At 68.3% G+C, this 109,743-nt stretch carries 99 protein-coding genes, 1 pseudogene and 6 riboswitches (1 of these 106 running past the window's edge); of the genes and pseudogenes, 49 read left to right on the forward strand and 51 right to left on the reverse strand.

All coding sequences use genetic code 11. The features are described from left to right. Nucleotides 1–234: the 3' portion of a hypothetical protein gene (locus ACJH5R_RS16955; protein ID WP_406758029.1), read on the forward strand. The gene continues 81 nt to the left of window position 1, outside the view; only the last 234 of its 315 coding nucleotides appear in the window; its start codon lies off the left edge, out of view; it ends in the stop codon at nt 232–234. 2 nt (nt 235–236) lie between these two features. On the opposite strand, the gene ACJH5R_RS16960 is transcribed toward ACJH5R_RS16955, so the two are convergent. Then, complete coding sequence (locus ACJH5R_RS16960) at nt 237–572, reverse strand: hemophore-related protein (protein WP_406758028.1); 336 nt, start codon at nt 570–572, stop codon at nt 237–239. A 35-nt stretch (nt 573–607) separates the two neighbouring features. Next, nucleotides 608–1,003 (reverse strand): hypothetical protein, encoded by a 396-nt coding sequence (locus tag ACJH5R_RS16965; RefSeq protein ID WP_406758027.1) that lies wholly within the window; start codon nt 1,001–1,003, stop codon nt 608–610. 106 nt (nt 1,004–1,109) lie between these two features. On the opposite strand from ACJH5R_RS16965, the gene ACJH5R_RS16970 reads away from it, so the two are divergent. Further along, nucleotides 1,110–5,573: an ATP-dependent helicase gene (locus ACJH5R_RS16970; protein WP_406782417.1), complete on the forward strand. Its 4,464-nt coding sequence runs from the start codon at nt 1,110–1,112 to the stop codon at nt 5,571–5,573. Beyond that, nucleotides 5,573–6,337, forward strand: coding sequence for an endonuclease VIII Nei2 (nei2, locus tag ACJH5R_RS16975; protein ID WP_406758025.1), 765 nt, complete (start codon nt 5,573–5,575; stop codon nt 6,335–6,337). The genes ACJH5R_RS16970 and nei2 overlap by 1 nt, the downstream gene beginning before the upstream one ends. Nucleotides 6,338–6,429: 92 nt before the next feature. On the opposite strand, the gene ACJH5R_RS16980 is transcribed toward nei2, so the two are convergent. From ACJH5R_RS16980 to ACJH5R_RS17010, 7 genes are all read right to left on the reverse strand, one after another. Beyond that, nucleotides 6,430–6,864 (reverse strand): hypothetical protein, encoded by a 435-nt coding sequence (locus tag ACJH5R_RS16980; protein WP_406758024.1) that lies wholly within the window; start codon nt 6,862–6,864, stop codon nt 6,430–6,432. 78 nt (nt 6,865–6,942) lie between these two features. Beyond that, nucleotides 6,943–7,815, reverse strand: coding sequence for a pseudouridine synthase (locus ACJH5R_RS16985; protein ID WP_406758023.1), 873 nt, complete (start codon nt 7,813–7,815; stop codon nt 6,943–6,945). Next, a complete protein-coding gene (nhaA, locus tag ACJH5R_RS16990; RefSeq protein ID WP_406758022.1) occupies nt 7,812–9,080 on the reverse strand; it encodes a Na+/H+ antiporter NhaA in 1,269 nt (422 codons plus the stop codon). The genes ACJH5R_RS16985 and nhaA overlap by 4 nt, the downstream gene beginning before the upstream one ends. Before the next feature lie 358 nt (nt 9,081–9,438). Next, a complete protein-coding gene (locus ACJH5R_RS16995) occupies nt 9,439–10,266 on the reverse strand; it encodes a hypothetical protein (RefSeq protein WP_406758021.1) in 828 nt (275 codons plus the stop codon). Nucleotides 10,267–10,836: 570 nt separating this feature from the next. Continuing rightward, nucleotides 10,837–11,919 carry a hypothetical protein gene (locus tag ACJH5R_RS17000; RefSeq protein ID WP_406758020.1) on the reverse strand — a complete coding sequence of 361 codons (1,083 nt, stop codon included), beginning with the start codon at nt 11,917–11,919 and terminating at the stop codon, nt 10,837–10,839. Between the two features lie 157 nt (nt 11,920–12,076). Beyond that, nucleotides 12,077–13,789, reverse strand: a complete 1,713-nt coding sequence (locus ACJH5R_RS17005) for a glycerol-3-phosphate dehydrogenase/oxidase (RefSeq protein ID WP_406782418.1) — start codon at nt 13,787–13,789, stop codon at nt 12,077–12,079. Nucleotides 13,790–13,851: 62 nt separating this feature from the next. Further along, nucleotides 13,852–15,276, reverse strand: a complete 1,425-nt coding sequence (locus ACJH5R_RS17010; protein ID WP_406782419.1) for an NAD(P)H-quinone dehydrogenase — start codon at nt 15,274–15,276, stop codon at nt 13,852–13,854. Between the two features lie 42 nt (nt 15,277–15,318). Between ACJH5R_RS17010 and ACJH5R_RS17015 the strand changes: the two genes are divergently transcribed. Further along, complete coding sequence (locus ACJH5R_RS17015) at nt 15,319–15,810, forward strand: gamma-glutamylcyclotransferase (RefSeq protein WP_406758017.1); 492 nt, start codon at nt 15,319–15,321, stop codon at nt 15,808–15,810. Between the two features lie 127 nt (nt 15,811–15,937). Here the strand turns inward: ACJH5R_RS17015 and ACJH5R_RS17020 are convergent, their stop codons facing one another. Together ACJH5R_RS17020 and ACJH5R_RS17025 are read right to left on the reverse strand one after the other, a co-directional pair. After that, complete coding sequence (locus ACJH5R_RS17020; protein WP_406782420.1) at nt 15,938–16,822, reverse strand: hypothetical protein; 885 nt, start codon at nt 16,820–16,822, stop codon at nt 15,938–15,940. Between the two features lie 186 nt (nt 16,823–17,008). Then, the gene (locus tag ACJH5R_RS17025; RefSeq protein ID WP_406782421.1) at nt 17,009–18,187 is read right to left on the reverse strand and encodes a M20 family metallopeptidase; all 1,179 of its coding nucleotides are present in this window, start codon (nt 18,185–18,187) and stop codon (nt 17,009–17,011) included. Nucleotides 18,188–18,224: 37 nt separating this feature from the next. Here ACJH5R_RS17025 and ACJH5R_RS17030 point away from each other — a divergent pair, with 37 nt between their 5' ends. Then, complete coding sequence (locus ACJH5R_RS17030; protein WP_406782422.1) at nt 18,225–19,037, forward strand: purine-nucleoside phosphorylase; 813 nt, start codon at nt 18,225–18,227, stop codon at nt 19,035–19,037. Here the strand turns inward: ACJH5R_RS17030 and ACJH5R_RS17035 are convergent. Next, nucleotides 19,031–20,509 carry a glycosyltransferase family 39 protein gene (locus ACJH5R_RS17035; RefSeq protein WP_406782423.1) on the reverse strand — a complete coding sequence of 493 codons (1,479 nt, stop codon included), beginning with the start codon at nt 20,507–20,509 and terminating at the stop codon, nt 19,031–19,033. The genes ACJH5R_RS17030 and ACJH5R_RS17035 overlap by 7 nt on opposite strands. Before the next feature lie 113 nt (nt 20,510–20,622). Here ACJH5R_RS17035 and ACJH5R_RS17040 point away from each other — a divergent pair, with 113 nt between their 5' ends. Continuing rightward, entirely contained in the window at nt 20,623–22,233 is a 1,611-nt protein-coding gene (locus ACJH5R_RS17040; RefSeq protein ID WP_406782424.1) for a phospho-sugar mutase, read from the forward strand. A 106-nt stretch (nt 22,234–22,339) separates the two neighbouring features. On the opposite strand, the gene upp is transcribed toward ACJH5R_RS17040, so the two are convergent. From upp to ACJH5R_RS17060, 4 genes are all read right to left on the reverse strand, one after another. Continuing rightward, on the reverse strand, nt 22,340–22,963 hold the full coding sequence (upp, locus tag ACJH5R_RS17045) for a uracil phosphoribosyltransferase (protein WP_406758012.1): 624 nt from the start codon (nt 22,961–22,963) through the stop codon (nt 22,340–22,342). A gap of 17 nt (nt 22,964–22,980) precedes the next feature. Beyond that, nucleotides 22,981–24,366: a PE-PPE domain-containing protein gene (locus tag ACJH5R_RS17050; protein ID WP_406782425.1), complete on the reverse strand. Its 1,386-nt coding sequence runs from the start codon at nt 24,364–24,366 to the stop codon at nt 22,981–22,983. Nucleotides 24,367–24,370: 4 nt separating this feature from the next. Then, on the reverse strand, nt 24,371–25,786 hold the full coding sequence (locus ACJH5R_RS17055; protein WP_406782426.1) for a PE-PPE domain-containing protein: 1,416 nt from the start codon (nt 25,784–25,786) through the stop codon (nt 24,371–24,373). A 166-nt stretch (nt 25,787–25,952) separates the two neighbouring features. Then, nucleotides 25,953–27,431: a PE-PPE domain-containing protein gene (locus ACJH5R_RS17060; RefSeq protein WP_406782427.1), complete on the reverse strand. Its 1,479-nt coding sequence runs from the start codon at nt 27,429–27,431 to the stop codon at nt 25,953–25,955. Between the two features lie 179 nt (nt 27,432–27,610). On the opposite strand from ACJH5R_RS17060, the gene ACJH5R_RS17065 reads away from it, so the two are divergent. Both ACJH5R_RS17065 and ACJH5R_RS17070 read left to right on the forward strand, forming a co-directional pair. Then, nucleotides 27,611–28,876 (forward strand): primosomal protein, encoded by a 1,266-nt coding sequence (locus ACJH5R_RS17065; protein ID WP_406782428.1) that lies wholly within the window; start codon nt 27,611–27,613, stop codon nt 28,874–28,876. A gap of 183 nt (nt 28,877–29,059) precedes the next feature. Beyond that, nucleotides 29,060–29,626, forward strand: coding sequence for an LGFP repeat-containing protein (locus ACJH5R_RS17070; protein ID WP_406758007.1), 567 nt, complete (start codon nt 29,060–29,062; stop codon nt 29,624–29,626). 72 nt (nt 29,627–29,698) lie between these two features. Here ACJH5R_RS17070 and ACJH5R_RS17075 read toward each other — a convergent pair whose 3' ends face one another. From ACJH5R_RS17075 to ACJH5R_RS17085, 3 genes are read right to left on the reverse strand one after another with little or no spacing between them, the layout of a single operon-like run. Next, nucleotides 29,699–30,787, reverse strand: a complete 1,089-nt coding sequence (locus ACJH5R_RS17075; RefSeq protein ID WP_406782429.1) for an adenosine deaminase — start codon at nt 30,785–30,787, stop codon at nt 29,699–29,701. Between the two features lie 7 nt (nt 30,788–30,794). After that, entirely contained in the window at nt 30,795–32,096 is a 1,302-nt protein-coding gene (locus tag ACJH5R_RS17080; RefSeq protein ID WP_406782430.1) for a thymidine phosphorylase, read from the reverse strand. Further along, on the reverse strand, nt 32,093–32,485 hold the full coding sequence (locus ACJH5R_RS17085) for a cytidine deaminase (protein WP_406782431.1): 393 nt from the start codon (nt 32,483–32,485) through the stop codon (nt 32,093–32,095). Before ACJH5R_RS17085 ends, ACJH5R_RS17080 begins: the two co-directional genes overlap by 4 nt. Nucleotides 32,486–32,725: 240 nt before the next feature. Here ACJH5R_RS17085 and sdhC point away from each other — a divergent pair, with 240 nt between their 5' ends. The 6 genes and pseudogenes from sdhC to ACJH5R_RS17115 form a co-directional block, all read left to right on the forward strand. Continuing rightward, a complete protein-coding gene (gene sdhC, locus ACJH5R_RS17090) occupies nt 32,726–33,160 on the forward strand; it encodes a succinate dehydrogenase, cytochrome b556 subunit (protein WP_406758188.1) in 435 nt (144 codons plus the stop codon). Continuing rightward, nucleotides 33,157–33,624, forward strand: coding sequence for a succinate dehydrogenase hydrophobic membrane anchor subunit (locus ACJH5R_RS17095; protein ID WP_406758003.1), 468 nt, complete (start codon nt 33,157–33,159; stop codon nt 33,622–33,624). Before sdhC ends, ACJH5R_RS17095 begins: the two co-directional genes overlap by 4 nt. A 33-nt stretch (nt 33,625–33,657) precedes the next feature. Next, nucleotides 33,658–35,412, forward strand: a complete 1,755-nt coding sequence (sdhA, locus tag ACJH5R_RS17100; protein WP_406758002.1) for a succinate dehydrogenase flavoprotein subunit — start codon at nt 33,658–33,660, stop codon at nt 35,410–35,412. Further along, complete coding sequence (locus ACJH5R_RS17105; RefSeq protein ID WP_406758001.1) at nt 35,412–36,281, forward strand: succinate dehydrogenase iron-sulfur subunit; 870 nt, start codon at nt 35,412–35,414, stop codon at nt 36,279–36,281. The genes sdhA and ACJH5R_RS17105 overlap by 1 nt, the downstream gene beginning before the upstream one ends. A 93-nt stretch (nt 36,282–36,374) precedes the next feature. Then, nucleotides 36,375–37,166 carry a 3-oxo-5-alpha-steroid 4-dehydrogenase gene (locus tag ACJH5R_RS17110; RefSeq protein WP_406758000.1) on the forward strand — a complete coding sequence of 264 codons (792 nt, stop codon included), beginning with the start codon at nt 36,375–36,377 and terminating at the stop codon, nt 37,164–37,166. 80 nt (nt 37,167–37,246) lie between these two features. Continuing rightward, nucleotides 37,247–37,873 (forward strand): annotated as a pseudogene (locus tag ACJH5R_RS17115) (carboxymuconolactone decarboxylase family protein); the annotation flags it as partial. Here the strand turns inward: ACJH5R_RS17115 and ACJH5R_RS17120 are convergent. Beyond that, on the reverse strand, nt 37,861–38,328 hold the full coding sequence (locus ACJH5R_RS17120) for a PPOX class F420-dependent oxidoreductase (protein WP_406757999.1): 468 nt from the start codon (nt 38,326–38,328) through the stop codon (nt 37,861–37,863). The pseudogene ACJH5R_RS17115 and the gene ACJH5R_RS17120 overlap by 13 nt on opposite strands. A gap of 13 nt (nt 38,329–38,341) precedes the next feature. After that, on the reverse strand, nt 38,342–39,265 hold the full coding sequence (locus ACJH5R_RS17125; RefSeq protein WP_406782432.1) for a sigma-70 family RNA polymerase sigma factor: 924 nt from the start codon (nt 39,263–39,265) through the stop codon (nt 38,342–38,344). A 52-nt stretch (nt 39,266–39,317) separates the two neighbouring features. Here ACJH5R_RS17125 and ACJH5R_RS17130 point away from each other — a divergent pair, with 52 nt between their 5' ends. The 10 genes from ACJH5R_RS17130 (at nt 39,318) to ACJH5R_RS17175 (ending at nt 47,000) form a co-directional block, all read left to right on the forward strand. Further along, nucleotides 39,318–40,310, forward strand: a complete 993-nt coding sequence (locus ACJH5R_RS17130; protein WP_406782433.1) for an SMP-30/gluconolactonase/LRE family protein — start codon at nt 39,318–39,320, stop codon at nt 40,308–40,310. An 81-nt stretch (nt 40,311–40,391) separates the two neighbouring features. After that, nucleotides 40,392–41,615, forward strand: coding sequence for a D-alanyl-D-alanine carboxypeptidase family protein (locus tag ACJH5R_RS17135; RefSeq protein ID WP_406757996.1), 1,224 nt, complete (start codon nt 40,392–40,394; stop codon nt 41,613–41,615). Then, nucleotides 41,609–42,004, forward strand: a complete 396-nt coding sequence (locus tag ACJH5R_RS17140) for a DUF4345 domain-containing protein (protein ID WP_406757995.1) — start codon at nt 41,609–41,611, stop codon at nt 42,002–42,004. Before ACJH5R_RS17135 ends, ACJH5R_RS17140 begins: the two co-directional genes overlap by 7 nt. A 45-nt stretch (nt 42,005–42,049) precedes the next feature. Beyond that, nucleotides 42,050–43,468 (forward strand): sugar porter family MFS transporter, encoded by a 1,419-nt coding sequence (locus ACJH5R_RS17145; protein ID WP_406782489.1) that lies wholly within the window; start codon nt 42,050–42,052, stop codon nt 43,466–43,468. Continuing rightward, complete coding sequence (nagA, locus tag ACJH5R_RS17150) at nt 43,465–44,583, forward strand: N-acetylglucosamine-6-phosphate deacetylase (protein WP_406782434.1); 1,119 nt, start codon at nt 43,465–43,467, stop codon at nt 44,581–44,583. Before ACJH5R_RS17145 ends, nagA begins: the two co-directional genes overlap by 4 nt. A gap of 9 nt (nt 44,584–44,592) precedes the next feature. After that, the gene (locus ACJH5R_RS17155) at nt 44,593–44,883 is read left to right on the forward strand and encodes a GNAT family N-acetyltransferase (RefSeq protein WP_406757993.1); all 291 of its coding nucleotides are present in this window, start codon (nt 44,593–44,595) and stop codon (nt 44,881–44,883) included. Continuing rightward, nucleotides 44,880–45,335: a carboxymuconolactone decarboxylase family protein gene (locus tag ACJH5R_RS17160; protein WP_406782435.1), complete on the forward strand. Its 456-nt coding sequence runs from the start codon at nt 44,880–44,882 to the stop codon at nt 45,333–45,335. The genes ACJH5R_RS17155 and ACJH5R_RS17160 overlap by 4 nt, the downstream gene beginning before the upstream one ends. Before the next feature lie 179 nt (nt 45,336–45,514). After that, complete coding sequence (locus ACJH5R_RS17165) at nt 45,515–45,985, forward strand: MarR family winged helix-turn-helix transcriptional regulator (protein WP_406782436.1); 471 nt, start codon at nt 45,515–45,517, stop codon at nt 45,983–45,985. Continuing rightward, a complete protein-coding gene (locus ACJH5R_RS17170) occupies nt 45,982–46,398 on the forward strand; it encodes a PPOX class F420-dependent oxidoreductase (protein WP_406782437.1) in 417 nt (138 codons plus the stop codon). Before ACJH5R_RS17165 ends, ACJH5R_RS17170 begins: the two co-directional genes overlap by 4 nt. After that, nucleotides 46,395–47,000: a class I SAM-dependent methyltransferase gene (locus ACJH5R_RS17175; protein WP_406782438.1), complete on the forward strand. Its 606-nt coding sequence runs from the start codon at nt 46,395–46,397 to the stop codon at nt 46,998–47,000. Before ACJH5R_RS17170 ends, ACJH5R_RS17175 begins: the two co-directional genes overlap by 4 nt. Nucleotides 47,001–47,013: 13 nt before the next feature. Here ACJH5R_RS17175 and ACJH5R_RS17180 read toward each other — a convergent pair whose 3' ends face one another. The 3 genes from ACJH5R_RS17180 to trpS all read right to left on the reverse strand — a co-directional run bounded on the left by ACJH5R_RS17180 (nt 47,014) and on the right by trpS (nt 49,972). Then, nucleotides 47,014–47,955: a DUF5996 family protein gene (locus ACJH5R_RS17180; protein WP_406782439.1), complete on the reverse strand. Its 942-nt coding sequence runs from the start codon at nt 47,953–47,955 to the stop codon at nt 47,014–47,016. Nucleotides 47,956–48,053: 98 nt separating this feature from the next. Then, complete coding sequence (gene yhjD, locus ACJH5R_RS17185) at nt 48,054–48,956, reverse strand: inner membrane protein YhjD (protein ID WP_406782440.1); 903 nt, start codon at nt 48,954–48,956, stop codon at nt 48,054–48,056. After that, on the reverse strand, nt 48,953–49,972 hold the full coding sequence (gene trpS / locus ACJH5R_RS17190; protein WP_406782441.1) for a tryptophan--tRNA ligase: 1,020 nt from the start codon (nt 49,970–49,972) through the stop codon (nt 48,953–48,955). Before trpS ends, yhjD begins: the two co-directional genes overlap by 4 nt. A gap of 78 nt (nt 49,973–50,050) precedes the next feature. Here trpS and ACJH5R_RS17195 point away from each other — a divergent pair, with 78 nt between their 5' ends. Together ACJH5R_RS17195 and ACJH5R_RS17200 are read left to right on the forward strand one after the other, a co-directional pair. Beyond that, entirely contained in the window at nt 50,051–50,662 is a 612-nt protein-coding gene (locus tag ACJH5R_RS17195; RefSeq protein ID WP_406782442.1) for a TetR/AcrR family transcriptional regulator, read from the forward strand. Continuing rightward, entirely contained in the window at nt 50,659–51,306 is a 648-nt protein-coding gene (locus ACJH5R_RS17200) for an enoyl-CoA hydratase-related protein (RefSeq protein WP_406782443.1), read from the forward strand. The genes ACJH5R_RS17195 and ACJH5R_RS17200 overlap by 4 nt, the downstream gene beginning before the upstream one ends. Nucleotides 51,307–51,314: 8 nt before the next feature. Here ACJH5R_RS17200 and ACJH5R_RS17205 read toward each other — a convergent pair whose 3' ends face one another. The 4 genes from ACJH5R_RS17205 to ACJH5R_RS17220 form a co-directional block, all read right to left on the reverse strand. Then, nucleotides 51,315–51,605, reverse strand: coding sequence for a thiocyanate hydrolase (locus ACJH5R_RS17205; RefSeq protein ID WP_406782490.1), 291 nt, complete (start codon nt 51,603–51,605; stop codon nt 51,315–51,317). 83 nt (nt 51,606–51,688) lie between these two features. Next, nucleotides 51,689–52,414 (reverse strand): thiocyanate hydrolase subunit gamma, encoded by a 726-nt coding sequence (scnC, locus tag ACJH5R_RS17210; RefSeq protein ID WP_406782444.1) that lies wholly within the window; start codon nt 52,412–52,414, stop codon nt 51,689–51,691. 28 nt (nt 52,415–52,442) lie between these two features. Beyond that, a complete protein-coding gene (locus ACJH5R_RS17215) occupies nt 52,443–53,279 on the reverse strand; it encodes an SH3-like domain-containing protein (RefSeq protein ID WP_406782445.1) in 837 nt (278 codons plus the stop codon). Between the two features lie 107 nt (nt 53,280–53,386). After that, nucleotides 53,387–53,977, reverse strand: coding sequence for a hypothetical protein (locus ACJH5R_RS17220; protein ID WP_406782446.1), 591 nt, complete (start codon nt 53,975–53,977; stop codon nt 53,387–53,389). Between the two features lie 134 nt (nt 53,978–54,111). On the opposite strand from ACJH5R_RS17220, the gene ACJH5R_RS17225 reads away from it, so the two are divergent. The 4 genes from ACJH5R_RS17225 to cobM are packed head-to-tail and all read left to right on the forward strand — an operon-like array spanning nt 54,112 to nt 57,903. Then, nucleotides 54,112–54,978 carry a nitrite reductase gene (locus tag ACJH5R_RS17225; RefSeq protein ID WP_406782447.1) on the forward strand — a complete coding sequence of 289 codons (867 nt, stop codon included), beginning with the start codon at nt 54,112–54,114 and terminating at the stop codon, nt 54,976–54,978. Continuing rightward, a complete protein-coding gene (locus tag ACJH5R_RS17230) occupies nt 54,975–55,640 on the forward strand; it encodes a precorrin-8X methylmutase (protein WP_406782448.1) in 666 nt (221 codons plus the stop codon). Before ACJH5R_RS17225 ends, ACJH5R_RS17230 begins: the two co-directional genes overlap by 4 nt. Further along, nucleotides 55,637–57,145 (forward strand): precorrin-3B C(17)-methyltransferase, encoded by a 1,509-nt coding sequence (gene cobJ / locus ACJH5R_RS17235; protein ID WP_406782449.1) that lies wholly within the window; start codon nt 55,637–55,639, stop codon nt 57,143–57,145. Before ACJH5R_RS17230 ends, cobJ begins: the two co-directional genes overlap by 4 nt. Then, nucleotides 57,133–57,903, forward strand: coding sequence for a precorrin-4 C(11)-methyltransferase (gene cobM, locus ACJH5R_RS17240; protein WP_406757977.1), 771 nt, complete (start codon nt 57,133–57,135; stop codon nt 57,901–57,903). The genes cobJ and cobM overlap by 13 nt, the downstream gene beginning before the upstream one ends. On the opposite strand, the gene cbiE is transcribed toward cobM, so the two are convergent. After that, nucleotides 57,889–59,106, reverse strand: coding sequence for a precorrin-6y C5,15-methyltransferase (decarboxylating) subunit CbiE (cbiE, locus tag ACJH5R_RS17245; protein ID WP_406782450.1), 1,218 nt, complete (start codon nt 59,104–59,106; stop codon nt 57,889–57,891). The genes cobM and cbiE overlap by 15 nt on opposite strands. Nucleotides 59,107–59,120: 14 nt before the next feature. Then, complete coding sequence (locus tag ACJH5R_RS17250; protein ID WP_406757975.1) at nt 59,121–59,918, reverse strand: dienelactone hydrolase family protein; 798 nt, start codon at nt 59,916–59,918, stop codon at nt 59,121–59,123. Nucleotides 59,919–59,943: 25 nt separating this feature from the next. Then, nucleotides 59,944–60,092, forward strand: a riboswitch (cobalamin riboswitch). Between the two features lie 27 nt (nt 60,093–60,119). On the opposite strand from ACJH5R_RS17250, the gene ACJH5R_RS17255 reads away from it, so the two are divergent. Genes ACJH5R_RS17255 through ACJH5R_RS17275 form a run of 5 tightly spaced genes read left to right on the forward strand, consistent with a single transcriptional unit; the run spans nt 60,120 to nt 66,460 of the window. Continuing rightward, complete coding sequence (locus ACJH5R_RS17255) at nt 60,120–62,117, forward strand: magnesium chelatase subunit D family protein (RefSeq protein WP_406782451.1); 1,998 nt, start codon at nt 60,120–60,122, stop codon at nt 62,115–62,117. Then, the gene (cobO, locus tag ACJH5R_RS17260) at nt 62,117–62,731 is read left to right on the forward strand and encodes a cob(I)yrinic acid a,c-diamide adenosyltransferase (RefSeq protein ID WP_406757973.1); all 615 of its coding nucleotides are present in this window, start codon (nt 62,117–62,119) and stop codon (nt 62,729–62,731) included. Before ACJH5R_RS17255 ends, cobO begins: the two co-directional genes overlap by 1 nt. A gap of 5 nt (nt 62,732–62,736) precedes the next feature. Further along, entirely contained in the window at nt 62,737–65,091 is a 2,355-nt protein-coding gene (locus tag ACJH5R_RS17265; RefSeq protein WP_406782452.1) for a cobyrinate a,c-diamide synthase, read from the forward strand. Beyond that, the gene (locus tag ACJH5R_RS17270; protein WP_406757971.1) at nt 65,088–66,020 is read left to right on the forward strand and encodes a cobalamin biosynthesis protein; all 933 of its coding nucleotides are present in this window, start codon (nt 65,088–65,090) and stop codon (nt 66,018–66,020) included. The genes ACJH5R_RS17265 and ACJH5R_RS17270 overlap by 4 nt, the downstream gene beginning before the upstream one ends. Before the next feature lie 2 nt (nt 66,021–66,022). Continuing rightward, nucleotides 66,023–66,460 carry a GNAT family N-acetyltransferase gene (locus ACJH5R_RS17275; RefSeq protein ID WP_406782453.1) on the forward strand — a complete coding sequence of 146 codons (438 nt, stop codon included), beginning with the start codon at nt 66,023–66,025 and terminating at the stop codon, nt 66,458–66,460. Between the two features lie 5 nt (nt 66,461–66,465). On the opposite strand, the gene ACJH5R_RS17280 is transcribed toward ACJH5R_RS17275, so the two are convergent. Next, nucleotides 66,466–66,828 carry a hypothetical protein gene (locus ACJH5R_RS17280; RefSeq protein ID WP_406782454.1) on the reverse strand — a complete coding sequence of 121 codons (363 nt, stop codon included), beginning with the start codon at nt 66,826–66,828 and terminating at the stop codon, nt 66,466–66,468. Between the two features lie 109 nt (nt 66,829–66,937). On the opposite strand from ACJH5R_RS17280, the gene ACJH5R_RS17285 reads away from it, so the two are divergent. Then, nucleotides 66,938–68,314: a DUF222 domain-containing protein gene (locus ACJH5R_RS17285; RefSeq protein WP_406782455.1), complete on the forward strand. Its 1,377-nt coding sequence runs from the start codon at nt 66,938–66,940 to the stop codon at nt 68,312–68,314. A gap of 6 nt (nt 68,315–68,320) precedes the next feature. Here ACJH5R_RS17285 and ACJH5R_RS17290 read toward each other — a convergent pair whose 3' ends face one another. Both ACJH5R_RS17290 and ACJH5R_RS17295 read right to left on the reverse strand, forming a co-directional pair. After that, on the reverse strand, nt 68,321–68,746 hold the full coding sequence (locus ACJH5R_RS17290; RefSeq protein WP_406757967.1) for a nitroreductase family deazaflavin-dependent oxidoreductase: 426 nt from the start codon (nt 68,744–68,746) through the stop codon (nt 68,321–68,323). Between the two features lie 14 nt (nt 68,747–68,760). After that, nucleotides 68,761–69,051: an antibiotic biosynthesis monooxygenase family protein gene (locus ACJH5R_RS17295; RefSeq protein WP_406782456.1), complete on the reverse strand. Its 291-nt coding sequence runs from the start codon at nt 69,049–69,051 to the stop codon at nt 68,761–68,763. A 120-nt stretch (nt 69,052–69,171) separates the two neighbouring features. On the opposite strand from ACJH5R_RS17295, the gene ACJH5R_RS17300 reads away from it, so the two are divergent. Then, nucleotides 69,172–69,618 (forward strand): hypothetical protein, encoded by a 447-nt coding sequence (locus ACJH5R_RS17300; RefSeq protein ID WP_406782457.1) that lies wholly within the window; start codon nt 69,172–69,174, stop codon nt 69,616–69,618. Here ACJH5R_RS17300 and ACJH5R_RS17305 read toward each other — a convergent pair. From ACJH5R_RS17305 to cobN, 4 genes are read right to left on the reverse strand one after another with little or no spacing between them, the layout of a single operon-like run. Beyond that, a complete protein-coding gene (locus ACJH5R_RS17305) occupies nt 69,604–70,338 on the reverse strand; it encodes a cobalt-precorrin-6A reductase (protein ID WP_406782458.1) in 735 nt (244 codons plus the stop codon). The genes ACJH5R_RS17300 and ACJH5R_RS17305 overlap by 15 nt on opposite strands. Further along, nucleotides 70,335–71,786, reverse strand: a complete 1,452-nt coding sequence (locus tag ACJH5R_RS17310) for a cobyric acid synthase (RefSeq protein ID WP_406782459.1) — start codon at nt 71,784–71,786, stop codon at nt 70,335–70,337. The genes ACJH5R_RS17305 and ACJH5R_RS17310 overlap by 4 nt, the downstream gene beginning before the upstream one ends. Next, nucleotides 71,786–72,523, reverse strand: coding sequence for a precorrin-6A synthase (deacetylating) (gene cobF, locus ACJH5R_RS17315; protein WP_406782460.1), 738 nt, complete (start codon nt 72,521–72,523; stop codon nt 71,786–71,788). The genes ACJH5R_RS17310 and cobF overlap by 1 nt, the downstream gene beginning before the upstream one ends. After that, nucleotides 72,520–76,113 carry a cobaltochelatase subunit CobN gene (gene cobN, locus ACJH5R_RS17320; protein WP_406782461.1) on the reverse strand — a complete coding sequence of 1,198 codons (3,594 nt, stop codon included), beginning with the start codon at nt 76,111–76,113 and terminating at the stop codon, nt 72,520–72,522. Before cobN ends, cobF begins: the two co-directional genes overlap by 4 nt. A 28-nt stretch (nt 76,114–76,141) precedes the next feature. Further along, a riboswitch (cobalamin riboswitch) is annotated at nt 76,142–76,278 on the reverse strand. Next, a riboswitch (cobalamin riboswitch) is annotated at nt 76,271–76,458 on the forward strand. Its footprint overlaps the riboswitch before it by 8 nt. Before the next feature lie 37 nt (nt 76,459–76,495). Between cobN and ACJH5R_RS17325 the strand changes: the two genes are divergently transcribed. The 4 genes from ACJH5R_RS17325 to ACJH5R_RS17340 are packed head-to-tail and all read left to right on the forward strand — an operon-like array spanning nt 76,496 to nt 81,100. Further along, complete coding sequence (locus tag ACJH5R_RS17325) at nt 76,496–77,686, forward strand: ABC transporter substrate-binding protein (RefSeq protein WP_406757960.1); 1,191 nt, start codon at nt 76,496–76,498, stop codon at nt 77,684–77,686. Next, entirely contained in the window at nt 77,683–78,723 is a 1,041-nt protein-coding gene (locus tag ACJH5R_RS17330) for a FecCD family ABC transporter permease (protein WP_406757959.1), read from the forward strand. The genes ACJH5R_RS17325 and ACJH5R_RS17330 overlap by 4 nt, the downstream gene beginning before the upstream one ends. Before the next feature lie 41 nt (nt 78,724–78,764). Further along, the gene (locus ACJH5R_RS17335; protein ID WP_406782462.1) at nt 78,765–80,507 is read left to right on the forward strand and encodes an ATP-binding cassette domain-containing protein; all 1,743 of its coding nucleotides are present in this window, start codon (nt 78,765–78,767) and stop codon (nt 80,505–80,507) included. Between the two features lie 14 nt (nt 80,508–80,521). Then, complete coding sequence (locus tag ACJH5R_RS17340) at nt 80,522–81,100, forward strand: hypothetical protein (RefSeq protein WP_406782463.1); 579 nt, start codon at nt 80,522–80,524, stop codon at nt 81,098–81,100. Nucleotides 81,101–81,279: 179 nt separating this feature from the next. Here ACJH5R_RS17340 and ACJH5R_RS17345 read toward each other — a convergent pair whose 3' ends face one another. The 3 genes from ACJH5R_RS17345 to ACJH5R_RS17355 all read right to left on the reverse strand — a co-directional run bounded on the left by ACJH5R_RS17345 (nt 81,280) and on the right by ACJH5R_RS17355 (nt 85,344). Next, on the reverse strand, nt 81,280–81,804 hold the full coding sequence (locus ACJH5R_RS17345) for a GNAT family N-acetyltransferase (RefSeq protein WP_406757956.1): 525 nt from the start codon (nt 81,802–81,804) through the stop codon (nt 81,280–81,282). A gap of 219 nt (nt 81,805–82,023) precedes the next feature. After that, nucleotides 82,024–83,757: a PPE family protein gene (locus ACJH5R_RS17350; RefSeq protein WP_406782464.1), complete on the reverse strand. Its 1,734-nt coding sequence runs from the start codon at nt 83,755–83,757 to the stop codon at nt 82,024–82,026. 74 nt (nt 83,758–83,831) lie between these two features. Beyond that, nucleotides 83,832–84,015, reverse strand: a riboswitch (cobalamin riboswitch). Nucleotides 84,016–84,036: 21 nt separating this feature from the next. Next, nucleotides 84,037–85,344: an aminotransferase class I/II-fold pyridoxal phosphate-dependent enzyme gene (locus tag ACJH5R_RS17355; protein ID WP_406757954.1), complete on the reverse strand. Its 1,308-nt coding sequence runs from the start codon at nt 85,342–85,344 to the stop codon at nt 84,037–84,039. Between the two features lie 40 nt (nt 85,345–85,384). On the opposite strand from ACJH5R_RS17355, the gene ACJH5R_RS17360 reads away from it, so the two are divergent. Then, complete coding sequence (locus tag ACJH5R_RS17360; protein ID WP_406757953.1) at nt 85,385–86,041, forward strand: pyridoxamine 5'-phosphate oxidase family protein; 657 nt, start codon at nt 85,385–85,387, stop codon at nt 86,039–86,041. Between the two features lie 14 nt (nt 86,042–86,055). Here the strand turns inward: ACJH5R_RS17360 and ACJH5R_RS17365 are convergent, their stop codons facing one another. Further along, nucleotides 86,056–87,654 (reverse strand): PPE domain-containing protein, encoded by a 1,599-nt coding sequence (locus tag ACJH5R_RS17365; protein WP_406782465.1) that lies wholly within the window; start codon nt 87,652–87,654, stop codon nt 86,056–86,058. 31 nt (nt 87,655–87,685) lie between these two features. After that, nucleotides 87,686–87,834, reverse strand: a riboswitch (cobalamin riboswitch). 68 nt (nt 87,835–87,902) lie between these two features. Next, nucleotides 87,903–90,137 carry an NADP-dependent isocitrate dehydrogenase gene (locus ACJH5R_RS17370; protein WP_406782466.1) on the reverse strand — a complete coding sequence of 745 codons (2,235 nt, stop codon included), beginning with the start codon at nt 90,135–90,137 and terminating at the stop codon, nt 87,903–87,905. A gap of 143 nt (nt 90,138–90,280) precedes the next feature. Then, nucleotides 90,281–90,400, forward strand: a riboswitch (SAM riboswitch). A gap of 139 nt (nt 90,401–90,539) precedes the next feature. Between ACJH5R_RS17370 and ACJH5R_RS17375 the strand changes: the two genes are divergently transcribed. The 4 genes from ACJH5R_RS17375 to ACJH5R_RS17390 all read left to right on the forward strand — a co-directional run bounded on the left by ACJH5R_RS17375 (nt 90,540) and on the right by ACJH5R_RS17390 (nt 94,759). Next, complete coding sequence (locus tag ACJH5R_RS17375) at nt 90,540–91,880, forward strand: bifunctional o-acetylhomoserine/o-acetylserine sulfhydrylase (RefSeq protein ID WP_406782467.1); 1,341 nt, start codon at nt 90,540–90,542, stop codon at nt 91,878–91,880. A gap of 11 nt (nt 91,881–91,891) precedes the next feature. Beyond that, nucleotides 91,892–93,031 (forward strand): homoserine O-acetyltransferase, encoded by a 1,140-nt coding sequence (locus ACJH5R_RS17380; protein WP_406757949.1) that lies wholly within the window; start codon nt 91,892–91,894, stop codon nt 93,029–93,031. Continuing rightward, a complete protein-coding gene (locus ACJH5R_RS17385) occupies nt 93,028–93,780 on the forward strand; it encodes a class I SAM-dependent methyltransferase (protein ID WP_406757948.1) in 753 nt (250 codons plus the stop codon). Before ACJH5R_RS17380 ends, ACJH5R_RS17385 begins: the two co-directional genes overlap by 4 nt. Nucleotides 93,781–93,895: 115 nt before the next feature. Then, nucleotides 93,896–94,759 carry a cyclopropane mycolic acid synthase family methyltransferase gene (locus tag ACJH5R_RS17390; protein WP_406782468.1) on the forward strand — a complete coding sequence of 288 codons (864 nt, stop codon included), beginning with the start codon at nt 93,896–93,898 and terminating at the stop codon, nt 94,757–94,759. A 37-nt stretch (nt 94,760–94,796) separates the two neighbouring features. Here ACJH5R_RS17390 and ACJH5R_RS17395 read toward each other — a convergent pair whose 3' ends face one another. Both ACJH5R_RS17395 and ACJH5R_RS17400 read right to left on the reverse strand, forming a co-directional pair. Then, nucleotides 94,797–96,299 (reverse strand): PE-PPE domain-containing protein, encoded by a 1,503-nt coding sequence (locus tag ACJH5R_RS17395; RefSeq protein WP_406757946.1) that lies wholly within the window; start codon nt 96,297–96,299, stop codon nt 94,797–94,799. Between the two features lie 238 nt (nt 96,300–96,537). After that, the gene (locus ACJH5R_RS17400; RefSeq protein WP_406757945.1) at nt 96,538–98,706 is read right to left on the reverse strand and encodes a cellulase family glycosylhydrolase; all 2,169 of its coding nucleotides are present in this window, start codon (nt 98,704–98,706) and stop codon (nt 96,538–96,540) included. A 262-nt stretch (nt 98,707–98,968) separates the two neighbouring features. Between ACJH5R_RS17400 and ACJH5R_RS17405 the strand changes: the two genes are divergently transcribed. Continuing rightward, nucleotides 98,969–99,406: a DUF732 domain-containing protein gene (locus ACJH5R_RS17405; RefSeq protein WP_406782469.1), complete on the forward strand. Its 438-nt coding sequence runs from the start codon at nt 98,969–98,971 to the stop codon at nt 99,404–99,406. Here ACJH5R_RS17405 and ACJH5R_RS17410 read toward each other — a convergent pair. The 7 genes from ACJH5R_RS17410 to ACJH5R_RS17440 form a co-directional block, all read right to left on the reverse strand. After that, nucleotides 99,403–100,302: a cyclopropane mycolic acid synthase family methyltransferase gene (locus tag ACJH5R_RS17410; RefSeq protein WP_406782470.1), complete on the reverse strand. Its 900-nt coding sequence runs from the start codon at nt 100,300–100,302 to the stop codon at nt 99,403–99,405. The genes ACJH5R_RS17405 and ACJH5R_RS17410 overlap by 4 nt on opposite strands. Further along, entirely contained in the window at nt 100,295–101,173 is an 879-nt protein-coding gene (locus ACJH5R_RS17415) for a cyclopropane mycolic acid synthase family methyltransferase (RefSeq protein WP_406757942.1), read from the reverse strand. Before ACJH5R_RS17415 ends, ACJH5R_RS17410 begins: the two co-directional genes overlap by 8 nt. A 44-nt stretch (nt 101,174–101,217) precedes the next feature. After that, a complete protein-coding gene (gene kasB, locus ACJH5R_RS17420) occupies nt 101,218–102,480 on the reverse strand; it encodes a 3-oxoacyl-ACP synthase KasB (protein WP_406782471.1) in 1,263 nt (420 codons plus the stop codon). Between the two features lie 22 nt (nt 102,481–102,502). Continuing rightward, entirely contained in the window at nt 102,503–103,363 is an 861-nt protein-coding gene (locus tag ACJH5R_RS17425) for a cyclopropane mycolic acid synthase family methyltransferase (protein ID WP_406782472.1), read from the reverse strand. A gap of 29 nt (nt 103,364–103,392) precedes the next feature. Then, nucleotides 103,393–104,283 carry a cyclopropane mycolic acid synthase family methyltransferase gene (locus tag ACJH5R_RS17430; RefSeq protein WP_406782473.1) on the reverse strand — a complete coding sequence of 297 codons (891 nt, stop codon included), beginning with the start codon at nt 104,281–104,283 and terminating at the stop codon, nt 103,393–103,395. Nucleotides 104,284–104,503: 220 nt separating this feature from the next. Next, the gene (locus ACJH5R_RS17435) at nt 104,504–104,794 is read right to left on the reverse strand and encodes a DUF3017 domain-containing protein (RefSeq protein WP_406782474.1); all 291 of its coding nucleotides are present in this window, start codon (nt 104,792–104,794) and stop codon (nt 104,504–104,506) included. Continuing rightward, nucleotides 104,791–105,639: a bifunctional methylenetetrahydrofolate dehydrogenase/methenyltetrahydrofolate cyclohydrolase gene (locus ACJH5R_RS17440; RefSeq protein WP_406782475.1), complete on the reverse strand. Its 849-nt coding sequence runs from the start codon at nt 105,637–105,639 to the stop codon at nt 104,791–104,793. The genes ACJH5R_RS17435 and ACJH5R_RS17440 overlap by 4 nt, the downstream gene beginning before the upstream one ends. Before the next feature lie 112 nt (nt 105,640–105,751). On the opposite strand from ACJH5R_RS17440, the gene ACJH5R_RS17445 reads away from it, so the two are divergent. Both ACJH5R_RS17445 and ACJH5R_RS17450 read left to right on the forward strand, forming a co-directional pair. Beyond that, nucleotides 105,752–106,936, forward strand: a complete 1,185-nt coding sequence (locus ACJH5R_RS17445) for an NADH:flavin oxidoreductase (protein ID WP_406782476.1) — start codon at nt 105,752–105,754, stop codon at nt 106,934–106,936. Between the two features lie 11 nt (nt 106,937–106,947). Continuing rightward, on the forward strand, nt 106,948–109,662 hold the full coding sequence (locus tag ACJH5R_RS17450) for an ATP-binding cassette domain-containing protein (RefSeq protein ID WP_406782477.1): 2,715 nt from the start codon (nt 106,948–106,950) through the stop codon (nt 109,660–109,662). Nucleotides 109,663–109,743 lie beyond the last annotated feature (81 nt).

The raw sequence follows: 109,743 nt of genomic DNA on the forward strand, positions 1-109,743 counted from the left end.
TCCGACGAGCTGCGCAACGACGACGGCGACGCGGCAGTCACCGCACCGGACCACTGGCAGGCCGCCGACAACGAGACGGCCCATGAGTCGTTGGATGACAAGCTGGCCGCCGAGCAACCCGACGTCGCAGGCCCTCAGCATGATCCCGACGAAGCCGTCGGGGGCGAGCGCCACCGCGCGCAGGTGTCCGGAAGTCCCGAAGACGGCGGCTCATTCTTCGCCGTCGAAGAGTGAGCTCAGTAGTAGTTGTCGCAGGCGTTTGCCAACGGGCTGAAGAGCGCCACGTAGTGCGCGGCATCGGGGGTGTCCTGCGCCTGGTCGACTATCTGCTGGCGCTGTGGCGGCGGGGCAGCCAGAAAGTTCTGCAACCAGGATCGTGCCGCCGGTGTCGCGTTGAACTGCTCGGCGTCCCCCGGTGACTGATCGTTCATCGCCGACACCACCTGCGCGTAAGTGCAGGTCGTATTGACCACCGGATCGGTGTCCGGGTCGGCCGAAGCCACCACCTGCCCAGCGGTCAGCGCCACGGCGGCAAACCCAACCGCGGCGGACAATCTGATCAGGCCAAACATCTCGCGTTCCCCTCTGTAGAGCCGCCGCAGGTAGGTCAAAACATCAGGACCAAGACCGCCAGATCAGCGAACAGCAGGGCCCACCCGCACGCCCAGACCGCGATCCCGCCGCGGTGCGTCGCCAGGAAAAAGGCCAGAAACAGCGTCAGGGCCGCTACGCCGGCCGCTCCGTGGTAGAGCACACCGAACAGGGACCCGTGCACCTTGAGCTCCGGGCAAGCCACCCTGTTGCACAACGCGGAGCCGGACACCCTGGTCAGCGCGAATGCCATCAGCAGCGCCGCAGCCGGCGCAGTCAGCAGCGACAGCGCCCAGTTGGCCCACGTCCAATCGCGGGGCAGCGCTTCCGGCGCCGACGTCCCCGCCGCACGGGGGCGGGCGTCGGCGAATATCGGCCGGACCGCCGTCGCCCCGTCATCCAGAATGGTCATCCCCCGCCTCCGCTCACCGAAATCACCGTTGGCGGATACCCGGCGACGGCGGGCACAAAACCGCAGCGCGGGAGCATTCCGGCTCCGAACTTGGCACCATGGCTGGGTGAGCCCACCCGACCGAGCAACCCCAGCCGCGCTGGCGCGGTTCTCGGCGCTGACCCGGGACTGGTTCGCCGGCACCTTCATCGCACCGACCCCGGCGCAGGAGCAGGCCTGGGCGGCGATCGCCGACGGCCACAACACACTCGTGGTCGCTCCGACCGGCTCCGGCAAGACGCTGGCGGCATTCCTGTGGGCACTGGACCAACTGGCCGCAGCACAGCCCGGTAGCGGCACCCGAGTGCTGTACATCTCGCCGCTCAAGGCACTGGCCGTCGACGTCGAGCGCAACCTGCGTACCCCGTTGGCCGGCATCGCCCGGATGGCCGCACAGCGCGAGCTGCCCGCTCCCGGCATCACCGTGGGCGTGCGCTCCGGCGACACCTCCCCGGCGCGGCGCCGCGAACTGGTCGCCAAGCCGCCCGACATCTTGATCACCACACCGGAATCGTTGTTTCTGATGCTGACCTCGGCAGCGCGCGAGACGTTGACCGCGGTGCGCACGGTGATCGTCGACGAGGTGCACGCGGTGGCGGGAACCAAACGGGGTGCCCACCTGGCACTGTCTTTGGAGCGCCTGGACGCGATGCTCACCCGGCCCGCCCAGCGGATCGGGTTGAGCGCCACCGTGCGCCCCGCCGAAGAGGTAGCCCGGTTTCTGTCCGGGCAGTCCCCCACCGCAATCGTGGCTCCCCCGGCCGCCAAGACATTCGAGCTGACGGTTCAGGTCCCGGTGCCCGACATGGCCAATCCGGCCGAGGGCACCGTCTGGCCCGAGGTCGAAGAACGCATCGTCGACCTGATCGAAGCCCACCGGTCCTCGATCGTGTTCGCCAACTCACGGCGACTCGCCGAGCGCCTGACGGGGCGGCTCAACGAGATTCACGCGGAACGCCACGTTGACGGCGATCAGGCGCCGGCGCCGCTGGCACGAGCCCACCACGGTTCGGTCTCCCTGCAGACCCGAGCCGACGTCGAGGAGGACCTCAAGAGCGGGCGGCTGCGCGCGGTGGTGGCGACCTCCAGCCTCGAACTGGGCATCGATATGGGTGCGGTAGATCTGGTCATCCAGATCGAGGCGCCGCCGTCGGTGGCCAGCGGCCTGCAGCGCGTCGGTCGGGCCGGTCATCAGGTCGGCGAGATCTCCTCCGGCGTACTGATTCCCAAGCATCGCACCGATCTGATCGGGTGCGCCGTCGCAGTGGAACGGATGCTCGCCGGCCAGATCGAAACCCTGACGGTACCGGCCAATCCGCTGGACATCCTGGCCCAACACACGGTAGCGGCGGCCGCGCTGGAGCCAATCGATGCCGAAGCCTGGTTCGACAGCGTGCGCCGCAGCGCTCCGTTCGCGACGTTGTCGCGCGGTGTTTTCGAGGCAACGCTGGACCTGCTCTCCGGCAAGTATCCGTCGACCGAATTCGCCGAGCTGCGGCCGCGTTTGGTCTACGACCGTGACAACGGGACCCTGACCGGCCGGCCCGGCGCGCAGCGGCTGGCCGTCACCTCCGGCGGCGCCATCCCGGACCGCGGACTGTTCGCGGTGTATCTGGCCGGCACTGACGAAACGCGGAAGCCTTCCCGCGTCGGCGAACTCGACGAGGAGATGGTGTACGAGTCGCGTCCCGGCGACGTGATCTCGCTGGGCGCCACCACGTGGCGGATCACCGAGATCACCCACGACCGAGTACTGGTCACGCCGGCACCCGGCCAGCCGGGCCGACTGCCGTTCTGGCACGGCGACGGTGTCGGGCGGCCAGCCGAGCTGGGTGCCGCGCTCGGCGCATTCACCGGCGAATTGGCCGCCCTTGACCCAAATGCGTTCGACAAGCGCTGCACGGGGCTGGGTTTCGACGACTATGCGATCGACAACCTGAGGCGACTACTCGACGATCAGCGCACCGCCACGGCAATAGTGCCCACCGACACCACGCTGGTGGTGGAGCGGTTCCGCGACGAGCTCGGGGACTGGCGGGTGGTGCTGCACTCACCGTACGGGCTGCGCGTGCACGGGCCTTTGGCACTGGCGGTGGGCAAGCGACTGCGCGACCGCTACGGCATCGACGAGAAGCCGACGGCCTCCGACGACGGCATCGTGGTCAGGCTGCCCGACACCGACTCCGGGGCGGAAGCGCCCGGCGCCGAACTGTTCGTGTTCGACCCGGACGAGGTCGAGCCGGTCGTCACCGCCGAGGTGGGCGGCTCGGCGTTGTTCGCCTCTCGGTTCCGGGAATGCGCAGCGCGGGCATTGCTGTTGCCGCGCCGGCACCCCGGCCGCCGCACGCCGTTATGGCAGCAACGCCAGCGGGCGGCCCAATTGCTCGACGTGGCCCGCAAATACCCGACGTTCCCGATCGTGCTGGAGACGGTGCGCGAGTGCCTGCAGGACGTCTACGACGTCCCGGCGTTGACAACACTGATGGCGCAGATCGCCCAACGCCGGGTGCGGTTGTCCCAGGTCGAGACGGCCACCCCGTCACCGTTCGCGGCGTCGCTGCTGTTCGGCTACGTCGGGGCGTTCATGTACGAAGGCGACAGCCCGCTGGCGGAGCGCCGCGCGGCGGCCTTGGCACTGGACCCCACACTGCTGGCGCAGCTGCTGGGCCGGGTCGAGCTGCGCGAACTGCTCGACACCGAGGTGATCACCGGTCTCACCGCGCAGCTGCAGCACCTGACGCCGGAGAAGGCCGCCCGTGACGCGGAGGGGGTGGCCGACCTGCTACGGCTGCTCGGTCCGCTCACCACCGAAGAGATCAGCGCCCGGGCCGCGGGGGCTGACGTGGGCGGGTGGCTGGAACATCTGCTGGCCGCCCGGCGGGTGCTGACGGTGGCGTTCGGCGGGCACCGCTGGTGGGTGGCGATCGAGGACATCGGTCGGCTGCGCGACGGCCTCGGGGTTGCGGTGCCGCCCGGGGTGCCGACGGGCTTCACCGAACCGGTCGCCGACCCGTTGGGCGAGCTGCTGGGCCGATTCGCCCGCACCCGGGGGCCGTTCACCACCCGGCACGCCGCGAACCGGTTCGGGCTGGGAGTGCGGGTGGCGGCCGATGCGCTGGGCCGACTGGCCGCCGACGGACGGGTGGTGCGCGGCGAGTTCACCGACTTCTCGGACTCCCCCGGTGAACAGTGGTGCGACACCGAGGTGCTGCGGATCCTGCGGCGCCGGTCCCTGGCCGCGCTGCGCTCGGCGATCGAGCCGGTGTCGCCGGCTGCCTACGGGCGTTTCCTGCCGGCCTGGCAGCAGATCGGCTCTTCCGAGGTTGCCGCGACCGGCGCCGACGGGTTGGCCGGGGTGATCGAGCAACTGGCCGGAGTGGCGCTGCCCGCGTCGGCGGTCGAACCGTTGATCTTCGGCCCGCGGGTGCGCGACTACGCACCGGCCATGCTCGACGAACTGCTGGCCTCCGGAGAGGTGCTGTGGTCGGGCGCGGGCGCCCCAGCCGGCAGCGCCCCGGCGACCGACGGCTGGATCAGCTTTCACACCGCGGATTCGGCGCCGCTGACATTGGCGCCCGGGACGCCGATCGAATTCGGCGACGCGCACCGGGCGATTCTGGATGCCCTCGGCGGTGGCGGTGCGTTTTTCTTCCGCCACCTGTGCGGCGACGCGAGCGAGGCGGAACGCAAAGCCGCACTGTGGGAGCTGATCTGGGCGGGATGGGTCACCGGCGATACGTTCGCTCCAGTGCGCGCGGTGCTGGCCGGCACCCGGCGCGCCACCCCTGCGCACCGCAGCAGACGCCCGCCCCGGCTCAGTCGTTACAGTGTCGCGCACGCCAGTGCCCGCGCTGCCGACCCGGCGGTGTCCGGTCGCTGGTCGGCTTTGCCTGCCCCGCAATCCGATTCCACCCTTCGGGCGCACCACACCGCCGAGTTGCTGCTGCACCGCTATGGCGTGCTGACTCGGGGCGCGGTTGCCGCCGAGGCCGTGCCCGGCGGTTTCGCCACCGTCTACAAGGTGCTGACCGCGTTCGAGGAGGCCGGGCGATGCCAGCGTGGCTATTTCATCGAGTCGTTGGGGGCCGCGCAGTTCGCGCTGGCCTCCACCGTGGACCGGCTGCGCGGCTACCTCGATGGTGTGGACCCGACCAGGCCCGAGTACCACGCGGTGGCACTGGCCGCCGCCGACCCGGCTAATCCGTACGGCGCGGCGCTGAGCTGGCCGGCACACTCCGGGACGGCCCGTCCGGGCCGCAAGGCAGGAGCGCTGGTGGTCCTGGTCGACGGTGAACTGGCCTGGTTTGTCGAGCGGGGCGGCCGGACGCTGCTGAACTTCGCCGATGCCGCCGAGGGGCAGCGTGCCGCCGCCGGGGCACTGGCTCGGCTGATCGCCGACCGGCGGGTTGACGGGATTCTCGTCGAGCGGGTGGACGGCGTTCCGGTGCTGGAGCTTCACGATTCGCCGACGCTGGACGCGTTGACCGAGGCCGGGTTCTCCCGCACGCCGCGCGGATTGCGAATGCGCTGATGCCCGAGGGGGACACGGTTTTTCACACCGCGACGGTGCTGGCCACCGCGCTGGCGGGAAAGACCTTGACTCGCTGCGATATCCGGGTTCCCCGATATGCCGGTGTGGATCTGAGCGGACAACGCGTTGACGAGGTGATCAGCCGCGGCAAGCATCTGTTCATCCGGGTCGGGCCAGCCAGCATCCATTCGCATCTGAAGATGGAGGGCAGTTGGCGGGTCGGTCGACGTCTTGCCAGACACAGCCCAGTCGATCATCGGGTACGAATCATCTTAGAGGCCGGCTCCGTTCGCGCCACCGGTATCGATCTGGGTGTGCTCGAGGTGCTGGAACGCCATCATGACGGCGATGCCGTCGCGCACCTCGGACCGGATCTGCTGGGCCCCGATTGGGACCCGGCTGTGGCCGCCGCCCGGCTGGTGGCCGATCCGCAGCGCCCGCTGGCATCGGCATTGTTGGACCAGACGGTGCTGGCCGGGATCGGCAATGTCTACTGCAACGAGTTGTGCTTCGTAGTCGGCCGGCTGCCGACTACACCCGTCGTGGATCTGAATGATCCGGGTCGGCTGATGTCACGGGCCCGCGAAATGTTGTGGGCGAATCGGTTGCGGTGGTCGCGCTGCACCACCGGCGATACCCGGCCGGGCCGACAGCTGTGGGTATATGGCCGAGCCGAACTGCCGTGTCGGCGATGCGGTACCGGTGTGGAGTCCGACCGCAACGGTGAGCGGATTCGCTTCTGGTGCCCGTCATGTCAGCGGTAACGCCGCAACCTTCCGGCTATTGACCACAACCAAAGCCGGCCAGCCATCAGGCTGGCCGACTTTCGGCTGTGTCTACTCGAAGGGTTGGTCGATCACGGCCACCCGCCGCAACCCACACCGGGCACGCAACCCCCTCCGCCGCCGGGTCCGCCCCAGCCGGTGGGGCCGCCGGGGATCGTGCCGCTACCCCCGCCAGGACCACCACCACCGGTCGGGCCGCCGGGAATCTGGCCGCCGCCACCGCCGGGCCCACCGCCACCGGTCGGGCCACCGGGAATCTGACCACCGCCTCCGCCGGGCCCGCCACCGCCGGTCGGGCCACCAGGCTCGCCCGGTTCGCCCGGGTTTTCTGGTCCCGGCCCACCTGGGACCGGTTCGAGGGTGGTCTCGCTCGTGGTGGTGGTCGTCGTCGTGGTCGTGGTCGTGGTGGTGCTCGGCCCCTCTTCTTTGGTGCCGTTGCAGCCGGCTGCTACCAGCGCGACTGCACTGCCGAGCACTGCGATCGTCATCTTGCTGTGTGCCTTCATCAGAATCAGACTCCCCTCTGCTCTGGTCGTGCCTACCTGTACCCAGGACTGTCACAGCCGAAACCCCGGCAGCCGAAGTCAGTTCGCGTCGAGGACGCGTTCGCTTACGAAACCGCGGGGCCGTCCGGTGAACGGGTCGTCGAACTCCAGCCGGTGGGCCAGCAGTTGCAACGGCTGCGAGAAGTCATCGGGGGCAACATCGATGACCTGCGGATACAGCGGGTCTCCGTCGATCGGCAGACCGAGTGAGGCCAGGTGCACCCGCAACTGGTGGGTACGGCCAGTGCGGGGGGTGAGCCGGTAGCGGCCAGCGCCCAATGATTCGACCAGGGTCTCGGCGTTCGGTTCACCGAACTCTTCGCGAGCCTGCAGGCAGCCGCGCTCTTTGACGATCCGGCTGCGTACTAGCTGCGGGAACGCGACGGTCGGCTCGGCGGAGGACCGCGCCAGGTAGTGCTTGCGCACCGCGCCACGGGCGAACAGGGTCTGATAGGCCCCGCGCAGCTCTCGACGGGTGGTGAACAACAACACTCCGGCGGTGAGCCGGTCCAACCGGTGCGCCGGACTCAGCTCCGGCAGATCCAACTCGCGCCGCAGCCGTACCAACGCGGTCTGAGCCACATGGCTGCCGCGCGGCATGGTCGCCAGGAAGTGCGGCTTGTCGACCACCACCAGGTCCTGGTCGCGGTGCAGCACCGGGATGTCGAAGGGTACCGGGACCTCGTCGGGCAGGTCCCGATACAAGAACACGTGCGCCCCGGCCGGCAACGCCGTGGTGTCGTCGACCACCTCCCCGCCCGCGGTAACCACTTCGCCGGCAGCCACTTTCGCCGCAACAGCCGCACCGAACCGGGCACGCAGCTCGGCGGCGACCAGACCGCCGTGCAGGCGCAGCCGGGCCGGCCCCAGGCCGTCGCGGACCGGCAGCGGGGCGGGACGTCGGCGGGTCATCGCATTTTGAGGTCGAACGGCCGCACGCTGTCGGCGTCGCGGGCATAGGCGCGGTCGCGGATGGTCAGCAGTACTGTCGCCAGCGCGGCTGCGGTCAGGGTGCCGATCAGCACGCCCAACTTGACGTGTTGTTGGCGGACAGGATCACCGAAGGCGAGGTCGCCGATGAACAGTGCGACGGTGAACCCGATGCCACCGAGTAAGGCCAGAGCGACCACGTCGATCCACTTCAGCGAGGCATCGAGTTCGGCTCGGGTCAACACTGCGGTCAGCACCGCGGCGCCGGCGATGCCCACAGCTTTTCCGATGACCAGGCCGGCGGCAATCCCGATGGCGACGGGATCGTGCAGTGAGGCAGCCAATCCGTGGAGCCCACCAAAGGTCACACCGGCCGCGAAGAACGCGAACACCGGCACCGCGAGGCCGGCGGACAGCGGGCGAATGCGGTGTTCGAGGTCCTTGGCGTTCAGCCGGCGGCGCGCTGACGTGCCGCGCCTGCCCGCCTCCCGGACCGGAACGGTCAGGCCGAGCAGGACGCCGGCAATGGTGGCGTGCACACCGGATTCGTGGACTAGATACCAGGTGGCTGCGGCCAACACGAGCAGCACCGCAGCGTTGTCGAGACGCCTGGCCGCCACCGCGAACAACGCCAACGGGACGAGCGCGAGCGCAAGAGCGGCGAGGTTGAGGTCATCGGTGTAGAACACCGCGATCACGGTGACCGCCAACAGGTCGTCGACCACGGCCAAGGTGAGCAGGAAAGTGCGCAACGCCGAGGGCAGGTGTGAGGAGATCACGGCCAGTACGGCCAGCGCGAAAGCGATGTCGGTGGCGGTGGGAATGGCCCACCCGCGTAGCGCTCCACCCCCGGTGTGAGCGTTGACGGCGACGAATATCGCTGCGGGCATGACCATTCCGCCGATCGCGGCGACCACCGGAAGCGCTGCGCGACGCGGGTCACGCAGGTCGCCGGCAAGCACTTCGTACTTGAGCTCCAGCCCGACCACGAAGAAGAAGATCGCCAGCAGGCCGTCGGCGGCCCACGCCGACACCGAGAGATGCAGATCCCAGGCGCGGGGACCGAACGTGATGTCACCGAGCCGGTAATAGGCGGCCGACCACGGCGAATTGGCCCACGCGATCGCGAGGGTAGCCGCGACAAGCAGCAGCGCCCCGCCCACGGTCTCCTTGCGGAGCACGTCGGCGAGTCGACTGGCTTCGGCCGACGATCCGCGGCCGAAGAGCGGGGGGCGACCAGAGGTCAAGGGAGAGCCTTTGATTCGAGTGATGGAGCGCCAGAGGTCACGGGCCTGGCAGACGACAGTCGTTGCGGTTCAGTGCGGCGCCGGAGGGCAGCCGGCACGTATGCCGTGCGCATGGTTGCTCCGGAACGTCACGTTGCCGTTGGTGTTCCGAGGCCGTACGCCGCTGTCGGCCGGCCGCGCAATGGCACCCGTTCCGGTGCGGCCGGGCTGCGCGGACATGGTGCCCACCGTACCGGGGCCTACCGACATTCCGCCAGGTCAGCGCGGCCCGCCCGCGCTGGGCGCACAACGACACATCGGCCACAACCGTCGGGGGGCTGTGGCCGATGTGGCTTGGTGAGGCGGTATTGCTACCCGCTCAGCTGACGCCGAGCATCGCAAAGACGCCCAGATCATCCAGGAAGGCGGTCAGCGTGGTGGCATCGGTCACCGGGTCGGCGCCCGTGCCCAGCAGGGCGGTCAACAGGGCTCCCAGCGTCTCGTCGCCCAGGACGCCGCTGCCGTCCGGGTCGGCGAGCGTGCCGCCGACAACCATGCCGTCGACGAACTTGTCCCAGCCCGCGTCGAGCTGCTCGGGGGTGATTCCCAGCAGGCCGCCAATAGTGGCGTCTTGCATCCCGTTCTGGTCCAGCAGGCCGTTCAGCGTGGTGGTGCCGTCGATCCCCATCAGGACGTCGAGCAGCTGCGCCACGGTCATCTCCGGCGAGAAGTCGGTGAACGGGATGTTCAGCAGGCCGGCGAACTCGCCGAGACCGAAGTAGCCCAGCAGCGTACCGAGTTCCGTGGCGGCGCCGTCGCCACCGATGAAGCCGCCGATCAACGTGTCGATCGGGATCGAGCCCAGTGGAGCCCCGCCGAAATCGACATCGTTGAGCAGGGCCGTGATGTCGGTGGAAAGCATGCCCAAGGTAGCGGCGTCCAGGGTCATGCCGTCCGGGTTCAGCGCGGCCAGCAGGGCCGCCAGGCTCGACGTGGTGGAGATGTTGTCACCGAATATCCCCAAGACCTGACCCATGTTGCCGAAGTCGAGGGCGTTCAGCAGGCTCTGCAGGCTCTCACTGAACGTCGGGAAGGCGGCGGTCAGCATGACCTCGTGTTGCACCGACGCGGTAAGGCCGGCGGCAATCGTCGGAGCGACAGCCGTACCGCCCAGCAGAGCCGTACCGGCAAAAACAGTTCCGGCCACTAGGGCGCCGGCTTTGACCACAAAGCCGCGCGCCCCTATCGGTGCGGCAACAGTGGAACAAGTAGACATGAATAGGTCCCCCTTCTGGGATCGAACATTAAGACGATGCGATTCCCACATCGCCATTAACTTATTATGGGCTCAGGCTTGTGTCAACGGTTTCACTGGCCGTTTCTCTAGAACCAGCAACGCATGCTCACAGTAAATTTCCAGTTCATCCGCTTAGCGGCCCGCCATGGGCAACGACCACGGGTGATGCCGCGGAGACCGGAGACCTTCCCAACAGCAGCAAGAAGCTCAGGCTTTTCTCGGCATTTTCATCCGGGCCGATCGCGCCACACAACCAGCCAATGCCTAACCGGCATTAACATCCTGCCGTAACAGTCAATCAGTATGAAATTTACGGGGTAAAAATACTTGAGCTATTTTGCGACATGGAGCGAAATGCGCACGGGGCGCTATATTTCGCCCCAGCAAATTAACAGGTGCGTTTATCGCGCATCGATTCCAGGCAAAAAGCCACGCCCGGTCCGCGGGGACAGACCGAGCGTGGCGAGAAGGGCGGGGCCGCTACGGGGCCAGCAGACCGAAGGCTTCCAAGAAGTCGGTGACCAGCGTGTCGCCGGTGATCGCCAGGGTGCTGCCGTCGGGCAGGAAGCTGGCCAGGAAGGTGCCCAGGCTCTGCTCACCCCATGTTTCGCCGGAGGGGTCGAGCAGCGTCCCGCCGAACGGCAGGCCGTCGAGGTACTTGTCCCAGGTCTGGGCGGGGTTCAGGGTGAACAGCAGCGCCAGGGTGGCGTTGTCCATGGTGGTGCTGTTGGTGGAGCTGACGGGCAGGATGTGCAGATATTCGCCCAGCGTGTAGGCGCTACCGGCCACCACCGTGGTCGAGCCGAGACCCGAGTACGCGTGTTGGGTGACGTCGGCGGTGGGAACAGTCAGTATCGCGCTCAACCAGTCGACCAGCGAGCTGTTGACCGTCAGATCGGGATGGCTGGTGATGTTGAGAAGTGCGCCGCAGGCCAAAGTGCAGTTCTCCACGTTCAGGTTTTCCAGGCCCAGCGCGTTGATCATGCTCGCGAACTGACCGAGCAGCGTTCCCAGGCCCACCGCGGTGGCCAGATCGGTCAGCGAATGCGTACCGGCGCCGTCGCCCAGAACGACATCCACCAGCTCACCGAGGTCCACGTTGCCGATCGGCACGCCGTCCACCAGGAACAGGCTGCCGGTGCCCAGCAACGACTGCACGGCGGCGTTCGAGCTGTAGAGCGGCTCGGTGAGCGAGATCCCGAAGATGTCGGCGATGCCCGCCAGGGTGGTGGCATCGGGGTTGAAGGCGGCCAGCAGCGCCGAGACGTCCGAACTGACACTCAGCGGCGTGGTGGTCCCGGGCACATCGCCCAGCGCAGCCAGCACCTGGTTGAGGTCCCCCAGCGACATCGTGTCCAGCAGGGACTGCAGGCTCTGCGTGAACGTCGGATAGGCCGTCAACACCACATCGTGCTGCGCCGACGCGGTCTGCGGGCTCGAGAGCCGCGGCCCGAGTGCACCGGCACCGAGCAGGCCCGCCCCGGCGACGACGACAGAAGCGACTAGCGCACCGCCCCTTACGGACAGCTCACGCGAGCGCCACCCCCCGATCCCACCCGACATGAGCCGCCCCTTCCCCACGCCCGGATCCCCATGTGATCCAGCCCATGGGCAGAAACTAACCCCGCCAGAAATGTGTGTCAAACACATGTGAATGCTGATATCAGCCTAAATGATCGGAAAGATTCCCTGAATCATACCCGCAGTAATGAAGTCCTGTTCAGGTAAGCGGAATCGGCTCCAGTATTTCGGCCCGTGCCTCGGGGGCGCTGACTCGCAGCGCATCCGCCGATGCGTCGTCGGGCTGCTCCTGCGAGAGGATCTCGGCTTCCACCCGTGCGGTGTAGTTGGCCACCTCGCGGTCGACGCAAGCGTCGTCCCAGCCGAGCACCGCCGCCATCACCTCGGCGACCTCGCGCGCACAGTTCACCCCGCGGTGGGCGTACTCGATGGAGATCCGGGTCCGCCGGGCCAGCACGTCCTCCAGATGCAGAGCGCCCTCCGCGACGGCCGCATAGGCCACTTCCACTTTCAGGTAAGTGGGCGCCTCGGCGATCGGGTCCAGCAGATCCGGCTGACCGTCGGCCACCGCCAGCACGTCGTGGATCAGCGAGCCGTAACGGTCCAGCAGATGCCGCACTCGATACGGGTGCAGGCCCTGGTGGGCGCCCACATGCTCGGCCTGGTTGATCAGCGCGAAGTAGCCATCGGCGCCCAACAGCGGAACCTTCTCGGTGATCGAGGGCGCCACCCGCGTCGGGATGTACTCGGCAGCGGCGTCGATCGCGTCGGCGGCCATCACCCGGTAGGTGGTGTACTTGCCGCCGGCGATGGCCACCAGCCCCGGCGAGGGAACGGCCACCGCATGCTCGCGCGACAGCTTCGAGGTGTCGTCGTTCTCCCCCGCCAGCAGCGGCCGCAGTCCGGCGTACACACCCTCGATGTCGGCATGGGTCAGTGGCGTGGCCAGCGCGGTGTTGACGTTGGTCAGGATGTAGTCGATGTCGGCCTTGGTGGCCGCGGGATGGGCCAGGTCCAGATTCCAGTCGGTGTCGGTGGTGCCGATGATCCAGTGGGTGCCCCACGGAATGACGAACAGCACCGACTTCTCGGTCCGCAGAATGATCGCCGCTTCCGACACGATCCGGTCCCGCGGCACCACGATGTGCACGCCCTTGGAGGCCCGGACGTGGAACCGGCCACGCTGGCGCGAGAGCGCCTGGATCTCATCGGTCCACACCCCGGTGGCGTTGACCACGACGTGTCCACGGACCTCGGTGACTGCGCCGTCCTCGGAGTCGCGGACCCGCACCCCGGTCACCCGGTCGCCTTCGCGCAGCAGCGCGACGACTTGGCTGGAGGTGCGGATGACCGCCCCGTAGTGCGCCGCGGTGCGCGCGACGGTCAGGGTGTGGCGGGCGTCGTCGACGACGGTGTCGTAGTAGCGGATGCCGCCGATCAAGGCGCTGCGCTTGAGTCCCGGGCACAGCCGCAGGGCTCCGGCGCGAGTCAGATGCCTTTGCGCGGGAACCGATTTCGCGCCGCCCAATTGGTCGTATAGGAAGATCCCGCTGGCCACGTACGGCCGCTCCCACCAACGCCGGGTCAGGGGATACAGAAACGGCAGTGGCTTGACCAGGTGTGGCGCCAGGGTGGTCAGCGACAGCTCGCGTTCGTGCAGCGCCTCGCGCACCAGCCCGAACTCCAGCTGCTCGAGGTAGCGCAGGCCACCGTGGAACATCTTGGAGCTTCGGCTCGACGTCCCGGCGGCGAAGTCACGCGCCTCCACCAGTGCCACCTTGAGCCCGCGAGTGGCGGCGTCGAGCGCACAGCCGGCGCCCACCACCCCGGCGCCGATCACCACTACGTCGAACTGCTCACTGCCCAGTCGTTCCCAGGCACGTGCTCGTTGGTCCGGTCCCAGCGTGCTCACGTGTGCCAGGCTACGTGGCCGCCCGCCCAAACACGCTGTGACGCTCGCTTCAGCACCACGGCTCAGTCGAGGTCGTCGTGCGTCATCAGCCGGCGGGCCGCTTCGGTGAGCGAGCCCGACAGCGACGGGTACACCGCCAGCGTCTGCGCCAAGTCGGCGACGGTGATCCGGTTCTGCACCGCCAGCGCGATCGGCAGGATCAGCTCCGAGGCGATCGGGGCCACCACCACCCCGCCGATCACCGTGCCGGTGGCCGGCCGGCAGAACAGCTTGAGGAACCCGTAGCGCATCCGGCTCATCTTGGCCCGCGCGTTGGTCTGCAACGGCAGCATGACGGTGCGGGCGGGCACCGTGCCGTCGTCGATCTGGGACTGCGGCACCCCCACCGCGGCGATCTCGGGGCGGGTGAACACCGCGGCGGCCACCGTGCGCAGCCGGATCGGGGCCACCGCATCGCCCAGCGCGTGATACATCGCGATCCGGCCCTGCATGGCCGCGACGGAAGCCAGCGGCAGCAGTCCGGTGCAGTCACCGGCGGCGTAGATGCCGGGCACCGACGTGCGCGACACCCGGTCCACCTGTAGGTAGTTACCCGGTCCGAGCTCGATCCCGACCCGCTCCAGGCCCAGTCCGGAGGTGTTGGGCACCGACCCGACCGTCATCAGCGCATGGCTTGCCGCCACGGTGCGGCCGTCGGTCATGGTGACCAGCACGCCGTCGCCGGAGCGGGTCACCGAGGCGGCCCGGGCGTTCTTGACCAGCGTGACGCCGCGTTCGGCGAACACACTCTCCAGCACCCGCGCCGCGTCGGGATCCTCGTGCGGCAGCACCCGGTCACGGCTGGCCACCACGGTCACCTTGACCCCGAGTTCGGTATAGGCGTTGGCGAACTCCGCGCCGGTGACCCCGGAACCCACCACCACCAAGTGTTCGGGCAGCGTGTGCAGGTCATAGAGCTGGCGCCAGGTCAGAATCCGTTCGCCGTCCGGCTCCGCACCGGACACGGTGCGCGGGCTGGCGCCGGTGGCGATCAACACCACGTCGGCGTCGAGCACCCGTTGCGCACCGTCGTGCTCGGTGACCCGCACTCGGTGATGCGCCAGGCCGGGTTCGGGGTCGATCAGCTCCCCGTGGCCGGCGATGACCTCGACGCCGGAGTTGAGCAGCTGGGTGCGGATATCGGCGGACTGCGCCGCAGCCAGGGATTTCACTCGCTCGTGGATCTTGTCCAGCTCGATCTCGGCATCGGTGAAGTGGATGTCGAAACCCAGGTGCGGGGCGCGTCGCAGCTCGGTGCGGACCCCGGACGAGGCGATGAACGTCTTGGACGGCACGCAGTCCCACAACACGCAGGCGCCGCCGAGGCCGTCGGCGTCGACCACCGTCACCGTTACCGCTTCGGGGCCCTTGGCCGCCGCCACCAGCGCCGCCTCGTAGCCGGCCGGGCCACCGCCGACGATCACGATGCGCGTCGAGGGAGAAGTCACAGCGACTAACCTATCCGCAGCGCTGCGTTTAAGATTTCTGCCGTGCCGCTCTACGCCGCCTACGGGTCGAACATGCATCCCGAACAGATGCTGCAGCGGGCTCCGCACTCCCCGATGACCGGCACCGGCTGGTTGCACGGCTGGCGCCTGACGTTCGCCGGTGAGGACATCGGCTGGGAGGGCGCCCTGGCGACCGTGGTCGAGGACCCGGACTCGAGTGTTTTCGTCGTCCTCTACGACGTGACTCCCGAGGACGAGAAGAACATGGACAGCTGGGAAGGCTCGGAGTTCGGGATCCACAAGAAGATCCGCCTCCGAGTGGACCGAGTGGACGGGATCACCTCGGACCCGGTCGACAGCGAGCCCGCGCCGGTGTTGGCGTGGCTGTATGTCGTTGACGCCTGGGAGCGCGGACTACCGTCGGCGAGATACTTGGGCGTGGTGGCCGAGGCCGCCCAGATCGCAGGTGCCCCAGACGAATACGTGCGAAACCTGCGGACCCGCCCGGCCCGCAACATCGGCCCCGGCTCCTAGCCCCCCCTCTCCATCTGGCGCCCCCGCCATTTGGCGCCCCCGCTATTTGGCGCGAGTGTGCGTGTTTGCACGGCGACACGCCGCCGGCGGTTGTACAACTACGCCCCCTCGCGGAAGGGCGGCCCGGTCAGGCGGCAGCGCGCCATAGCTGAGTTTCGATACGGCGGACGGTCTCCCACGGCCGGCGTCGAACATCATCGGCGATGATCGAGACCACCACCCAGCCCATCTCCTGCAACGCGGCGCGCCGCTGACGTTCGTAGACGAACGCGTCCGGCCCCTCATGCCAGAAGACGCCGTCGTATTCGACCGCCACCCGCTGCCCCGGCCAGGCAAAGTCGACTCGCCAGACCCGGTGATCGCGATCCACGATCTGATGCTGCAGGACCGGGGTCGGCAGGCCGCCGTCGACGATCATCAGCCGCGATTCGCTCTCCATGGCAGACTCGGCCAGCGGATCGGCGAGCGGAAGCAGCTCGCGCACGGCCACGATGCCGCGCCGGCCCGCCTGGCGGATCGCGGCACGTTGCAGCATGCGGCGGGTACAGGTTCCGCTGCGCAGCGCGGCATCTAATGTTGCCAACGCCCTTGGGCGACGAAGCGCGCGAGCCACCTCGATCGCCGTCCACTCCGGAGTGGTCGCCGGTCGGCCCGCGACTTCGCTCAACGGGGCACCCGCACGCCGGTGCACCACCAGGCCGTCGGCCGACCGCAGTTGCTGGTCCGGTGGGTTGAGCACATGCAGGTCGACGGGCTCCTCGGTGTCAAAGCCGTATGCGGCGGCCGCGGTCCCCAGACAGACCGCAACAGGGGTGCCTGTCGCCAGGTCCAGCCCACGTAACCGGAGCTCGGTCGTGATTTGTCCGTAGCCGTAGATTCCGTACCAAATCTTTTGCAGAGAGCCGTGTTTCAGCTCCGCGTCAAATCCGCGGCGGGTCAGGAAGGTCAGCGCCTGGGCGGACGTAACCACGCCGCCCTGGCGATCGAGTAGTTGGTGCAATCGTTGATCCATGCGGCCGATCGTCGACGCCGGGAGCGAAAGCCGGTTCCCTCATTCGGCCCGGCCGGCCCCAACTGTGGACAACGGCCGGACTGTGCAATTTTCGGGACCCACGAGGGTGCATCGTTGTACGCAACCTGCGGCGTGTCGGCGTGCAAACACGCACCCTCGCGCCTGAAGGGGCGCGCCCGAAGGGGGCTAGAGCAGATCGGTCTGGTCGACGACGCCGGCCATCACCCGCACGCCGACGGCCAGCGCCCGCTCGTCGAGATCGAACGTGGGCTGGTGCAGATCCAGTTGCGGCCCGCTGCCCGGCCACACGCCGAGCCGGCCCATGGCACCGGGCACCTGCTCCAGATACCAGGAGAAGTCCTCCCCGCCACCGGACTGCTGGGTCTCGGCCAGCACCTCGGGCCCGATGGCCTCGATCGCGTGGGTCAGCATCCGCGTCGACACCGCTTCGTTGACCACCGGCGGTACTCCGCGGTGATAGTTCAGCGTGTGCTCGATATTCAGCGGCTCCAGCAGGGAGGCCACCGCCTCCTCGACGATGCCCTCCATCGCCACCCAAGTGTCCCGGCTGGCCGTGCGCACCGTTCCGGCCAGGCGCCCCGACTGCGGTATGGCATTGGCTGCGGCGCCGGAATTCACTGCACCCCAGACCATCACCGTGCTGTTACGCGGGTCGATGCGCCGGGACAACACTCCCGGCAGCCCGGTGATCAGCGTGCCCAGCCCGTAGACCAGGTCGGCGGTCAGGTGCGGTCGCGAGGTGTGTCCGCCGGGACCGCTGACGGTGATCTCGATGGTGTCGGCCGCCGAGGTGATCGGCCCAGGAATGGTGGCCACCCGGCCGACCTCCAGCCGTGGATCGCAGTGCAGCGCGAAAATCCGGCTGACCCCGCTCAACACGCCCGCGGCGATCGCGTCAATCGCGCCACCGGGCATCAGTTCTTCCGCGGCCTGGAACACCAGCCGCACACCGACCGGCAATTCTGGCGCCGAAGCCAGCGCCAGCGCCGCACCCAACAGGATCGCGGTATGCGCGTCGTGGCCGCAGGCGTGCGTCACCCCCGGCACCAGCGAGGCGTACGGCGCCCCGGTCTGTTCGGTCATCGGCAACGCGTCGATATCGGCCCGCAATGCGACGCGCGGCCCATCCTCCGGACCGAAGTCGCAGGTCAGACCGGTTCCGCTGGGCAGCACCTTGGGGTTGAGTCCGGCGCTGGCGAGGCGTTCGGCGATGAACTGAGTGGTGGCGAACTCTTGGCGACTCAGCTCCGGGTGCCGGTGTAGATGCCGTCGCCACGCCACCAATTCCTCGGCATGGGCCGCCAGCCAGGCTTCGACGGCGTGCGACACGGGAGTTGGAGACATTCAGGCAGTATCCCATCGCGGCGCGCTATTAAACTCAGTGGCCGTGACGGTACCGCTGGCAACTCAGGCGGCCGCGGTCGTAGCCCGGCGCACCGGCGTGCAGACGCATGACGTGGCGGTCGTGCTCGGTTCCGGTTGGGCGCCCGCGGTGGCAGCCCTCGGCACCGCGACTGCGACCCTGCCGATGGCCGACCTGCCCGGGTTCAGCACGCCGACCGCGGCGGGCCACACCGGCGAGCTGGTGTCCATGCAGATCGGCACCCACCGGGTACTGGTGCTGGTCGGCCGGATCCACGCTTATGAGGGCCATCAACTCGTCGACGTCGTCCGCCCGGTACGCACGGCCGTCGCGGCCGGGGCCAACACCGTGGTGCTGACCAACGCGGCCGGCGGCCTGCGGGCCAGTTACCACGTCGGCCAACCGGTGCTGATCAGCGACCACCTGAACATGACCGGGCGCTCCCCCCTGGAGGGCGCGCACTTCGTCGACATGGTCGATGCCTACACCCCGTCGCTGCGCGCGCTGGCCCACCAAGTCGATCCCACCCTCGCCGAGGGCGTCTATGCCGGGATGGCCGGCCCCCAGTACGAGACCCCCGCCGAAATCCGGATGCTGCGCACCCTGGGCGCTGACCTGGTGGGCATGTCGACGGTGCACGAGGCGATCGCCGCCCGGGCGGCCGGGGCCCAGGTCCTGGGCCTGTCGCTGGTGACGAACCTGGCGGCCGGCATCACCGGTGAGCCGCTCAGCCACGCCGAGGTGCTGGCCGCGGGTCGGGAGTCGGCGGCCCGCATGGGCGCGCTGCTGGCCGACGTCATCGCCCTGCTGCCGGCGCCTTCAGGTCAGTAGCTCACACCCGAACTGTGCCGCATCCGCGGCCACATGGTTGCCCAGCTGCCCACCGGCTGCTCGCACAGGTAGATCTTCGCGGCGCTCTCCCCGTTGCGCACCCCGGCGGGGAACCGGATCGACGTCAGGTAGGTGACGTGCCGCCAGTACTGGGTCAACTTCACCACCGGGAATCGCCCGACGCACAGCACGGTGTCGGCGCTGCCGGCCGGCGGTCCCCACTGGGCGTAACTGCTGTCGCCGCTGACCACCGGACGGTTGATGCCGGCGGCCGGCCCGAGGATGCGCAGCGCCGAGGCTTCGCCGTAGTTGCTGGTGAAGATCGGCACGTCGTCGGGCAGGGGAGCCGCGGCAGCCGCCACATCCTCGACGAATCGCGGCCATCCGTAGGTCTCCATCGGGATCGGATTGACCTTGCGCAATGTGGTGGCGTTCGCCGGCGGCAGCACCGGCAGGCAGAACACCACCGCGCCGGCGAACAGCGCGACCAGCGCAATCGCCCAGCCTCGCGGCGGCCGGTCACGATCCTGGGACTCAATACGCACTGCCCCGGCGGCGAACAGCGCCGCGAGCGCCGGCCCGGCGTAGTAGCAGCGACCGCCGGTGACGATGCACAGCACCAATGCCACCACCGGCACCACCAGGACCCAGCGGTACTTCCGGGCCTCGTCGGAAGCCAGCCAGTGGGCCCCGATCGCCCACAGCAGCACCAGCAGCGGGCCCGCGTACAACAGCAGCAGCAGTGGCAGCTGGGTCAGCGACCCCGCCGGGCCGCCCATCCGCACCGACATCGCGTGGGCGAACGTCAGACTCGGCCAACCATTCCCGGCCTGCCAGATCAGGTTGGGGACCGCCAAGGCCACCGCCACGGCGCCGGCCAGCCAGGGTCCGGCCGTGCGCAGCGCGTCGCGGCGGAACATCGCCAGGCCGACGCCGATACCGATGAGCAACAACGCGACGGTCTGCTTGGTTTCCAGCCCGATACCGGCCACCACGCCGGCCGGCAGCCAGGCCGGCACCGTTCCGATCCGCAACGCCCGAGTCACCAGCAGCAACACCGCGATCCAGATCAGCTGGTCGACGACGGTGGTGCCGAAAAACATCGCCGCACCCATGAACAGCGGGCTGGCCGCGACGGCGGCCGCCGTGATGACCTGGGCAATGCGCCGCCCGCCGAATTCGGCGGCCAGCAGGGCCGCCAACACGATGCAGCCCAGGTGAACCGCGATGGCCAACAAGCGGAGCCCCAACAAGCCACCCAGGGCGGCAACCCGGGCCAGCAGCGGCACCAGCGGAGGATGGTCGAAGTATCCCCAGGCGGGGTGTTGGCCGCAGATCACGTAGTAGAACTCGTCGGGATGCCAGCCGTAGTTCAGGGCGAAGGCGCCGTGGACGGCCGCCGCCACGGCAACCACGATGGCTACCGGCGCGAGCGTTCGCCGACTCACCGACGGGGCAGTTGAACGACTCACCAGCGAGGATGTCGAACCAGCCACCGGCACTCCATTGTCATGTTGGGCACAAACCCCGGGCATCGTAGCAAGTAGTTGACACATGTCGAGTTACCGCTTGCCACAATCAACGGGTGACCCCCCAGGAGTGGATCGCCCACGACCCCGACCCGGTGACCGCCGCGGAGCTCCGCGCCTGCAGCCCGGGCGAGCTGGCCGCCCGGTTCGCCGCACCGTTGCGGTTCGGCACCGCCGGGCTGCGCGGGCCGGTACGAGGCGGACCGGACGCGATGAATCTGGCTGTAGTGCTGCGGGCCAGCTGGGCGGTGGCCCGGGTGTTGTCCGCGCATCGGCGCAGCGGCTCGACGGTGGTAGTCGGCGGCGACGCACGTCACGGCTCGGCGGAGTTCGCGGCCGCGACAGCCGAAGTGCTTGCTGCGGCCGGATTCTCGGTATTGGTTCTCCCCCAGCCGTGTCCGACGCCGGTGGTGGCGTTCGCGGTGCGCCACACCGGCGCCGCGGCCGGCGTCCAGATCACCGCCTCACACAACCCGGCCGCAGACAACGGCTACAAGGTGTACTTCGACGGCGGCGTGCAGATCGTTTCGCCGACCGACACCGAGATCGAGGCGGCTATGGCCGACGCCCCTCCGGCCGACGCAATTGCCCGCCGCCCCGTTACGCCGGCCGGAGACGAGCTGCTCACGCGCTACATCGGGCGGGCCGCCATGGTACGACGGCACGGCGGTCGGGTTCGGGTGGCGCTGACGCCGCTGCACGGCGTGGGCGGCAAGGTGGCGGTCGAGGTCCTACGCGCCGCGGGGATTGCCGATATCCATACGGTGGCAGCCCAGTTCGATCCGGATCCGGATTTTCCCACGGTGGCGTTCCCCAACCCGGAAGAGCCGGGGGCCACCGACGCGCTGCTGAAGCTGGCCGCCGAGGTCGACGCCGACGTCGCGATCGCGTTGGACCCCGACGCCGACCGGTGCGCGGTCGGCATCTGCGGCCCGCACGGCTGGCGGATGCTGACCGGCAACGAAACCGGTTGGCTGTTGGGCGATTACCTGTTGTCACGGCTGCCGGCGGGCCGGGCGGCCGGCAGTGTGGTGGCCAGCAGCGTGGTGTCGTCGCGGATGCTGGTGCGGATCGCGCAGCGCTACGGCGCCCGCCATGTGGAGACGTTGACCGGGTTCAAGTGGCTGGCACGCGCCGATAACGGTCTGCCGGGCGCCACTTTGGCTTACGCCTACGAGGAGGCGATCGGCTACTGCGTCGACCCGGAAGCGGTGCGCGACAAAGACGGCATCAGCGCCGCGGTGCTGGTCTGCGATCTGGTCGCGGCGTTGCGGGATCGGGGCAGCTCGATTCCCGAAGCCCTCGACGTGCTGGCCCGTCGGCACGGAATGCACGTCACCGACGCGGTGTCGCGCCGGGTCGCCAGCCCCGCCGAGGCGGCCGCGGTGATGGCCCGGCTACGTACAGATCCACCGGGTGCGCTGGCCGGATTCTCCGTCACCGCAAACGATCTGCTGCACCGCAGCGGACCGGTGACCGACGCGCTGGAGTTCACCGGCGAGCGCGACGGTAGCTCGGTGCGGGTGGTGGTGCGACCGTCAGGGACCGAGCCGAAGCTCAAGTGCTATCTCGAGGTAGCTCGGCCGCCGTCGGATGACCTTGCCGGGGACCGCGCCGAGGCGCAGCGGGTGTGTGGGGCCCTCGCCGACGCGGTCCGTTCCTGGTAGCACCCATTCGCCCCATTCGTTACCAGCCGCCGCACCCGACTCGGCTGCCACCAGCTCGACAGGGCGTGATGATTGCCCGCCGGTTACGGGTGTGACGGTGGGGATCTCAGCGCGGCCCGAACTGCCGGTCGCCGGCATCGCCGAGGCCCGGAACGATAAAGGCGTCCTCGTTCAGTCCGTCGTCAACGGTGGCGGTGAACAGCCGCACCCCCGGAGCCGCTTGGGCCAGCGCCGCAACGCCTTCCGGTGCCGCCACCACGCACAGCACGGTGATGTCGGTTGCGCCGCGGTCGATCAGCAGTCCCAGGGTGTGCACCAGCGAGCCGCCGGTGGCCAACATCGGGTCGAGGACCATGACCGGTGTGGTGCTCAGGTCCGTCGGCAGCGATGCCAGATAGGGCACCGGTTGGTGGGTCGCCTCGTCGCGCGCCACGCCGACGAACCCGACGTCGGCCTCGGGGATCAGGGCGTGCGCCGCGTCCACCATGCCCAGCCCGGCGCGCAGCACCGGCACCAGCAGCGGCGGCCGCGCCAGCCGCGCCCCGCCGGTGTCGGTCAGCGGGGTGCGCACGGAGATGTGCTCGCGGGGCGCGTCACGGGTGGCTTCGTAGACCAGCATCCAGGTCAGCTCGCGCAGCGCCGACCGGAACGCTGCGTTGTCGCTGCGCACGTCGCGCAGCGCGGTCAACCGCGCCGCGGCCAACGGGTGGTCGACGACGCACACATCCACGCCTGGGACCCTACGGGTCATGCGCCGAGGAAGTTGAGGATCTCGAAGACCACCGCGCCCATCTCCAGCATCGGCGCCAGCGAGATCAACGGCTCGCCGTTGAACACCGCGTCGGGGCCCAGCCAGTCGGCGACGTTCAGCGTCACCGCCAGCTCGTTCCAGGCGTCCAGGAGATGGGCGTCCACGGCGTTGGTGAGGTGGTAGCCGGTCAGCAGCACGTCGACGAACGAATCCGACAGCGGGGACAGCCCGGCGAAACCCAACAGGTCATTGACCGGATCCACGAAGCTGTGCACCGCGGCGTACTGCAGGCCGGCCAGCATCTGCAGCGGGTCCATTCGCAATACGAAACCGGCCACATCGGAGCCGTCGGCCAGCTGACCGCCGGCGGTAACGGCCCAGGGCCCGACGGCATCGGTGCCGTTGATCCCGACGAAGGGGTCACCCGGGTTGCCGTAGCCCCAGTCGATGACCAGTTTCAGCATCGGCGCCAGCGCATCCCCGATGAGCTTGCCGACGTCACCGAGCTGGTAGATCGGCCACAGGATCGGCAACTGCTGGGGAATCAGATAAAAGTCGGTGTCCCCGATCCTGCCGAGATCGATGGTCTCGGCCAGGTTGTCGAAGTCGACGTAGGAGAAATGCACGGTCGCCGTACCGATCAGCGCATTGATCATGGCCAGCAGGTTGGCGGGATCCTGCGGGAAGTTGGCCAAGCCGTCGTACTCGCCGGTGTAGATGTCGGTGTCGAAGCCGCTGGTCGGCGTCGGCCCGATGCTCAACGGGATGCCCAAGAACGGCAGGGTGATCGGCTGATCGCTCAACACCGGATAGGCGGGGAAGCGGGTCAACACGCCGCCGAGCGGGTTGCTGGGATTGCCGATCAGCACGAAGTTCAGGTTGTCCGGGTCGTAGTCGCCGCCCGGTGCGTTGGCGAGCAGGTCGATCATCAACTGGGTGGAGACAGTGGCGCTCTGCGAGTAGCCGAACACCGTGACGTTGTCGCCATTCTCCAGTTGCGGTACCACCGCGGCCTGCAGGATCTCGGTGCCGCGGGCTATCGATTGGGCGAAGGTCAGATAGGGGTTCGGTGGGGGCAAGCACACCAGCGGGCAGAACTGGTTAGGGGTGACCAGACCGGCGAAATCGTAGCCGGGAAACGTCGGCTGCCCCGGAAACCACGGCGTGGCCGGCTGAAGGAACAGGTCCAACACTGCGTCCATGTAGCCGCCGACCGTGGGGTCGGGAATGCTGGTCGGCCCCATGATCCAGCCTTCGTTGCCCAGCAGGGCCACGTCGCGCCGATCTGCCGCCCGGGGTCCCGGAGCCCCTGGCCCGCAGGTCACCGAGAGCACCGACGCCGCCACGAGCAGTGCTGCCCCCAGCGAGCGCCGGTGCTGCATCGATCTACGCGTCGAGCAGGTTGATCAAGCTGAAGCCCACCCCGACCAGGTCCAGCAGCGGCTGAGCGGAGATCAGCGGGGCACCGTTGAAGATGGCGTCCGGGCCCAGCACGTCGAGCAGGTCCCACTGGGTGGCCAGGTCCTGCCATCCGGTGAGCAGGGCCTGGTCCAGGCCGAGCGTCAGGTTGTAGCCCGACAGCAGCGTGTCGACGAACGAGTCCGACAGCGGGCCCTGCCCGGCGAAGTCCAGCAGGTTGTTGATGGTGTTGGTCAGGCTCTGCACGCCGGCGTATTGCAGGCCGGCCAGCATCTGCAGCGGGTCCATCCGCAGCAGGAACCCGGCGGCGCCGGTGTCCTCCGACAGCTGTCCGGTCGCGGTGACCGCCCAAGCGCCGGCCGCGCCGATCGGGTCGACACCGTTCACCGTGATTCCGGCATCCGGGGCTCCGGGGTTGCCGTAGGACCAGTCGATGAAGGTCTTCAGGAGGGGCGCCAGCGCGTCGGCGGCGAATTTGCCGATGTCGCCGAGCCCGTAGAGCGGGCCGAGGATCGGCAGCTGCTCGGGCAGCATGAAGTAGTTGGTGTTGCCGATCGAGCCCAGGTCGATGGCGTTGGCGAGGTTGTCGGTGAAGTAGGCGTTGTGCACCGCCCCGATCCCCATGATCGCGTTGATCACCGCCAGCAGGTTGGTGGGGTCCTGCGGGAACACCGCCCAGCCGTCGTATTCGGTGCTGTAGACGTCGGTCGCGAACGGGACGGTCGGGGTCGAGTCGATGCCCACCGGGATGTTCAGGAACGGGATGTGCTGCATGTTGCCGTCGAAGCCATCGGCGAAGTGCAACCGGGACAGCATGCCGCCGATCGGGCTGTTGGGGGCACCGATCAGCACGAAGTGCAGGTTGTCCGGGTCGTAGTCGCCGCCCGGCGCGTTGGCGAGCAGGCTGTGCATCGCCAGGGTGGCGATGACGGAGCTCTGCGAGTAGCCGAACACCGTGACTTCCTCACCGGCCTCCAGCTGCGGGCGGATCGCACCTTCGAGATTGGCGACGCCCTCCGCCAGCGAGTCCCCGAAGTTCAGCTGCGGGACCGGCAGCGGCTGGCAGACGATCGGGCAGAACTGCTCGGGGGTGACCAGGCCGTTCAGCGCGTAGCCCGAGTAGGTCGTCTGCCCGGTGAACCACGGTGTGACGGGCTGCAGGTAGAAGTCGCGCACCAGGTCCACGTAGATGCCGACCGCCGGGTCGGCCTGGCCGGTGCCGCTCATGATCCAGGCCTGACCGGCGAGCAGCGTGACGTCGGCGAGCATCTTCTCGATGCGGGACGCCAGCGCCGGACTCAGCAGTGATGACACGCCCAGGAGAACGGCGCACAGTGCGGCCAACAACGCCGCCCCAAAAGGATGCACTCGCTTAATCGTCATCGCAGACCTCCCGGGCCGGATCGAATATGTCCTCGGCGATCAATTTCCCCCACCTGACAAGATCACATTAATCTATTAGGTGGATTTCAGCGTTGACCTTCATTGAGAAAACGCGTGTTGTCAAATCGATGACAATCGACCTGGCTTTTGCTCCAGGCGGGTCGGTCTACGCGCCGAAGAAGTTAAAGAGGCTGAAACCAAGACCGATCAGATCCAGCAGCCCGTCGCCGGGCAGCCCGGGCCCGCTCAGCAGGGCGTCGGGGCCCAGCACGTCGCTCAGGTCCAACGCAGCGGCCAGGTCGCTCCACCCGTTGATCAGGAACTGGTCGATGGAGTTGATCAGGTCGTAGCCGGTGATGGTCTGCAGGAAGTCGGTGATCCCGGTGATGGTGCTGATGTCCGTGGCGCTGAGGGCACCGCCGTTGGCGGCAGCCGCGACGTCGGCCCACGGGCCGACGAGGCTCTGGATCAGTGCATTCTGGACACCGGCCAGCATCTGCAGCGGGTCCATCCGCTCGAACAGGCCCATCACGCTGGAGCCGTCGTACAGCTCACCGGTCGGTGTCATCGCCCACGGCCCGCCGGCCACCCCGAACGCCTGCTGGTAGGCGCTGCCGCTGATGAAGTCACCGGCCGGGATCTGGTAAAGCCCGTTGACGGCCGGGTCGCCGGCATTGCCGTAGCCCCAGTCGATGACCAGCCTGGCCCACGGTGAGAAGAAGTCGCCGAAGAACTGCCCAGCAGTCCCCCCGTTGAACATGAACTGCAGGATCGGCAGGTTCTGCGGAATCATGTAGAAGTTCGCGTCGCCGATCGTGCCGACGTTGATGGCGCTGGCCAACTGCCCTGCGGTGTAGTCCGGGTAGTACGGGTGCACGGTGAGGATGCCGATGAGCGCGTTGATGACGGCCAGGATGTTGGTCGGGTCCTGCGGGAAGTTGGCCCAGCCGTCGTACTCACCGGTGTAGATGTCCGAGGCGATGTGGTCGGTCGGGGTGGCGTCCAGGCTGAGCGGAATGTTGACGAACGGCAGGTGTTGGTCATCGGGGAATTGGAAGCGGTCGAGGATCCCACCGATCGGATTGTTCGGGTCACCGATCAGCACGACGTGCATGTTGCCCAGCTGATCCAGGGTCGGGTAACCGGCGGTCCCGGCGTTGGCGATCAGATTGTTCATCTCGATGGTCGCGATGGCGGCGCTCTGCGAGTAACCGAACACCGCCACGTTGTCGCCGGCCAGCAGCTGCGGCAGGATCCCCTGATTCAGCAAGCCCACACCGGCGTTCAGGGACTGTCCGAAGTTGAGCGCCGGCTGTCCGGGGATGCACACGAATGGGCAGAACTGCTCCGGGGTGGTCAGGCCGCCGAAGGTGTAGCCGGGAAACGTCGGCTGGCCGGGGAAAAGCGGCGACGACGGCTGCAGGTAACCGGCGAGGATCTGCCCCAGGTAGGGGCCGACACTGGGATCGGGCACACCGGTGCCGCTCATGATCCAGCCGTGGTCGGCCAGCAGCCGCAACCGGATCGCCAGCTGGTCCACGCTGTAAGCCACCGCCGAGGACAACGCCGATGTCAGGCCCAGTACCGCGGCGCACAGCACCGCCAGCAGCATGGCGCCCGCTGGGCGCAACCGACCAGTCGTCATGGCGACCTCCCCCGGCCCCGGTTTTCGAACAGCAGCGACGCTAGCCATCCGGCGGAAGCCGCCAACCCGATCACCGCAAAATTCAGGGTTCTCTCATCCGCGATGCGAGCCGACGCGCCGCCAATCCCGGCGCAATCCCGCCTTCAGGCCTCGCGGGCTGCATCGTTATTCTGTGCGCCATGGCAGCTGACCTCGTACCGATCCGCCTCGCGGTGACCGATGGTGACCGTTACACCCTGTGGGCGCCGAGCTGGCGCGACTCCGGTGACGAGTGGCAGGCGTTCCTGGGCAGGGACGAAGACCTCTACGGGTTCGCCACCGTGGCCGACCTGGTGGCATTCGTACGGGTCAACGCCAACAACGACCTGGCCGATCACCCGAGCTGGCCGCAGCTTGTCCAGGCCAACGCCCACAAGCTGGACCCGGGCCGGGGCAGGCAGTATGACCTGATCGCGGTCGAAGAACTGCTGACCGAGAAGCCGACCAAGCAGTCCGTCCAGTCGCTGGCCCAGGCGATGGAGATCGTCTCGGCGATCGGATCGGTGTGCGACCTTCCGGCGGTGACCAAGTTCTTCAACGGCAACCCCAACCTGGGGTGGCTGGCCGGCGGCGTCGACAACTTCGCCGGTCGGGCCGGCCGCAAGCGCTGGGAGACGATCGCCGAGATCATCGGCCGCAACTGGGGCGGGGTGTTGGCCGCCGTTGAAGAGATCATCAGCACGCCCGACGTCGACGCCGCCGCGGCCTCGCGGGCGGCCGATGAGCTGGCCGCAGACGCCCCGGCCGAACCGGAGCCGGCCGAGGACATCGAAGACACCGACGAGCAGGACGGCGACGACGAATCGGCCGCCGCGGCGACCGAGCGGGCCTCGGGCGACCGGGTGGTGCTTGGCGGCGACGCGAACTTCTGGACCAAGGTGGGCATCGACCCGATTCGGGTCATCACCGACAACGGGACGTTCTTCACGCTGCGCTGCTATCTCGGGGACCAGCCGGTGTTCCTGGGCCGCAACGGCCGGATCAGCGTGTTCGGGTCCGAGCGCGCTCTGGCCCGGTACCTGGCCGACGAGCACGACCACGACCTGTCGGATCTGAGCACCTACGACGACATCCGGACCGCCGCCACCGACGGTTCTCTGACGATCGACATCACCGATGACAATGTCTACGTGCTCTCCGGGATGTCCGACGACATCACCGACGGGCCGGACGCGGTGGACCGCGAGCAGCTCGATCTGGCGGTCGAATTCCTGCAGGATGTGGGCACCTACGCCGAGGACGGCGTGGTCGCCGACACCCTCAAGCCGGACCGTCCGCTGGGCCGCATGGTCAGCTACGTGCTCGACCGGGAATCGGTGAACGAACCGCAACGCCCGTACGCGCCCGCCGTCAAGGAATGGGAACAGCTCGAACAGTTCGTGCAGTCGCGACTGCGGCGCGAATAACGATTTTCCGCCCGGTTGCGCCCGCCGCGACGTGCGCGGTACTGCGGAAATTCACTGGAAATGCGGCAATCATTTGCCTCATTTCACTGCCGAGTGGTCATATTCACGACTAACATCTGGCCCGATAACACTCGGGCCGAGCCGTGCGGTTTGCGGGGGCCTTCCAATTCGAAAGGACTACACATGCGCAAGGCAACACAGCGGGCCGCAGCAGTATCCGCAGCAGTTTTGGGAGTCGCGCTGATCGGCACGGGTTGCAATGGCACCGCCAAGGAGAAGACCAGCGAAGCCCTCAGCTCGGCCAGCTCGGTTGCGTCCTCGGCCAGCTCGGTGATCTCGTCCGCGGTCAACACCCCCTCCGAGGACGAGAGCGCCGCCAGCTCCACCGTGATCACCGGGGCCGACGGCAAGGAGTACACCGTCGCCGGACCGATCCTGGCCAAGCTCGACTCGCTGGACGCGACCGCCAAGCAGGATCTGGGCGAGCCCACCGGCGCCGAGCAGAAGAACCCTGACGGCGGCACCTACCAGCAGTTCGACGGTGGCGTGATCGTTCACACCACCCGGTCCTACGTGGTGTGGGGCAAGATCCGCGACAAGTGGAACGAGCTGGGCGGTTCGCAGGGCAAGCTCGGCTACCCGACCAGCGACGAGACCACCAACGCTGACGGGTCCAAGCAGACCACCTTCGAGCACGGCATCATCACCTGGAAGCAGGGCGACGCCGAGGCCACGGTCACCGAGCACTGATTCGGAGGGTCGAAGGCCGGGCAATCGCCACCGCGATTGTCCGGCCTTCGTCAGTTTTGCTCGCGGTGTGAATCAGTCGATCAGTACCGCATACTGCGGCTTGATCACTTCTTCGATGATCTGCACCCGCTGGTCGAACGGGATGAACGCCGACTTCATCGCGTTCACCGTGAATCGCTGCAGATCGGCCCAGCCATACCCGAAGGTCTCGGCCAGCACCCACATCTCCCTGCTCATGGTGGTGTCGCTCATCAGCCGGTTGTCGGTGTTGATCGTCACCCGCAGCCGGGCGCGGGCCAGCAGATCGAACGGGTGCTCGGCGATGCTGTCGACCGCGCCGGTCTGCACATTGGAGCTCGGGCACAGCTCCAAGGGGACCCGCTTGTCGCGCAGGATCGCCGCCAGCCGCCCCAACCGCACGCTGCCGTCGTCGTCGACGGTGATGTCGTCGGTGATCCGCACCCCGTGCCCCAGCCGGTCGGCACCGCAGAATGCGATCGCCTCGTGGATGGAGGGCAACCCGAATGCCTCGCCGGCGTGGATGGTGAACCGGGCGTTGTGGTCACGCATGTACTCGAACGCATCCAGGTGCCGGCTCGGCGGATAGCCGGCCTCGGCGCCGGCGATATCGAACCCGACCACGCCCTGGTCCCGGAACCGGATGGCCAGCTCGGCGATCTCCCGGGACAGCGCGGCGTGGCGCATCGCGGTCACCAGGCAGCGCACCGTGATCTCCCGGCCGGCGGCCGCGGCGTCGCGCTCGCCGTCGGCGAAACCGGCCAGCACCGCATCGGTCACCTCGTCGAACGACAGCCCGCCCTCGATGTGCAGTTCGGGGGCGAACCGCACCTCGGCATAGACGACGGCGTCGGCGGCCAGATCCTCGACGCATTCTCGGGCCACGCGGTGCAGCGCCTCGGGGGTCTGCATCACGGCCACGGTGTGGCTGAAAGGTTCGAGATAGCGCTCCAGCGAGCCGCTGTGCGAGCGAGTTCGGAACCAGGTCGCCAGCTCGTCGGGGTCGGTCTCCGGAAGCCCGTCGTAGCCGACCTGCCCGGCGATGTCGACGACGGTGGCCGGGCGCAGGCCGCCATCCAGGTGATCGTGTAGCAGCGCCTTGGGGACCTGCCCGATGGTCTCCAGGCTCACCGGTGTGCTCATGACTTCATCATGGCGTCGCCTCGATGATCAGGGGACGCGGCTGCGGCGGTGTGTCGCCGACGCGGTAGCCGCCGTCGAGCTCGGCCAACGCGGCGGCGAGCCGCTCGGAGGTATCGGTGTACAGCGTGAACAAGGTTTCGCCGGCCGCCACCGGGTCGCCCGGCCGGCGGTGAATCCGCACCCCCGCCCCGTGCTGCACCCGCTCCCCCGGCCTGGACCGGCCCGCGCCGAGCCGCCACGCCGCCAGGGCCACCGCCATCGCGTCGATGGCCCCCATGACGCCGCCCCGATCAGCAGTCACGGTCTCGCTGCACGCCCCCACCGGCAGTGGCGCGTCCAGATCCCCGCCCTGGGCGGCGACCATCGCGGCGAATCGGTCCATCGCGCTGCCGTCCCGCAGGGCCTGCGCCGGGTCGACACCGTCGATTCCGGCCAGCTCCAGCATCTCTTCGGCCAGCCGCACCGTCAGCGCCACCACATCGGCCGGGCCGCCGCCGGCCAGCACTTCGAGGGCTTCGGCCACCTCGATCGCGTTGCCGACCGTGCACCCCAGCGGCACGCTCATGTCGGTGAGCAGGGCACGGGTCGGCACACCGTGCACCGCACCCAGCCCGACCATCATCTGGGCTAGTTCCCGGGCCTGCTCAGCGGACCGCATGAACGCGCCCGACCCGACCTTGACGTCCAAGATCAGGGCTCCGGTGCCCTCGGCGAGCTTTTTGCTCATCACCGAGCTGGCGATCAGCGGCAGCGATTCCACGGTGGCGGTGACGTCACGCAACGCGTAGATCTTGGCGTCGGCGGGTGCCAGAGCGCCGGCAGCGAAGATCGCCGCGCCGACGGCGGCCAGTTGCTCACGCAGCCGCGCGGTGGACAGCGCCACATCGAAGCCCGGTATCGCCTCCAGCTTGTCCAAGGTGCCACCGGTGTGCCCCAAGCCACGACCCGACGCGCTCGGTACCGCAGCTCCGCAGGCGGCAACGACGGCAACCAGCGGCAGGGTGATCTTGTCGCCCACCCCGCCGGTGGAGTGCTTGTCCACCGTCTTGAGGGGCTTGCCGCCGCGGCTCAGGTCGGTGAAGTCCATCCGTTCCCCCGAGGCGATCATCGCCGTGGTCCACCGGACGGTTTCGGCCGCATCCATCCCGCGCAGGTAGATCGCCATCAGCAGCGCCGACATCTGCTCTTCGGCGACCACGCCCGCGGTGTAGGCGTCGATCAGCCAGTCGATCCCGGCATCGGGCAGCCGATGGCCGTCACGCTTGGTGGCGATCAGCGTCGGGGCGTCAAAGTAGGCCGGCACGCTCATGGCAGCGCGTCGGGTCCGAAGGCCTCCGGCAGCAGTTCGGCCAACGACCGTGCCCCCGCCGGGTGGTCGATGAGCAGTGCGGAACCACCGTGTTCCAGCAGCACCTGGCGGCAGCGACCGCACGGCATCAGCAGGGTCCCGTCGGAATTGCTGCAGGAGAGCGCCACCAGCCGCCCGCCACCGGCCGCGTAGAGCCCGCAGACCACCGCGCACTCGGCACACAGGCCCAGCCCATATGAGACATTCTCCACATTGCAGCCGGTGACCACCCGGCCGTCATCGGTCAGTCCGGCCGCACCGACCCGCAGGCCCGAGTACGGCGCGTAGGCGTTAGCTGAAACCTTGATTGCGTTGCGCCGCAACATATCCCAGTCGATTTGGTGGGACATTCAACAGGTCTCCTGTCGATCTGAGCGCACCACATCACCTCGTCCGTCCGTCGGCAACGATCAAAAATCAGCGTAGCCGCAGGCTCTGGCTACTCGTCAGTAACTTTTGCGTGGTCGTTTCGGACCTGTTGATGGGTTTAGAGTCCTTGCCGAGGTTTGTTGACAGCGATTGCGTTGCGGAGCGACCGTACGCACGGTATAGGCCGGGCGCAGCGGGCCGCTGCAGAAAATTTGGAGGCGCTGATGACGGCGACATCCGCGGATGCGGCGACGCCGAGGACCCGGACGGATGGGACGCGGTTCCGGCGGCAGAGTCTGTACAAGGGTGACCCGGGGATGTGGGCGTTCGCGCTGCACCGGATCACCGGTGCGACCATTTTCTTCTTCCTGTTCGTACACGTGCTCGACACGGCCCTGGTGCGGGTGAGCCCGGAGGCCTACACCGAGGTGATCGCGACCTACAAGACCCCGCTCGTCGGCCTGATGGAGCTGGGGCTGGTGGCCGCGGTGCTGTTCCACGGTCTCAACGGGGTCCGGCTGATCCTGATCGACTTCTGGTGGCAGGGCACCCGCTGGCACCGCCAGATGCTGGTGGCGGTCGGCGTCATCTGGCTGGTGGTGATGGTTCCGGTGGTGGTTCGCATCGGCATGCACATGGTGGAGCGGTTCCTATGAGCACAATTGACGTACAAGGCAGCAGGGGCCCGATAGCCCCGGTCCGCGGGCTGGACCGCGACCGCCCGGCCAGCCTCGGCGACCCGCGTGCGCCGCAGCGGCACAGCGGGATGCCCAACTTCGAGAAGTACACCTGGCTGTTCATGCGGTTCTCCGGCGCCGTCTTGATCTTCCTGGTGCTCGGGCACCTGTTCGTGATGCTGATGTGGCAGGACGGCGTGTACCGCATCGACTTCAACTACGTGGCGGAGCGCTGGCACTCGCCGTTCTGGCAGATCTGGGACCTGCTCCTGTTGTGGCTGGCCCAACTGCACGGCGGCAACGGCATGCGCACGATCATCGGCGACTACACCCGCAGCTCCCGCAGCCGGTTCTGGCTGATGACGCTGCTGGCGGTGTCGATCATCTTCACGCTGGCACTGGGCAGCTACGTGCTGCTGAGCTTCGACGCGAACATTTCTTGACGGCAGATTCGGTAGCGAACGGGTGATATCGCGGTGATTCAAGAACATCGATACGACGTGGTGATCGTCGGTGCCGGCGGCGCCGGGATGCGCGCGGCCGTCGAGGCGGCCCCGCGGGCCCGCACCGCGGTCCTGACCAAGCTCTACCCCACGCGCAGCCACACCGGCGCGGCCCAGGGCGGCATGTGCGCGGCGCTGGCCAACGTCGAGGACGACAACTGGGAGTGGCACGCCTTCGACACCGTCAAGGGCGGCGACTACCTGGCCGACCAGGACGCCGTGGAGATCATGGCCAAGGAGGCCATCGACGCGGTGCTGGACCTGGAGAACATGGGCATGCCGTTCTCCCGGACGCCGGAGGGCCGTATCGACCAGCGCCGGTTCGGCGGGCACACCCGCGATCACGGCAAGGCCCCGGTGCGCCGCGCGTGTTACGCCGCCGACCGGACCGGCCACATGATCCTGCAGACGCTGTACCAAAACTGCGTCAAGCACGGCGTCGAGTTCTTCAACGAGTTCTACGCCCTGGACCTGGTGCTCACCGAGACGCCGTCGGGCCCGGTGGCCACCGGCATCGTTGCCTACGAGCTGGCGACCGGTGACATCCACGTCTTCCACGCCAAGGCCATTGTGTTCGCCACCGGCGGCTCGGGCCGGATGTACAAGACCACCTCGAACGCGCACACCCTGACCGGCGACGGCCTGGGCATCGTGTTCCGCAAGGGACTCCCGCTCGAAGACATGGAGTTCCACCAGTTCCACCCGACCGGCCTGGCCGGCCTGGGCATCCTGATCTCCGAGGCCGTCCGCGGCGAAGGCGGCCGGTTGCTCAACGCCGACGGTGAGCGGTTCATGGAGCGCTACGCACCGACGATCGTCGACCTGGCCCCGCGCGACATCGTGGCCCGCTCGATGGTGCTCGAGGTGCTCGAGGGCCGCGGCGCCGGACCGAACAAGGACTACGTCTACATCGACGTGCGTCACCTCGGCGAAGAGGTGCTCGAGGAGAAGCTGCCCGACATCACCGAGTTCGCCCGCACCTACCTGGGCGTGGACCCGGTCAAGGAACTGGTGCCGGTCTACCCGACCTGCCACTACGTGATGGGCGGCATCCCGACCACGAACACCGGCCAGGTGCTGCGGGACAACACCAACACCGTGCCGGGCCTCTACGCCGCCGGCGAATGCGCCTGCGTTTCGGTGCACGGCGCCAACCGGCTCGGCACCAACTCGCTGCTGGACATCAACGTCTTCGGCCGCCGCGCGGGTATCGCCGCCGCCGAATACGCCAACGCGCACGACTTCGTCGACCTGCCGGAGAACCCCGCCGACATGGTGACCGGCTGGGTGTCCGACATCCTCTCCGAGCACGGCAACGAGCGGGTCGCCGACATCCGTGGCGCACTGCAGCAGTCGATGGACAACAACGCCGCGGTGTTCCGCACCGAAAAGACCCTCAAGCAGGCGCTGAGCGACATCCACGCGCTCAAGGAGCGGTACGCCCGGATCACCGTGCACGACAAGGGCAAGCGCTTCAACTCCGACCTGCTCGAGGCCATCGAGCTGGGCTTCCTGCTGGAGCTGGCCGAGGTCACCGTGTTGGGTGCGTTGAACCGCCAGGAATCGCGCGGCGGACACGCTCGCGAGGACTACCCCAACCGGGACGACGTCAACTACATGCGCCACACCATGGCCTACAAGCAGGGCTCCGACCTGATCGCCGACATCCGACTGGACTACAAGCCGGTGGTGCAGACCCGCTACGAACCGAAGGAACGGAAGTACTGATGTCCTCCTCAGCTGACTCCGGTTGCTGCTCGTCCGAGGGCGGATGCTGCTCGCCGGGACCGTCGAGCGCGGCACCGGCGGCGCTGGTCGACACTGTCCCGGCCGGTGACCCGCCGCTGCCCGCGATCCCCGAGGGCGCGCAGATGGTCACGCTCAAGATCGCCCGGTTCAACCCGGAGAACCCCGACGCCTACGCCGCCACCGGTGGCTGGCAGAGCTTCCGGGTTCCGGCACTGCCCACCGACCGGCTGCTCAACCTGCTGATCTACGTGAAGAGCTACCTGGACGGCACGCTGACCTTCCGCCGGTCCTGCGCCCACGGGGTGTGCGGCTCCGACGGCGTGCGGGTCAACGGCAATAACAAGTTGGCCTGCAAGCTGCTGATGCGCGACATCCTGCCCAAAAAGCCGGGCAAGGAGCTGACGCTGACCATCGAGCCGCTGCGCGGGCTTCCGGTGGAAAAAGACCTCGTGGTCAACATGGAACCGTTCATGGATGCCTACAAGGCGGTCAAGCCGTACCTGATCACCTCCGGCAACCACCCCACCCGCGAGCACATCCAGAGCCAGACCGACCGTGCGCGCTACGACGACACCACCAAGTGCATCCTGTGCGCCATCTGCACCACGAGTTGCCCGGTGTACTGGAGCGAGGGCGCCTACTTCGGGCCGGCCGCGATCGTCAACGCCCACCGGTTCATCTTCGACAGCCGCGACGAGGCCGCCGCCGAGCGCCTGGACATCCTCAACGAGGTCGACGGGGTGTGGCGCTGCCGTACCACGTTCAACTGCACGGATGCCTGCCCCCGTGGCATCGAGATCACCAAGGCGATCCAGGAGGTCAAGCGGGCGCTGATGTTCGCCCGCTGACCTTCGTCCGCGACTCGACGTGCAAGCCCCCAATTTCGCCACGAAATGGGGGCTTTCGCGTTCGATCACCACCACCGTGATAGGACACTGAGCATGCACTGGTACACCGGCAACACCGTCTACGACACCGTCCTGACCGCAGCGTTCGCCTTCGCGGCGTTCGTGATCATCGGCGGCTTCTTCGGCCAGAGTTCCTACGGGCGGTTCTCGACGACCAAGCTCGGCTTGAACCTGAACCCCAAGTTCGGCTGGTGGTTGATGGAGATCCCGGCGACCGTGGTGTTTCTGGTCGCCTACCTGAGCGGGCCGCACCGCTTCGAGCCGACGTCGCTGGTGCTGGCCGGCATCTGGGCGCTGCACTACGCCAACCGCGGCTGGTTCTTCCCGCTGGCCATCCGCCAGGTGCCCGGCAAGCGCAGCACCTTCAACATCTCGGTGGTGGTGATGGGCATGCTCGTCACGTCCATGCACGGCTACCTCAACGGTGCGCTGTTCAGCCACGACTATTTCGGCCAGTACGGCACCGGCTGGCTGACCGACCCGCGGTTCCTGATCGGGCTGGTGGTCTACCTGTGTGGATTCGCCCTGCTGGTCAACTCCGAGTCGATCGTGCGCAACCTGCGCGACAAGAACAATCCCGGCGGCGCGGAGTACCGGATTCCGTTCGGCGGCGGCTTCCGCTTCGTCACCAGCCCGGCCTACCTGGGCGAGATGACGGCGTGGGCCGGCTTCGCGATCCTGACCTGGGCGCTGCCCGGCGTCGCCATCCTGCTGATCACCGCGGGCAATCTGATCCCCCGCGCCCTGGGCACCCACAAGTGGTATCAGGAGAAGTTCGTCGACTACCCGACCGACCGCAAGGCGCTGGTCCCCTTCCTGATCTGAGGTCCGCCGCCGAACGTGCACTCAGGTCGGGGATTCCCCCACTTTTTCGGTCTGAGTGCACGTTGGCGACGACGGCGCTGTCACATTTTTCCGGCCCGGCTCGTCTTAGGGGTATGACTACCAAACCTCGCATCGACCCGCTGCCGCCGAAACGCACCAACATGCTGGTGCGCGCCATGTACCGCTACGCCAAGCGTCGCTTCGGTGAAGTGCCGGAGCCCTTCGCCGTCGCCGCGCATCATCCGCGACTGCTGGTGGCCAATGCGGTGCACGAGGGCCTGTTGCAGTCCGCGTCGCGCAAGCTGCCTGCCGGCCCGCGGGATCTGGCGGTGTTCTGGACCGCCCGCACCGTCGGTTGCTCGTGGTGCGTGGACTTCGGATCCATGCTGCAACGCCTGGAGGGGATCGACACCGACCGGCTCAAGCAGATCGAGGACTACGCGACCTCGCCGCTGTACAGCGAGGACGAGCGGGCCGCGATCGCCTACGCCGACGCGATGACCACCGACCCCCATTCGGTCACCGACGAACAGGTCGCCGATCTGCAGCACCGGTTCGGTGACGCCGGGGTGATCGAGCTGACCTACCAGATCGGGGTGGAGAACATGCGATCCCGGATGTACGCGGCGCTGGGCATCACCGAGCAGGGCTTCAACTCCGGGGATGCCTGCCGGGTGCCCTGGGCCACCGAAGATCAGCGAGACTGAGTCGCCGGAGTGATCTCGATATAGGCGATCGGGAGTCCGGCCGCCGCACTCCCCTTGTCCAGACCGCGCTCGAAGATCCGCATCGCCGGGCTCCAGTTGGCGGCGATCGCGCGTTCGGCCTGCGCATGGTCGGACTCGGGCAGAATCCGGGCGATGGCGGCCACCGGTTGCCCCTCGGGTTTCCCGCGCAGGCTGCTGGGGACCACGACGACGTTCGGGTTGTTGCGGATTCGTTTGACCTTGCCGGTGGATGCGTCGGTGCGGACGTAGAGCTTTCCGGCGTCGACGCCGTGGTTGATCGGGCTCGGCATCGCCTCCCCCGACCGTTTGAACGTGACCAGCAGGATCTGCCGAGACTTGTCGAAGCCGGTGAAGTCCGTGCCGGTTGGATTACCGATGTCAAAGGCGTCGCGGTGGCGCATCTTGTCCATTGCGCGAAACATCAACGCGCCCATTTTCTTTGAGACGCTAGTGGCCACGTTCTTCCTCCGATCGGCTGGCGGGTCGCAGCGGGGATCCGGTGAATTTATCCGGGTTGGCGATATCCCAGATCGCCACCACCCGCCCGTCGCGCACCGTCATCGCGGTGACGCGCGGCATCAGCTCGGGGAACCCGTCGGCGCCGGGCGCGCCCGGGGTGTAGGCGCCCAGTTCGCCGTTGACCAGCGCCAGTTGGTTCGCGGTGACCAGGGTCGGGCCGTAGCGGCGCGCCAGGCCGAGCAGGAACCGGGCCACCTTCTCGGGACCGCGAATGACCCGCGGGGCGGTCGGCGCCCGGCGGTTGGCGTCGCCGGTGAAGGTCACGTCGGGGTGCAGCAGCGCCACCACGGCGGCCAGGTCGCCGGATGCCATCGCGGCCATCAGCGACCCGACCGCCTCGTCGTGGCGCGGATCGGGCTGCGGCGGCGGATCAGCGGTGACGGCTTTGCGGGCACGCGAGGCCAGCTGGCGGGCCGCCGCCTCGGTGGTGTTCAGCACCCCGGCCACCTCGCCGAACGGCACCGCAAACCCGTCGTGCAGCACGAAGGCCACCCGCTGATCGGGAGTCAGCCGCTCCAGCACCACCATGGCGGCGAACCGGGCATCTTCGCCGGCCACCACCGCCGACAACGGATCCGCGTCGTCGCCGGTCACCACCGGCTCGGGCAGCCACTCGCCGACATAGGTCTCGCGGCGCCGCGGCGCCGAACGCAGCCGGTCCAGGCCGAGCCGACTCACCACCGTGGTCAACCAGGCCCGCGGGTCGACGATGCGGTCACGCTCGGCGGCGTCGAAGCGCAGCCAGGCGTCCTGCACGATGTCCTCGGCGTCGGCGAACATGCCGGTGAGCCGGTAGGCCACCGCCAGCAGGTGAGGCCGCAACGCCTCGAAGTCCTCCACCGACGCCGTCATCGCCACCAGCCTAGGCCTGCGGCGCGCGTGACCGGTCAGACACAATGCAGGAATGGCCAAGCCGCGCATCGACCCCGTCCGCTGGCAGCCCCCGGGATCGCGGCCGCTGCCCCCGCCCGATCCCACCCCGGCCCTGAGACTCGTGGAGATTCCCGGTACCGCTCCCGAGGACGTCGTCGCCGCGGCCGACGGCACCATCTGGACCGGGGTCGAGGACGGCCGCATAATCGCGGTTGACCCGGCAGGCGGTGCGGCGCGGGTGGTGACCGACACCGGCGGGCGCCCCTTGGGTTTGGCCTTCACCGGCGATCACCGGCTGCTGATCTGTGACAGCCACCGCGGCCTGCTGCGCTATGACCCGCAGACCGATCAGCTGGAGACCCTGGTGGGCGAAGTGGCCGGACGGCCGCTGATGTTCTGCTCCAACGCTGTCGAATCCGCTGATGGCACAATTTATTTCACAGAACCCACCAGCAGGTTCCGCTACGAGCACTACAAGGGTTCGGTGATCGAGGCCCGCGGCAGCGGGTCACTGATGCAACGCAGTCCCGACGGCACGGTGAGCGTGCTGGCGACGGGCTTGCATTTCGCCAACGGCGTGACGCTGACCGCTGACGAGTCGGCGGTGGTGTTCGCCGAGAGCACCGGGCGGCGACTGTCCAAGTACTGGCTGACCGGCTCCCACCGCGGTTCGATCACTGCGCTGGTGCAGGAACTGCCCGGCCATCCCGACAACATCTCCACCGGGCGCGACGGACGCATCTGGGTCGCGATGGTCTCCGATCGCAACGCGTTGTCCGACTGGCTGAGCCCGCGTGCGCCGGTGCTTCGCCGGCTGTTGTGGCGACTGTTGCCGTATCGCTGGCTGCCCGACCCGACGCCGGTGGTGTGGGTGGTCGCTTTCGACGCCGACGACGGGCGGGTACTGACCCAATACCGCACGGAGCACCCCGGCTTCGGGCTGGCCACCGGCGTGGTGGAGGCCGACGATCGACTGTGGATGGGACGGATCGCCGGGCCAGGCCTGGCCTATTTCCAGCTGTAACCTCCCGCTGTAACTTCCGCCCCACCAGCCACAGCGTGGCTCCGCGGTTTCGCGGGGCCCGTGGCCTACCCTGCACACACGATGACTTCTCTGCGCTCGGTGTCAGCCCTGGTGGCCGCGGGTTTCCTCGCCGCCTCCGCTCCACTGGCGACGGCAGATCCCACCCCGGGCCGGGGCGCGGGAACGGTCGGCTGCCCGTATCAGGTCAGCACTCCTCCCGCGGTGGACGCCTCCGAAGTGCCGCAAGCCGGCCCTCCCCCGTTGCCGCTGCCGGTGCCGGCCACCCCGGTCGGCGGCGAGGCGCTGGCCGGCTGCGGGATCGTGGCCGCACCCGACACCCCACCGGTGCCCAGCGAGGTCTCCGCCGAATCGTGGCTGGTGGCAGACCTGGACAGCGGCGCGGTGATCGCCGCCCGCGACCCGCACGGCCGGCACCGGCCCGCCAGCGTGATCAAGGTGCTGACCGCGATGGCGTCGCTGAACGAGCTGGACCCCAACATGGTGGTTCCCGGCACCCAAGAAGACGCCAACGCCGAAGGCACCCGGGTCGGTGTCGGCCCCGGCGGCCGCTTCACCGTCGACCAGTTGCTGCACGGACTGCTGATGGGATCGGGCAACGACGCCGCGCACGCCCTGGCCATGCAGCTCGGCGGCTGGGATGTGGCGCTGCACAAGATCAACACCCTGGCCGCGCGGCTCGGCGGCCGCGACACCCGCGCCGCCACCCCCTCCGGGCTGGACGGGCCGGGCATGAGCACCTCGGCCTACGACATCGGGCTGTTCTACCGCTACGCCTGGAACAACCCGGCGTTCACCAACATCGTCGCGACCCGCAGCTTCGACTTCCCGGGCTACGGCGATACGCCCGGCTACCAGCTGGAGAACGACAACCAGCTGCTCTACAACTACCCGGGCGCCCTGGGCGGCAAGACCGGCTACACCGACGACGCCGGACAGACGTTCGTCGGCGCCGCGACCCGGGACGGGCGCCGGCTGGTGGCCGTGCTGCTGCGCGGCACCCGGCAGCCGATCCCGCCCTGGCAGCAGGCCGCGCAGCTGCTCGACTACGGCTTCTCCGTCCCGCCAGGCACCCGCGTCGGCACGCTCATCGAACCGGACCCGTCGCTGGTGGCGCCCCGCAGCCCGGCCGACGCCGCGAACCCCCAGGCGATGTTGCTGGCCCCGTCCGACGACACGGTGCCGGTGCGCGTCGGGGTGGGCATTTTCGGAACGATCGTTGTGTTCGCGCTCATCATGGGCGCCCGGGCGGTGAACCGCCGCCCCGGCAGGGGCTCGGCATGGTGATCAAGTCTCTGCGCGCATTCGGCTGGCTCACCGGGCTGCTGCTGATAGCGCTGGGGATCAGCCGGATGGCGTTCTCACTGGACTCCATTCCCGACGGCCAGACCGTCAACGCGACCGTGGACAGCGAGAGCCGCGCGGCCGGCGCCCTGCTGATCGGCTTCGGAGTCGGCTACCTCGAGGCCTTTCGGCGCTCCGTGATCCCGGCCGGAGCCGTGCGCCTGCTGGCCGCCACCATGGCCCTGCTCGGGGTGTCCCGGCTGATGTCCATGGTCGATGTCGGCATGCCGCATCCGGCCTTCACCGCCGCGTGCGCCGTCGAGTTCGTCGCGGCCGGGCTGACCTATTGGTATGCCACCCTGGCCGAACGGCCCGACTCGGGCATTCGGTAACTGACCGCATCCCCTACCGTGGGCCAGATGGGCCGATTCGAGGAACTGCGCCGCTCCTCGCCGCTGGCGCTGCTGGTGGGAGTGGCCGCCGCCAGCGTCGGCGTCATCTACGGCTACGACCTGTCCAATATCGCCGGCGCCCTGTTGTTCATCGAGCGTGATTTCGGGCTGACCGAAGCCCAGCAGGAGATGATCGCGACCGCGACGGTGATCGGCGAGATCGCCGGCGCCATGGCCGGCGGGTGGCTGGCCAACGCGATCGGCCGGAAGCGCTCCATGGTCGTGGTGACGCTGGGCTACGCGGGTTTCGCGTTGCTGGGGGCGGCATCGGCGTCGGTGTCGACACTGACCGTGGCACGACTGCTGCTCGGCATCACCATCGGCATATCGGTAGTGGTGGTGCCGGTGTTCGTGGCCGAGTCGGCGCCGGCCCACGCCCGCGGCGCACTGCTGGTGACCTACGGGGTGGCCACGGTGATCGGGATCATCGCCGGCTATCTGTGCGCCTACCTACTGGCCGGCACCGGCAACTGGCGGGCGATGCTGGGCCTGGCCGCGGTACCGGCGGTGCTCGTCGCCCTACTGCTGGCACGTATCCCCGACACGGCCCGCTGGTATCTGCTCAAGGGCCGCGTCGACGACGCGGAACGCACCCTGCGGCGCATCGAACCTGGCGCCGACGCGCAGCGCGAGCTGGCCGAGATCAACCGCACCTTGGCCGAGGAACAGGCCGGCGGGGTCGGCGTGCTGCGCGAGATGCTGCGGCCGCCGTATCTGCGGGCGACGCTGTTCGTGGTGACGCTGGGCTTCTTCATCCAGATCACCGGGATCAACGCGATCGTCTACTACAGCCCGCGGCTGTTCGAGAAGATGGGCTTCGAGGGCGATTTCGCATTGCTGGTCCTGCCGGCGCTGGTGCAGGTCGCCGCCCTGGCGGCAATGGTCGTCTCGCTGGTGATCATCGACCGGGTCGGCCGGCGACCGATCCTGCTGTCCGGTATTGCCACCATGGTCGCGGCCAACCTACTGCTGATCGCGGTGTTCGCCGCCGGTGACGCGTTCGGCAACGCCCTGACGGCGGTCAAGTTCGGCGGGGTGCTGCTGTTCACCGTCGGCTACACGTTCGGATTCGGTTCACTGGTCTGGGTGTATGCCGGGGAGAGCCTGCCGGCCCGAATGCGGTCTATGGGGGCGTCGGCGATGTTGACCTCGGACCTGGTGGCCAACGCGATCGTCGCCGCGGTGTTCCTGACCATGCTCACCTCGCTGGGCGGCGCCGGGACGTTCGCGGTGTTCGGCGTGCTGGCGATCCTCGGCCTGGCGTTCGTCTATCGCTACGCCCCGGAGACCAAGGGCCGGCAGTTGGAAGATATCCGGCACTTCTGGGAGAACGGTGGACGCTGGCAAGCCGAGGACGGCCGGGACGCCGGGGCCCTGGTGCCGGGCAGTGAGGCGTCGGCATGAGCGTCATCGCCGCCGACACCGTCGTGCTCGACGGCCGGGTGCACCGGCCGGGGTGGGTGTCGGTGTCCGGTGGGCGAATCGCCGATTGCGGGTCTGGGCCGGTTCGCGCGGACACCGATTTCGGCGACTGTGTGGTGGTGCCCGGCTTCGTCGACATGCACTGCCACGGTGGCGCCGGTGTCTCCTACGCCGACGATCCGGACCGGGCGGCCGCCTTGCACGCGTCGCACGGCACCACCGCGGGCCTGGCCAGCTTGGTGACCACCTCCCCGGAAGCCCTGCTGGCGCAGGTGCGCACGCTGGCTGCCGCGGTCCGGCGCGGCGTGGTGGACGGCATCCACCTGGAAGGGCCGTGGTTGAGCCGGTTGCACTGCGGCGCACACGACAGCGAAGCGCTGCGCGCCCCCGACGACGCTGAGGTCGACGCGCTGCTGGCCGCCGGTGAGGGCACGATCCGGATGGTCACGCTGGCACCCGAGCTGCCCGGCGCCATCACGGTTATCCGGCGCTTGGTGGATGCGGGAATCGTGGTGGCCGTGGGCCACACCGACGCGGGCTACGAACTGACGCAGGAGGCGGTCGAAGCCGGCGCGACGGTCGGCACGCACCTGTTCAACGCGATGCGAGCCCTGCACCATCGCGAGCCGGGACCGGTTCCCGCGCTGTTGTCCGATCCGCGGGTGACCGTCGAGCTGATCGCCGACGGCGTGCACCTGCACGCGGGTGTGATCCGGCACGTCGTGGCCACCGCCGGCCCGGACCGGGTCGCCCTGGTCACCGATGCGATGGCCGCCGCCGGCGCCGGTGACGGCGCGTTCACCCTGGGCGGGCTCGACGTCGATGTCACCGACGGGGTGGCCCGGCTGCACGGCACGACGACGATCGCCGGCAGCACCGCCACCATGGGCGGACTGTTCGGTTCCGTGGTGCGACTGCTCGGCGGCGACGATGCGGCTCTGGCCGACACCGCGCGCATGACCTCGTCCACCCCGGCGCGCACCCTCGGGCTGCACCGAGCCGGTGTTCTGGCCGCCGGACGTGACGCCGACCTGGTTGTGCTGGATCGGGATTGGCGGGTCTCGCGAGTAATGCGGCGCGGCGCCTGGCTCCGATAGGCTGCGAAGATGAGCGAACCGACCGTCACCCACGACAACGGGCAGTACAAGATCACCGTCGACGGCGAACAGGCCGGGTTCGCCGACTACATCGAACGCGGCGATCAGCGGATTTTCCACCACACCGTGATCGACAAGGCCTTCGGCGGCCGCGGCCTGGCCGGCATTCTGGTCGGTAAGGCCCTGGCCGACACCCGCGCGGCCGGCAAACGCGTCGTACCGACCTGCTCGTTCGTGGAGGCCTACATCACCAAGCACCCGGAGTTCGCCGACCTCGTCGACCCGGCCGGCGAACAGTGACGCGGATCCCCCTCAACAAGCAGTCCGCCTCGGTCTACCGGGCCTACCTGGACGCCGCGGCCGAGGTGCGGGCGCGTGCCGAAGAGGCCGGGTTGTCGCGGACCGTCCTGGAGCTGGTGAATCTGCGGGTATCCCAGATCAATGGGTGCGCGTTCTGCCTGAACATGCACAGCAAGGCGCTGCTGGAGACCGGTGACACCCTGCAGCGGATTGCGGTGCTGCCGGCCTGGCGGGACACCCAACTGTTCTCCGACACCGAACGGGCCGCCCTGGAACTCGCCGAAGCGGTCACCTGGATCTCCGACACCCACCTGGACGACGACGAGTACGCACTGCTGCGCGAGCACCTCACCGACGACCAGGTCTCGCTGCTGATCTGGTCGGCGATCACGATCAACGCGTTCAACCGGGTTTCGATCATGAGCCGCTACCCGGTGCGGGCCGAACAGTAAGAAACCGCGTCACCCTCGGGGGTATCACCCGACCAGCCTCGCCCCATATAGTTAAAATTTGAATTACCTAGCGAACATGGCTATGGTGGTGTCAACAAAGCTGATCAGCAGGGAGAGCGACTTGCTCGGCCATCGTTGATCCAAATGCGTATGACTTTCCTCTCGAAACGAGGTGACCGGTGTCCGACCAGAAGTTGTCCGACCGGCAGGCGCAGGCCTGGGGTGCCTATATCGAGAGCAGCATCCAGCTCGAGACCCGGCTCGACGAGCTGCTGCGCGAGCGGACCGGCCTCACGCTGATCGACTATCACCTGCTGATGCTGCTCGCCGGGGCCCCGGAACAGCGCATGCGGATGAGCGAGTTGGCCGATCGGATGGTCTTCTCCCGCAGCCGGATCACCTACCAGATCGATTCGATGACCAAACGCGGACTGACCGTACGCGAGTCGGCACCCGATGACCGGCGGGGCTACCGCGCCGTGCTCACCGCCACCGGCCTGAAGGCACTCCAGGAGGCGATGCCGGCACATGCCTGTTCGGTTCGCGAGCTGTTCCTCGACGGCCTGGACTCCGACGAATTGGCTTGCGTCGAACGCATCTTCAGTCGGCTACGTAACCGACTCGGCGACGAACGAAAGGTCCGAACATGACATTCACTCCCGCCGAACTGGCCTACCTGCGCGATGAATCGATCGGTCGGCTGGCCACGATCGGGCCGGCCGGCGATCCCCAGATCAGACCGGTCAGTGTCCACCTCGGTCCGGACCAGGCCACGATCGACATCGTCGGCCACGCACTCTCGACAACCCAGAAATGGCGCAACGTGCTCCGGGATCCCCAGGTGGCCTTCATCGTCGACACCGTGATCTCGGTGAAGCCGCCGCAGGCCCGTGGCATCGAGATCCGCGGCATCGGCACCGCACTGCCCGGGGCGGGAAGCACCGAAGGCGGACTCTCCGGCGACATCATCCGGATCACCCCGCGGCGGATCGTCGCCTGGGGGCTCGACTCAGCTGGCACCAGTGCCCGCAACATCACCGACAACGAAAGGAACACACCATGACACACAAGATCGATTGGGATGAGGCCTACCAGCAGCCGCAGGTGCCCGCCTGGAACATCGGTGCGCCGCAACCGGAATACGCGGCGCTGATCGCGCGGCCGGGCACGGTGCGCGATGACGTGCTCGACGCCGGGTGCGGTCACGCCGAACTATCCCTGGCCTTGGCCGCGCGCGGTCATACCGTAGTCGGCATCGACCTGTCCCCCACCGCGGTCGCGGCGGCCACCGCTGCTGCCGCCGAGCGTGGCCTGACCACCGCAACCTTCGCGGCGGCCGACATCACCACCTTCACGGGCTATGACGGCCGGTTCTCCACCATCTTCGACAGCGGGCTGCTGCACGCTCTGCCCGACGAACTGCGGGAGAACTACCTGCGGGCCATGTACCGCGCTGCGGCTCCGGGCGCGACGTTCTACATTCTGGCCTTCGGTGCCGGCGCCTTCACCGACCACGAGGGACCGGCACCCACCCAGTTCACCGAAGAGCAGTTGCGCGACGAGGTTTCGACGTGCTGGGTTGTCGACGAGGTTCGGCCGGCGCCACTGTTCGCCACGATCGGTCAGATGCCCGGCTTCCTGCTGACCGCCCACCGCCCGGAGTGACGGCCGGCGCCGTTCAGGCGCGTGATTGCCGCTGCCACCGATTCGGATCCGCGTCGAGGGCAGCGCGATCCCAGTTGCTGCGCACCGCCGCCGCTTCATAGGTGTCTTGCAGAAAGTCCAGCAGCACCCGGTCCGGCTCGGGTGCTTGCCGCACCGCCTCGTAGGGCAGCACGTACTCCCCCATCTGCGTGCTGTAGAACGCCGCTGCCGGGCGGACCGGATGATCGGCGAAGCCATCGGGTTCCGGGTAGGCGTAGGCATAGAAGCCGCCTTCGGCGCCGCCGCCCGGCCAGAACCCGCAGCTGCTGAGTTCGTGTGAGTAGCCTTCGACCATCACCCAGTCGCCGCAGTTGGGTGCCCCGCCGGGGTGTGTCGGAGCGCGTCGGCCGGAGAATCGGGTGCAGGCAAGATCCATTGCTCCCCAAAAGAAATGGACGGGGCTTACCTTGCCGATGAAACGCGACCTGAACTGGCCCAGCACGCGGTTCGCCTGTACCAATTGCCGCCAGAACAGGTGGGCAGCCTGCGGGTCATAGGAAGCGTGCTCGACATCGTCGGCGAACGGCACGGCGGGCTCGACCTCGTTGGGGTGAGACTGGATATGTGTCTGCAGGCCCAACTCGGCCAGCATCGACATGACCGTGGCGTAGAACTCCGCCACCGACTGTTCCCGCAGCGGCATGGCCCGGGTCGCACCGGAGCTGGTTCGGATCACCAACTGGTGGTCGATGAAGTCGAATGCGATGTCGAAAACATCGCAGCCGTAAGGGATCGCCGACGTGGTGAGCCCTCGTGGGGTGACGTACAGCGTCACCTGCCACCAGTGGTTCACCAAGGGCGCGTGCGCCAGCCGGACCTTGCCGACGATCTGGGTCCACATGTGCAGGGTGTCCCGGGTCGGACCCCAGTCCTCGACACGAAGACTTGGCCAGGTACTTGCGGATTCGCCAGCCACGATCGTCCTCCCTCCACGAGCAGTCGGGCAGACCGGAGCAGGAACCAGGCGGTCCGCTCCGTAGTGCCTACTACCCCTTTCGGGAGCCAATCACACCGTCAGGCGGTGCGCAGGTTATCCGCCGACGTCGCCGCCCACGCGGTGGCGAACAGAATGAGCCGGGCGGTGACGTAGGCGAACACCAGCAGACCCAGGACCGGTCCGAACACCGCCCCGGCCGGGCCGTTGATCACCGACTGCAGATACACCGAGCCGGCCTGCTTGAACAGTTCGTAGCCGACTGCGGCGATAGCACCGGCCTCCATGGCGCTGCTGAAACTCACCGACTCCCTCGGCAACCGGGCGATCATCCAGGTGAACAGCAGCCACGACACCGCAGCCGCCATCAGCAGCGACGCAACCCGCAGTAGCCCACCCAACAAGGTGAAGTCGGGGACCCCCAGCCAGCGCAGGACGTTTCGCATCAGCTTCGGATCAGCCAGCGCGGTCAGCGCCAGGGTGACCAGCATGGCGCCGAGCGCCCATACCATCGCGAGCAGGTCCGACAGCTTCGATGAGACGAAACCTTTTTTGTCCGAACGGGTTTCCCACATCTCCGAGAGCGCTTCGCGCAGGTTGGCCATCCAGGTCAGCCCCACCCAGGCGGCGGTGGCCAGGCCGATCACCCCGACCGAGGCGCGTGAGGAGATCGCGCTGTCCATCAGCGTGACGAGCTCGTTGCCGAACTCGCCGGGGATCGAATGCTTAATCCGGCGCTCGATCTCGTCGAGCACCTCGGGCCGTCGCGACAACAGGAAACCGCCGATGGAGAACCCGACCATCGCCAGCGGGAACAGCGCGAAGATGGTGTAGTAGCTCATCCCGGCGGCGAAAAAGTTTCCCTGACAGTCGTCGTAGCGCTCTTGGGCCCGCACCACGTGGTCGAACCAGCCGTACCTGGCCCGCAGCCGGTCGATGACTCCCGGCTTGGACTGATCCTGCTCGGTCACGGCCTTGCTCATGCCGGCGGCGGAAGGAGTCCCACCCGGTCGTACACCCGCGTCAGGGTTGCGGCGGCCGCCGCGCGCGCCCGGCTCGCCCCGGCGGCCAGCACGGCCTGCAGCTCAGCCGGGTCGGCGAGCAGCTCATCCACCCGGGCCTTGATCGGGGTGACGAATTCAGCCACCGCCTCGGCGGTCTCCTTTTTCAGGTCGCCGTAGCCGCGCCCCGCATAGCCGTCCACCAGGGTGTCGACGTCCGAGCCGGTGACGGCGGCCTGAATGGTCAGCAGGTTGGAAATCCCGGGCTTGGCCTCCGGGTCGTAGCGGATCTCGCGCTCGGAGTCGGTGACCGCCGAGCGGATCTTCTTGGCGCTTTTCGCCGGGTCGTCGAGCAGGCTGATCAAACCGGCGTCGGTGGCCGCCGATTTACTCATCTTGGCGGTCGGGTCCTGCAGGTCATAGATCTTGGCGGTGGCCTTCGGGATCATCGGCTCGGGGACGACGAAGGTGTCCGGGAAGCGCGCGTTGACGCGCTGCGCGACATCGCGCGCCAGCTCCAGGTGCTGGCGCTGGTCTTCCCCGACCGGGACCACCTCGGTGTCGTAGAGCAGCACGTCGGCGGCCATCAACACCGGATAGGTGAACAGCCCCACGGTGGTGGAGTCGGCGCCCTGCTTCTGCGACTTGTCCTTGAACTGCGTCATCCGCGACGCCTGCCCGAATCCGGTGAAACAGCCCAGCACCCAGGCGAGTTCGGCGTGGGCGGGCACATGACTCTGCACGAAGACGGTGCTGCGCGCCGGGTCGATGCCCAGCGCGAGGTACTGGGCGGCCGTCACCAGCGTGCGGCGGCGCAGGGTCTCCGGGTCCTGCGGCACGGTGATCGCGTGCAGGTCCACGACGCAGAAGAACGCCTCGTGATCGTCCTGCAGGCTGGTCCACTGAGCGACCGCGCCGAGGGCGTTTCCGAGGTGCAGCGAGTCGGAGGTCGGCTGGGCGCCGGAGAATACGACGGGACGGGTTCCGGGAGTGCTCATGATTGCTCGATCCTGTCACGCCGGGGACCGGATGACCGCACCTGGTAACAGAGCGTCCGCTCTGTTACGGTGACGGCCATGCCCCGCCCGCGCGTGTACGACCCCGAGCAGGTGCTGGACGCCGTCGAGTCGCTGGCCGCGCGGTCCGGGCCCACCGCGGTGACGATTCGCGCGATCGGCGAGGCCACCGGCGCCTCCAACGGCGCGGTCTACCACGGCTTCGGCTCCCGAGCTGGGCTCGTCGCCGCCGCCTGGCTGCGGGCCACCCGGCGCTTCCTGGCGGTCCAGGGTGAACTGGTGAACGCCGTCTCGGACCCGCTCGAGGCCGTGGTTGCCGCCGCCGACGCCCCGGTAGTGTTCGCGCAGCGTCATCCCGACGCCTGCAAGTTGCTGTTCGCGATCCGGCGCGACGAACTGCCCGACGACGACCTGTCTCCGGAGCTGGCCAAGCAGCTGCGCGGCGCCGACGCCGAACTGGTCGGCTTGCTCATCCGGCTTGCGGACGGCCTGTGGGAACGTCGCGACGCCGCCGCCGTCGACACCATTACCACCTGCGTCGTCGATCTGCCCACCGCTCTCGTGCTCAGCCGGAATCGGTTGGGCAGCACCATCGCCCGGTCCCACCTGCACGCGGCGGTCCGCGCCGTGCTGTCGGTCGGGCCACCCTCTAGAAAGGATCCCTCGAAGTGAACCTGACCTATGACGACAAGATTGCCGTGCTGGACCTCGGCGACGACGAAAACCGCTTCTCCCCTGACTTTCTCGACGAGATCAACCGGGTACTCGACGACGTGCTGGCTGCGGATGCGCACGGCCTGGTGACCACCGCGGGCGGCAAGTTCTACACCAACGGCCTGGACCTGGACTGGCTGATGGCCAACGGCGACCGCACCGACTGGTACGTCGGCCGGGTGCACGCCCTGCTCGCGCGGGTGCTGACACTGCCGATCCCGACCGCGGCAGCCGTCGTCGGCCACGCGTTCGGGGCCGGCGCCATGCTGGCGGTCGCCCACGACTTCCGGGTAATGCGCGCCGACCGCGGCTTCTTCTGCTTCCCCGAGGTCGACATCCGGATTCCGTTCACCGCGGGGATGACCGCGTTGATCCAGGCCAAGCTCACCCCGCAGGCTCAGGTGGCGTCGATGACGACCGGCCGCCGATTCGGCGGGGTAGATGCCGCGACCTTCGGCATTGTGGACACCACCGCCCCCGAGGGCGCGGTGACCCCGGCCGCGACCGAGGTGCTGCGGCCGCTGGCCGGCAAGGACTCGGGCACGCTGGGCGCGATCAAGGCGGGCATGTTCGGCCCGGCGGTGGCGGCGCTGGGCGGGTAGAACCCGCGCTACCCCGCTTCCAGCCGGGCGCGAATCACCGCCAGGCGCTGCCGAAGTTCGGCCTCGTCGATCACGCCCCGGGCGATCAGCGAATGCGCCAGCGAGAGGAGCTGGCTTTCCGGGTACGGCACGCTCTGATAACGGGTCGTCGACAACTCGTCTTCCTCGTCACGGCGGTCCTTGAAGGTGAAGCCGAAGTCCTCGATCTGGCACGACGCGGTGTCAAGCGCATCGCACAATCCGTCGAGGCTTGTCTTCCACGGCGGAAGCGGGTTGTCCACGCCGTACTTGGCCGCCATCACGGGCCAGGTCTGGTTGGGGTCGGCAAGGCGGTCCAGGATTTCAATGGACCGGCCCGCAAAGCCGTCGGGCGATGACGCGTTCACGGTGTCGCGCTGCTGGCGGAGATCGGGTTGTTCGCCGGCCGGGTTTTGGTGATGACGTTGGTGGTGACCCCCGGCTTGGGCAGCGCGACTCCGATCAGTGAGTCGCGGGTGAGGATCTCGACCAGCTGGTCCTCCGACCAGCCTTCGGTGCCCTCCGGCCGCATCGGCATCACCATGAACCGGTGCTTCTGGTTGGAGTCCTCGACGCGCACCTGCACGCCCTCGGCCAGTTCGAGGCCGAACTCGGAAAGCACCTGACGGGGCCAGCGCACAATGCGACGCCGGTAGTTCGGGGTCCGATACCACTCCGGTGAGTTGCCGAGGATCGGCCGCGGGTAGCAGGAGCACAGTGCGCAACAGATGACATGGTGCACGGTCGGGGTGTCCTCGAGGATCTTGAAGGCGACGAAGTCACTGGGAGTGCCGAATCCGGTGGGTTCGAGCCAGTCGACACCGACGTGTTTGCAGGCGGCGATCGGGTCGCTCAGGGCCAGCGCCTTGAAATCCGGGTCGAGCCACGCCTTAGCGACCAGGCGAGCGGCAGCCGTCGGGCCGATCTGCTCGGCGAACTCGGTGAGGTGACGGTGCTGTTCGGCGGTGAACAAACCCTTTTCAATACACAGCTCGCGCAACGCGATTTCCAGAATTTCGAAGTCGGTGATCTCGTCGACCATCGGTTTGACCGTGCGGGCGTGATCGTGGTCGTGATCGTGATCGGCCATGGTCTGTTCTTTCCGTCGGATGTGGTGGTTAGGCCGGCGCCAGCCAGCGTTCGGGGATTTCGGTCTGCAAGGTGTCGTTGGCCGGACCGGTGTAGGAATCCCACAACTCGGTCTGGTTGAACCGGACGATGTAGAACCATTCGGGCTTGGCGTCCTCGCGGTCCCAGGTCTCGTCCTCGGGGGCCGGGCTCTCGTAGGCCAGTTCGGCGATCGTGCCGCGCGCGCCCCGCACGTACTCCGGGGTGCGGGTGTAGAACATCGCGGGCAGGTTGCGGACGCGTACTCGATCACCGACCGCGAACCGTGCCGGGTCGGCGAGTCCGGCGAATTTCTGCGGATCGCCGATACCCACCGCATCGAGGTGGTGCTTGTTGCGGACGACGTCTGACCCGTCGCCCTGGAATTTCGGCTCGGCATTCAAGTGGGTTCCCGCCGGTCGGCCGGCATAGCGTTCCTGCACCTGCGCCAAGCGATCGGTCAGCTCGCCCCAGCTGATGTGCTTCTTCTCGATCAGCACCCGGCCCACCGACCACAACCAGCGGGCGTAGTAGGGCAGCCCGAGATAGATCGGGCGGCCCACGTCGACGTTGCCAATGCGCCGACGTTCCTCGGAGACCCAGATTCCGCGCCAGCCAAGCGTTTCGCAGAGCACATAGGTCATCAGCTCCCAGTGCTCTTCTTCCTTGTTCTCATAGGTCTTCGGCGTGTCCAACTCACCGCCGACGTCGTGGCAGGTCTTCAGATAGGCCCAGTAATGGTCTTGACCGACCTGATCCGGCATGGGCCATTCCGGATCTTCCGGAAAGGTGGTGTGCAGCCTCGAAATAAGCGAGAGGCGTTCTTCACGTTCGGCAGCAGTTGTCATGGGCGATCCTTGATAACGGTCGCCGACCGCACTGACTAACGGCCCACGGCCTCACTTGTCACGCGCTAAGTTTCGATAGTAACCCCGGGTGCCCGCAAATGACCCGATTAGTATTCCGCTGATCGACCCTCTCCACCGCAGGTGATGCGTGTGCCGGTCCGGTCTCGTGGATCGGGTCCCAGGCCGAGGAATTCCGACCGCAACCGGTCCCACAGTTCCAGTTGCTTCCATGCCGGTTCGGAACGGATCTGCTGGTCGTTGGTGAGAAAGGGGTTCGGTAGCAGCACCGTCATCATCTGTTCGTCACGCCCGTTGAAGAGCCTTACGCCCCACGACGAGGGAGCGTCGTCGTGACCGAAGTAGCGATATAGCTCCGCGCGCGCACATTGGCGGATCTTCCGCAATTCCCGTGGCGCCGCCACGTGGTTGCCGATGCACAAGTGGAAATGCCAGCGGCCGAAGTCGATGGTGGCGTACCCATCCGCCATCGAGATTTTCTTGGGCGGGTTCGGAGCAGCCACCTCCCATGCGGCGCCCTGGATGATGGTGCCGAACCAGATCTCGTTCCAGTACTCGTCGAAGCACAGGTGCAGCAGCTTCAGGAGGTTCGCCTTGCCGACGGGCAGCGGCCAGATCTGTTCCCTGCCACCATCTTCGAGAGCGATGATGGCCGGTTCGACGACATGGTCCTGGTTCATGTCGATCCACCTCTTCTGCCCGGGCGACAGCGCACTTTTGACGGTAGCGAAAGCGGTCCGCGGACATCGCGGAATCAGCGAGCTTCCCCCGGACGGTAGGGTTTCGGCGAACGCGAGAGGTCATTCGGTCCCCAGTGTCAAAGAATCCCACCACTAATCAGCGCACCCGTGCCGACCGGTGCCCCGGCGTGCTGCGGCCCTGGGTGGCCGACGACGGGTTGCTGGTGCGGCTGCGACTGGTCGGTGGCCGACTGCCGGCCGCGTCGCTGGCCCGCTTGCTGCAGGTCAGCGCCGAGTTCGCCGACGGTTCGGTCTACCTGACCAAGCGGGCCAACCTGCAGCTGCGCGGGTTGGCCGATCACGGGGGTGAACTCGCTCCCGACGCGGTGGCCGCCCTGGAGGCGACCGGGCTGTTGCCGTCGCGCAGCCACGAGCTGGTCCGCAACATCCTGGTCTCGCCGCAGACCGGCCATGCCGGCGGGCGGGCGGACCTGCGACCGGTGGCGACGCGACTGGACGCGCTGCTGTGCGCCGATCCACGGCTTGCCGGGCTGCCCGGCCGGTTCCTGTTCGTCCTCGACGACGGCCGCGGCGACCTGCTGGATCGCTCCGCCGATGCCGGCCTTGTCGCGCTGAACGCCACGACGGCGCAGCTGCGGATCGGCGAACACTGGGGTGCTGTGATCGACGTCGAGGACGCCGCCGGCCGGCTCGCCGAACTGGCCAGAGCGTTCCAGGCCGCCCGCGGCGGGCAGCCGGACGCACCGTGGCACGTTCGCGAGTTGTCCCGGCCGCTGGCGCCGCTCGGTGCGGCCGACCCGCGTGTCCCGGCCCCGTCGGGTCCGTTACCGTTTGGCAGCGTGCCCGGCGGAACCCACGTGCACGTGCCAGACGGCGTCCTCACGCCGGACCACGGACGGTCGCTGGTGGAGCACACCGAGCTCGTGGTGACGCCGTGGCAGGGTGTCTTCATCCCCCAAGCCCAGGAGGCGAATCGGTGAGCAGGCCCACGCGCCCGTCTCGGCGCTACGACTACATCGCCGACGGACCGGCCATCTACGTCGAATCGTTTGCGACCATCCGCCGCGAGTCCGACCTGTCCCACATCCCGGCAAGCGCGGAACGGCTCGCGGTGCGGATGATCCACGGCGCCGGACAGACCGACGTCGCCAAAGACCTGCTGATCCACCCCGACGCAGTGCCCGCCGGCCGGGCCGCACTCGACGGCGGAGCGCCGATCCTCTGCGATGCCCGGATGGTGGCGGTCGGGGTGACCGCCGGGCGGCTGCCGGCCGGCAACGAGGTGCACTGCTACCTGCGCGATGAACGGGTTCCGGACCTGGCGAAGGAATGGGGAACCACCCGTTCGGCGGCGGCCGTCTCACTGTGGGAACCCGAACTGGCCGGTGCCGTCGTCGCGATCGGCAACGCCCCCACCGCGCTGTTCCACCTGCTGGAGCTGATCATCGACGGGGGGCCGCGCCCCGCGGTGATCGTCGGCTGCCCGGTGGGCTTCATCGGCGCGGCCGAGTCCAAAGCCGCGTTGGCCGCACTGCATGCCGATCACGGCATCGACATCCCGTTCGTGACGGTGCGCGGCCGGCGTGGCGGCTCGGCGATCACCTCGTCGGCGTTGAACGCACTCGCCTCGGATGCCGAATGACCGGCACGTTCTACGGGGTGGGCCTGGGGCCCGGTGACCCCGAGCTGATCACCCGCAAGGCAGCCCGGATCATCGCCGACGCCGACGTGGTGGCCTACCACGCCGGGGTCAACAAGGCGTCCTATGCCCGCACCATCGCCGCCGACCTGATCCGAGACGGGGTGATCGAGGAGGAGCTGCGCTACCCGGTCACCACCGGGGTCACCGATCACCCCGGCGGCTATGCCGGAGCACTCGCCGACTTCTACGAGGCGTCGGCGTCACGGCTGGCCGCTCACCTGGACGCGGGTCGCACGGTGGCGCTGCTGACCGAGGGCGATCCGCTGTTCTACGGCTCGTTCATGTACATGCACGACCGGCTGTCGGCGCGCTTCGACACCGAGATCATCCCCGGTATTCCGGCGTTCAGCGCCGCCACCGCCGCGCTCGGGATGCCGCTGGTACGCCAGACCGACGTGCTGACCGTGCTCCCGGGCACCCTGCCCGAACACGAGCTCGCGATGCGACTGGCCGACACCGACGGCGCCATCATCATGAAGCTGGGCCGCACCTTCCCGGCCGTGCGCCGGGCCCTGGTCGCCGCGGGCCGCCTCGAGCACGCCTACTACGTCGAGCGGGCCAGCCATCCGCAACAGCGCTGGCTGCCGGTCGCCGAGGTGGAGGAGGCCAGCGTCCCCTACCTATCGCTGATCGTGGTGGACGGGGATTCCCGCAACGGGCAGCGTTCCCGGACGCCGGGCGATCAGGTCGCTGTGGTCGTTGAGCCGGTGCGCGCGGCCGCCGAGCTGCTGGTGATCGGCCTCGGCCCGGGACCCGAGGGCTGGCTGACCGGCGAGGCGGCCGCGGCGCTGGCCACCGTCGACCACGTGGTGGGCTACGGCCCGTACGTCGCGCGGGTTCCGCAGCGCGAGGGGCTGCAGCGACACACCTCGGGCAACACCGTCGAGCTGGACCGGGCCCGTTTCGCCCTGGACCTGGCTTCCCGCGGTGAGAAGGTGGCGGTGGTCTCCGGAGGGGACGCCGGGGTGTTCGGGATGGCATCTGCGGTGTTCGAGGCCGCCTCCGATGTTCAGTATCAACATGTTTCGGTGCGGGTGCTGCCCGGGGTGTCGGCGGTACAGGCGGTGGCCGCGGCGGCCGGCGCCCCGATCGGGGCCGACTTCGCGGTGCTGAGCCTGTCGGATCGACTCAAACCGTGGTCGGTGATCGAGTCGCGGCTGCGGGCGATCGCCGAGGCCGATCTGGTGCTGGCGATCTACAACCCAGCCTCTCGCGCGCGGCCCGACCAGATCGCGATCGCGCGCAAGGCGCTGCTGGAACACCGGGACGCGACGACCGTGGTGGTCGTCGGCCGCGACATCGGCCGGGAGTCCGAAGCACTCACCGTGACCACCCTGGGCGAGCTGGACACCGACTCCATCGACATGAAATGCCTTGTCCTGGTGGGGGCGTCATCGACACAGGTGACGGCTGGACGGGTATGGACGCCGCGATGGGTGCGTTAGCGGTCCAGTTCGTCGGTGCCGGTCCCGGCGCGGCGGACCTGCTGACCGTGCGGGCTGTGGGCCTGCTGGCCACCGCCGACGTGGTGCTCTACCCGGGCAGCTACCTGGACCCGCGAGTGCTCGAACAGTGCTCCAGCACAGCAGAACTCGTCGACACCGCCGATTTGGATCTGGATGCGATAACCGACCGCCTGGTCACCGCGCATTGGGCGGGCCGTGCGGTGGTGCGGCTGGTCTCCGGAGACCCGTCGCTGTACAGCGCGGTTTTCGAGCAGACCCGCCGCCTCGATGCCGCCGGGGTGCCCTGGGAGGTGACGCCCGGTGTGCCGGCATATGCGGCGGCCGCGGCGGCGCTGGGCCGTGAGCTCACGGTGCCCCTGGTGACGCAGTCGGTGGTGTTGACCCGGACTCAAGTCGCGTCCACCGCGATGCCGCAACGCGAAGCGCTCTCCGCATTCGCCGCGACCGGAGCCACGCTGGTGTTGCACCTGGCGATCACCCGCGTCCGGGCGCTGATGGCCGAGCTGGCCCCCGAGTACGGCCCAGACTGCCCGGTCGCGGTGGTCTATCGCGCGTCACAGCCCGAGGAGCTGGTGCTGCGCGGAACGATCACCGACATCGCCGACGCGGTCGAGGAGGCGGGCCTGCGGTCTGCCGCAGTCATCCTGGTCGGCCGGGCGGTGGCCGACCTGCCCGATCCGTGCGGCGGCCAGAGCCATCTCTATGACCCCGCGCGGGACCGCTCAGGGCCGGGCTAACGCCCACTGGGTGACCGCCCGGCCGGGTGTCCATCCGGTCAAGGACCCCAGCGGTGCGGCGTGCTCGACATGGATGCGGGTCAGCTCGCCGCCGTGTTCGCGGTAGGCCTCCAGCAGCAGAGTCTCGGTCTCCAGCGTGACACCGTGGGCCACCATCCGCCCGCCCGGCGCCAGCGCCGCCAGGCAGGCCGTCAGCACCCCTGGCCGGCTCAGACCGCCGCCGATAAACACCGCATCCGGGGTGGGCAGGTCCGCCAACACCTGCGGGGCCGCGCCGCGCACAACCTGCAACGCGGGCACGCCGAGGTTGCGGGCGTTGTACGAGATGCGTTGCGCCCTAGTGTCGTTCGCCTCAACGGCGATGGCGCGGCAGGCGGGATGCGCGCGCATCCATTCGATGCCCACCGAGCCGGCGCCCGCGCCGACGTCCCACAGCAGCTGCCCGGGGGCCGGGGCCAGTCGCGCCAGCGCGGCGGCCCGCAGGTCACGTTTGGTGAGCTGCCCGTCGTGCTCGTAGGCCTGATCAGGTAGGCCGCTCACCCAGCCGTACGCCGGCGGGCCGGCCAGTTCCAGCGCGACGATATTGAGCCGTGGGGCCGGGCCTTGAAAGGCTGCGGCGGTGGTGTCCAGCATGCTTTCGGCCGCTCCGCCGAGATCGCCCAGCACCACCATCCGACTCGCTCCGTAGCCGCGGTCGGACAGCAGTGCGGCCAGCTGTCCCGGGGTGCGCTCGTCCGACGACAGCACCAGCACCCGCCGGTTCGGTGCCAGCTCGCGCAGCACCGCGTGCACGTCGCGGCCGACCACGCTGACGACCGCGGCGGACTCCACCGGCCAGCCCAACCGGGCGCGAGCCAGGGTCACCGAGGAGATCGCCGGCACTACCGTCACTCGCTCGTTGCCCAGCAGCGCGATCAGGGTGCTGCCGATGCCGCTGAGCAGCGGGTCCCCGGATGCCAGCGCCACGATCCGCTGTCCTGCCAGTTCCTCGAACAGCGCCGGCAGCCCGGCGTGCAGCGGGGCCGGCCACTTGAGCCGCCGCTGGCCATCGGCTTCGGGCAGCAGGTCCAGTTGGCGGGGCGCGCCGAGTACGACGTCGGCCGCCAGCACGGTCTCCCGCACCGGCCCGCCCAGACCGGCCCAGCCGTCGGCGCCGATGCCCACTACGGCGATGCGTTCGGCGGGGCTGGGCTGGGCTGGCACAGCGGCGATCGTAGCTAGGTCAATCGCTCGGTGAGGAATTCCACCACCCGCTTGCGCGCCTCGTAGGCAGGATGGCCGTCGACCTCGCGGACCTGGTCGGTGAGCACCGAGTGCGCCATCCGGGACAGACCGTGCGGGTTGCCCGACGAGGAATCGATCTCGATGACCTCGAAAGCGTCCCCGAGCCGCGCTTTCAGCGTCGCGAAGCGGTCACCGGGGGCCATCTTGTCCTCGCTGAACCGCAGGCCGAGCGCGCACAGGCCGTCCTTGGCGGCCCGGTCGGCGACAACGCCCAGCTCGACCTCGGAGAGCCCGGGGTCGCGGCGTTGTTTGAGCGTCAGCGGAATGGGCACCGACGGCTGGCTCAGCACCGGGGCCAGCACAGCGTCGTCGACGGCCGCGGCCAGCGCGAACCCGCCGGTGAAGCACTGGCCGATCACCCCGACGCCCTTGCCGGGGGTCTTCTCGTTGAGGTCGCGGGCCAGCGCCCGCAGGAACTGGGTGACCGGGCGCTGCTTGTCGGTGGCGAACGCGGCGAACTCGCGGGTCACGCAGGCGCGACTGATCGTGGTCAGCGCGTAGCCGGGTGTGATCGCCTTACCCGGCTCGCCGAACAGCGAAGGAATCGCCACGGTGAACCCGTTGTCCACCAGGTGATTTCCCAGCGCCAGCACCCCGGGGTGAATCCCCGGAATCTCCGGGATCAGCACCACACCGGGACCTTTGCCCCTGCGGTAAACGTCGTGGGTGAATTCGCCGCCGGTGAACGGCTCGGCGACCCATCCGGTCAGATCTGCTTCAGGTGCACTCACTGTCTTCGGTGTCCTTTCGCCCAGGTCGGCGTCTCGCGCCCCGAGTGTTAGGGTATCGGCGCGAAGCGCCAGGGAAGTCGGTGTGACTCCGACGCAGGCCCGCTACGGTGTTCCGCGGCGCATTTCGGTGCGCCACGGTCAGTCCGAATACCGGCTTCGCGTCGCCGACACAGAGGTGTCGGCCACACGAGCGGAGCCTCAATGCAACAGCTGTACCCCTTCCCCGCTGTCCTCGGCGGCGACCCGGATGCCCCGGGCGGCCTCGACGACATGGCGCTGGCGCTTGTCCTGAGCGCGATCTCCCCCGGCATCGGCGGGGTGCTCATCCGCGGCGAGAAGGGCACCGCCAAGTCGACACTGGTCCGGGCGCTGGCCCAGGTGCTGCCGCCCATCGACGTGCTGGCCGGCGACCGGTTCTCTTCCGATCCTGCTGAGGCGAACCCGCTCTCCCCCGACGGCCCGTTCCCCAGCGACGCCCCCGTCGAGACCCGCCCCGTGCGCCTGGTGGAACTGCCGGTCGGCGCCACCGAGGACCGAGTGGTGGGTTCGATCCATCTGGAGCGGGCGCTCAGCTCCGGCACCCTCGACTTCGAACCCGGGCTGTTGGCCCGCGCCAACCGCGGCATCCTCTACGTCGACGAGGTCAACCTGCTCGCCGACCACCTGGTGGATCTGCTGCTGGACGCCGCGGCGATGGGGCGGCTGACCGTGGAACGCGACTCGGTCTCGGTCACCCATGCCGCGCGGTTCGTGATCGTCGGGACGATGAATCCCGAGGAGGGCGAGCTGCGCCCCCAACTGCTCGACCGGTTCGGGTTGACCGTCGAGGTGTCCGCGCCGCGTGATCCGGTTTTGCGGGCCGAGGCGGTGCGGCGGCGGCTGGCGTTCGACGCCGACCCGGAGGGTTTTGCCGGGAACTACGCCGAGGCCGAAGACCGGCTGCGGGCCCGGATCCGCCAGGCCCAGGAACTGCTGCCCAAGGTGGCGCTCACCGACGCTGCGCTGGTGAAGATCGGTGAGATCTGCGCGGCGTTCGACGTAGACGGTCTGCGTGGCGACATCGTCTGTGCCCGCACCGCGGTGGCGCATGCGGCGTGGCAGGGGCGCGACGCGGTCAACATCGAGGACCTACGGGTGGCCGCCCGGCTGGCCCTGCCGCATCGACGGCGGCGCAAGCCGTTCGACGCCCCGGGTCTCGATGAGACCGAACTCGACGAGCTGTTGCCCCCGGAGGATTCCGGTCCCGAGCCCGACCCGGACGGTCCGGGACCCGACGGTCCCGAACCCGAGGGTCCACCGGACGGCGGGGATGGCGCACCATCGCCCGAGCAGAGCGGTCCGGCGCCGTCTGGGAACTCTCAGCCGGGTTCTACGTCGACAGCTGCCGCCGACTCCCCTTACCGGGCAAGACTTTTCTCTGTCGACGGCGTGGGTGAAGGACGTGCGGGCCGGCGCAGCAGGGCCCGCACCAGTTCTGGACGACGGGTGGGCGCCACCGCTTCCGGCAATTCAGGCGGCCTGCACCTGTTCGAGACGCTGCGTGCGGCCGCCCCGCATCAGGGCGTGCGGGGCCGGGCTCAGGGCCGGATGATCCTGGCGGCCGGCGATCTGCGCCGCGCGGTTCGGGAGGGCCGGGAGGCCAACCTGGTGCTGTTCGTGGTCGACACCTCCGGGTCGATGGCCGCCGCCGAGCGGATGCGCCATGTCAAGACCGCGATCCTGTCTCTTTTGCTGGACGCCTACCGGCGCCGGGATCGGGTGGCGGTGGTGACATTCCGGGATACCAAGGCGGAGTTGGTGTTGCCCGCGACCGGCTCGGTGGAGATCGCCGCCGTGCGGCTCGACGAATTGCCTGCCGGCGGCCGCACCCCACTGGCCGAAGGCCTGCTGGAGGCCGCCGAGGTGATTCGCCGGGAGCGGCTGCGCGAGCCGGCCTGCCGCCCTCTGTTGGTGGTGTTGACAGACGGCCGGGCAACCGCCGGCGCCGACCCGGTGCCAAGGTCCCTTCTTGCCGCCGACCAGCTTGCTTCCCAGGGATTTTCGGCGGTCGTGGTCGATTGCGAGAACGGCCGGATGCGACTCGGGCTGGCCCGGACGCTGGCCGAGCACTTGCGCGCCGAATACGTTCCGCTGCCGCAGGTGAGCGCCGAGGCGCTGACCGACGTCGTCCGCGATGCCACCGGAAGAGGAGCAGCCTGATGCCGCAGGGACAACCGTTGACGGTGCCCGATGACAACCTGACCACCCGCCAGCGTCGCAACCGGCCGCTGCTGATGGTGCACACCGGCGACGGCAAGGGGAAGTCCACCGCCGCGTTCGGATTGGCACTGCGCGGCTGGAACCAGGGCTTTGACATCGGGGTCTTCCAGTTCGTGAAATCCGCGAAGTGGCGGGTCGGCGAACAGACCGTGCTCGAACGCCTGGGCGCCCTGCACACCGAGACCGGTGAGGGCGGCCCGGTGCAGTGGCACAAGATGGGTTCGGGCTGGTCGTGGAGCCGCAAGGCCGGTGGCGTGGAGGACCACGCCGGCGACGCCGCCGAGGGCTGGGCCCAGATCAAGGAGCGCCTGGCGGCGCAGACCCACGACCTGTACATCCTCGACGAGTTCACCTACCCGATGGGCTGGGGCTGGGTGGACGTCGACGACGTGGTGGAGACCTTGGCCAACCGGCCGGGCCACCAGCACGTCGTGATCACCGGCCGGCGCGCCGATCCGCGACTGATCGAGATCGCCGACCTGGTCACCGAGATGGGCAACATCAAGCACCCGATGGACGCCGGCCAGAAAGGTCAGCGCGGCATCGAATGGTGAGCGTGGTGGGCGTTTCCCTTCCCCGCCTGGCCATCGCCGCGCCCGCGTCCGGGCACGGCAAGACCACGGTGGCGGTCGGCGTGATGGCGGCGCTGTCCGCCCGTGGCCTGCAGGTCAGCGGCCACAAGGTCGGCCCGGACTACATCGACCCCGGTTACCACGCACTGGCCACCGGACGGTCGGCCCGCAACCTGGATCCGTATCTGGTCGGTGCCGACCGGATCGTGCCGCTGCTGCTGCACGGCGCAACGGGCGCGGATGTCGCCGTGATCGAAGGCGTGATGGGGCTTTTCGACGGGCGCCTGGGCACCGGCGGCGAGGCCTCCACCGCTCATGTCGCGGCGTTGACGGCGACCCCGGTGGTGCTGGTCGCCGATGTCTCGCATGCCTCCCGCACGCATGCGGCGGTGGTGGCGGGCCTGGCCGGTTTCGATCCGGCGGTGCGCGTCGCGGGGGTGGTGCTGAACAAGGCCGGCAGCGCACGTCACGCCGATGAGGTCGTTGCCGCGTTGCGCCCCAGCGGTATTCCGGTGCTCGGAGTGTTGCCCCGCGACGCGGGCGTGGAGACTCCGTCGCGGCATCTCGGGCTGGTGCCGGCGGCCGAGCGTGACGAATCGGCGGCCATGGCGGCTCGACTTGCCGGGCTGATGGAGCGGTACGTGGATGTGGACGCGGTGTTGGCGGTCGCGCACCAGGCTCCGGAATTGATGGGCAGCCCCTGGGATCCCGCTGCCGAGATCACCGCGGCCTCCGGACGCCGGCCGGTGGTTGCCGTCGCCGCAGGGCGGGCGTTTACGTTCGGCTATACCGAGACGTTCGAGCTGCTGCGTGCCGCCGGTTGCGAGGTGGTGACCTTCGACCCGCTCACCGACACGTGCCTGCCGGCCGGCACCGCCGGTATCTATCTGGGCGGCGGATTCCCGCAGGTCTACGCAGAACCGTTGGGCGCCAACACCGCACTGTTGAGTGCGTTGGGGGCGTCGATCGCGGCGGGAGTGCCGACCGTCGCCGAGTGTGGCGGGCTGGCGTACCTATGCCGCCGGGTGGGCGAGGACGCCGGGGTCGGGGCGCTGCCGGGCCACGCCGCGATGACCCCACGCCTGGAGCTGGGTTATCGAGAGGCCACCGCGGCGTCCGACAACCTGCTGGCGTGCGCCGGAGAGCAGGTCACCGGGCACGAATTCCACCGCACCCAGGTCGTTTTCGATCACGCTGTCAGCGCGGCCTGGCGGCTTCCCGACGGACCGGACGGCTTTGCCTCTGCCAGCCTGCATGCGTCCTACCTGCACACCCATTGGGCCGGGTATCCCGGGCTGGCTCAGCGTTTCGCCGACGCGGTGCACGGTTTCACCGGCCCGGATCTGCACCATCACGGCGATGTCGAGGCCGGGCCCGGGCTGCTCGATTTCGCGGTCAACGTCTATGCCGGGCCACGACCGGACTGGCTCGAGCGCGCCTTGCATGCCTCCCTGGACGAGGCCGTGGCCTACCCCGAGACGTCAGCGGCCCGTGCCGCGTTGGCTGCCCGGCACGGTCGCACCGCCGCGGAGGTGCTGCCCACCGCGGGCGCGTCGGAGGCGTTCGACCTGGTCGCTCGAATGCGACCGTGGCGCGCCCCGGTGGTGGTGCACCCGCAGTACACCGGCCCGCATGCCGCGCTGACCGCCGCCGGACACACCGTCGGTACGGTGCTGTGCCGGGCCGACGACGGTTTCGCACTGCACCCGAGCGCGGTGCCTGAGGACGCCGACCTCGTCGTCATCGGCAATCCGACCAATCCCACCGGGGTGTTGCATCCGGCGCAGACGCTGCGCCAGTTGCTGCGTCCCGGCCGGGTGGTGCTGGTCGACGAGGCGTTCCTCGATGCCATTCCTGGCGAGCCCGAAACCCTGTCCAAAGAGCGGCATTCGGGGCTGCTGGTGAGCCGCAGTCTGACCAAGCATTGGTCGATCCCCGGCATTCGCGCCGGGTATCTGCTCGGCGATCCCGCACTGCTCGCCGACGCGGCACGACTGCAGATCCCCTGGTCGGTGTCCGCATCGGCGTTGGCCGCCATGCTGGCCTGCTCGGATGAGCGAGCGGTGCGCGAAAGTGAGCTCCGGGCTCAGCAATTGGCTGCCTGGCGGGCGCACCTGGATGAGGGACTTGCCGCGCGCGAGGTGCGGGCTGTGGCGGGTGTGGCTCCTTTCGTGCTGGCCCAGGTCGGCCGCGGGGTACATACGGTGTTGCGCGAGAACGGCATTGCCGTGCGCCGTGCCGACACTTTTCCGGGGCTGGATGACAGCTGGGTGCGGATCGCGGTGCGGCCCCCGGGCCTGACCGATCAGCTGCTGGCCGTGCTCGACCGGACGCGGCGATGATTGCTTCCCGGGCACTCGGGCTGGCTCTCGGCTACGCCGCCGACCGCGTCTGGGGCGATCCGCGCCGGCTGCATCCGGTCGCCGGATTCGGGACATGCGCGCTAGCGTTGGAGCGGCGGATTTACCGCGACGATCGAGCAACCGGGGCCGCCCACGTTCTGATACTGGTCGGCGGCGCCGTCGGGCTGGCGTACGCCGGTGAGCGTGCAGCCCGGAATCCGTTGGCGCGCACGGCACTGACCGCCGCCGTCACCTGGGCGGTGCTCGGCGGCCGGTCCCTGGAACGCGAAGCCGAAACCGTGCACGCCTTCCTGTCCGCCGGCGACCTGGACTCGGCCCGGGCCCAGGTCCGCAACCTGGTCGGCCGTGACACGACCGCTCTGGGTCCCGACGAGGTGGCGCGTGCCGTCGTCGAATCCGTGGCGGAGAACACCTCCGATGCGGTGGTGGCGTCGCTTGTATGGGGTGCGGTGGCGGGTGTTCCGGGTCTGGTCGCACACCGCGCCGCCAACACACTGGATGCCATGATCGGGCACCGCAACGCCCGTTATGACCGGTTCGGCTGGGCGGCAGCACGATTGGATGACCTGCTGGGATTGCCGGCCTCCCGGCTGAGCGGGGCACTGGCCGCCGCCCTGGGGCCCGACCCCGCCGGCGCGCTGCGGGCGTGGCACCACGACGCCCGCCACCACCCCAGCCCCAATGCCGGGGTGGTCGAGGCCGCCTTCGCCGGGGCGCTGGGGCTGCAGCTCGGCGGGGTCAACACCTACTACGGAAATCGGCGTGAAGATCGCGCGCGGATGGGCTACGGTCGAGCGCCTGCGCCGTCCGACATTCCGCGCACGACCCGGCTGGCCCGGCGAGTGGGCGTGGGCGCCCTGCTCACCGCGGTGGCGTGGTACCTGGGTCGAGGGCGGATGAGGAGGTAGCGGTGGCGGCCGTCGAGGGTGTCGAGTTCTCGACCGATGCGGCGCGCGTGGATCGGGATTGGCTCTGGAACGAGCTGGTCGAGCACACCTACTGGGCGAAGTACCGCACCCGCGTCATGTTCGACCGCCAGCTCGACAGCGCGTGGCGCATGGTGGGCGCCTACCGGACCGACGACGGGGCGATGATCGGTTTCTGCCGCGCGGTCTCGGACGGCGCGGCCTTCGCCTACCTGGCGGACTTCTATGTCTCTCGCGATCAGCGCGGACAGAAGATCGGCAAGGGATTGCTGCGGACGATGATCGACGAGGGCCCGGGTCGAGACTTCCGCTGGACGTTGCACACCGCTGACGCGCATGGGTTGTATGAGCAATTCGGCTTTGCTGCGCCCGACGCGACCTATATGGAGCGGCCGTCGCGGCTGGCGCATATCCGGGACTGAGGCCTTCAGGTGTGCATCAGGTCCGCTGCGTGGCTCTTCTCGCTCGGCCGGATATCGCTGGCATCGCTAGATTTCAGCCGCCAGGTGCTGACCAGCCCGTCGGGGCCGGTCTGTTCGCCGGCAGCGAGCGCTTCACCGATCAGGCGTCGCACGCGTGGCTCGTCGGCGGCTTCCGTGGCGAACAGCACCCGCAGTACCAATTCGTCGCCGACAACATGGTGGGCGACGTGGTGCGGCGCCAGTGGGCACGGCGGCCGGTGATCCCAGCTGCCGCACAGTGTTCTGGTGATGGCTCCGCCGGGCGCATCCGGGCTACCACCCGGGTCCATCACCACGACCGCATCGTGAGCGTAAGCATGGCGAGCCACGGGTGGCGATGCTACGGGATTCATCCACAGTTGTGGGTTGATCCACAGGGTGGCCTTTCCTGGGCTGTCTTCCGGTGGTGTTGTCGGGGGTGGTTTTTAGCGTCGGGGTATGGCAACGGTCTTGGGTGCGGCAGCGGCACGGGAGCAGGTCTGCGCTGCCCTTGATGCCATTGATGCCGCCCAGGAAGTGTTGCGGGCGACGCCGACGGATCTGGTGGGCAATGACTTTCGGGTCGAGGTCGCCGAGCGGCTGGAAAGACAGGACCGGGTGAATCGTGGGTTGATGTACCGGACCTTCGGGGAACTCGCCGACCCGCCTGATGGCTGCGGTTCGATCGCCGCAGCACGGGCATCCCTTTGGAAACGCTTGCGGATCACCCCACGCGAGATCACCCGCCGCTGCCGCCTGGCCGCCCGCATTAGGCCCCGACGCTCCCTGACCGGAGCGGCGATCCCACCCGAACTCCCGGCCCTGGCCGCCGCGGTCGAATCCGGTTCGATTCGGGAGGACCACATCCGCGCGATCTGCCAAGCCGTCGACGTCCTGCCCGGATCAGTGACCCCGCACCAGGTCGCGCAGGCTGAAGCCGCCCTGGTCGCCCACGCCAGCGGAGTCGATGCCGGGGTGCTCAGCAAGATCGGGCAACGCATCGCCGATCACCTCAACCCCGATGGGCTGTTCAGCGACCGCGACCGCGCACGACGCCGCGCCCTGACACTGGGCCGCCAAGGCCCCGACGGCATGTCCAAACTCACCGGCCTCCTGGACCCCCAAACCCGCGCCTACTTCGAAGCAGTTGCGGCCGCGGTACGCCCCGGACGACACAACCCCGATGCCACCGCCCCGGCCTCCGGTGATGACCGCACGGCCGCGCAGCGCTGCCACGACGCCCTGCGCCTAGCCCTATCCACCGCCATCGCCTCGGGAAAACTCGGCACCCACCGCGGCCACCCCGTCACCGTCGTGGTCACCACCACCCTGGCCGAACTCAACCAAGCCGCCCACGCCGCAAGCGATCCATCGGTCCCGATGCCACCACCAGCGCTCACCGGCGGCGGATCCCGGCTGCCGATGCGCGACCTGATCGCCATGGCCGCCCAATCGATTCACTACCTCGCCGTCTTCGACGACCACACCAAACGCCCGCTCTACCTCGGCCGACAAAAACGCATCGCCACCGCCGACCAACGCCTCATCTGCCACGCCCGCGACCGCGGCTGCACCCGACCAAACTGCCTCGAACCGGGCTATCACTGCGACGTGCACCACGCCAACCCCTGGGCACACGGCGGACGCACCAACGCCGACGAACTGTTCTTCGCCTGCGGTTGCGACCACACCGACACCACCGACGGCCACCAACACACCATCATCACCACCACCGGGCGCCTCGGCTGGACCGACAGCACCACACCACCACAGGTCAACCACGCCCACCACCCCGACGAACTCCTACGCGGTGATCCCGACCCGCCCGCAGCCTGACGCTGCTCAGGCGTCGGTTCTGATCAGCTCGACGACCGGGATGACCCGCTGGGTGCGTTCGCGGTAGGTGGCGAAACCCGGGTAACGCTGCGCCTGGATCCCATAGAGCCGGTCATGTTCGGCGCCGGTGATCTCGGTGGCCGTGACCGCGAAGGTGTCGGTACCGAGTTCGACAGTCGCCGAGGGATTCGCCCGCAGGTTGTGATACCAGCTCGGATGGTTGTCCTTGCCCTCGTTGGAGGCGAACACGATGATCCGGTCCCCTTCGGGGAGATACATCATCGGGCTGGTGCGCTGCTGTCCGGATTTGGCCCCGGTGGTGGTCAGCAACAGGACCGGAGCCCCTTCGAACCGTCCGCCCAGTTTTCCGCCGCTGCTGCGGAACTCCGCGATATTACGGGCGTTGAACTCCAGGGTTCGCTGTGCGTCCACGGGCGACCATCTCCTTAGTCGATACCCACGAAGTGCTCGATCACCGGCGGTGAGTCGTAGAAACGGTGCAACAACGCACGCCACTGTTCGAATTCCGGCGACTTACGAAACCCCTCGGTGTGCGCCTCAATGTTCTCCCACTGCACCAGCAACAGGTAGAGGTTCGGCGACTCGACCGACCGGGACATCGAAATCCCCAGGAATCCGGGCTGGGCCGAGATCAACGGGCGCGCCTTGGCGAACGCGGCTTCGAAGTCGGCTTCGCTGCCGGGCCGGATGGGCAGTACTCCATGTTCCACAATCACGCTGCCAGTCTGCCCGACGGCGTGTGGCCAGGATTACCGCCTAAAGACTCTTGTCTGTTACCGGATGACACAGATAGGTTGCCTGCAACTGACAGACACAGATACTCCTGGAGGTGCGGGGTGAGCGCTCTCGCGGCGGCAGTCGTCTTTGCCTGGTTGGGCATGGTGTTGGCGATCTCGTTCCTGGAAGCCCCATTGAAGTTCCGGGCACCGGGGATCACCATCCCACTCGGGTTGGGGATCGGGCGGCTGGTGTTCCGGGCGCTTAATGCGGTGGAGATCGTGCTGGCCACGGTAGTGGTGTTGGCGGTGGCCACCGCTCCCCCCGGACCGATTTCGCTGGCGGGGGTCTGCATTGCGGTGGCGGTGCTGACCGTGCAGATCCTGGTGGTCCGGCCCCGGCTGCGCCGCCGCTCGGACGCGGTGCTGGCCGCGCGGACCGCCCCGCCCGGCGGAATCGTCGAGCGCTCCCGCGCCCACTACGCCTATGCGGGGCTGGAGGTGGTCAAGGTCGCCGCACTGCTGACCGCGGGTGCCGCCTTGCAGCTCACCTCAGTCGCCGGTTAGCACCCAGTCCAACGCCCGCTCGATGTCGTTCACCGTGGCCACGCCCGCCGGACGGGCCGGACGCCGCACGATGACCACCGGCAGGCCGAGTTCCTCGGCGGCCAGCATCTTGGGCCAGGTGTATTGCCCCCCGGAGTCTTTCGTGACGACGACGTCGGCGCGGTGATCGCGCAGCAGTGATAGTTCTCCGGGCAGCGCGTAGGGCCCACGGTCCCTGATCACCGACCAGCCGGACGGCAGGTCGATCGACGGCGGCTCGACCACCCGCGCCAGCACTGCAGCGTCGGCCAGCGCCGGTAGGTATGACGCCAACTGCTGGCGCCCGATGGTCAGCACCGGCCGCCGGCCCAGCCGGGCCGCGATCTGTGCGGCCTGCTCGTGTGAGTCGGCCCAATGCCACGACTGCCCGGCCCGCTGCGACCAGCCGGGCCGCTCCAGCCGCAGCAGTGGTCGGCCGGCCGCGGCACAGGCGGCGGCCGCATTGGCCGACATCGTCGTCGCGAACGGATGGGTGGCGTCCACGACCATGTCGTAGTCGGCCAATACCGCTCGCAGACCGGCGATTCCGCCGAACCCGCCGATCCGCACCGCTCCGACCGGCAACCGGGGATCGGCGACCCGGCCGGCCAGTGACGTCGTGACGTCGACGCCCGCACCCACCAGCCGATCGGCGAGTGCTCGGGCTTCGGCGGTGCCGCCGAGCAGCAGCACGCGCGTCACGGCGCCCCCGGCGGTAGGAACGCCAGCCCCGACGGAGCGCCGCCGCCCGCCAGCTCCAACAGGGCCTCGACGTCCAGGTGCTCTTCGATCAGATCCCCGAGCAGGTCCAGCCGGCGCTCCCGGGCGGCGGGAAAGGACACCTGCGACGGTGCCAGCCCGAGGGTGTCGGCCAGGAACGCCGAACGCAACGCGTCGACCTCCAAGCACCCGTGCCGCATGGTGCCGAATACCTGGCCGGCGCGGACACCGCCGGGAAACGCATCGGCGACGTCTCCGCGGCTGATCCGGCCGTGGTGGATCTCGTAGCCGCCATCGGACAGCCGCAGTGTTTTCTCTGCCGCGAAAGATGTTTCGACGTCCAATAGGCCCAGCCCTGGCACCTCGCCGGGCGCTCCCTCGATCCCCTCGGGATCGCGGATCATCTGGCCCAGCATCTGGAATCCCCCGCAGATCCCCAGTACGGGCTTGCCCGCGGCGGCGTGGGCAGCGATCGCGGCATCGATCCCGCGCGAACGCAGCCAGGCCAGATCGCTGATGGTTGCGCGGGTTCCGGGCAGCACCACCAGATCCGCGTCGGACACCCCACGCGGGTCGGCAGCGAACACCACGTCCAGATCGGGTTCGAGCCCCAAAGCGTCCAAGTCGGTGAAGTTGCTGATCCGCGGCAACCGGATCACCGCGACCCGTCGCGCCCCGGTGCGCCCCGAGCGCCGGCCGTCGAGATCGAGCGCGTCCTCGGAGTCCAGCCACAGCTCCGGATGCCACGGCAGGGTGCCGAACACCCGCCGACCGGTGAGGCGCTCCAGATCGGCCAGGCCGGGCTCCAGCAACCGCAGCTGCCCGCGGAACTTGTTGACGATGAACCCCGCCACCAATGCCTGATCCTCGGCCGAGAGCAGGGCCACGGTGCCGAAGAACGCCGCGAACACCCCGCCGCGGTCCACGTCGCCGACCACCACCACCGGCAGACCGGCGTGCCGCGCCAGCCCCATGTTCACGTAATCGCCAGCGCGCAAATTGATCTCGGTCGGGCTGCCTGCCCCCTCGGCAACAATCACGTCGTAGCGCCCGGCGAGATCGTCGTAGGCACGGTGCGCGGCCGCAGCCAACTCCGCGCGCCCGTGCATCCAGTTCGACGACGACAGGGCCCCCCACGGCCGGCCCATGAGCACCACATGACTCTGCTGGTCACTGCCGGGCTTGAGCAGTACCGGGTTCATCGCCGGCTCCGGTTCGACCCGCGCAGCGCAAGCCTGAATCCATTGCGCCCGACCGATCTCCGTCGTCGCACCGCCGGCGCCGACGCACACCATGGAGTTGTTCGACATGTTCTGCGCCTTGTACGGCGCCACCCGCACACCGCGGCGCGCCAGCGCACGGCACACCCCGGTGGCCACCACCGTCTTGCCGGCGTCGCTGGTGGTTCCGGCGATCAGGATGCCCGCCATCAGGTTCGCCGCACCAGGAACACATCCATCACCCAACCCGCCTCGGTCCTGGCCGCATCGCGGGCGGCCGTGATCTCCTCGACGACGTCACAAACCCGTCCGGTGACCAGCCGCTCCCCCGCCGCACCGAGGTTGGCGCCCCACCAGATCGTCCACTCGGCCACCGTGGACAGATCGAGACTGTCCGGGTTGAGCATCGCCACGATGTTGTCTTCACCGGCGGCGACCGCCTCCGCCAGCCGCCGGCCGGTGGTGATGTGCACCGGCCGGCCCACTTCATGCAGCACGATCCGATGCCGGGCGGCCAGCAGTTGCGGGGCGCTGATTCCTGGCAGCACCTCGTAATCCAGCTCGACCCCAAGGGCTTTCACCCGCTCGACGATCCGGATGGTCGAGTCATACAGTGCCGGATCGCCCCAGACCAGGAAGGCTGCGGTGCCGCCGCGGGACCGCAGCACGTCCGCGTAGCGCTGCGCCCGGGCCGCATGCCAGTCCGCCACGGCGTGGGCATAGCCGGGCTCAGTCAGCCCCGGGGAACGGTCGCGAGCCGGGTCGGCGACCGCGACGATAGGGGTCGAGGGGGCGTAGGTGCCGACGATGGTGCGCCGCAATGCCAAAAGACCGTCGTCGGAGGACTTCTCGGATGCCACTACGTAGTCAACGGTTCGCAGTACCTCTGCCACTTCGGCAGTCACGTGCTGTGGCCCCATCCCCACTCCGAGAATCCAGACCCTCACCGGTCCTCCAGGTCGCCTTCCACGTCCAGGTAAGCCTGCCGCAACGCCGCCAGGGTCTCCGGGTCGGGGTGCTCCCACAGGCCGCGACCGGCGGCCTCGGTCAGCCGTTCCACGATTCCGTGGAGCGCCCACGGGTTGGATTTGTCGAGGAACTCCCGGGTCTGCGGGTCCAAGACGTACTCGGCCGCGAGCTTTTCGTACATCCAGTCGTGCACCACGCCCGCGGTGGCGTCGAAGCCGAACAGGTAGTCGACGGTGGCGGCCAGTTCGAACGCACCCTTGTAACCGTGTCGGCGCATCGCGGAGATCCAGCGCGGGTTGACCACCCGTGCCCGGAACACCCGGGCGGTCTCTTCGGCCAGCGTGCGGGTGCGGATCGCATCCGGCGAGGTCGAGTCGCCCACATAGGCTTTCGGGTCGGCGCCAGTCAGGGCACGCACGGTCGCGACCATGCCGCCGTGATAGACGAAGTAGTCATCGGAGTCGGCGATGTCATGCTCACGGGTGTCGATGTTCTTGGCGGCCACCTTGATCCGGCGGTAGTTGGTGCGCATGTCGTCGGCAGCCGGCGCACCGCCGAGCCCACGGCCGTAGGCGAACCCGCCCCAGGTGGTGTAGACCTCCGCCAGGTCCTTGTCGTCACGCCAGGTCCCGGATTCGATCACCTGCAGGATTCCCGCCCCGTAGGAACCGGGCGCCGAACCGAAGATCCGGGTGGTGGCGCGGCGCAGATCCCCGTGTTCGGCCAGATCGGCGCGGGCGTGCGCGGCGACGAAGTTCGCGTCGTCGGGCTCGTCGAGGGACGCGACCATCTGCACCGCGTCGTCAAGCATCGACACCACGTGCGGGAAAGCGTCGCGGAAGAACCCCGAGATGCGCACCGTCACGTCGATTCTGGGCCGGCCGAGCTCCTCAGGTGAGATGACCGCCAGCCCGGACACCCGCCGCGACGCCTCATCCCACTCGGGACGCACGCCGAGCAGGGCCAGCACCTCGGCGACGTCGTCACCCGAGGTGCGCATCGCCGAAGTTCCCCACACCGACAGCCCGACCGACTCCGGATAGCCGCCGGTCTCGTCGAGGTAGCGCCGCACCAGCGAGTCGGCCATCGCCTGTCCGGTCTGCCAAGCCAGCCGGGACGGCACCGCGCGGGGGTCGACGGTGTAGAAGTTGCGCCCGGTGGGCAGCACGTTGACCAGACCACGCAGCGGCGAACCGCTCGGCCCCGGACGCACGAACCCGCCGGCCAGCGCGTGCAGCACCGCGTCGAGTTCGGCCGACGTGCCGGCCAGCCGCGGAACCACCTCGGTGGCGGCGAATCTCAGCACCCGGCAGACCTCGGGGTCGGGATGCAGCGTGTCAGCCATGCCGGCCTCCCAATCGCCAGCCTCCATGGCTTCGACCAATGCGCGGGCGCGACCCTCGATCTCGTCGACGACCGCGGCAGCGGCGTCTTCCTTGAGCCCCAAGGCGGCCCGCAAGCCGGGCACCGCATGGTCCACCCCGCCCCACACCTGCGGGGCGCGCAGGATCGCCAGCACCAGGTTCACCCGCTCCGGTCCAGTCGGAGCGCCGCCGAGCACGTGCAGGCCGTCACGGATCTGGGCGTCTTTGATCTCACAGAGCCAGCCGTCGACGTGCAGCAGGAAGTCGTCGAATTCCTCGTCCTCGGGTCGCTCATCCAGGCCCAGGTCGCGGTGCATCTCCGCGGCCCGCATCAGGTTCCAGATCTCACCGCGGATGGCCGGCAGCTTGGCCGGATCCATGGTCGCGATGTTGCCGTACTCGTCGAGCAGTTGCTCGAGGCTCGCGATGTCGCCGTAGGACTCCGCCCGTGCCATCGGCGGGATCAAGTGGTCGACGATCGTGGCGTGCGCCCGCCGCTTGGCCTGAGCACCCTCGCCGGGATCGTTGACCAGGAACGGGTAGATCAACGGCAGGTCGGCGATCATCGCGTCGGTGGCGCACGCGGAAGACAACGCCGCGGTCTTGCCGGGCAGCCATTCCATCGATCCGTGCTTGCCCAGGTGGATCACCGCGTGCGCGCCGAAACCATGTGCCAGCCAACGGTATGCGGCCAGATAGTGGTGGCTGGGCGGCAACTCCGGGTCGTGGTAGATCGCCACCGGGTTCTCCCCGAACCCACGGGGCGGCTGGATCATCAGCACGACATTGCCGGATTGCAGTGCGGCCAAAACAATCTCGCCGGCATCGTTGACGAACAACTTGCCCGGCGCCGGACCCCACGCTGTCGTCATGGCATTGCGCAGATCGTCGGGCAACTCGGCGGTCCACTGCGCGTACTGCCGCCCGGCGACCCGCACCTGCGCGCCGTCCAGCTGCGCGGCGGACAGCCAGTTCTCGTCCTGACCGCCGGCCTCGATCAGGGTGTGTATGAGGCGATCGCCGGCCTCGGTCTCCCCTTCGTTCTCCAAGGCGACGTCCAGGACCCCGAAGCCGTCTCCGACGTCATACCCCTCCGCCGCCAGCCGCTGCAGTAGCCGCACGGCCGACACCGGGGTGTCCAGACCGACGGCGTTGCCCACCCGGGAGTGCTTGGTGGGGTAGGCCGACAACACCAGCGCCAGCTTCTTCTGCGCATTCGGGATGCGGCGCAGCACTGCGTGATTCACCGCGACTCCAGCCACGCGGGCGCAGCGCTCGGGGTCGGCGGCGTAGTGCGGCAGCCCGTCGTCGTCGATCTCCTTGAAGGAGAACGGGACGGTGATGATCCGTCCGTCGAATTCCGGGATGGCGATCTGGGTGGCCGAATCCAGCGGGGTCACGCCGTCGTCGTTGGCCGCCCAGTCCGCGCGCGACGACGCCAGGCACAGTCCCTGGAACACCGGGATGTCCAGCGCCGCGATTCGTTCGATGTCCCACGCGCCGTCGTCGTCGCCGGCGCTGACACCGGCGGTGGCGTTCATCGCCCCGCCGGCCGCCAGCATGCAGACCACCAGCGCGTCGAGCTGCCCCAGCGCGGCGAAGAGCTCGTCGGGGGCGTTGCGCAACGACGCGGCGAAGATCGGCACCGCGGCCGCCCGGCCAGTCGCATCGATGGCGTCGGCCAGCGCGTGTGCGAAACCGGCGTTGCCGCTGACCTCATGGGCCCGGTAGTACAGCACCCCGATCCGCACCGCGTCGGGAGACTCGACAGACTCTCGCTTGCCGTAACCCCACTCCGGGATCACCGCCGGCTCATCGAAACCCTCCCCGGTGAGCAGCACCGTGTCACACAAGAACGCGTGCAGCTGCGCGAGATTGGCCGGCCCACCCTCGGCGAGATAGGCGTGCGCCTGCGCGGCCAGGCCGATCGGGACCGTCGAGCACTCCATCAGCTCGGCGTTGGGCGAGCGCTCCCCGCCGAGCACCACCAGCGGCAGGCCCGTCGCGCGCAGCAGCTTCAGTTCGTCGGCGATCTCGGCCGACGACCCCAGGATGCGCAGCACCACGACGTCGGTGCCGGCCACCAACGGTTCGATGTCGTGGCGTGCGGGGTTACCGAGCCGGTACGCCGCGCCACTGGCCCGCGCGGACAGCAGGTCGGTGTCGGACGTGGACAACAGCGCGATACGGCGTGCCTGCACCATCAGGGGCCTCCTCGGGGTTCTCGCCCCTCGTCGTCGGATGTCTCGTGGCCGTATCTGGCTAACGGGCCCGGCTGCGCCGATGGCCCTTCACAGTGGCGGAACCGCCCCGGATTCGCACCGGGTTCCTGACGCCACGAGACGGCGGCCAGCCTAACGCAGCACGGCATGCAACAATGTCGCCGGTAAGGCGATGACGATTGAGGAAGCCGGTGCGAATCCGGCGCGGTCCCGCCACTGTCATCGGGGAGCGACCCTCATCAGCCACGGCCCGCCACTTGTGGGGTTGGAAGGCGAGGCAAGCAGTGATCCGAGAGCCAGGAGACTCACGTCAACGCGTCCTGCGTACCGGGGCGGTGTACCCCGAGGAAGCTGACTCACGCCCATGCCCCGTGCGTTGCGGGTAGTTCCTGCGCTCTTGGTAGCCCTGGCCACCGCATTGGCCGGCTGCTCTGGCGAACCCGCTTCCCGCACCCCGCAGGCGCGCGCCGGCTGCATCACCGACTTCGATCCGGCCGCCGACTACTTTCCCGACAAGTCGACGCTGACCGAGGCCACCAACTTCGTCCTCGAGTACCACGGCAGCTACCAGGTCCTGACCGTCAAACGGCCCTACCTCGGCGGCAAGCCGGTGTCCTATGTGCTGGTGCGTTGTGGTGCGCCCGCACCGGCACTGAGCGGCGAGCTGGCCCACGCCCAACAGATCACCGTCCCGGTACGCAGCCTCTACTCGGGCTCGACGACGCACCTGGCGATGATCACCGAACTCGGGCAAGCCGGCGTGGTCACCGGAGTGGCGAGCCCGGCCGCCGTCGCCGATCCGCAGATTCGCGCCCGCATCGAGACCGGTGCGATCGTCGGGTACGCCCCCGGCGGGCAGCTCAACGTCGAGCGGGTGCTCAGCGCCGGCCCCGACCTGCTGGTCACCGAAGGTATCGACGATCCCGGCTATCCCAAGCTGCGCGAGGCCGGTCTGCCCGTACTGGCCGACGCCGAATGGCTGGAATCCACTCCCCTGGGCCGGGCCGAGTGGATCAAGGTGTTCGCCGCGCTGACCGGGACCGAACGTCAGGCCGCGCAGACCTACCAGGACATCCGCAACCGTTACCGTGCCCTGGCCGCTCAAGCCGCTGAGGCGAAGCCCGCCGAGGTTCTGGTCGGCACCATGTATTCGGGCAGCTGGTCGATGCCCACCGGCGACAGCTACTCGGGGCGTCTGGTCGCCGACGCCGGAGGCACCTACCCCTGGCTGTCGGACACCGGCGCCGAAAACCGGCAACTGAACTTCGAGTCGGTGTACGCCAGTGCCGGCACCGCGCCGGTATGGCTGGTCACCGACGACTGGCAGACCCTGGGCGACGCGGTGGCCCGCGACAGCCGCTACGGCGAGCTGACCGCACTGCGGATCGGCCACGTGTGGTCGGCGACCAAGGCAATGACCCCCGGGGGCGGCAACCTCTACTGGGAACGCGGCACCGCGCGCCCGGATCTGCTGCTCGGCGACCTGGTCGCGATCCTGCATCCCGCGCTGGCCGCCAACCATGCGTTCGAGTTCTACCGGCGGGTGCCGCGATGAAGCCACGTATCGCCCTGGTACTGACCGCGCTGAGCGCTGCGGTGGTTCTGCTGGCCGTGCTGGGGTTGGTGCTCGGGCCGGTGCGGGTGCCGGTGCTCGACACCGTGCAGGTGCTGTTCGGCGCCGAGCCCTCCGACCCGCGCTGGCAGGTGATCGTGTGGAACATGCGGTTGCCGCGGGTGCTCACCGCGCTGGCCGCCGGGTCCGCGCTCGGGGTCGCCGGACTGCAGCTGCAAACCCTGTTCCGCAACACCCTCGCCGACCCCTACATCCTGGGCGTGAGTTCCGGGGCCAGCCTCGGCGTCGCGGTGGTGGTGCTGCTCGGTGGCGCGGCAGGCGGCGGATTCACCACCGCGGTGGCCGGAGCCAGCCGCGCCGCGGAGGTGATCGCGGCGGCCCTGGGGGCGGCGGCGATGCTCACGCTGGTGCTGGTCTTGTCGCGGTGGACCCGCTCGGCCGCGACGCTGCTGCTGATCGGGGTGATGATCGGTGCGGCCAGCACCGCTCTGGTGAGCCTGGCGATGGTGTACTCCGATCCGCAGCGGGTGCAGCAGTACCTGCTGTGGGGCCTGGGCAGTTTCGCCGGTACCGGCTGGGCCGATCTGGAACTGCTGCTGCCGCTGGTGGCGGTCGGGCTACTGACCGCGGCGCTGACGATCCGCCCGCTCAACGCCCTGCTGCTCGGTGAGAGTTACGCGGCGACGATGGGCATCAACGTGCACCGGGCCCGGGTGGTCACGGTCATCTCGGCGTCGCTGCTGGCGGGTGTCACGACCGCGTTCTGCGGACCGATCGCGTTCCTCGGCCTGGTGGTGCCGCACATCGCCCGCATCGTGGTCGGCACCTCCGACCATCGCGTGGTGGTCCCGGCGGTGATGCTGCTGGGCGCGGTCGCGGCGCTGGGCTGCGGCATCGTCAGCCAGGTGCCCGGCAGCGACCTGGTCATCCCGATCAACGCGGTCACCGCGCTGGTCGGGGCGCCGGTGGTGATCGCCGTGCTGTTGCGGGCCCGTCGCGGATCGGGGTTGCCGTCATGACGCCGGCGGTTACGGATGAGAGCCGAAGCTGGGACCGCCGTATGGCACCGGCGGCCGTAGAACTCGCCGGCCTGGTCATCGGCTATCGCAGCCGGCGCCGGTCGACCACGGTGGCGACCGGACTGGCCGCCCAGGCCCGCCGGGGCGAACTGACCGTGCTGATCGGGCCCAACGGCGCCGGTAAGTCCACCCTGATCCGCACACTGGCCGGGTTGCAGCCCGCGCTCGGCGGACGTGTCCTGCTGGACGGCACCGACCTGACCGCACTGCCCCGAGACGAGCTGGCCCGCCGGGTCGCGGTGGTGCTGACCGAGCGCGTCGATCCGGGCCTGCTGTCGGCGCGGGAGCTCGTCGGGCTGGGCCGCATCCCACACCTGGGTTTGGGTGGCCGGCTGCGCCCGGCCGACGAGGAGATCATCGACTGGGCGCTGGCGGCGACCGGCGCCCAGCATCTGGCGTCACGGCCGGCCACCGAACTGTCCGACGGCGAATGCCAACGGGTCCTGACCGCCCGGGCGCTGGCCCAGCAGCCGGGCCTGCTGATCCTTGACGAGCCGACCGCGTTCCTGGATGTGTCCTCGCGGGCAGCACTGTTCGGGCTGCTGCGCGAGCTCGCCCGCGACCAGCAGTTGGCGGTGGTGTTGAGCACCCACGATCTGGAATTGGCGCTGCGGGTGGCCGACCGGGTGTGGCTGATGGATCCAGCGGGGACGTTGGTGGATACGGTCGGCGAAGAGCTGATGGTGTCCGGGCGCATCGGGGAGATGTTCGGCAACGACACCCTGCGCTTCGACCCGGCCAGCGGCATGTTCACCTTCGTCGGGGACGCCAACGAGCGCACCGCCCGGGTCGACGCCGAGGAGCCGTTGCGCTCGGCACTGACCCGGGTGCTGTCCCGGGAGGGCTGGGGGCTCGGCGATTCCGCCGAAATCGTGCTCACGGCAACCGATCCGGCCGCCGTCATGCTGCGTTCCACTTCCGGCAATCAGGTCATGGCGCTACGCGACCTACCGCAGCGACTGCGTGCCCTGCCGGCGACCACCCACCGCTGCGCCTCTCAGGACCAGACGATCGCGGCGCTGGCCGAGTTATCGACTGTCAGCTCCTATTTCGCGGTCTCCACCGGGGTGGCGGACGACGCCGACTGGCATCCGGTGACACAGCTGTACACCGACCCCGATCTGCTCGCGGACGCTATCGCCGGAGTGCAGGACCGTATCGGAGCAGCGGATCTTCGTGTGGCGGTGTCCACCTTCTACCTCGGATTCGCGGCACGACTGTGGTCGGTCGGGCTGGGCGGCCTGGCCGAGCACCGACTCTTGATCGATCTGGATCCCGATCAGCTCTGGTACACCGATTCGGGCGGGCCGGTCCGGCTGCATCTGCCGAATCCGATGGCCTGGCAGGGGTCTTCGGCCAGCGACGACTTGGAGCCGGCGCTGGCCGAGATGATCCTGACCGGCCACCTGGAACCGTTGGCCGCCGCGGTACGCCGGCTCGGCCCGATATCGGAAGGGCTGCTGCGCGGCAATATCGCCTCCGCAGCTTTGGGTGCCGCCCGTGCCCTGCGCTGGCACCACGGCGGAGACCTTGCGGACCAGCCAAGCTGGGATCTCGCACGCACCATGTGCGATGACGAGCGGCTCTCTGGCGCAGTGTCTTTCAGCGATTCCGGGACCGAGTACCGCCGAGCCAGCTGCTGCCTGTTCTACCGCACGCCCGGCGGCGGACTGTGCGGTGACTGCGCACTGACCCACAAGCCCCAGGTTCGCCTGAACCCATGAAGGAAGGGATTCCCATGACCGAGAACACCGGAACCGTCGTCGCCGATCCCCCGATCGTCGACACCGAAGACCGCGGCCGCGAACAACGCTGGCCGCTGCCGACCGATCAGCAGAGCCTGCTGGACCTGCTGCACCTGTGCTTCGACGAGTACTGGGACGAGATCTGGTTCGGCATCATCATGGAGGGCGCGGCCTGGGAGGTGGCCGCCCCCAACGCGCCACGCAAGATCTCCATGCTCGACGGCTACGCCACCATCGATTTCGGCCGCTGGCACTTCCACCTGTGCATCGGCAAGCACCGGGCCAGCGGCTCGGAGCTGGGACGCATTCGCCGCTGCACGCGGGCCGAGCTGTACCGCCGAATCGGCAAGGACGGCAACCCGCAGTCGTGGGGCGTGCGCCTGTTCAACGGGCGTGACGAGCAGATGATGACGGTGATGCTGCCGAACCCGTTCCTCACCAACGACCAGCAGATGCGCGACGAGCCCGAGTGGGGCCAGCTGGAGTTGTGGGACAAGTTGCGCGACAAGTACCTCGGCCTGGGGCCGGACCCGCTGGACCGCGGCGGGAATCGGATCCGCTGCGGCGGTTAGGTGGTGTTGATCAAGTTCGATCTTGATCTTGATCATGGTGACGGACGCATCGGCCTGCTGCTGCACGTCGTCGAGCATCGGTGAGCTGTCCGTGGCCGTGAGCGTCCGGACGCCGTCGGCACCAGCCGAACCATCGCAGTCCACCCACAGTTCGGGACCTCACTGTGCGGCACCGCTCATCAGCAACCCTGGCTGTGAGAGTCGCCCGCGCTGACGGCGTTCCACGCCTCCCGAGTTAGCAGGTACTTCCGGAACGACGACCCGCCGTAGGAGACCTCGCCGTCGGGGACGAACCCGAGCCGAGCGACCGCGCGGGTCGGGCTCCTCGAGAAGGGGAGAGCGATGGTGACCACGTCGATGCCGAGCACGGAGAAGCCCCGGTCCAGAGCCGCCCGGGCAATCCCGGCACCCGCGCCCCAGTGCTCGGGCAGCAGCACCAACGCGAAGTCGGCCTCGCCATCTTCCTTCTGGAAGCCGCCCCAGCCGGCGAACCGGCCGTCCACCAGCACGGCCCACGGCCCGTAGCCGTGCAACTCCCACTGGGCGTCCTTCTCCTGCACCCAGGCGGCGGCGGACTCGTCACTGAAGGTTCCGGCCAGCGGCATATGCCGGGCGTTCCGCGGCTCGTTGAGCAGCGACAACACTTCCCAGAGCGGAACCTCAGTCAACCGGATGAAATCAATTCGGGCTGAGCGGGATGTCATCGGTCTGCATTGTGATTGGTGCGCGGCTGTGCACTCGCTGCGGTTGTCGACAACCGTCTCACGACCGGTTTCCAACGCGGGAGTGATGACCCATCAGATCGACACGACCCCAGGCACGGGATGGCGCGACGCTCCTTCACGCCTCACCATCTACCTCCCCGCGACACTGACCTAGATGAAGCAGCCTAAATCAACATGGCCGAGGTCCGGCCAGCCCGGCTAGTCCGGTTCGACCGGCCAGGTGTTGGGCATCATCGGGCTGACCGCACCACCGCCGAAACCATCGTCGGCCAGGGCGGTCAGCCCGCTCGGCCGCGCACTGGTCACCCGGTGGGTAGCACCGGCGAAGCCCTGCGATCCAGCGCCTCTACTCGAGGCGACCGCCCCGGCAAGTTCCATCGGATCCGGCTCCAAGTCCATGTACTCGTAGCCCCGGCCCAGCATGCCGACCTTGGCCTTACGCCGACGTCGCTGCGCGGCCTTCTGCTCCACCGGCTCCTCTGCGGGTGCCGCCGCGCTGGCCGGTTTCGACGCCGCCTTCTTGCGGGAGCTGGTACCCGAGCCCCGACGAGCGCCCATGTCCAGGCCACCGACCATGTACATGTAGGCCGGCATGGTGACCGACGGCGGTCCCGCCGGAGTCGGCGGCGGGGCGGCGGGCGGCGGTGGGGCAGCTGCTGCCGGTGCCGGTGCCGGGGCGGGCGCAGGAGCCGGGGCAGGCGCCGGTGCGGGAGCCGGTGCCGGGGGCTGGGCTAGGGCCAGTCCCGGCGGGGGCGCGGGAGGCGGCGGCACCGCAGCGGCTAACGCATGATGTGCCATCGCCCCGATACCCAGACCGCCGATCACTCCCGCCGATCCGAGCACGGTCGTGCCGGCCATCGTGGCGGCCAGCGCCGGCAGCAGCGCCGTCTGGGTGATCAGGTAGTTCATTGCCTGGATGGTGTTGCCGATCGTCGAGGTGACGATCTCGACCATCGCCAGCGGGACGACCAGGCCCAGGCCCTGAGGGTTGAACAGGGCCGTGTACATGATCGCGATCAGGTCGTCGATGATGACGATGCTGGTGAAGGCGAAGTAGGACCCCGGGTCCAGCGGCACCGAGAAGACGTAGGCCAGGCTCGCCGGGTTGAAAAAACTCAACGGGTTCCCCGTCCACGCCAGCCACGACCCGGGCACCCCGGGCGGTGGCAGTAACGATGACCCGCCTTGCAGGCCGGCGAAGAACTCAGCCAGCGGGTCCGCGAAGCCGGTGAAGCCGATCTTGGTGAAGAACTCCTGCCACTCGACATACGCCGGATACTGACTGACATCGGGATAGGGCGGATGCGGGACCAGGCTTTCGAGCCATTTGGCGAAGTCCAGAAACCACTGCGGTGGCGCCGGCGCGGTGTCCGCCGCACTGCCGGGTGTCTTGAGCACCACTGGCGCCGGTTCGGTCTGAGCTGTCGCCGCGGTCGCCACCGCTGCGCCGGCCACCGCCTGATAGGCGGTCATCACGGCGGCGGCCTGCGCCCACATCCGTGCGTAGTCGGCCTCGTTCAACGCGATCGGAATCGTGTTGACGCCGAAGAAGTTTGTGCCCACCAGCACCGCGTGCGTGACGTGGTTGGCGACCAACTCGGCCATGGTCGGCATCGCCGCCAACGCGGCGGTGTACCCCGCGGCAGCCGTCTCCTGCTGAGCCGCCGTGGCGGCGCTGTTGGCGACGGCGCGCAGCAGCCAGGCCAGATACGGCGCGTGGGCGGTCACGAACGCCTCGGCGGACGGCCCCTGCCACGACCCGGCCTGCACTGCGCCCAGCACCGCCGTCAGATCGTCGGCGATCGCGGCATATTCAGTGCTCAGCGCGCTCCACGCGGCGGCCGATGACAGCAAGGGACCGGCACCCGGGCCGGCCGACAGTGACGTCGAATGTACTTCTGGCGGAGAGGCCATCCAGATCGGCGCAGTCATCGCAGACCACCGGATGCCACCCGAAAAGGGCGCAACATGGGAGTTTGTCAGCTCTCTCGGGGTACACCGCCCCGGGTCGCAGGATGCGACGATGTGAGTGTCCTGACTCTCGGATCAACGCTCGCCTCGCCTTCCAGCTCCGTCAGAGCCGTGGCAGTTGAGGGTCGCTCCCCGATCACAGTGGCGGGACCGTGCCGGATTCACACCGGCTTCCTGCACCATCGTTGCCGTACCGGTGCATTATCGCACGCTGCGACGCGTAGCGCCCCTAAAGCGCAACTACACGCTGGCGCGGCCGGGGCCGTGCACGGCTTCGGCGACCGCATCGGCCAGCGGTTCGATGTCGGCCGGGGCCAACTCGGCGATGGTGATCCGCAGGCCCGGGGCGGCCCGGATCCGGAACCGCGCGCCCGGCGCCGCGGCCCAGCCCGCGGCGAACAACGCCGTCATCGCCACCGCCTCGTCGGGTACCGGGATCCACACGTTGAGCCCGGATCGGCCGTGCGCGAGCACGCCCCGGTCGGCCAGTGCCGTGCACAGCCCGTCGCGGGCCGCACGGTAAGCGGCTTCGGCGTCGGTCACCCGCTGCGTCGCCGCGGCGTCGCGCCACAGTTCGACCGACAGGTTCTGCAGCAGGTGACTGACCCAGCCCGGCCCCAGCCGCTGGCGACCCTGCACCCGTTCGACGGTGCGCGGGTCACCGGCCAATACCGCCAGCCGCAGATCCGGGCCATACGCCTTGGCCACCGACCGAATGAACGCCCAGTGCCGGGTCACCCCTGCCAGCGAGTGCAGCGGCACCCCGGCGATGGCCGCACCGTGGTCGTCTTCGACCAGCAGCACCTCCGAATCGGCCAGCAATGCCCATAGCGCATTCGCACGATCCGCGGAAACCGCGGCGCCGGTGGGGTTCTGAGCACGGCTGGTCACCACCACAGCGCGCACTCCGCGCCCCAGCGCGCGAGCCAATTCGGCAGGCAGCGGACCGTCGTCGTCGACCGCGACCGGCTCCGGAGTGAGGCCCAGCGCACCGAGTAGGTCGAGCAGGTTGGGCCACCCCGGATCTTCGACGGCCACCCGGTCGCCGGGACGCAGGTGGGCGCAGAGCACCCGCTCGATTCCGTCCAGCGCTCCGGAGGTGACCGCCAGGTGATCGGCCGGCACACCGTCGGCGGCCAGTTCGGCCGCGGCATGCTCGGCCAGCGCCGGCGTGATCGGCGGGTTCCCGTAGAGCACAACGGGTCCCGGAGCTGCGGCGATTACGGGCAGCAGCGCCGGATTGGGGTTTCCCGTGGATAGGTCTCGCACGCCTGGGGGCACCGCCAGCCCGCGCAGCGACCGCGGTGTGGTCGCCGGCCGATCGCGCACCCTGGTACCTCGCCGTCCCGAGCTTTCGACAGCGCCGCGGTCGCGCAACAGCCGGTAGGCGGCAGCCACGGTGTTCGGATTCACCCCGAGTTGCTGGGCCAGCGCGCGAATCGGCGGCAGCGCGGCCCCCGGCGCCAACGCACCTTGCGCGATGCCCTCCTCAACGCTGGCCGCGATGGCCTCGGCACCCTCGCCGGCAATGCTGTATTGTACTGACACAACTCCAATATTGCACTAGTACATTAACGGAGGCAAGCTCGTGTCCTACGCACCGACGCCGCAGACCACCCCCACCCGGTATCGGGAACGGGCCCGCTACGACCGCGACACCGTGCACCACATCCTGGACGAGGCGCTGATCTGCCATCTGGGTTACGCCCGCGACGGCCATCCGGTGGTGCTGCCCACCACGCACGCCCGAGTCGACGAGACGCTGTATCTGCATGGCTCCACCGGCAGCGGCCCGGTGCTGGCCGCCGGCCCCACCGGGCTACCGGTCTGCGTCACCGCCACCCTGGTCGACGGGTTGGTGCTGGCCCGCTCGGCGCTACACCATTCGATGGCCTACCGCTCGGTGGTCGTCATCGGCGCCGCCCGCCTGGTCCAGGACGAGGCCGAGAAGCGGCTCGGGCTCGATGCGCTGCTCGATCACGTCGCACCCGGCCGGGCCGCCGATGCCCGGCCACCCAACCGCCGGGAGCTGGCGGCCACCGCGGTGCTGGCCCTCGACCTCGTGAAGGTGTCCGCCTCAGTGCGCGACGGCGGACCCAACGACGAACCCGAAGACATCGCGTTGCCGCACTGGGCGGGCGTGGTTCCGCTGCGGATGGTCGCCGGGTGCCCGGAGCCGGCCGCCGACCTCGACCCGGCCATCGCGCTGCCGCCCTACCTGGAGTCCTACCGCAGGCCGCGGTGAGTTAGCGCGGTGACCTACGTCGCCTGCCTGCCGTACTCCGGCATCCAGGTGCCCGGCGTCATCGGGGTGGTGGCACCGCCACCGAATGCGTCGGCGGCAAGGGCGGTGAGTCCGCTCGGCTCGACGGCGTCCGCGGCGTCTTCGGGGTCCATGTACTCATACCCGCGGCCGAGCATGTCGGCCTTCACACGTCGTCGCCGACGGGCCTTGGCCTTCTCCTCGGCGACGGCGGCCTCCGCCGGTGCCGCGGCGGCGTCGGGTTCGGGCGCTTTGCGTCGGCGCGCACTGGTGCCCGCGGCCCGGCGGGCCTGCTGGCTCGCGCCGGCGACCAGATACATGGCGGCCAGACTGTCCCCCGGGGCCAACGGCGGCGCGGGCGGCGGCGGTGGCGCCGGCGGCGCTGCGGGCGGCGCCGGTGCCAGAGCGGGTGCCGGTGCGGGAGCCGGGGCCGGCGCGGGGACCGGCGGCGTGGGAGCCACCGTCACCCCGGCGAAGGGCGGGGGCATGATCGGAACCAGCGGCACCGGAACGGCATGCAGCGCGGCCAGCCCGGACAACCCCGCCAGTCCGGCCAACGGTGCCGCGGCCAGTGGCGCCAGAGCGGCAGTCAGCATCGGCAGCACCACCGGAATCAACACCAGAGCCTGCTCCAGCAGCGTCTTGAGCAGCGCGATCACGTCGGTGATGATCGTGCCGACCGCTTCCACCGCGGCGAACATCAGCGTGAAAGCAATGGTGCTGGGATTGCCGGACGCGAACGCCGCGGCGATGTCGGCGCCGATGAATGCGAACGTCTGCGACAGGTAGGCAGCGAACGATCCGAAGTCCATCGGATAACCGATCGCGAACGCGAGGTTGTAGGGACTCAGAAAGCTCAGCGGGTTGCCCAGGACCGGCAGCCAGGGATCGAACCCGCCGAACATCGACTGGAAGAAGGGGTTGCTCGCCAGCTGGTCGATCATCGGCTGCAGCACTTTGTTGTAGAAGTCGGTGTAGCCGCTGTTCTGCAGCCACTCCATGATCTCGTTCTGCCGATCCGGCGGGAGCTGCGGCTGGCTGGCGTCGGCGGACTGGGCCTTGGCGATCTGCGGCGCCGCAGAGGTCTGCGGGCTCGACGCCACCGCGCTGCCCGCGACGGCCTGATATGTGGTCATCACCGTGGCGGCCTGCAACCACATCCGGCCGTAGTCGGCCTCGTTGAGGGTGATCGGGATGGTGTTGACGCCGAAGAAGTTGGTGGCCACCAGCACCGCGTGGGTGGCGTGGTTGGCCGCCAGCTCGGCCAGGGTCGGCATTGCCGCCAACGCCGAGCTGTAGGCAGCGGCCGCGGTCTGCTGCTGGGCGGCCATCACCGCGCTGGTGATGCCGGCGTGCAGCAGCCAGGCCAGATACGGCACGTTCGCCGCCACATAGGCTTCGGCGCTCGGGCCCTGCCACGCCCCGGCCTGCACCGCACCCAGCAGCGCTGCCAGCTCGTCGGCGATCTCGGCGTACTCGGTGCTCAGCGTGCTCAACGCCGCCGCCGACGCCAGCAGCGGGCCTGCCCCAGGACCGGCCGACAGCAAGGTCGAGTGGACCTCGGGTGGAGACGCGATCCAGATCGGAGCGGTCACGGTCGTCAACTCTCTCGGGTTACCCGCCCCGAATCGGAGGTTGCAACGACGTGAGTTTCTGGCTCTCGGGCGAGTTCACTCCCCCGATCACAGTGGCGGGACCGCTCCGGATTCGCACCGGCTTCCTACATCGCCATCGCCTTACCGGCGAATTGTCGCACGCCAGGCGCCCTGAGCGCCGCCGAGTGTGAAATCTACGACGGATCCTCCGGCGTTTCCGTCGGCGGATTCACACTCGGCGGGGAACCTCAGTCCTTGGCGTCGATCGCGGCGTTCAGCGTCGGGCTGGGCCGCATCACCGCCGAGGTCAGGTCGTGGTCCGGCGCGTAATAACCACCGATGTCCACCGCGTTGCCCTGCACCACGGCCAGCTCACCCAGGATGACGTCCTCGTTCTTGGCCAGCGTGTTCGCCAGCCCCGCGAAGTGCTTGGCCAGCTCGGCGTCCTCGGTCTGCGCCGCGAGCTCATCCGCCCAGTGCTTGGCCAGGTAGAACTGGCTACCGCGGTTGTCGAGCTCGCCGGTCTTGCGCGACGGGCTCTGGTTGGCGTCCAGCAGCTTGCCGATCGCCGAGTCCAGCGTCTCGCCCAGGATCTTGGCGCGGACATTGCCGGTCTTGGCACCCAGGTCGTCGAAGCTGGCACCCAGCGCCAGGAATTCGCCGAGCGAGTCCCAGCGCAGGTGGTTCTCCTCCACCAGCTGCTTGACGTGCTTGGGGGCCGAACCGCCCGCACCCGTCTCGTACATGCCGCCGCCGGCCATCAGCGGCACGATCGACAGCATCTTGGCGCTGGTGCCCAGCTCCAGGATCGGGAACAGGTCGGTGAGGTAGTCGCGCAGGATGTTGCCGGTGGCGGCGATGGTGTCCTGACCGCGGATCAGCCGCTCCAGGGTGTACCGCATGGCCCACACCTGCGGCATGATCTGGATCTCCAGGCCTTCGGTGTCGTAATCCAACAGGTAGGCCTTGACCTTCTTGCGCAGCTCGGCCTCGTGCGGACGCTCGGTGTCGAGCCAGAACACCACCGTCATGCCCGACGCCCGGGCCCGCTGAACGGCCAGCTTCACCCAGTCCCTGATGGCGGCGTCGGTGACCGTGCACAGCCGCCAGATGTCACCGGCCTCCACGTTCTGGGTCAGCAGCACCTCACCGGTGGCCAGGTCCACAATGTCGGCGACGCCGGCCTCGGGGACCTCGAAGGTCTTGTCGTGGCTGCCGTACTCCTCGGCCTTCTGCGCCATCAGCCCGACGTTGGGGACGGTGCCCATGGTGGCCGGGTCGAACTGCCCGTGGGTCTTGCAGAAGTTGATGATCTCCTGGTAGATCCGGGCGAACGTCGACTCCGGGTTAACCGCCTTGGTGTCCTTGGTCCGTCCATCGGCGCCGTACATCTTGCCGCCGGCCCGGATCATCGCCGGCATCGAGGCGTCCACGATGACATCCGAGGGCGAGTGGAAGTTGGTGATCCCGTGCGCCGAATCCACCATCGCCAGCTCCGGACGGTGCTCCCGACAGGCGTGCAGGTCCTCGATGATCTCGTCGCGCTGGGAGGCCGGCAGCGTCTCGATCTTGCTGTACAGGTCGACCATGCCGTTGTTGACGTTGACGCCCAGGTCGTCGAAGAGCTTCTGGTGCTTGGCGAATGCGTCCTTGTAGAACACCTTGATGGCGTGGCCGAACACGATCGGGTGGCTGACCTTCATCATGGTCGCCTTGACGTGCAGGGAGAACATCACGCCGGTCTTGCGGGCGTCCTCCATCTGCTCCTCGTAGAACTCACGTAGCGCCGCCACGCTCATGAACATCGAGTCGATGACCGTGCCGTCCAGCAGCGACACCTTCTCCTTGAGCACAATCGTGTTGCCGCTCTTGGTCGTCAGCTGCATCTTGACGTCGCGGTCGCGGTCCAGCGTCATCGACTTCTCACCGTGGTAGAAGTCGCCGTGCTTCATGGTCGCCACGTGCGTGCGCGAGGCCTGTGACCACTCGCCCATGCTGTGCGGGTGCTTGCGCGCGTACTCCTTGACCGCCTTGGGCGCACGACGGTCCGAGTTACCTTCCCGCAGTACCGGATTCACCGCAGAGCCCAGGCACTTGGCATAGCGGTCGTGAACGTCTCGCTCCTGCTCAGACTTGGGGTCCTCGGGGTAGTCCGGCAGCTTGAAGCCCTTGCCCTGCAGCTCCTTGATGGCGGAGACCAGCTGCGGCACCGAAGCGCTGATGTTGGGGAGCTTGATGATCGTGGTGTCCGGCAGCTGGGTCAGCCGGCCGAGTTCGGCCAGGTTGTCCGGCACCCGCTGCTCGTCGGTCAGACAGTCAGGGAAGGCGGCCAGGATGCGGGCCGCAAGCGAGATGTCACTGGCTTGGACGTCGATACCCGCGGGCCCGGTGAAGGCCTGCACGATCGGCAGGAACGAGTACGTCGCCAACAGCGGCGCCTCGTCAGTCAGCGTGTAGATGATGGTCGGCTGGTCGGCGCACATGGCTGTTCTCCCGGCGTCAGGTTCTTAGGTGTTCGATTGTCCCGCGTTGTACACGGCGGCATCAGTATCGCGTACCGGTCCACGGCGTTCACCGCCGGTGAGCAGGTGGCGACAGCTATACGGGATGCGATAGGCTGCGTGACGGTCATGAGTGCCAGCGCGAAGCCCCGGCTTGCTGGCCGGCAACCCTCCAACCGCGGTGGGGTGCCCCGGGTGATGACCGGGTTGAGTAGCCATAATCGGCTACGCGGCAAGCGCGGGTCCGCCACAACGGGCCCCCCGAGTAGACAGGGGAACCTGATGCGTGCCTCCTTGCGCCCGCTCACCCGTTGCTGTTGTCGCTGAACCCAGGCCTAATCCGCTCGTCACCAGCGACAACAAACCCGAGGAAACCATTCAGCAATGACCGCCGACAACAACATCGACCCAAGTTCGCACTGGTCGTTCGAGACTAAGCAGGTCCACGCCGGGCAGGTTCCCGACGCGACCACCAATGCCCGCGCGTTGCCGATCTACCAGACCACCTCCTACACGTTCGACAACACCGATCACGCGGCCAAGCTGTTCGGGCTGGAGGTTCCGGGCAACATCTACACCCGGATCATGAACCCGACCAATGACGTCGTCGAGCAGCGGATCGCCGCACTCGAAGGCGGGGTCGCGGCGCTGCTGGTGGCCTCCGGGTCCGCCGCGGCGACCTTCGCGATCCTCAATCTCGCCGGCGCCGGCGACCACATCGTTTCCAGCCCGCGGCTCTACGGTGGCACGTACAACCTGTTCCACTACTCGCTGACCAAGCTGGGCATCGAAACCACCTTCGTCGAGGACCCCGATGACCTGGAGTCCTGGCGGGCGGCGGTGCGGCCGAACACCAAGGCCATCTTCGCCGAGACCATCTCGAACCCGAAGATCGACGTGCTCGACATTCCCGGCGTGGCGGGCGTGGCCCACGACAACGGGGTGCCGCTGATCGTCGACAACACCGTGGCGACCCCCTACCTGATCCAGCCACTGGCCCACGGCGCCGACATCGTGGTGCACTCGGCCACCAAGTACCTGGGTGGGCACGGCGCGGCGATCGCAGGCGTCATCGTCGACGGCGGGACCTTCGACTGGACGCAGGGCCGCCACCCGGGTTTCACCACTCCCGACCCGAGCTACCACGGGGTGGTCTTCGCCGACCTGGGAGCACCGGCGTTCGCACTCAAGGCCCGCGTGCAGCTGCTGCGTGACCTGGGTTCGGCGATCTCGCCGTTCAATGCCTTCCTGATCGCCCAGGGCCTGGAGACGTTGAGTCTGCGGGTCGAGCGGCACGTGGCCAACGCCCAGCGGGTTGCGGAGTTCCTGGAGGCCCGCGACGACGTGCTGAGCGTCAACTACGCCGGGCTGGCCAGCTCGCCGTGGCATGCCCGGGCGCAGCAGCTGGCACCGAAGGGTGTCGGCGGTGTGCTCTCGTTCGAGCTTGCCGGCGGCATCGAGGCCGGCCGGGCCTTCGTCGACGCACTGAAGCTGCACAGCCACGTCGCCAACATCGGTGACGTGCGTTCGCTGGTGATTCACCCGGCGTCGACGACGCACGGCCAGCTCAGTGCCGAAGAGCAGCTGGCCAGCGGTGTGACCCCGGGCCTGGTTCGGCTGGCGGTCGGCATCGAGGGCATCGCGGACATCCTGGCGGACCTGGAGCTCGGTTTCGCCGCGGCATCGACACAGCTCGGCGGCTCGTCGGCGCTGGCGGCCCGTTGAGGCGGTCCCCGGTGACAATCTCCGACGTGTCCAGGCAGCTATTGCCCGCCGAGGGAGAGACCGGCGTGGTCGCCATCGGGTCGCTGACGCTGCAGAGCGGCGCGGTGCTCGATGACGTGCACATCGCTGTGCAGCGCTGGGGCGAACTCTCGCCCGAGCGCGACAACGTCGTCATGGTGCTGCATGCACTGACCGGGGATTCCCACGTCACCGGGCCCGCCGGGCCGGGCCATCCCACTCCGGGCTGGTGGGACGGGGTGATCGGCCCCGGCGCTCCGATCGACACCGATCGCTGGTGCGCGGTGGCCACCAACGTGCTGGGCGGTTGCCGCGGGTCTACCGGTCCGGGATCCCTGGCCCGCAACGGGAAGCCTTGGGGCTCAAAGTTTCCCGCGATCACGATTCGCGACCAGGTGCAGGCCGACATCGCCGCGCTGGCCGCCCTGGGCGTCACCGAGGTGGCCGCCGTGCTGGGCGGTTCGATGGGTGGCGCCCGCGGACTGGAGTGGATGGTCGGCCACCCGGACCGGGTGGGCGCGGGCCTGCTGCTGGCTGTCGGCGCCCGGGCCACCGCCGACCAGATCGGCACGCAGAGCACCCAGATCGCGGCCATCAAGGCCGACCCGGACTGGCAGGGCGGCGACTACCACGGCACCGGCCGCAGTCCCGAGGCCGGCCTGGCGATCGCCCGGCGCATCGCGCACCTGACCTACCGCGGCGAGGCCGAGCTGGACCAGCGCTTCGGCAATGCCGCCCAGGACGGGGAGGACCCGGCCGACGGTGGGCGTTACGCGGTGCAGAGCTACTTGGAGCATCAGGGCGCCAAGCTGGTGTCGCGGTTCGACGCAGGCAGTTACGTGACCCTGAGCGACTCGCTGTCGAGCTACGACGTGGGCGCCGGACGCGGCGGCGTGGCCGCGGCGTTGCGTGGCTGCCCGGTCCCCGCGGTGGTCGCCGGGATCACCTCGGACCGGCTGTACCCGCTGCGGTTGCAGGCCGAGCTGGCCGAGCTGCTGCCCGGCTGCGACGGACTGCAGGTGCTCGACTCCGACTGCGGGCACGACGGCTTCCTGCTGGACACCGCCCGAGTCGGCGAGCTGATCCGCCAGACCCTGGACTTGGCGAGCTCGGCGCGGGACCGCCGGCGGTGAGCCCGTCCGAGCAGGGCCGCCGCGACCGTTCGCTGTCGTTCGGTTCGCAAGCCGCCGCCTACGAGCGGGGTCGTCCGTCCTACCCGCCGGAGGCCATCGACTGGCTGCTGCCGCCGGGCGCCCGCGATGTCCTTGACCTGGGCGCCGGCACCGGCAAACTCACCGCACGCCTGGTAGAACGCGGCCTGGACGTGGTGGCGGTGGACCCGATCGCCGAGATGCTCGAGGTCCTGGCGGCCGCCCTGCCCGGCACCCCGGCACTGCTCGGGTCGGCCGAGCAGATCCCGCTGCCGGACAACAGCGTCGACGCGGTGCTGGTGGCCCAGGCCTGGCATTGGTTCGACCCCGCCCGGGCCATCCCGGAGCTGGTGCGGGTGCTGCGCCCCGGCGGCCGGCTGGGGCTGGTGTGGAACACCCGCGATGAGCGGCTGGGCTGGGTCAAGGAACTCGGCAATATCATCGGCCGCGAAGATGCCCGCGACGTGGTCGACGCCGGGGTGAGCCTGCCCGCGCCCTTCGGTGACATCGAAAGCCACCACGTGGAGTGGACCAACTACCTGACGCCGCAGGCCCTGATCGATCTGGTCGCGTCCCGCAGCTACTGCATCACCTCACCGGACGCGGTACGCACCAAGACCCTGGACCAGGTCCGCAACCTACTGGCCACCCATCCGGCGTTGGTCGGGTCCACCGGGCTTGCGCTGCCCTACATCACGGTGTGCGCGCGCGCCACACTTTCGGATTCCTAACACCGGCAGGTGTTTATGCCCGCCGACATCGGGTATGCGGCTCCGGTCGGCCGGAACCGGGGGGCCCTACGGTTGGCATCCATCAAGGCCCCGGCTGCCCGAAGGGCCGATCCGCATGACTCACCGCCTGACTCCACATTTCGCTGATGTACAAGCCCATTACGACCTGTCCGATGATTTCTTTCGGCTCTTCCTGGATCCGACTCAGACCTACAGCTGCGCCTACTTCCGGCACTACGACTGGACGCTGGAGGAGGCTCAACTCGCCAAGATCGATCTTTCGCTCGGCAAGCTCGGCCTGCGCCCGGGTATGACGCTGCTCGACGTGGGCTGCGGCTGGGGCGCCACCATGCAGCGGGCGATCGAACAGTACGACGTCAACGTGGTCGGTCTGACGTTGAGCAAGCACCAGGCCATCCATGTGCAATCGATGTTCGCCGCGATGGACTCCCCGCGCAGCCGACGAGTGCTGTTGGCCGGGTGGGAGGAGTTCGACGAGCCGGTCGACCGGATCGTGTCCATCGGGGCGTTCGAGCACTTCGGCTACGACCGCTACGACGACTTCTTCGCGATGGCCCACCGGGCACTGCCCAGCGACGGGGTGATGATGCTGCACACCATTTGTGGCTTGTCCCCGCAACAGATAGTCGAATACGGCATGCAGCTGACGGCCGAACTGGCCGCCTTTCAGATCTTCCTCATGACCGAGATCTTCCCCGGCGGGCAGCTGCCGTCGGTGGCGCTGGTCAAGGAGCACGCCGTCAAAGCCGGATTCACGGTGAACCGCATCCAGTCACTGCAGCAGCACTACGCAATGACCCTCGACCACTGGGCGCAGGCATTGGAAGCGCACGAGTGTGAGGCCATCGCGCTTCAGTCCGAGGAGGTCTACGAGCGCTACATGCGTTACCTGACCGGCTGCGCCGAGGAATTCCGGGAGGGCCGCTTCGACGTCAACCAGTTCACGCTGGCCAAGTAACCGAAGCCAAAGCCGTTCCCGCGCCAGCGATTCCCCGCTACGCGCTGAACAGGTCGGTGAAGTCGTTGGCGATCGACTGGAAGGCGCTCATCACACTCATCAGCTCGAACCCGATGGCTGTGGGGATCAGCCCGGCGTCGGCCGCGATCGGCATTCCGATGGCGTTCGTCAGTGTGGTCAGCAGGTCGTCGCCGTTGCCGAATGCGTTGAAGAACATGCTGATGTCGTAGGCGGGCATGGTGGTCAGCAAGGCGTTGATGATGTCCGCGGTCGGCAGCAGCACCGAATACAGCGTGGCGGCCGCGCTCGAGAACGTGTTGACCACGTCGAGGAGACTGGGCAGCGAGAAGTCCATCCCCGAACCGAGCGCGTCCGCCGGGCTCCCCAGCGACAGGTGCCCGAGGTCGTAGATGAAGTCGTCGAATCCGTGCTGCGCTCCCTGCCACAGCGAGCTCAGCAACGTCATGACATCGATATCCGGCAGCACGCCGTAGGTGGTGAGCACATTGGCCGGACCCATGTCCCAGCCGCCATGGGTCAGTTCTCCGTCGACGTAGGTGTCGACGTTGCCGTAGCCCAGATCGACCAGGATCCGGGTGACGGGCTCCAGCAGGTCATAGAGCGGCTCGCCCAACACCGGGATGCCGAGCAACGGCTGCAGCAGCGGCAGGATCTCCGTCGGGATCATGTAGTAGTCGGTGTTGAGGGCGGCCGAGGCGCCGTCGGGCAGCGTCAGGGGCCCGTCGTAGTTGGTGGATCCCAGCAACAGCTGTGCGCTGTCGATGGAGTCCGGCCGGCTGTAGCCGGGGCCGTGGACCAGCGCGATTCCCAGCACGGCGTTGAGCACCGACAGGAAGTTCAGCGGATAGCGCGGAAAGTCGGCGAATCCGTCGTATTCGGCGATGTAGATGTCGGTCGCGTACGGGGTGTCGGGCGTCGCCCCGTAGAAGTCGATGCCCATCGACGGGATGTACAGCGGGACTTCGGGGACGGCGAAGCGCGACAACAGGCCGCCGTTGGGGAACATCTCATTGGCGATCAAGACGAACGACAGCTGGTCGGGGTCGGGGGCGTTGCCGGAGGCGAGCAGCTGATTCATCTCGATCGAGGAGAGAACGGCACTCTGCGAGACGCCGTAGACCACCAGGTTGTCGCCGGCCGCGATGTGATCGCGGATGGTCGAGTCGAGCATCCGCACACCCTGGTCGACCGAGGTGTCCAGCGGCAGGCTCTTGACGCCGGTGCCCGGGTACAGGCCTTCGGGGGTGAAGACGCCCTGCATGGTGTAGCCGTCGTACCCGAGGTGCGAAAGGTATTGATCGGCCCAGTGAAAGTCCCACGTCCCCGGGATGGGCGTGCCGCTGCCGCCCATGACCAGCGCGACGTTGTCGAGCAGCGCCACGTCGGCGACCACCGTGCGGGCCCCAGCGATCGAGGACGCCAAGGCCGGCGTCATGACCGGCGGGGCAACCACCGCCGCGGCGCTGGTCACGGCCACTGCCGCAACGCCCAGGGAGTGGAATGTGGGGTTGACCTTCATGGCGACCTCCGGCAGCGAACACGGGACTGCTAATTGCTCGCAGCACCTTAACGCCGACATGATGAAAACCTGAAGCAATTCTGAATAATTCAAACTTTCTACTGTAGAAACTTCCGCCGAACAGGCATTTTCTCCGGTCTAATGTCCATGATGCGACTTATGTTGATAGCCGTCCGCGCACTGAGAGGAAACGCCAAGGTTTGACCAGCGGGCCCCGGAGTGCCCGCGCCCACCGGCCTTACGCCGGCTTCACCTGTACGTCGACGATGGTGGCGCCGTGGTCGGCCGCGATGACCAACACCGAGGACCCCGGTCCCGACACCACGTGCCCGCCGATGACGTCCACCTGATAGCCGTTCGGGTACTGCAGAGCCGGCACCACGATTCGGGTCTGCGCGTCGGCGGCGAAGCTGCCCGAGCCGTCAGCCATCGCGGTGGAGTAGCTGAAGTGGAAGATCCCGCCCGCGAACGACCAGGCATTCGGCACGCCGGCGATCGTCTGCGGGTACGGCTCGGCCAGCGCTGCCAGCTTGGCGGCGTCGACGTTGTCGCCGACCGGCGGCAGATTCGTGTCGAAGACCAGCGCCTGGCCCTCCGGAGAGCTGCTGGCGACATCACCGCCGGTATAGGCCCACTCCAGCCAGCCGTACCGGAAGGGATTGGTGTGCGCCAGGGTATTGGCGATGACACTGACGTTGGCGGTGGCACCGAACTCGGTCATCAGCGCCGGAATGTTGTGTGAGTCGGCATATGTCGCGGCGTTGTTCAACAGGATGTCGAAGTTGAGCCCACAACCGAAGTCGATCTCGAGCACCGAATTCGCCAGGCAGTAGTTGTGGAACGCGAAGATCCCGTGTGGATCGTCCACGGCGCCCAACGACGTCGGTACCACCGTGTTGAACAGGAAAGTCGGTTCGAACAGCACCGGCGTGTTCGGGTCGACCGAGCGAATCGCCGCGGCCATCTGGTTGTAGAACGGAGTCAGGGTCTGGGCGTCGAACTGCGGGCTTCCCAGCACGCTCGACAGCCACGGCGAACCCGGCCACGGCTCGTTGATGATGCCGTAGCCGGCCACGCTGGCGTCGTCCTTGAAGTAGTCGGCGACGTATTGCCACGACCGCGCGTAGTGGTTGGCCAGACCGATCCCATCTTCGGCTTTGGCGTTGGACCAGAACGCATCCCAGGCATGAAGCTGCGCGGGGTTGAACAGGTAGGTGCCGATCTGACCCACGTCGGGGTTGGGCAGCCCACCGGTCAGCACCGCCCAGTCCGGCGCGCCGTCACCGCCGAAGCCCGCGCTGTAGAAATCTTGATGGAAGTCGAGAACGCTGTAGATGCCGTGGTCGGCCAGGGTTTGCACGGTCTGTTTGATCGCGGCGAGGTAGTCGGCGTCGAAGACACCCGGCTGCGGCTCCACTCCGGCCCAGAGCACTCCTACCCGAACGGCGTTGAAGCCGTTGGCGGCCAGGAACGCCGCGTCGTCGTCGCCGAACCCGTCGGCACCCGGGGTGTAGGGCGCGATCTTGTAGACCTGATTGACCCCGTGCAGGATCACCACCTTGCCGTCGCTGTCGGTGATCCAAGAGCCCGCGGTGGACAGGCCGGTGTAGGGGCCGCCGTCCGGGGCGCCGGCCAGGGTGCCGAAGTGCCCGACCGCGCCGTGGATGCCGAACATGCCGGCCGCTCCACCGGCACCGCCCAGCGCGGGCAAGCTTCCGGCACCGCTATAGACCCCGTTGCCGGCGTCGCCGCCGGCACCGCCGACGCCTATCAACCAGCCGCCGGCACCGCCGTCTCCGCCATTTCCGCCGAGTCCACCCTCGCCCCCGGCACCACCGGCACCGCCGTTGCCGAACATGCCGGCCGCTCCCCCGGCCCCGCCGCCACCGCCAGCGGTGTTGTCCCAGCCGGCACCGCCATCGCCGAACAGCCAGCCCCCGTCACCGCCGTCAGGGTGGGCCTCGGTTCCTGCCGTGCCGTCGGCGATCATCGCGCCCCAACCCAGTGCCCTGCTGAACTCGTTGAGCCCGTCCAGGATTGGAGTGGGTCCGGCGGCATGGATCCAGTTTTCGATGCCGGTGTGCAGCGGCGTGTAGATGAGCTGCTGCATCCACTCCGTCGCATCGGCTGCGCCCACGCTCGGCGCTCCGGCGATCCCGGTCAGGACATCGTTCCAGTGCGCCGGATCGAAGAACGCGTCCCAAGCCGCCAGGCTCGACAGCGCGGACCAGTCGACGGTGTGCGTTGCCGCGTCCACGAACGGGGCCATCGCCTGCTCCAGCACGTCGTCGAACACCTCGGCGCCCGCCGGGGCCGGCAATGCCACGCCGAACACCAAGGCCGAGCCCATTGCGGCGCCCAGCCCGACCACCCGACGATTGACCTTGCCGCTGCGACGTCGAGCCATCTGCCGTGGGCCTCTCTTCGTCCCCATAAAAACTGAGCGTTGCATGTGTGCTTAATGAATGATTCCAACAACCTAGCGGTCGGAGTGGCGGTTTCGGCTCAAAGTGCCGAAACCGCGGCATTGGCCAGGGCGAGACAGCGTCGTAGGCAAACCGTGACCCGGCCGACTCGCCGGTGTTACCGCTTTGATGCAGGATTTCAACCAGAACGTTCGGACACGTCCCGGGTAACCGCTCGGCTCCGGACCACGACGAGGGGGATGCATGCAAGGCTTCATGATCAAGGCGGGCACCGGGGTGGGACTCGCAGGCCTGATGGCCGTCACCGGATTCGCGGCACCTGCGCAGGCGAGCCCGGTCGACACCTCGTTCCTGTCCGATCTGACCGGGGCGGGCATCCCGGTCGCCGACCCAGCCGCAACGGCGGCCCTCGGCCAGTCCGTGTGTCCCATGCTGTCCGAGCCCGCGGGCACCGCCGCGTCCGTGGCGGCCCCGGTAGCCGGCCTGGGCGGCGCGCCCACCATGTCGCCGCAGATGGCGCAGCTGTTCACCGAGATCGCCGTACAGATCTATTGCCCGCAGATGCTGTCTCAGCTGGCCAGCGGTCAGGTGCCGGATCTGCCGCAGATCCCGGGGATGTCGGTCGGTATCCCCGGCCTATCCGGCGGGGTTCCGGCAATTCCGGCCATCCCCGGGTTCTAACCGGCCGTCGCAGCGGCCGGCTTGAGGTAGCTGACCAGGCTGACGTCGAGTACCTCGTCGATGAAGTAGTACTCGCACCCGCGCAGGTACTTCAGGTAGCGCTGATACACTTCGTCGGACTGAATCGCGATGGCCACGTCCTTCTTGGCTTCCAGCGCATCGGCCCAGATCCGCAAGGTCTTGACGTAGTGCGGCCGCAGCGAAAGCGCTTCGGGAACAGCGAAACCGGCTTTCTGGCCATGCTCCACCATCATGTCGGTGGTGGGCAGTCGCCCGCCGGGAAAGATCTCGGTGAGGATGAACTTGATGAACCGCGCGGTCTCGAACGTCAGCTTCTTACCGCGTGCATTCAGATCGTAGGGGTGATAGCTCACGCTGCTCTGGATCGTCATTCGCCCGTTGGCGGGCAGGATGTCGAAACACCGTGCGAAGAAGTCGTCGTAGCGTTCGTGGCCGAAGTGTTCGAACGCCTCAATGGAAACGATCCGATCGACCGGCAGATCGAACTCTTCCCACCCGTGCAGCAGTACTCGGCGCTCACGATCGGTGTCGACGGTGTCCAGCAGTCGCTGGGTGTAGGCGTGCTGATTCTTCGACAGGGTGAGGCCGACGACGTTGACGTCGTACTTCTCCAACGCCCGCTTCATCGTCGACCCCCAGCCGCAGCCGATATCGAGCAACGTCATTCCGGGCTTCAGGTCGAGCTTGTCGAGGTTGAGGTCGATCTTGGCGATCTGGGCCTGTGCCAGTGACAGCTCCGGTGGCTCGAAATAGGCACAACTGTAGGTACGGGTCGGGTCCTGAAACAGCGCGAAGAAGTCATCGGAGAGGTCATAGTGAGCTTGGACGTCGGCGAAATGCGGCCGTAAGGTCCGGGCAGCCGGAGTATCAGTCATCGCCGACCTGCTTCTGCAACGTGTACTGGTTGACGTCGATGTATCCGGTGCGAAAGCCGTTGGCGCACCCGGTCAGGTAATGCATGTAGCGGTCATAGACCTCTTGTCCTTGGATCTCGATGGCCTTGTCTTTGTTGCCTTCCAGCGCTGCCGCCCAGCAGTCCAGGGTCCTGGCGTAATGCGGCTGCAGCGAATGCCGTCGGGTCAGGGTGAAACCCGCTTGGGCCGAGTGCTCTTCAACCATCTCGATGGTGGGCAGCCGGCCGCCGGGAAAGATCTCGGTGGCGATGAACTTGATGAACCGGGCCATCGCGAAGGTCAGCGGCATGCCACGTTCGGCCATCTGCGGCAGCGTCAATCCGGAGATGGTGTGCAGCAGCATCACTCCGTCGGCCGGCAGAACGGCGTGGGCCATGGTGAAGAAATCCTCGTAGCGTTCATGCCCGAAGTGCTCGAAAGCGCCGATGGACACGATCCGATCGACCGGCTCGCTGAAGTTCTCCCAGCCCTCCAGTAGAACGCGCTTGGTGCGCTGGCTGTCCATGCCGGCGAACATGGCCTCCACATGGACCGCCTGATTCTTGCTCAAGGTCAGTCCGATGACGTTGACGTCATGGGTTTCAACGGCTCGCCGCATGGTGGCCCCCCAGCCGCAGCCGATGTCGAGCAGCGTCATACCCGGTCGCAGGCCCAGCTTGCCCAGGGCAAGGTCGATCTTGGCGATCTGGGCTTGCTCCAGCGTCATGTCGTCACGCTCGAAGTAGGCGCAGCTGTAGGTCTGGGTCGGGTCGAGAAAGAGCTGGAAGAACTCGTCGGACAGGTCGTAGTGCGCCTGCACGTCTTTGAAATGCGGTGTCAGATTTTTCGGCATGACAATGTGCTCTCGGCTGGCGGCCGAAAGCACCCCCCCCTCTTCTAGTATTTTCCGAACGCGAGGGCCACGTTGTGGCCACCGAATCCGAAGGAATTGCTGATCGCGTATCGGTAGTCCCCCACCCGTACGTCACCGGCCACGACATCCAGGTCGATCTCTGGGTCGATGCGGTGCAGATTCAGCGTCGGCGGAACCACGCCGTCCCGCAGCGCCAGCACTGTCAGAATCGCCTCCACCGCACCGACCGCCCCGACCGAATGACCGAGAGCGGATTTCGGTGCATACACCGCGGCGAGGTGTCCGCCCATGGCGTTGTTGATCGCCTGGGCCTCGGCCAGATCCCCGATCCGGGTTCCGGTGGCGTGGGCATTGATGTGGTCGATGTCGGTCGGAGCCAGACCCGCAAGGTCCATCGCCCGGGTCATGGCGTAGCCCGCGCGCTCCCCCTGCGGATCGGGCGCCACGATGTGGTGGCCGTCCGAGCTGATACCAGCGCCCATCAACCGGCCGAGAATGGTTGCGCCACGCGCCTTTGCGTTCTCAAGAGTCTCGATGACCAACAAGGCGCCGGCCTCGCCGAACACGAACCCGCTGCGGTCGACGTCGAACGGCCGGCAGGCACCGGCCGGGTCGTCGTTGTGGGTGGACAACACGATACGCATCGCGGCGAATCCCGCGATCGGGACCGCTTCGATCTTGGTCTCGACTCCGCCGCAGATGGCGATGTCAGCCTCGTCGTAGACGATGTTGCGCCAGGCCTGAGCGATACCTTCGGCACCGGAAGCACATGCCGAGATCGGGGTGAAGACACCTGCTTTGGCGCCGCGTTCCAGGCCGACGGCAGCGGCAGCCGCATTGGGCATGTATTTCTGCACGCCCAGCGGAGAGACCGCCTTCATGCCGCGTTCCACCATGCCTTGGTAGCCCCAGACCAGTTCCTCCGGGGAGCCGAGCCCGGTGCCGATCGACACCAGCAGTCGGCGTGGATCCACCTCCGGCGAGCCGGCATTCGCCCAGACCCGTCGACCCAGGATCACCGCCATCTTCTGCAGGTATGACAGCCGGTGGAGTTCCTTGCGGTTCAGCTCGTGGTCGAAGTCCTCGAGCAGATGCCCGCCGATCCGTACCGGGAGGTCGAACCGCTCGACGAAGGGGTCGTCGAGCTTACGGATGCCACTTTGTCCATCCAGCAGCTTCTTCCAAGTGTCCTCGGCGTCCGTCGCCAGCGCAGTCGTCATCGCGACACCGGTGACGACGACCTCGGGAAGGCCGTTCCCCGTGGAGAGCCGAGTCCGTCGAGCCATGTCCAAGCCTCGCTTCGGGCCGCTACTTGGTCAGGATGAACTGCCCGACATTGCTGATCCCTCTGCGGAAGAGGTCTGCGCAGCCGGTCAGATAGCGCAGGTAGCGCTCGTACACTTCCTCGGACTGGGTGGCGATGGCACGTTCGCGGTTGTTCCGCAGATTGGCCGCCCACATGTCCAAGGTCCGGATGTAGTGCTCCGGCATCAAAAGGGCGTCCTGGATCCGAAATCCGGCGCCTTGGGAGTATTCGTAGATGTCGTCGCGGCCTGCCATCTCCCCGCCGGGAAAGATCTCCTTGCCGAGGAATCGGACGAAGCGCAAGTCGCTCATCGTCACTTTGATGCCGTGCTCGCGCCAATAGGTCTGGGGGTAGGTGAAGATGCTGTGGAACAACATTCGGCCGTCATCGGGCAGGATCTCGTAGGCACGTTCGAAGAACGCCGCATAGCGGGCTTTCTTGAACGCGTCGAACGCCTCGATGGTGAAGATCCGATCGACCTTCTCGTCAAACTCCTCCCAGCCCTGTAGTCGAGCCTCCGCATGACGCTCGGTGTCGATCGCCGCCAGCGTGGCCGCGCTGCGCGCGCAATGGTTGCGACTGAGCGTGATACCGATGACGTTCACGTCGAACTTGGCCACCGCCCGGGCCAGCCCCGCCCCCCAGCCGCAGCCGACGTCCAACACCGTCATGCCCGGCTCGAGATCGAGTTTGCGTAATGCCAAGTCGTACTTAGCGTTCTGCGCTTCCTCCAAGGTCATGTCGTCGCGCTCGAAGTACGCACAGGTGTAGGCCATCGTCGGATCGAGGAACAGCGCGAAGAAGTCATCGGAGATGTCATATGCCGCTTGCGACTCTTCGTAGTACGGCTTGAGATCGGTCACCTGCGCCACCCCGTTCTATCCGAGTTCTCTTATGCCACTAGTTTTTCCATCGTGAATTGGCAGACATCGGTGTAACCGTCACGGAACAGCTCCCGGCAACCCGTCAGGTACTTCAAGAACGTCTCATACGTCTGCTCGCCTTTGAGCTCAACCGCCTGGGCCTTGTGCGCTTCGAGTGCCTTTGCCCAGGTGTCCAAGGTGCGCACGTAGTTCGACCCGATCAACTGATGACGGGTGATCGAGAAGCCGCAGCGGGTCGCATGCTCGTCGACGATCGAGATCTGCGGCAACCGCCCGCCTGGATAGATCTCGGTCAGGATGAAGTGGATGAAGCGCAGCAGCGACATCGTCTTCTTCAGCCCCCGCCGCTCGCCCTCTTCTGCGGTGGGCACCACGATGGAATGCAGCAGCATGACGCCGTCGTCGGGCAGCACTCGGTGGCACATGGTGAAGAAGTCGTCGTAGCGCTCGTAGGTGCCGACGCCATCGGCGAAGTGCTCGAAGGCGCCCAGCGATACGATGCGGTCCACCGGTTCGTCGAATTCCTCCCAGCCCTGCAGGCGCACCTGTTTGCGGCGCGGGCTGTCCATCTCGGCGAACTTCTCTTCGCAGTGGGTCAACTGGTTTTCGCTCAGCGTCAGCCCGATGACGTTGACGTCGTACTTCTCGATGGCCCGCCGCATGGTGGAGCCCCAGCCAGACCCGATATCGAGCAACGTCATCCCGGGCCGCAGGCCCAACTTGCCCAGCGCCAAGTCCACCTTGGCCATCTGAGCCTGTTCCAGCGTCATATCGTCGCGTTCGAAATATGCGCAGCTATAGGTCATCGTCGGATCCAGCCACAGCCGGAAGAATTCGTTGGACCGGTCGTAGTGCGACCGAATGTGATCCACATCCGGTATCAGTTCGACGTCGCTCATCTGTTCCTCCGCTGCACCAAGCGATTTCACGAGGACTGCTTTTGCGATGAACTCATTGTGGGCAACGCCCCCTCCGCGACACAGCCGGCCGCTACCGGCCGACCGCACACGTGTTCCCCCAGAGCAGGGCTATCAAACACGGGGCGTGATCTGGTTGGGAGATAGGCGAATACGCGTCGTCGCAACCGGCCGAACAATTGTCGGGCCGGTCAAAAACGAACTAGCTGGTCCCGAGCGGGTCGATCGTCGCGGCCACGTAGAGCATCACCGTCGCCGCGGTCGTCATCGTCCCGAAATCCAGCCCCCGGTCCCGCAGCACCAGCAGCCCGGCCCGGTCCTCGGACAACACCAGGCGTAGCCCGGCAGCCACCCCGGTCCCGATCCCGATCAGCAGCGCGCCGCGGCGCCAGAAGTTCGCTCCGGCCAGCACGAACGCCGCCGTAAAGATCAGCCCGACCAGCAGGATCGGCCACTGTGCGGCGATCACCCGGCGGACGTCGGCAACCTTCACAGCGTGCTCTCGACTCTTTCCACGACGTTGGTCAGCAGGAAAGCCCGGGTAAGCGGGCCCACCCCACCGGGGTTGGGCGACACGTGGCCGGCCACGTCCCACACGCCGGGGTGGACGTCGCCGACCAGTCCGGCGTCGGTACGCGAAACACCGACGTCGACGATGGCCACACCCGGACGCACCATATCGGCGGTGAGCATGTGCGGCACCCCAACCGCGGCGACGATGATGTCCGCCTGGCGAGTCAGCTCCGCCAAATCGCGGGTCCCGGTGTGGCAGAGCGTGACGGTGGCGTTCTCCGACCGACGGGTCAGCAGCAGTCCCAGCGGGCGCCCGACCGTCACCCCACGTCCGATCACCACGACATGGGCGCCGGCTATCGGCACCTCGTAGCGACGCAGCAGGTGCACGATGCCGCGCGGGGTGCACGGCAGCGCCGCCGGCGTGCCCAGCACCAGCCGGCCCAGGTTGGTCGGATGCAGCCCGTCGGCATCCTTGGCCGGATCGACGCGCTCAAGTGCCGCGTTCTCGTCCAGGTGTTTGGGCAACGGCAGCTGCACGATGTAGCCCGTGCACTCGTCGTTGGCGTTCAGCTCGTCGATGGTGTCGTTGAGCTGGGCCGGACTGCAGTCCGCGGGCAGGTCACGGCGGATCGAGGTGATGCCGACCTTGGCGCAGTCGGCGTGCTTGCCGCGCACATAGGCGTGTGAGCCGGGGTCGTCACCGACCAGGATGGTGCCCAGACCGGGCGTACGCCCGGCGGCGGTCAGCGCCGCCACCCGTGCCTGGAGGTCGACGAAGATCTCGTCGCGCGTGGCCTTGCCGTCCAACGTCATCGCACCCACGCCGGACATTGTGGCATGTAGCCGCCGAGTTCCGGCCGGTTGGCGGCGACGGCACAGATATTGCGGTGCGGCAGGGCGCCTGTTCGCAGCGCGCCGCTTGTAGGCTCCCGCTATGGGAGTTCCCGACGTCTTCAGTCCCGCCAAACTCGGCCCGATCACCTTGCGCAACCGGATCATCAAGGCTGCGACGTTCGAGAACCGCACGCCTGGTGCACTGGCCTCCGACGATCTGATCGAGTATCACCGGCTGCCGGCCGCCGGCGGAGTGGGCATGACCACCGTGGCTTACTGCGCGGTCTCGCAAGGCGGTCGCACCTCCAACGACGGGCTGTGGATGCGCCCGGAGGCGGTAGCGGGGCTGCGCCGACTCACCGACGCGGTACACGCCGAGGGCGCCCTGGTCAGCGCTCAGATCGGCCATGCCGGCCCGGTCGCCGACGCGCGCTCCAACAAGGCCCGCGCCCTGGCCCCGGTGCGGTTCTTCAACCCGATCGGCATGCGCTTCGCCAAGAAGGCCACCCGCGACGACATCGACAAGGTCATCGCCCAGCACGCCGACGCCGCCCGCTACGCCGTCGACGCCGGGTTCGACGCCGTGGAGATCCATCTCGGCCACAACTATCTGGCGAGTTCGTTTCTCAGTCCGCTGATCAACCGCCGGTCCGATGAGTTCGGCGGATCGCTGGCCAACCGGGCCAAGGTGGCCCGCGGCATCGTGGCGGCCGTGCATCGCGCGGTGGGCGGACAGATCGCGGTGACGGCCAAACTGAACATGGCCGACGGAGTCCGCGGCGGCATCAGTCTGGACGAGTCGCTGACCACCGCGAGGTGGCTGCAGGACGACGGCGGCCTGGACGCATTGGAGCTCACGGCCGGCAGCTCGCTGGTCAACCCGATGTACCTGTTCCGCGGCCACGCCCCGGTGAAGGAGTTCGCCAGCGTATTCCCTCCGCCGTTGAGCTGGGGCATGCGGATGACTGGCAACAGATTCCTGCGTGAGTACCCCTATACCGACGCCTACCTGTTGGACAACGCCCGGCTGTTTCGCGCCGAGTTGTCGATGCCGCTGATCCTTTTGGGCGGTGTCACCAACCGAGCGACGATGGATCAGGCGATGGCCGAGGGATTCGAGTTCGTCGCGATGGCCCGGGCGCTGCTGGCCGAAACGGACCTGGTCAACCGGATCGCCGAAGACTCGATGACGCTGTCGGAGTGCACGCACTGCAACCAGTGCATGCCGACGATCTACCGGCGCACGCACTGCGTCGTTACGGGCGCCCCGGACGCAACTCGCTAGAGTTGACGTCAATGAGTCACCCAGCCCCGCCGGTGCTGACCGTCCGCCACGACGGGTCACAAGGCACGTTCTCCGCAGGCCACGACGTGGTCATCGGGCGCGACCTGCGGGCCGACGTCCGCATCCCGCACCCCTTGGTATCCCGCGCTCACCTACTACTGCGCTTCGAGCAGGGTCGGTGGTTGGGGATCGACAACGGCTCGCTGAACGGCATTTACGTCAACGGCCAGCGGGTGCCCGTCGTCGATATCCGCGACGGGCAGGCAGTCAACCTCGGCAACCCGGACGGACCGCGGGTCTCCTTCGAGGTGGGACGGCACCAGGGCCAGGCCGGCCGGCCGCCGCAGACCGTCTCGATCCAGGTGCCGCAGCCCGGCCAGCCAGGAATCGCACGACCGAGCCGGCCGCCACAGCCGTCTGGCTGGCCGTCGCCGCCCGAACCCGCGCCGTATGCGGCTGCTCCCGATCTCGGGCACCACCCGGACCTGCGGTCGGCCGGGCACCCCGGCGTGCAACAGCCCTACCGGCCGCAATCCGGACCGGCGCCGTATCCACCGCCGCCCGCCCCGCACCGGCCGCCGGCATATCAGTCCGGTCCCCCCAGCCCTGCCTCCGATGCAGGACTGCGCCCCGGCTACCAATCTCCCGCCCAACCGCCCGCGCCCCCAGTGGCACCCGCCGAGGTGTTCGCCCCGCACCAGCCCTCCACCCGGATGGCCCCGGTGTCGGCTACGCCGCCCGAAGTCGGCAACATCGCCACCCGCATGATCGACATCCTGCGGCCGGCCTCCAGCTCCGCGCCGGACGCCCCGGTCGGGGCCCTGACCATCGGCCGCGCCACCGACAACGACGTGGTGATCTCCGATGTGCTGGCCTCGCGCCACCACGCCATGCTGATCGCCACGCCGCTGGGCACCGAGATCCGCGACAGCCGAAGCATCAACGGCACATTCGTCAACGGCGTCCGGATCGGCTCGGCGATCCTGTCCGAAGGCGACCTGGTCACGATCGGCAACGTCGACCTGGAATTCACCGGCGGAACCCTGCTACGCCGCACCGAAGCCGCCTCGCGGACTGGAGGGCTTGAGGTTCGGGATGTCTGCTTCGACGTCGAGGGCGGCAAACGACTGCTCAACGACATCACACTGACGGCCCGCCCGGGCACCCTGACCGCGATCATCGGCGGCTCGGGTGCCGGCAAGACGACGCTGTCACGACTGATCGCCGGCTACACCAAGCCCACCGCCGGATCGGTCACCTTCGAGGGCCACAACATCCACACCGAGTACGCCTCGTTGCGCAGCCGGATCGGAATGGTGCCGCAGGACGATGTGGTGCACCGGCAGCTCACCGTCAACCAGGCCCTGGGCTACGCCGCCGAGCTGCGCCTGCCGCCGGACAGCAGCAAAGCCGACCGGGACAAGGCAGTGGCGCAGGTGCTCGAGGAACTCGAGCTGACCAAGCACGCCGACACCCGAGTGGACAAGCTCTCCGGCGGCCAGCGCAAGCGCGCCTCGGTGGCCCTGGAGCTGCTGACCGGACCGTCGCTGCTGTTGCTCGACGAGCCGACCTCGGGGCTGGACCCGGCCCTGGACCGTCAGGTGATGCTGATGCTGCGCGGTCTGGCCGACGCCGGCCGCGTGGTCATGGTGGTCACCCACTCGGTGTCCTACCTCGACGTGTGCGACCAGATTCTGCTGATCGCCCCGGGCGGCAAGACTGCGTTCTCCGGCCCGCCCAAAGAGGTCTTTCCGGCGATGGGGGCGGACAACTACGCCGACATCTTCGCCAACGTCGGAGCCGACCCGGACGAAGCCAACCGGCGGTTCCTGGAGCGCGACGGCGGCCCCAAGGGCCCGGCCGCTGCGGTCCCCTCGACGCCCCCGGCCGACTTGGGCAGCCCGCCCCCGGAAAGCCTGCGCAAGCAGCTGTCGACAATCGCACGCCGTCAAGTCCGGCTGATCATCTCCGACCGCGGCTATTCGGTCTTCTTGGCCGTGCTTCCCTTCATCGTGGGCGCACTGTCACTGACGGTGAAGGGCAACGGTGGGCTCGGGATGCCCGGGCCTGATGCGCCGACCGAGCCGCAGTACATCATGGTGCTGCTCATCATCGGCGCGGTCTTCATGGGCACCGCGCTGACCATTCGAGATCTGATCGGCGAACGCCCGATCTTCAAACGAGAACAGGCGGTGGGTCTGTCGACCGTGGCCTATCTGCTGGCCAAGGTCACGGTGTTCTGCGCATTCGCCACGGTGCAGGGGGCGGTCGCCACCACCATCGTGATCCTGGGCAAGGGCGGGCCGACGCAGGGCGCCGTGATGTTCGGCAGCGCCAATTTCGACTTGTTCCTGGCCGTGGCCGGGACCTGTGTGGCCTCGGCGGTGCTGGGGTTGGCCCTGTCGGCGTTCGCGCAGTCCAATGAGCAGATCATGCCGATGCTGGTGGTCTCGATCATGTCGCAGCTGGTGCTGGCCGGCGGCATGATCCCGGTGACCGGGCGCGCCGGGCTGGCCGAGGCCGCCTGGGTGACACCGGGCCGGTGGGGATATGCCGCGGGCGCATCTGCGATCGACTTCAACAAGCTGGTCAACGTCCCGCAGATCCCCAAAGATCACCTGTGGGACCACACCAAGGGCATCTGGCTGCTCGACATGGGGATGTTGGGGCTGCTGTCGGTGTTTTACACCGTGCTGGTGTGGTGGAAGATCCGGCTTAAGCGCTGACGGTGGGGGGGGGGGGGGGGGGGGGGGGGGGGGGGGGGGGGGGGGGGGGGGGGGGGGGGGGGGGGGGGGGGGGGGGGGGGG

This window comes from Mycobacterium sp. SMC-19 (assembly GCF_045310815.1).
Classification (GTDB): Bacteria; Actinomycetota; Actinomycetes; order Mycobacteriales; family Mycobacteriaceae; genus Mycobacterium.

Excerpts from the sequence above, each read along its gene's own strand:
- ACJH5R_RS16980 (WP_406758024.1), bottom strand. The coding sequence starts at position 6,864 with ATGAAGGCACACAGCAAGATGACGATCGCAGTGCTCGGCAGTGCAGTC.
- ACJH5R_RS17130 (WP_406782433.1), top strand. The coding sequence starts at position 39,318 with ATGGCCAAGCCGCGCATCGACCCCGTCCGCTGGCAGCCCCCGGGATCG.
- cobO (WP_406757973.1), top strand. The coding sequence starts at position 62,117 with ATGCCGCAGGGACAACCGTTGACGGTGCCCGATGACAACCTGACCACC.
- ACJH5R_RS17375 (WP_406782467.1), top strand. The coding sequence starts at position 90,540 with ATGACCGCCGACAACAACATCGACCCAAGTTCGCACTGGTCGTTCGAG.
- ACJH5R_RS17120 (WP_406757999.1), bottom strand. The coding sequence starts at position 38,328 with ATGGGCGCGTTGATGTTTCGCGCAATGGACAAGATGCGCCACCGCGAC.
- ACJH5R_RS17110 (WP_406758000.1), top strand. The coding sequence starts at position 36,375 with ATGCACTGGTACACCGGCAACACCGTCTACGACACCGTCCTGACCGCA.
- ACJH5R_RS17335 (WP_406782462.1), top strand. The coding sequence starts at position 78,765 with ATGGCACCGGCGGCCGTAGAACTCGCCGGCCTGGTCATCGGCTATCGC.
- ACJH5R_RS17410 (WP_406782470.1), bottom strand. The coding sequence starts at position 100,302 with ATGACTGATACTCCGGCTGCCCGGACCTTACGGCCGCATTTCGCCGAC.
- ACJH5R_RS17325 (WP_406757960.1), top strand. The coding sequence starts at position 76,496 with ATGCCCCGTGCGTTGCGGGTAGTTCCTGCGCTCTTGGTAGCCCTGGCC.
- ACJH5R_RS16965 (WP_406758027.1), bottom strand. The coding sequence starts at position 1,003 with ATGACCATTCTGGATGACGGGGCGACGGCGGTCCGGCCGATATTCGCC.
- ACJH5R_RS17430 (WP_406782473.1), bottom strand. The coding sequence starts at position 104,283 with ATGAGCGACGTCGAACTGATACCGGATGTGGATCACATTCGGTCGCAC.
- ACJH5R_RS17170 (WP_406782437.1), top strand. The coding sequence starts at position 45,982 with ATGACATTCACTCCCGCCGAACTGGCCTACCTGCGCGATGAATCGATC.
- ACJH5R_RS17175 (WP_406782438.1), top strand. The coding sequence starts at position 46,395 with ATGACACACAAGATCGATTGGGATGAGGCCTACCAGCAGCCGCAGGTG.
- ACJH5R_RS17270 (WP_406757971.1), top strand. The coding sequence starts at position 65,088 with ATGATTGCTTCCCGGGCACTCGGGCTGGCTCTCGGCTACGCCGCCGAC.
- ACJH5R_RS17050 (WP_406782425.1), bottom strand. The coding sequence starts at position 24,366 with ATGCAGCACCGGCGCTCGCTGGGGGCAGCACTGCTCGTGGCGGCGTCG.
- ACJH5R_RS17095 (WP_406758003.1), top strand. The coding sequence starts at position 33,157 with ATGAGCACAATTGACGTACAAGGCAGCAGGGGCCCGATAGCCCCGGTC.
- yhjD (WP_406782440.1), bottom strand. The coding sequence starts at position 48,956 with ATGAGCAAGGCCGTGACCGAGCAGGATCAGTCCAAGCCGGGAGTCATC.
- ACJH5R_RS17055 (WP_406782426.1), bottom strand. The coding sequence starts at position 25,786 with ATGACGATTAAGCGAGTGCATCCTTTTGGGGCGGCGTTGTTGGCCGCA.
- ACJH5R_RS17285 (WP_406782455.1), top strand. The coding sequence starts at position 66,938 with ATGGCAACGGTCTTGGGTGCGGCAGCGGCACGGGAGCAGGTCTGCGCT.
- ACJH5R_RS17400 (WP_406757945.1), bottom strand. The coding sequence starts at position 98,706 with ATGGCTCGACGTCGCAGCGGCAAGGTCAATCGTCGGGTGGTCGGGCTG.
- ACJH5R_RS17020 (WP_406782420.1), bottom strand. The coding sequence starts at position 16,822 with ATGGATCAACGATTGCACCAACTACTCGATCGCCAGGGCGGCGTGGTT.
- ACJH5R_RS17065 (WP_406782428.1), top strand. The coding sequence starts at position 27,611 with ATGGCAGCTGACCTCGTACCGATCCGCCTCGCGGTGACCGATGGTGAC.
- ACJH5R_RS17070 (WP_406758007.1), top strand. The coding sequence starts at position 29,060 with ATGCGCAAGGCAACACAGCGGGCCGCAGCAGTATCCGCAGCAGTTTTG.
- ACJH5R_RS17390 (WP_406782468.1), top strand. The coding sequence starts at position 93,896 with ATGACTCACCGCCTGACTCCACATTTCGCTGATGTACAAGCCCATTAC.
- ACJH5R_RS17075 (WP_406782429.1), bottom strand. The coding sequence starts at position 30,787 with ATGAGCACACCGGTGAGCCTGGAGACCATCGGGCAGGTCCCCAAGGCG.
- ACJH5R_RS17220 (WP_406782446.1), bottom strand. The coding sequence starts at position 53,977 with ATGAACCAGGACCATGTCGTCGAACCGGCCATCATCGCTCTCGAAGAT.
- ACJH5R_RS17205 (WP_406782490.1), bottom strand. The coding sequence starts at position 51,605 with ATGGCGGCCAAGTACGGCGTGGACAACCCGCTTCCGCCGTGGAAGACA.
- nagA (WP_406782434.1), top strand. The coding sequence starts at position 43,465 with ATGAGCGTCATCGCCGCCGACACCGTCGTGCTCGACGGCCGGGTGCAC.
- ACJH5R_RS17415 (WP_406757942.1), bottom strand. The coding sequence starts at position 101,173 with ATGCCGAAAAATCTGACACCGCATTTCAAAGACGTGCAGGCGCACTAC.
- ACJH5R_RS17395 (WP_406757946.1), bottom strand. The coding sequence starts at position 96,299 with ATGAAGGTCAACCCCACATTCCACTCCCTGGGCGTTGCGGCAGTGGCC.
- ACJH5R_RS17080 (WP_406782430.1), bottom strand. The coding sequence starts at position 32,096 with ATGAGCGTGCCGGCCTACTTTGACGCCCCGACGCTGATCGCCACCAAG.
- trpS (WP_406782441.1), bottom strand. The coding sequence starts at position 49,972 with ATGAGCACTCCCGGAACCCGTCCCGTCGTATTCTCCGGCGCCCAGCCG.
- ACJH5R_RS17085 (WP_406782431.1), bottom strand. The coding sequence starts at position 32,485 with ATGTCCCACCAAATCGACTGGGATATGTTGCGGCGCAACGCAATCAAG.
- ACJH5R_RS17370 (WP_406782466.1), bottom strand. The coding sequence starts at position 90,137 with ATGTGCGCCGACCAGCCGACCATCATCTACACGCTGACTGACGAGGCG.
- ACJH5R_RS17445 (WP_406782476.1), top strand. The coding sequence starts at position 105,752 with ATGGGAGTTCCCGACGTCTTCAGTCCCGCCAAACTCGGCCCGATCACC.
- kasB (WP_406782471.1), bottom strand. The coding sequence starts at position 102,480 with ATGGCTCGACGGACTCGGCTCTCCACGGGGAACGGCCTTCCCGAGGTC.
- ACJH5R_RS16985 (WP_406758023.1), bottom strand. The coding sequence starts at position 7,815 with ATGACCCGCCGACGTCCCGCCCCGCTGCCGGTCCGCGACGGCCTGGGG.
- cobJ (WP_406782449.1), top strand. The coding sequence starts at position 55,637 with ATGACCGGCACGTTCTACGGGGTGGGCCTGGGGCCCGGTGACCCCGAG.
- ACJH5R_RS17155 (WP_406757993.1), top strand. The coding sequence starts at position 44,593 with ATGAGCGAACCGACCGTCACCCACGACAACGGGCAGTACAAGATCACC.
- ACJH5R_RS17405 (WP_406782469.1), top strand. The coding sequence starts at position 98,969 with ATGCAAGGCTTCATGATCAAGGCGGGCACCGGGGTGGGACTCGCAGGC.
- ACJH5R_RS17310 (WP_406782459.1), bottom strand. The coding sequence starts at position 71,786 with ATGGCGGGCATCCTGATCGCCGGAACCACCAGCGACGCCGGCAAGACG.
- ACJH5R_RS17195 (WP_406782442.1), top strand. The coding sequence starts at position 50,051 with ATGCCCCGCCCGCGCGTGTACGACCCCGAGCAGGTGCTGGACGCCGTC.
- ACJH5R_RS17450 (WP_406782477.1), top strand. The coding sequence starts at position 106,948 with ATGAGTCACCCAGCCCCGCCGGTGCTGACCGTCCGCCACGACGGGTCA.
- cobN (WP_406782461.1), bottom strand. The coding sequence starts at position 76,113 with ATGGTGCAGGCACGCCGTATCGCGCTGTTGTCCACGTCCGACACCGAC.
- ACJH5R_RS17340 (WP_406782463.1), top strand. The coding sequence starts at position 80,522 with ATGACCGAGAACACCGGAACCGTCGTCGCCGATCCCCCGATCGTCGAC.
- ACJH5R_RS17140 (WP_406757995.1), top strand. The coding sequence starts at position 41,609 with ATGGTGATCAAGTCTCTGCGCGCATTCGGCTGGCTCACCGGGCTGCTG.
- ACJH5R_RS17105 (WP_406758001.1), top strand. The coding sequence starts at position 35,412 with ATGTCCTCCTCAGCTGACTCCGGTTGCTGCTCGTCCGAGGGCGGATGC.
- ACJH5R_RS17025 (WP_406782421.1), bottom strand. The coding sequence starts at position 18,187 with ATGTCTCCAACTCCCGTGTCGCACGCCGTCGAAGCCTGGCTGGCGGCC.
- ACJH5R_RS17215 (WP_406782445.1), bottom strand. The coding sequence starts at position 53,279 with ATGACAACTGCTGCCGAACGTGAAGAACGCCTCTCGCTTATTTCGAGG.
- ACJH5R_RS17330 (WP_406757959.1), top strand. The coding sequence starts at position 77,683 with ATGAAGCCACGTATCGCCCTGGTACTGACCGCGCTGAGCGCTGCGGTG.
- ACJH5R_RS17350 (WP_406782464.1), bottom strand. The coding sequence starts at position 83,757 with ATGACTGCGCCGATCTGGATGGCCTCTCCGCCAGAAGTACATTCGACG.
- nei2 (WP_406758025.1), top strand. The coding sequence starts at position 5,573 with ATGCCCGAGGGGGACACGGTTTTTCACACCGCGACGGTGCTGGCCACC.
- ACJH5R_RS17345 (WP_406757956.1), bottom strand. The coding sequence starts at position 81,804 with ATGACATCCCGCTCAGCCCGAATTGATTTCATCCGGTTGACTGAGGTT.
- ACJH5R_RS17135 (WP_406757996.1), top strand. The coding sequence starts at position 40,392 with ATGACTTCTCTGCGCTCGGTGTCAGCCCTGGTGGCCGCGGGTTTCCTC.
- ACJH5R_RS17255 (WP_406782451.1), top strand. The coding sequence starts at position 60,120 with ATGCAACAGCTGTACCCCTTCCCCGCTGTCCTCGGCGGCGACCCGGAT.
- scnC (WP_406782444.1), bottom strand. The coding sequence starts at position 52,414 with ATGGCCGATCACGATCACGACCACGATCACGCCCGCACGGTCAAACCG.
- ACJH5R_RS17000 (WP_406758020.1), bottom strand. The coding sequence starts at position 11,919 with ATGTCGGGTGGGATCGGGGGGTGGCGCTCGCGTGAGCTGTCCGTAAGG.
- cobM (WP_406757977.1), top strand. The coding sequence starts at position 57,133 with ATGGGTGCGTTAGCGGTCCAGTTCGTCGGTGCCGGTCCCGGCGCGGCG.
- ACJH5R_RS17060 (WP_406782427.1), bottom strand. The coding sequence starts at position 27,431 with ATGACGACTGGTCGGTTGCGCCCAGCGGGCGCCATGCTGCTGGCGGTG.
- ACJH5R_RS17125 (WP_406782432.1), bottom strand. The coding sequence starts at position 39,265 with ATGACGGCGTCGGTGGAGGACTTCGAGGCGTTGCGGCCTCACCTGCTG.
- ACJH5R_RS16960 (WP_406758028.1), bottom strand. The coding sequence starts at position 572 with ATGTTTGGCCTGATCAGATTGTCCGCCGCGGTTGGGTTTGCCGCCGTG.